Source organism: Paenibacillus sp. IITD108, assembly GCF_036541265.1.
Classification (GTDB): Bacteria; Bacillota; Bacilli; order Paenibacillales; family Paenibacillaceae; genus Pristimantibacillus.
Genome location: NZ_JAZHCT010000007.1, coordinates 113,117 through 228,459 on the forward strand (window position 1 = coordinate 113,117; position 115,343 = coordinate 228,459).

The following is a 115,343-nucleotide window of genomic DNA, read 5'->3' on the forward strand; positions in this document are numbered from 1 at the left end:
TGCACTAACAATGCAAATTATTTTTAAGACAGCGCAACAAGCCGGCATGCTCTTCTTGCATTAGAAGACTGCCGGCTTTTGTGTTTTTCATGGACTGCCTAATCGTTGGCGAATTCGTTTAGCCTTATCTGATGTTTCTTGTCAAACTTTCGGTGCTGTACTATAATTAGCAAAGAAGTTTAGGGCTGTAAAGCAGTAATGAGCTATTGTTACACAAAGTAATCGTATTTATAAAATTAACTTTGATAATGAACAGACAGGTGGTACGTATGATGCGTGAGCTTACGGTTGATCTCGGTGAACGTTCCTATCCGATCTACATAGGAGAAGGACTTTTGCAGGATGCCTCTTCTTTTTTTACAAAACATAATATAAGCAAAAAATCGCCTTTATTAATCGTTACAGATACGAATATTGCACCAAAGTACTTGGAAGCATTGCAGAAGGAGCTGGTGCAAGGCGGATTTAAAGCTGAAGCGGCAGTCGTGCCTTCCGGGGAAAGCACTAAATCCTTGGCTATGCTTGAGAAGCTGGTAGGACAGGCGCTGGAAGCCGGGCTTGATAGAAAATCTACAATAGTCGCGCTAGGCGGCGGTGTCGTCGGCGATTTGGCAGGCTTTTTGGCGGCTTCTTATATGCGCGGCATTAAATTTATTCAAATTCCTACGACGATTCTTGCGCATGACAGCAGCGTAGGCGGCAAGGTTGCCGTCAATCATTCGCTAGCCAAAAATATCATCGGCGCTTTTCATCAGCCGGAATTTGTGCTGTACGATTTGAATACGCTCCAAAGCTTGCCTGCTCGCGAAATAAAAGCGGGATTGTCTGAGGTAGTTAAGCACGGCTTGATCTGGGACGAAAGCTTTGTCAGCTGGTGCGAGGTCAATTCAGAGAAGCTATTGGCACTGGATGCTGAAGCGCTGGGTTATGCGTTATATGTTGGCTGCGGCGTAAAAGCGGCGGTAGTGTCTCAGGATGAGCGGGAGAATGGGCTGCGCGCGATTTTGAATTTGGGGCATACAATTGGTCATGCTTTAGAAGCTGTTGCCGGTTACAATGAGCTGCTGCACGGCGAAGCAATCTCGATTGGCATGGTCGGATCCGCAAAGCTGGGCATGCGTTACGGAGCTACTGAAGAAGTGTATATTCGAACAAAAAATGTGCTTGCGAAACTGGGCTTGCCTGTGCGATTGCCAGAGCATTTTGATGTAGAGGCTATCATGAGCGCTATGATGCATGACAAAAAATTTCTTGAGGGCACAATGACATTTATCGTACCGACAGCAATCGGAAAAGTAGAAATTGAAAGCAATGTTTCTGTTGACTGGGTGAGAGAAATAGTGGAGCAATTAAAGCAGGAGGATGAATTATAATGAGCGTAAGAGGAATTAGAGGGGCTATAACCGTTGAAGCAAATGAAGCAAAGCAAATTTCAAGCGCAACACTGGAGCTGGTTAACGGCATTGTTGCAGCAAATCATTTGAATCCTGAGGATATTTGCAGTGTTTTTGTAACTGTTACGAACGATCTTGATGATACTTTTCCTGCTCAATCGATTAGACAGCTTCCGGGCTGGGAGCTAGTTCCATTAATGTGCTCGCTTGAGGTGCCGGTAAAAGGCAGTTTAAAGCATTGCATCAGACTTATGTTTTTAGTAAACACAGACAAGACCCAGGCTGAAATCGAACATGTATATTTACGTGGAGCGCAGGCGCTGCGGCCGGATTTATCCAAATCCTAACTTTTTATTGACGAAAAAGCGGCATTAGTATATATTTGTCTTATTCAGATAGTAACTAGCAAGCATCAGATGCATGATAGCTAAGATAGTTGACTCAATAATTAAAGTTGTTGAATGAGATTGAGTAGAGAGTTTAGTTAGAGCCAAGCAGAGTAGAGCAGAGTAGAGCTGAGTAGAGAGTAATAGTTGAGCTGAGTCTATAGAGATGAGAAGATGTGGCAGGCCGTTTAAATGCAGCACAGCTGTGTTTATATATGTCCACCGTGTTTATTTTTCATTTCGACATGAAACTAAACTATTTTTACTTTCACAATGATCTATATATGCGCGCTCCTGCTTAGGCAGGAGCTTTTTTGATTTTGTTTGGCCGATCAAGAGCAAGCCGGAATCAAAGAAGCATATCGAAGGAGGTCATTGTTATGGACAATGAATTTAGCCGAGTTGCACAGCTTGCAGAAACTTATAATTTAATCCCTATTGTCAGATATATGCTGGCGGATACAGAGTCGCCAATTCGCTTGTTTCAGCATTTTGCCAAGGATCGCCATTCCTTTTTGCTTGAAAGTGTAGAGGGCGGCGTGAAATGGGCCCGATACTCCTTTATAGGAACCGATCCTTTCATGATGCTTTACGGAAAAAAGAATGAAATGATGTTGGAGATAAACGGCGTCAAGAAAAAGCTGCAAAATAAACCGATCGAGCTTCTGAAGGAGAAGCTCAGTGCTTATCGTAGCCCTTCGCTTCCAGAGCTTCCTCCTTTTACTGGCGGAGCGATCGGATTTTTTGGTTATGATTTGCTGCAGCACTATGAGAATCTGCCAGCGCATCAAGTTGACGATATGAATATGAATGATTTGCAATTTATGTTTTGCGATCAAGTTGTCGTATTTGATCATTTTAAGCAGCAGCTGCAAATTATCGGCAATGTCCATATTAAACCGGATGCGACAGCTGCGGATGTAGCGGAAGCTTATGAGGCGGCTTGCCTAAAGATGGACGCGGTGATGGAACGGCTTCAGCAGCCTGCAAAAATGTTAGCAGCGGCAGGAGCATCCGTATCGATTGATCCGGATCTTGGGGATATACAGTCTAATGTGACCAAGGAGCAATTTTTGTCCAATGTGGAGCAAGCAAAAGAATATATTCGGGCAGGAGACTTGTTTCAAGTCGTACTGTCACAGCGGTTTAGCATGGAGACGGAAATAGATCCGCTGTTAGTGTACCGGGTGCTGCGCACTATGAATCCTTCACCGTATATGTACTATTTGAAAATGGATGAGGATATTATCGTTGGCACATCGCCTGAAGCTCTTGTCAAGGTTGACGGTGATCGGGTAGAGACGAGACCGATCGCGGGTACAAGGCCGAGAGGAAGAACGCCGGAGGAGGATTTGCAGCTGGAGCAGGAATTGCTCGCGGACGAGAAGGAACGGGCGGAGCATGTTATGCTTGTTGATCTGGGGCGCAATGATATTGGACGCGTGTCCGAATTTGGCTCAGTGAAATGTGATTCTTATATGGAGGTAGAGCGTTTTTCTCATGTGATGCATATTGTTTCCAATGTTTCAGGCAAGCTTCGCAAAGATAAAGACTTTTTCGATGCCTTTGTTTCATGCTTGCCAGCAGGAACAGTTTCCGGCGCTCCTAAGATTAGAGCGATGGAAGTCATTGCTGAGCTGGAGCGTGAAGCACGAGGCGCTTATGCGGGAGCTATCGGTTACTTAGGCTTCGGCGGCACAATGAATACGTGTATAACGATTCGAACGATTATTTTCAAAAAGGGCAGAGCGTATGTCCAGAGCGGTGCCGGCATCGTATGGGATTCGATTCCGGAAAATGAATATACGGAAACCGTTAATAAAGCGAAGGGAATGCTGAAGGCAATCCGTATGGCAGAAGCTATATTCGCCTCGAAGCAGACAAAGCGGCTGCCTATCAACTCTGATTATGAAGTAGCTGCAAGCAGAGGAGGCGTTTCATAATGACAGTCAAGCAATCCATTACGATTCAGCAAGCGCTGAGCAAGCTTATAAGCGGGTCGGGTCTGACGAGGGACGAGGCTCGCGCAGTGATGAGCATGATTATGAACGGCGAAGCTACTTCCTCTCAGATTGGCGCTGTAGCTACAGCGCTTCGCATGAAGGGCGAATCGAAAGAAGAGATTACCGGCTTTGCCGAAGTGATGCGCCAGTATTCAAGCCATGTTGCAACTAGTCAAGCCGGATTGCTGGATACATGCGGCACAGGCGGTTCAGGCATTCATAAATTTAATATTTCTACGGCATCATCCATTATCGCTGCCGCAGCCGGCATTCGCGTTGCAAAGCATGGCAATCGGGCAATGTCAGGAAAATCCGGGAGCGCTGACGTGTTGGAGGCGCTTGGCGTCGACATAAATTTAACTCCGCAGCAAGCGGCCGATTGTTTGGCCAGTATTGGCATTTGCTTTATGTTCGCCCAGCTGTATCATCCATCCTTGAAATATGCAGCAGCTCCAAGAAGAGAGCTGGGCGTAAGGACTATTTTCAATATGCTGGGACCTTTGACGAACCCTGCTGGCGCAGACCGGCAGCTGCTGGGCTTGTATGACCGCAGCCGAACGGAGACAATTGCATCTGTGCTGCAGGAATTAGGGCTGGCACGAGCTTTGGTCGTCAGCAGTCACGACGGCCTGGATGAGATCAGCATATCTGCAGCAACACAAATTTCTGAGCTGAAGGACGGCAAAGTATACACGTATCATTTGGAGCCGGAACAGCTTGGACTTCGCCGATATTCGATTCAAGATGTTATCGGCGGGGATGCGGGGGAAAATGCGGGCTTAATCACGGAAGTTTTCACAGGACAAAGACGAGATGCCTATCGAGACATCGTATTGGCTAACGCTGGGGCTTGCATTTATGTTGGCGGGAAGGCTGACACATTGCAGGCTGGTGTGGAAATTGCTGCTGAAGTTATCGATTCTGGCAAAGCGAGCGAGAAATTACAAGAACTTATCGTAAGAACAGGAGAGCTGAATCATGTTTCTGGATAAAATTGTTGCAACCAAGCGGCAGGAGGTAGAAGCGCTGTCAGCCAAATTTCAATTGGAGGAGGCAGAGCGCCGCATAAGCGAGCTGTCTGCTTGCCGCGGCTTTGAAAGGGCGCTGGGCATGCCGGCGCGCAAGCGTGCAATGGGCTTAATTGCAGAAGTGAAGAAGGCTTCTCCATCGAAAGGCTTGATCCGGGAAGATTTCGATCCCGTGCAATTGGCTGTGCTTTACCAAAAAGCTGGCGCAGACTGCATTTCAGTATTGACGGATGCAGATTATTTTCAAGGCTCCAATCATTATTTGTCGGCTGTTCGCGAAGCAGTGGAAATTCCGCTGCTGCGCAAGGACTTCACTATTGATTACCGTCAAATTTATGAAGCTCGCTTAATCGGAGCTGACGCTATTTTATTAATTGCGGCTATACTGACGAAGCAGCAGCTAAGAGAGTACTTCGATATTGCCAAATCAATCGGCCTTGATGTACTTGTCGAGGTTCACAACAAGCCAGAGCTGGATGCGGTGCTTTCAATGGATAAAGCGGCATTGATCGGCATAAATAATCGTGATTTGAAATCATTCCATACCGATCTTAAAACGACAGAGCAACTGATATCATTTATACCTAAAAATGTGACAATCATTAGCGAAAGCGGCATTTCCTCTCGCGCGGACATGGCATATTTACAGCAAGCCGGAGCAGATGGTGTGCTTATTGGCGAGCATTTCATGCGCCAGCCAAATGTGGAGCAGGCCGTGCACGATTTGATGGGCTAGGTGATGATTATGGCTAATCAGCTTAATCGAAATCAAGAAATTCATAATACCCGTATTAAAATTTGCGGATTTAAAGAAAGAGAACATATAGCGCAATTGCAGGGTTTGCCAATTCATGAGGTCGGGTTCGTATTTGCGCCAAGCAAAAGACAGGTAAATGCGCAGCAAGCTGCTGAGCTGGTTGCCGAGCTTAAAAACATTCGGGCAGCCGAGGGCAAGCCGCCGCGTGCTGTAGGCGTATTTGTAAATTTTGATATTGGAGATATATTGGCGATTACAGAAATAGCCCCGCTGGATGTTTTGCAATTGCATGGGGATGAAACTCCGGATTATTGCAAAAGGTTGAAGAGCAGATTGCCGCAAATTCATATTTGGAAGGTCTTTTCTGTTCGGTCAGAAACTGATTATAATGAAGCTTTGAGTGCTTTGCAGCCTTTTAGCGGCTGTATAGATGCTATATTGCTTGATGCTCCCGGGGGAGGAACAGGCCAGGTGTTTCAGTGGTCTGCCATCGAAGCTTATCAGGCCGCAGCAGCAAGCTGCAATTTGCCGCTTTACGCAGCAGGCGGCTTAAATGAGAGCAATGTGCAGCAATTGCTTCAAAAATACAAGGTTGACGGTATTGACGTATCCAGTGGTGTAGAGGCAGAAGGCAGAAAAAGTGTAAATAAAATAGAAATGTTTGTTAGAAGGGTGAGAGAGGCATGAAACAAGTACCAAATGAGCATGGACGATTTGGCAAATTCGGAGGAAGATATGTTCCTGAAACCTTGATGAACGTTTTGCTTGAGCTGGAGGAAGCATACAAGCATTACTCGCAGGATGAGAGCTTCAAAGAAGAGGTAAAGTATTTGCTGCATCAATATTCCGGACGTCCGACCGCGTTGTATTATGCAGAGCGATTGACAGAAATGCTCGGCGGAGCAAAGGTATATTTGAAACGTGAGGATATGAACCATACAGGGGCACATAAAATCAATAATACGATCGGTCAAGGCGTGCTGGCAAAGCGCATGGGCAAGACAAAAGTAATTGCCGAAACTGGCGCGGGACAGCATGGCGTAGCTACGGCAACGATTGCTGCGCTGCTTGGTTTGGAGTGCAAGGTGTTTATGGGCGAGGAGGATATGAAGCGCCAGCAGCTTAATGTTTTCCGCATGCGCCTGCTCGGTGCAGAGGTTGTACCTGTTACTTCAGGAACGCGTACCCTTAAAGATGCTTGTAATGAAACGCTGCGCTACTGGGTCAGTAATGTAACAGATACATTCTATATCCTTGGATCTGCGACCGGCCCCCATCCATACCCCATGATGGTTCGTGATTTTCAGCGGATTATCGGCGATGAAGCAAGAGAGCAAATTTTGCGACAGGAAGGCCGTTTGCCGGATTATATCGTTGCGGCAGTTGGCGGCGGCAGCAACGCTATGGGTATTTTCTACCCTTTTGTAAACGATGAGTCTGTTCGGCTTATCGGCGTTGAAGCAGCGGGCAAAGGAATTGATACAGAGTTTCATGCTGCAACGATGACCAAAGGCAGCCATGGTGTGTTCCAGGGCTCTATGAGCTATATGCTGCAGGATCAGTTCGGCCAAGTATTGCCTGCCCATTCCATATCGGCCGGGCTGGATTATCCGGGCGTAGGACCAGAGCATGCTTATCTCAAAGATTTGGGCAGAGCGCAATATTTTCCGATTACAGACCAGGAAGCGCTGGATGCGCTGCAGCTGCTTTCACGCAAGGAGGGCATCTTGCCTGCGCTTGAATCGGCTCATGCGATAGCGCATGCTGTAAAGCTTGTACCGACTTTAAGCAAAGATGAAATTGTAATCGTCAATCTGTCTGGACGCGGAGATAAAGATGTAGATGCAATTATGGGCTACTTAGGAGGCGGACTAGATGAATCTCATTGATCAAACATTTGCCCAGCTGAAGGCAGCTGGAAAAACGGCACTTATCCCATTTATTACGATGGGTGATCCAAGCCGGGATATATCTGTTCAAATTATTAAGCAGGCAGAGAAGGCCGGAGCTGACATCATAGAGCTTGGTGTTCCTTACTCTGATCCGTTAGCTGACGGTCCGGTCATTCAGCGTGCTTCAGAGCGTGCTTTAAGCCGTCAAATTACGCTGGAGGATTGCATGTCGATCGCGAAGCAGGCAAGAGATGAAGGCGTAAAGCTTCCATTTGTGCTGTTTACTTACTATAATCCAGTGCTTCAATATGGTCTTGAACGATTAATCGATGCAGTTAAAAGACATGATATTAGCGGATTGCTCATTCCTGATTTGCCGATTGAGGAAAATGAAGAAGTTCGTCGTCTTACAGAGGCAAATAATATTCATCTTATACCGTTAGTAGCGCCTACTTCCAAAAATCGCATCGTAAAAATTGTCAGCGAGGCAACTGGATTTGTTTACTGCGTGTCATCGCTGGGCGTAACAGGCGAGCGCGCTGATTTCCATCAGGAAATCGACAGCTTCCTGCAAACTGTCCGTGAGGCCTCCAATGTGCCGATCGCCATTGGATTCGGCATTTCAAGCCGTGAGCAGGTTGAAAGGTTTGAGAAGCTGTGCGATGGTGTGATTATAGGCAGCGCAATCGTGAGGACAATTGAAAGCAATATACCATTGCTCGAGGATAACAATAGAAAAGAAGAGGGATTGAACAATATAGGCAATTATATCGCTCATTTTAAAGGATAATATTGCAGCTTAACCTGACGAGAGCCTTCCGCAAAATGATGCGGAGGGCTTTTGTTGATTGGGCAAGCGAGGTAGAATGATCTTGCTTCATCCCTGTACTATACAAATGATGTTCATCTGTGAGACAATAGAAGCTGAAATTTTAATAAATTAAAATAAAGCACTTAATAAGAGGTGAACGGCAATGCAGCCAAAGTCTAATATTTTACATCTACCTGTCTATCAGCCGGGTAAACCAATTGAAGATGTGAAACGCGAGCTAGGTTTATCTGAAGTCATTAAACTTGCATCCAATGAAAATCCTTTTGGCTATTCCAATTTTGCTAAAGCAGCGATACAAGAGGAATTAAATAATATTCAAATTTATCCTGATGGCGCCAGCGTAGAGCTTACAAGCGCATTGGCAGGACAGCTAGGGGTTGAGCCAGGTCAAATCATTTTTGGGACTGGTTCTAGCGAAATTATATTGATGCTGGCCAGAGCGTATCTTGCGCCTGGTGACGAAACTGTTATGGCGGATGAAACCTTTCCACAATATAAGCATAATGCAGAAATCGAAAATGCTGTCGTTATTGAAGTTCCATTAAAGGATGGCAAGCATGATTTGCCGGCGATGCTGTCCAGAATTTCCGATAAAACTAAAATTGTATGGATTTGCAATCCAAATAATCCGACGGGAACCATCGTTGAGCATGAGGAGCTTGTCTCTTTCATGAACGCTGTTCCTGAGCAGGTGATGGTCGTACTGGATGAGGCTTATGGCGAGTATATCGATAATCCTGCATACAGCGATGGCATCCAGCTGCTGAAGCAGTATCGCAATCTGGTTGTACTGCGCACATTTTCGAAAATTTACGGTCTTGCTTCCTTACGTATCGGTTACGGAGTAGGCCACAGTGATGTGATCAAGTCCGTTAATCAAGTTCGTGAGCCTTTTAATACTTCGCGTATAGCTCAAGCTGCAGCTAAAGCCTCGCTGGCAGATGACGCCTTCCTTACGTATTGCCGAGAGCAGAATGAAGAGGGCATTAAATATTTGTGCGAGCAGTTTGATCGATTAGGATTGCCATACTTCCCTGCATACGGCAACTTCATCTTGTTCGATACGAAGCGTTCATCACCGGAAGTATTCGATGCGCTGCTTCGCAAAGGCATTGTGACTCGAGCGCGCTGGACGCATTATCCTACTTATATTCGCGTTTCTGTAGGCACGCAGAAACAGAATGAAAAATTTATTACTGCCCTTGAGCAAGTTTTACAGGAAGTGATGGTGCTTCAATAGCCTATGACTACAGTTGCTATATTTGGCGTTGGACTGATAGGAGGGTCCCTGGCTCTATGCTTCAAGGGAGATCCTTCGATCAAGGTGATCGGCTATTCCAATCGGCCTTCCTCCATCGAGAAATATTTACAAAGAGGAGTCGTTGATGCAGGGACGACTTCTATTCAAGAAGCGGCAGAGGCGGCAGATTTTATATTTTTGTGCGTTCCAGTAGGATTGCTTGATCAATATTTATCTGAGCTTGCCAGATGCAAGCTTAAATCAGGCTGTATCGTAACTGATGTAGGCAGTACCAAATCCTCTGTTGCTGCTTGCGCGCGGGCGGTCAATCTGGGCGATGCAGTATTTATTGGAGGCCATCCTATGGCAGGATCTGAGCGCTCCGGCGTAGAAGCGGCCTCTTCGCATTTATTCGAAAATGCCTACTATGTTTTAACACCGGACAAGCAGACGCCCCAAGCAGCCATAGACCGGCTTACTAAGCTGCTGCTGTGCACGAAGGCGAATATCGTAAAGGTAGATGCCGACGAGCATGACGAGATCGTCGGCGCAATCAGCCATTTGCCGCATCTCATTGCAGTAGCGCTTGTTAATCAAATTAGAGGCTACAATGAGCAAAATGGACTGTATGAGCAGCTTGCCGCAGGCGGGTTTAGAGATATTACAAGAATTGCTTCCAGTGACCCGGTTGTATGGCGCGATATTTTAATTAATAATCGTCAGGTCGTTTTGCAATTGCTGAAGGACTGGAATAAGGAAACGAATAAGTTTATCAGCATGCTGGAGCTGCAAGACGGCGATGCCATTATTGAAGCCTTTACTGAAGCGGGCGAATTTAGAAGCAAGCTGCCTGAAAGGCGAAAAGGAATCATTCAATCTATTTTTGAATGTTATGTAGATGTGCCTGATCATCCTGGCATTATTGGCAGTATCGCCAGTGAGCTGGGCAGTCATCGGATTAACCTGAGCAATATTCATATTATTGAGAGCAGGGAAGATATTCCTGGTGTGCTGAGGCTATCCTTTAAGGATCAGAAAAGCCTGGATGATGCGATTCAGCTATTGAGCAGTATGAATTATTCTGTTCATCAATAGCACCGCAGCAAGCGTTTTGGAATGAAAATAAACAAATTCCAAAACGCTTGTTGACATTTTGGAAGCGTATACATATAATAAAAGTACAGTATGGTTTCTCTCCACTCCTATCCAAAAACTGTAGCACCATATTGGTGCTAGCCACTCTTATGAGTGGCTTTTTTTTGTCTCGAAGCAGTGTTGCAAATTTGCGCAATTATTAGAATTGTTAGGATTATGAGGTTTTGTCGAACGAAGCAGGAATTTGCATTTGAAAATCGAATTGTATACTACAACGCAGACGTGTGTCTAAATTAGGCTTCATACTTTTGATCTAATCTGTTTTTATTTGAATACATATTAAGAATTGACCGCAACTATTTGTTCCCGGGACAGTACAATTATACATAGATGAATCCGGGGAAATAATCTTGCAGGTGGAGGAGGTTCGCCTGTCATGACTGATTCCCAACTGATACGTGAAATAAAGGAAGGTAATGTTGAGCTGTACGCTGAGCTGATGAATCGTTATCAGCGCAAAATTATGGCCTTTATTTTTCATATGCTGAAAAGCGCCAAGCTGGAGCTGCTGGCAGAGGATCTATGCTCCGAAACCTTTTACAAGGCCTATCGAAGTCTCCATTCTTTTCGTGAAGTGGATGCTTCTTTTTCTACGTGGCTGTATACGATAGCCCGCAACACCGTGCTGAGCGAGCTGCGCAAGCAGAAAGCGGTCCAAGTATCGATTGAAGACGCTGGGGTAGAGCCGATTGAATCGTTCGAGCTTATGCCAGAGCAGCAAGTGCTTCGCAATGAAAGAATGACGATGGTGCGCGAGGCGATCAATAAGCTGCCTGAAAAGCAGCGTTCAGCACTTATACTTCGTGAATATGATCAGCTTGATTATCAGGAAATTGCATGTATTATGGGGCAGACTGTTAGTTCAGTCAAATCATTGTTGTTTCGTGCACGGGCAAGTGTGAAGGCTCATCTTGAGCCGTATTTTGAACAACCCGCGATGCTTGAAGAAATCGAAGGGATGGATTCGCGATGAATTGCACAGAAGTACAATCATTGTTCGGAAGCTACTGGGATTTGTCGCAAGATAATGATTGTAGAGCTGAGATGGATGAACATATGAAATGCTGCGACAAATGTGCAGAGGAATTTCGTATTTGGGAAGAAAGCGAGCAATTGATTCGTGATTTTTCTGAAGATAATTATATAATAGGTCCGCTTGACCACATCAATCGCTCCGTTATGGACAGAATTTTTAAGGAGCAGTCCTGGATCGCGCCGGTGGCTGACAAAAGCTACTCGTTTACAAAGCAATTCAGGCGTAATTTGGCGATCATTATCGCCGGCTGCATGGCCATATTTGGCTGCTCATTATTTGTGCTTCTGTTTCAGCAGAGGAAGCACACAGGCGGGGCAGAGATCCAAATGATGTCAGGCTTGATGGATACAGGAATCGCTTCAGCTGAGAAAGCGACTTTGACTTCCGGCTTTTATTCCGAAGTGCCTATAGCTAGTATTAGCGATCCGCTAGTGCTAAAGATTGTTCCGTCATTTCCGCAGTATTACGTGGCGCTGTCTCTGTTAGGATTAGTGATGGCATTGCTGATGCTTAATTGGCTTTCGCGAACTAGAAGCTGAATATTACTTTGGATTAGGAGTTGTATTTGTTGAAAATAGGCTTCGTTAGACATGGACAAACCGATTGGAATAGCCAGGGTATTACTCAAGGGCAGACGGATATACCGTTGAATGAAGCAGGGATAGCGCAAGCTAAGCAGCTGGCTGCCCGATTGCAGCAGGATGAACAAATATGGGAGGCGGTTATTTCCAGTCCGCTTTCAAGAGCTTACGATACTGCCGCTATAGTAGCTGAGGCTCTTCAATTGCCGCTGCTGGCGCCAGACAGGCGGGTGCAGGAACGAAATTTCGGGCAAATAGAAGGAACAGCTGAACCGGAGCGGATCGAGCGCTGGGGCAAGGATTGGCGAAGCCGTTCCGAGCATTATGGGGTGGAGCCGGATGAAGCTGTATTTGAACGCGGCATGAGTTTTTTGAATGATTTGCGCGCATCGGCTCAATATGATAATGTTCTGCTTGTTTCGCATGGCAGCTTTATAGCGGTTATGCTTAATCAGCTGTGCTCTGACCTGAAGGACGAAAGATTAATGAATCTCTCCTATTCCATTTTGAGCTGGAATGAGGATGATTGGATTCCTTTGCTATATAACTGCACTCGCCATTTGGTCGAGAAATAAGCTTCGCTGGCTGACGCCAGCGAGCTTTTTTTATTTTCATGCCTAGTTTGAAACAATAAAAACTATCCCATACTAAAGCTAGTTGAGCTTAAGGAGGGGAGAACGCGATGAATTTGTCAGACATGCTAGTGTATGCGGATATCCAGCAGCTTAATAGAATTGCCGATATGTACAAATGTGATTGCAGCAGCAACTCAAAGCATGACTTGATTCAATCCATTTTGGCGGCAATGAGCAGCAAAGCATTTGATGAGCATGTCCATAAAATGACGCTTGAAGAGCTGCGATTCGTCAACACGCTGTTGTTTGAAACGAAAAAAGCTTACAGCATGGAGGATCTGATCGCTCGGGCCCAGCAGAGCAGATTTGAGCAGGAGAGCGACCGGCTGCATGCTGTTAACGGCGTTCAAGTCGCATTGCAGAGCGCAAACGCTGCAGGAAGCGCCGATTCTGCTGTCAAGCAGTCAAAAGGGGTTAAACGAAAAGCTGAGCAGAAGCTCAAATCCGTGCAAGAAACGGTCAAAAGCCCGCGAGAGATGATAGCAACCTTTAAACATCGAGGTTGGCTGTTCAATGGCTACAGCGGCCCAAATAAATATTTATTTCATGTCCCTCAGGATATGAAGCAAAGATTCCAAAAAATTATGCTGCACAGCTTTGCACAAAAGCTGGAATATTGCAATGAACCGGAAGCATACCGTGATGAACAGCTGTTGTTTGAGGATGATATCACTATTTTTTTGCGATATGCTCAGCAGAATGACATTCAGCTGGCGGCTGACGGCTCGATGTATAAGCGTTGGCTGACGGCAATATTGGATAGGCTTAGCGTTGGAGAGCAGCCGCCGGCCAAAGGGGAATGGCGATTCGGTTACGGGCGTCATTTCAATCATTACCCGAATCGTTTTTCGCTGCTCTATGATTTTTGCAGGTTCTCTGGTTATATTGCCGAGCAATCAAATGAGCTTCTTGCGATTACGCCTGCAGGCGAGGCAAGGCTGCTTGCTAAAAATGAGCAGGAAATCTCGCGACTGTATCAGTACTGGCTGAAGCAATACAAATTGCCTATTCCTAATCTTGAGGCTATTGTAAACTGGCTTGCCGAGTTATGCGGCAGGTGGGTGACAATTGCTTCGATCGAACAAATATTGCTGCCCTATATCAAGCCGTATTTTTACGATTCCGCGCAGTCTATATTGGAGCAGCGAGTCATTGCGATGCTGCTGCATCTTGGCTTGCTGCGCATTGGTGAGCATGCTGCTGCAGGCAGAGTCATCCGTATTACTCCGCTTGGCAAAGCGGTAATTCAAGGCACCTATAAGTGCTGAGCTGCAGTACAGTAGATAACCAGGCTAAATGCTGCGTTGACATTCGACTGGCACATTGGTAAAATTTCCCCACCGAAGGGAGATGAAGCAATTGCTTATACCATACAAAGGAATAATTCCTACACTGCAGCAGGATTGCTATGTAGCAGAGGGCGCAAAAATAATCGGCGATGTCGCAGTTGGCCCGCAGAGCACAATCTGGTTTAATGCTGTGCTAAGAGGAGATTTGGCGCCTATTAGAATTGGCAGCAGGTGCAACGTTCAAGACGGTGTTGTGGGACATGTAAATACAGATCAGCCGCTTCTATTGGCGGACGAGGTTTCTATAGGCCATAGCGCCATTATCCACGGTTGTACGATAGGCAAAGGCACTTTAATCGGAATGGGGGCCATAGTACTTAACGGGGCTGAAATTGGTGAATATGCTTTAATAGGAGCCGGTTCAATAGTAACCGAGAACAAAAAAATACCTTCCTATACGCTTTCTCTCGGATCACCAGCCAAAGTCGTACGTGAATTGACAGAGGATGATCTTACGCGAATGAGAAGAACGATGGAGAGCTACGTGACGAAAGGAATCGAATATAGGATCTCTTAAACGCAAGAAGGCGGAGGTGCATCCTATGGATAAAATGAAAGTCGCATACGAGGCTATGCTTGGCCTGGCAGCGGAAATGGTGCTGGATGAGGCTTTGCGTACGTTCGCGCTTAACAAATTGAATGATGAAATTGATAAGTCATTGGCTGCCGGAGATGAAAGCACATTTCACGCATTAGTACAGCAGCGCAATGAGCTTACTTCATATTAAGTTTTAATAAGCTTCCATGCTAATTAAGGCACTAAGCTCGCCTGGTCTAGCATTTGGAAGCTTTCTTTTGTAGAATAATAGTGATCAGTAAAAAATGATATGCAGCTAGGAGTGGATGCGCGGAATGAAGTTTAGTGAAATATCTGCGGAGGAATGGGGTTCCCTGCAGCCATATCTCGACACCTGCCTGCTCCCTGTTACAGGGTTGACGGGCATTGAGCAGCCCTTTGAGGCGACAGAGCAGCTTGAGAAATTGCGGGATATTATGGATTTGATTGAAATTCCGTTTAAGGGAAGGGTTGTTACTTACCCGGCAATGCATTTCTATACTAACGACGAGGCTTCGCGTAATATGCTGGAGCAAGTATGCAAATCTTTGAAAAAAACAGGTTTCAAGCATGTATTAATTGCTACAGCGCAGGCCGGGCTTGATGTTGCAGTGAATAACGCCAGTATGGTGCTTCGGCCGGAGCATGACGGAAGCTTGCCTGAAAGCAGCAAGGTAGCTGTAATGATGAGAGAGCTTTGGAATGGACAAGCTACATAAATTTGGTCTTTTTATGAATAATAAAGCAGGAATGTGGAGAAAACAAAACCAACATATATTCAAATGTGACAAAATGACAACAAATTATTGAACGTCATTTCCAATAGGCCTCAAATATTGTGCCAAATTCTTGACGCTCTTATATTGCTAGGCTATTATAAGTTATGTCCTAGTTCGTCATTTGTTTTGCCGTGCGGCAAAACGCGAGATATGGTTGGCAAAAAGGGGGTTAGAACAGAAGATGAGTAACCACGAACAACACGAGGCGGAGCATCGCCCGGCTAAACGCAAAGAGATGTCCCGGCGTCAATTTCTTTCTTATACGCTCGGCGGCACAACTGCTTTTATGATGGGTGGCGCTGTTTTGCCAATGGTTCGTTTTGCAGTTGACCCTCTTCTAGCAAAGAAGAGTGAGGGAGCCTACGTAAAGGTTGTTGAGGTCAGCAAAATTACGAATGAACCGCAAGAATTCAAATTTAAAATTCATCAGGTAGACGGATGGTATGAAAGCGATCCGGAACTGGTGGCCTGGATTTCCAAAGATGATGCAGGAAACATTTTTGCACTATCACCAGTGTGCAAGCATTTGGGCTGTACGATTTTTTGGAACACGAAGGGCTTGAACGAGTACGATTGTCCTTGTCATGATGCGCGTTATACGAGAGATGGTAAAAACATTACCGTTGCTCGATTGCCGCTTGATGAGTACGATGTCAAAGTAAACGAAGAAAATGGCTTCGTCTATTTAGGACCAATTAAACCGAACTCAAGAGTTAAGTAAGGAGGCGTAACTGCAGATGTTTAAAACTGTTTACAACTGGATTGACGAACGTCTTGACATTACGCCGCTTTGGAGAGATGTAGCCGACCATGAGGTGCCTGAGCACGTTAACCCGGCCCATCACTTCTCGGCTTTCGTTTACTGTTTTGGCGGATTGACGTTTTTCATTACAGTTATTCAAATTTTGTCAGGCATGTTCCTGACAATGTACTACGTGCCGGATATTATTAACGCTTATGCGAGTGTTGATTTCCTGCAGCACCAAGTTGCGTTTGGACAAATTGTTCGCGGTATGCACCATTTCGGTGCCAGCTTGGTTATCGTAATGATGTTCCTACATACTTTACGTGTATTCTTCACAGGTTCTTACAAAGCGCCTCGCGAGATGAACTGGGTTGTCGGAATGTTGATTTTCTTCATTATGCTAGGTCTAGGCTTTACAGGCTACCTGCTTCCGTGGGACAACAAAGCTTATTACGCAACAAAAGTTGGGGTTGAAATTGCAGCTTCCGTTCCATTCATCGGTTCCTACATTGCTGACTTCCTATACGGCGGCGACATTGTAGGCGCGCAGACGCTGACTCGCTTCTTCGCGATTCACGTATTTTTCTTGCCAGGTGCGCTAATAGCGTTATTGGCAGCGCATTTCCTGATGATTCGGAAACAGGGCATTTCAGGACCGTTATAAGCGAAAAGGAGGGGTAACGTATGGCTCAAGATCATTCATCAAAAGAAAAGGTAGTATACGTTGGTGATTCGCGAGTAAAGAAAGTTAACCATTCGAATATTCCGCCAGACTTTTCCGCTTATCCGGGAAAATCTGAAGCATTTATACCGTATTTCTTGCTTAAGGAATGGATGGTTGGTGTAGTAGTGTTGGTTGGGTTTTTGGCTTGGGTTGTCGCTGAGCCTGCGCCGCTAGGTTATCCGGCAGATCCGACGAATGCATCCTTTATTCCGATGCCTGACTGGTACTTCCTGTTTCTATATCAATTCTTGAAGTATCCATATGTATCACAGGATTATGTATTGTTAGGTACAATTGGTATTCCGGGCATTATGTTCGGCGGCTTGCTGCTGGCTCCATTCCTGGACACTGGGAAAGAGCGCCGCTTCTACCGTCGTCCAATTGCTTCCTCGCTAATGATTCTTACATTGGCGGCTTGCGTGTACTTGACATATTTCTCTTGGGATCATTATCAACATATGCTTGAAGAAAATGGACAAACACCAGAGCATCATTTGCGCGCTGAGCGTGCCAAAGAAGCGATTGAGGCAGGCAAGCCTCGTCCTAATCCGCTTAAGAAGGCAGCGATTATCGACGCGGATGATCCAGCAATGGAAATTGCCAAAACAGCTAACTGTATCGGCTGCCATGCGGCTGACTTCTCAGGCGCAAGCGCACCTGCTCTAACAGGAGTAGGAAACCGCATGACAACTGAGGAAATTGCACAGGTTATTACAGAAGGACGTAATAATGGTGCGATGCCAGGCTTTGCAGATTCCTTGTCTGCAGACGAAATCAATCAGCTTTCTGTATGGCTGTCCAAGCAAAAGCAGTAATAATAAGCAAATCATTCAAAAACCTGATCGTATCGTATACGGTCAGGTTTTTTGAAAATAAGCAGGTTAAGGTTTTCTATCGAAAGGATTCGATGCAATGAATTTATCTTTTTTTTGGAGCCGTTCCTTTTTGCTGAACCGCACTTTTTTATGGCTCTTGTTTATCGTGAATTTTTTAGGAACAATATATGGATACATATGGTATGGCGGTCAGCTCGAGCTTACAGCAGCGACTAAACCTTTATGGATGCTCGTATTCGTTCCGGATTCGCCGACTGCAAGCTTGTTTTTTACTCTGGCTTTACTTTACTTATTATTTCCTCCAACAGGAAAGAGCAAGCTCGTCCGTTACGGCAGAATGTTTATTGAAGGTTTAGCTGTAGTATGTTCAGTTAAATATGGGGTATGGGCAGTTGCTATCATCTTGGCTGGCATTTATCAAGGCGGCGATATTTATGCAACGGATATGATGCTCATTGTCTCTCATTTGGGGATGGCGATAGAAGCTCTATTATATATGCGGTTTATGACTGTTAGTAAGTCTATGCTAGCTGCTGCTACCTGCTGGCTGCTGCTTAATGATACAGCAGATTATACGTATGGGATTTACCCGAATTTGCCTTATGAGCTTAAAGATCAAGTACAGCAAGTAAAAATATTTACGTATTGCTTATCCTTGTGCAGCTTGCTGTTAGCTTTGCTTCTGCATCGGGGCAAAAAGTCGTAATAAATAAGGACAACCCTTCATAGTTTTATAGTGGAGGGATGTTCATGAGAGCCAAAATCATTATTTTTTCTTTATTCGGTGCTGTGCTGCTAGCTGGTTCTTTTGCAGTTTTAACGAAGTCCTTTGCCGCGGGTTATTCCGCCCCAACAACGGCTGCGCAAAATGCAGAGCTGCTGGAGCAGCTGGAAGCATCTATTAATAAAATTTATGAGGCTGCAGTCATTGATAATAGACAAGCTGGCTATGTGGAGCTGCAAAAGCTGAAGAAATATGTTGAACGTTACTTGGAAAAAAGCACTGATGTGCGGTTAACCGGCTGGCAGCAATTGCGGCATGAGGTTGAACGGCTGAGCATCAGCATGGAATCAGGCACGCTAGCGGTTAATTGGCATCAGCAGGCTGCCAAGCTCAGGCTTGCTATTGATTCGCAGATTCGGCCTCAAACAGCATTATGGCTGCAATATCAGCTGCTGCTAAAAGAAGATATTGCTCTGCTGAAAAAATCGTTATATGGGCAGTCTGATGGATTTATTCAAGCCGCGAGAGGGATTATGACGAGCATTGAAGGGAAATATGACCGTTTGAAGCTTGCCGGGTATATGGAGCAGGAGCCTGCAGTAATTGCCGCTGTTGAAGAGCGGATCGCTCACACCAAAAAACTGCTGTTCGACAAGCCTTATGCCACTAAAGAAAAACGTAATGAAATTGTAGCTTCTGTTGATGCGCTACATACAGTGTTTATCTCTTTATTTCAAGACAACACTCAAAGTATTGCTGCCTCCGTCTTGATTGTCGGTCCGGAATCAGAGGCGCTTGGATGGACGCTGTTTTTTGGCGGTTTTATTTTTACTGTGCTTGCATTCGTAAGCTGGCGCAAATATAAGCTGGCGCCTTACGGTGTGAAGCCTATTGCCAAGGGGTAGGGTTACAGCTATTCCTCTTTAAAGCCTTCTCCAAGCACATCATGCACATCATTTATTATAATAAATGCGCGAGGATCGTTGCGGCGAACAATTTCCTTTAGACGACGTGTTTCTTGTCTTGGGACAACGCAGTAAACGACCTCTTTTTTTTGATTGGAATACGCTCCCTTGGCAGCAAACAAAGTGACGCCTCTTTCTAATTGCAAAGATATATCATCTGCTATTTGCTTGCTTTGATCAGATATGATGGAAAAAGCTTTGGCAGAGTATGCGCCGTCTTGAATAAAATCAATAATTTTAGAGGCGATAAATACTACAACCAGTGTGTAAAGAATTTTGTCAATAGTTACGTAAAGCAGTCCTGACATAATAATGACAGCATCGAAGCTCAAAATAATTTGCCCCATACTGTAGCCCCGCTTGCGAGAAATAATCCGGGCAATAATATCAATTCCTCCAGTAGTGCCTCCAAATCGAAATACGATGCCCAAACCGGCTCCCAGTGAAACCCCTGCATACAATGCGGCAAGCATATAATCATGGCTGCCTTGAAACGGCACGACATAGCCAAGCTTAATGAGCTGTTCAAATACAGCCAAAAAAGCGGATAGAGACAAGATGCCCAGCAGCGTGTACACCATTTGTGATCTGCCAAGCTGCTTCCAGCCAATCAGAAATAGTGGAATATTAAGCACAAGTGTAGTGATGGAAAGCGGCAGGCCAAGCGCATAATTGAGCAGAACCGCTATGCCGGTTACACCGCCTTCCATTAACTGATTAGGGACGATAAAGTAATGCAGGCCAAAGGAGTAAATGGCTGTGCCAAGCATAATCGCCAATATAGATCGCCAGTCGCGAAAGTTCGAAAGCATGATTGTAAGCTCCTTTGCTTCACGTTATTACTATATAGTATGGTGAATTTGAACTTTCAAAAAACATTGATTTTATGAACTGTGTTACGGTAACATATACATATAGTTTATGTTGGAAAGGAAATGCAGGATGACGCAGAAAACTTTGCAGGATGTTCAACGAGAAGTCGATGAGTATATATCTCAATTTAAGGTCGGCTATTTCAGTCCGCTTGCCTTAATGGCTAGAATGACGGAAGAAGTTGGCGAGCTTGCCCGCGAAATCAATCATGCTTACGGCGAGAAGCCGAAAAAAACAGACGAAGCAGAAAACTCTGTTGAATTAGAGCTGGGGGATATACTTTTTCTGCTTGCATGCTTTGCAAATTCGCTTAATATTGATCTGGCAGAAGCCCACAGCAAGGTGATGGATAAGTTCAACAGCCGGGATGCGAACCGCTGGGAGCGCAAGACGCAAGACGAACTGTAGTCAAGCTTATGACATATGCTGTAACATCAGTCTGTGTACAAGGAGGATGGACAGATGGATGGAGCAGCATGTGTGAAAAAAGCATATGAATTTATATTGCGCAACGATTTTGAATCGGCTATCTATTGGTTTGAGAAGGCAATTGAGCTCGAGCCTCGAGTAGCTGATTATTATTATCGCTGTTCAATTTCATGTGCGCGAAGCGGCAAATGGCAAAAAGCAATGGATTATGCCAAGCATGCGCTGTTGCTTGAGCCTCACAATCAAGAATTTCTTTATCAAGCTGAGGTAGTTGAAGCAAGATTGCTATATATTACTGCGCAGCAAGCAATTGAAGCTAAACCTCCGCAATGGACCATCGCAATTGAGCAGCTGGAACGGTCATTTGAGCTTGATGCTCTGAATTTTGAAGTGCCTTTTACATTAAGTATGGTTTATGATGCTGCCGGAGATATAGAGAAGGCGTTGAAATACGTTCGAGAAGCATTAAAGCTGTCTCCTGACCATGCCGCAGCACGCACTTTATTTGCAAATATTAAAAGAAAATACCGTAAGATTTCCAATAAACGAAATAGACAATGAAAAGGTGATTATGATGACAATCGATAAAATTAGAGTGGCAGTAACGGGAGCAGGCGGACGCATGGGCCGTGAAGTATTGAAAATGGTGCTGGAGGATGAAGCGCTGCAGCTGGTTGCTGCCATTGATCCTTCAGCAGGACCTGTTGATGCAGGCTTGTTAGTCGGCAAGGGTGATACCGGCGTCATTATTAATCCATCTTTAGAGGATGCGCTGGGCAGCTCAAATGCGGATGTTCTAATTGATTTTACTGTTCCTCAAGCAGCATACGGCAATACGAAAACAGCTATCCAGTATGGCGTGCGCCCTGTAATTGGAACTACAGGCTTTACTGCGGGTCAAATTGAAGAGCTTAAGCAGCAATGCGAGGAAAAAGGCATTGGCGGACTTATTGCGCCTAACTTTTCAATCGGTGCTATATTGATGATGAAATTTGCAGCTGAAGCTTCCAAATACTTGCCTCATGTTGAAATCATTGAATATCATGGTGATCAGAAGCTGGACGCGCCATCAGGCACTGCTGTTAAAACAGCCGAGCTTATTTCTGAGGTGCGCGAAGAGCTTAGACAGGGCAATCCAAAAGAGGAAGAGACGATTGAAGGCGCACGTGGCGGCTATTACAACGGCTTTAGAATACATAGCGTGAGACTGCCGGGTGTATTCGCGCAGCAGGAGGTTATTTTCGGCGGATTTGGGCAAACGCTCAAAATTCGCCACGATTCCTATGACAGAGCGGGCTATATGCCAGGCGTCAATATGGCGGTTAAAAAAGTAATGGGCTACACCGGCCTAATATACGGCTTCGAACATATTATGGATTAGCGCAACCGATGCGCGAGAGGGGAAACTCATGCTAAACATTGCATTTATAGCTCACGACAGAAAAAAAGAAGAAATGGTTAATTTTGTTACGGCCTATGAATCTGTATTTAAAGAATATCATTTGTTTTCAACAGGCACGACGGGTCAGCGAATTATGGAGCAGACAAATTTGTCCATTCATCGTTTTTGTTCAGGTCCGCTTGGCGGCGATCAGCAGATTGGAGCACTCGTTGCTCAAAATGAGATGGATTTGATCATTTTCTTGCGTGATCCTTTAATGGCTCAGCCGCACGAGCCTGATATTATAGCTTTGCTGCGCCTTTGCGATGTGCAAGGCATTCCTGTAGCAACTAATATCGCAACTGCAGAGCTGCTTGTAAGAGCTTTGCAGCGTGGTGATTTTGCTTGGCGTGAGCTCGTTCATAAGTATAAGCCAGGAGTGACTGAATAATGGACAAGCTCGATATTCTTGTATTTGGCGCGCATGCAGACGATGCCGAAATCGGTATGGCTGGGACGATAGCAAAGCATGTGCAAGCCGGATTCAAGGTAGGAGTATGCGATTTGACTGAAGCTGAAATGTCTTCTAATGGCACCGTAGAGCTGCGTCGGCAAGAAGCCGATGCGGCTTCCGCGGTGCTTGGTTTATCCGTGCGCAGCAACTTGAAGCTGCCGGATCGGGGGCTGCTTGGTACTCGCGACCAGCTTGATTTAATCGTTGCCGAAATCAGGAAGTATCGGCCCAAAATCGTATTTGCGCCTTATTGGGTTGACAGGCATCCTGATCATATTGCATGCAGCAAGCTGATTGAAGAAGCGGTATTTAATGCCAAATTACGCAAATATATGCCGCAGCTGCCGGCTGTTCAAGTCGAACAGCTTATTTATTATTTTATTAATGATGTAGAGAATGTTTCGTTAATGGTTAACGTAACCGATTATTATGAACAGAAAAAGCAGGCGCTTATGGCTTACCGCTCACAATTTGAAGCAGCGGCGGGCGATCTGGACCGTGTGTCCACGCCGCTTACAAATGGCTATATAGATAAGGTAGAAGCCAGAGATTCCTTGCTCGGCCGCATGAGAGGCTGGAGCTACGCAGAAGGCTTCGCCATCAAGCAGCCATTTGGCATTTCATTGTTTGAATAATGGAGAAGCATAATAGAAAAGGAGGTGCCCGTTACATGGTCAAGAAATTAAAAATTGGTATTACATGCTATCCGACGCTTGGCGGATCAGGTGTCGTGGCAACTGAGCTGGGCAAGCTGCTTGCTGAGCGTGGCCATGAAATTCATTTTATTACACATAGCATTCCTTTTCGATTGGGCAGATTTCATAAAAATATTTTTTTCCATGAAGTAGAAGTAAATGATTATTATGTGTTTCGTTATCCGCCTTACGACTTGTCTCTAGCCAGCAAGATGGCCCAAGTGGCCAATATGCATCAGTTGGATTTGCTGCATGTTCATTATGCGATTCCGCATGCTGTATGCGCTTATTTGGCTCAGCAAATGGTTGGAAAACAGCTTAAAACAGTAACAACCCTGCATGGCACAGACATTACAGTGCTTGCACAGGATGAATCCTTGAAAGATTTGATTCGGTTAGCTATACATAAAAGCGACGCTGTAACGGCTGTATCCAAAGACTTGATTCAAGAAACACAAAGACTGCTCGATATAGCTTCACCTATTGATCTTACGTACAATTTTGTAGACAAACGAGTCTATTATCCGCGAGATGTGTCGAATATGCGTTCCGACTATGCGGCACCCCATGAAAAAATATTAATGCATATTTCTAACTTTAGACCGGTTAAAAGAGTAAGTGATGTAGTCGATATATTTCAGCATGTGCAAAGTAAAATGCCAGCTAGGCTGCTGCTTGTCGGCGAAGGGCCTGAGCAATCAAAAATTCAGCACAAGGTGCAAAGCTTAGGGCTTGAGGATAAGGTGAGCTTCCTTGGCAAGCAGGAGGATGTTGCACAGGTTATTTCTATGGCGGATGTCCTGCTGCTGCCTTCAGAGAAGGAAAGCTTTGGACTCGTAGCCCTGGAAGCGATGGCATGCGGAGTGCCGACTATAGGCTCCAATGCCGGAGGAATACCGGAGCTTGTTACACACGGGGTAACAGGATTTTTGTCAGACATCGGCAATGTGGAGGAAATGTCGGACTATGCCGTCAAATTGCTGAGCGGGGATGAACTGCATAAGCAATTCAAGGAAGCTTGTATTCATCGGGCAAGGCACGAATTTTGCAATGATATTATTACAACGCAATATGAGCAAATTTATTACAGGGTTTTGGGCATTGATGTGGATTTGCCAATTCCGATCTGCTCGGACTAATGAATAATAAATAAAGAGCTGGTGGTGGAAGCCGTGATAATGGAGCTGCCGCAAATGATGGTGAAGGCTTTGCCCATCGTAAGGCGATTGGAGGAGGCTGGCCATAGCTGCGTATTTGTGGGGGGCGCTGTGCGCGATACGCTGTTAGGCTTGCCTATTGCAGATATTGATTTGGCAACCTCGGCTCTGCCGGAGCAAACGATGGCCTTATTCGAACAAGTAATCCCTACAGGACTGCAGCATGGAACGGTCACCGTTGTCTGGGACAAGCAGACCTATGAAATTACTACCTTTCGTGAAGACTCCAGTTACGAGAAGCATAGAAAGCCGCAGTCTGTTCATTATGTGTCTAGCTTGCTTGCGGATTTGAAGCGGAGAGACTTCACGATGAATGCGATGGCTTTTTACGCTGACGGTAAGCTTGCCGATCCTTTTAATGGAAGGCAGCATCTGGCTCGCTCGATGCTCTATTCGGTAGGCTCTGCAGAAGAAAGATTTGAAGAGGATGCGTTAAGAATGCTGCGCGGCGTCAGGTTCATTGCAGTTTATGAGCTGGCGCCTGCTATTTCGATGTGGCGTGCTATTAAATCAAGACGAAGCCTGATGAAGCATATCGCCATGGAACGGGTTCAAGCTGAGCTTGATAAGCTTCTTCAAGCGAGCAATCCTTATAGAGGCCTCCGATGGCTGATCGCAAGCGAGCTGCTGCTGCATGTAAAAGTGCCGCTGGCGAAGGAAGTAGACTTTAGACTTTGTATTATGAGTAGCAAGCTGGACAAGCTTCGTTCATTGCATAGGCTGGATAAGCTTGATTTGCGCTGGGCTGCATTTTTTATAGCTGCTCTGAATTTATCAGCAGCTGAGCATTGGCTTGAGCAATTACGCTTTTCAAATTCAAGAAAAAGTCAAATTATGCTTATTTTACGTCTGCATGCTTCCGCAGTGGAGATCAAAAATAAAGAAGGGGAAATAAGCTCGCACGAATGGGCAGCTATTATAATTGAATATGGCAAGCAAACCGTCTATTACTGGTTGCATATTACGGAGGCTCTGCTTAATCATAGTCAATTGCCTTTTGCTTTAGCGGAATTGAAGCAATTAAAAGATCACGCAGATCTCATCCCTTTGAGCACTCTGAAGGAGCTTGCTATTACAGGGAAGGATTTGCAGCAGATAATGAATAAGCCGGCAGGCCCTTGGGTTAAACAATTGCTGCAAAAATTGCTGCTGAGTGCCGCATTGGGTGAAGTAAGCAATAATTATGATCAATTGGCACAGCATGCGCTAGCCTGGAAAAACGAGGTTGAATGAATGAATCCATTAATAAAGCTATTTCATAATTATCCAGCAGGCTTTATCTCTGGAGCTAAGCTTAGCGAAGAGCTTGGTGTAAGCCGGACAGCCATCTGGAAGCAAATACGCAAGCTTGAAGCTCAAGGGTATGAATTTGAAGCATCTACCAAGCTCGGCTATCGGCTCGTAAGTGCTCCAAAGCTCATTAATGAAGAACAGCTGAAAAAGAAATTAAGGACCGAACGCTTTGGCAAGCAGCTAAAACTGTTTGATGCCGTTGACTCCACCCAAAATGTAGCCAGAGAAGCGGCTGAGAACGGCGCAGCAGAAGGGGCGTTGTTTATAGCTGAGCAGCAAAATAACGGTCGCGGCAGAATGGGCAGAGTTTGGATTTCTCCAGCGGGCAAAGGCATTTGGATGAGTCTTGTGCTTCGTCCTGATATGCCCGTACAGTTTGCGCCTCAGCTTACGCTGTTAACTGCTGTTGCGCTATGCACTAGCCTGAGAGAGCAAACCAGGCTTCCAATCGGAATAAAATGGCCCAATGATTTGCTGATCGACAGAAAAAAAATTAGCGGCATATTGCTGGAATCAACAGCAGAGGATACTCGATTGAAGTATATTATTGCGGGTATCGGAATCAGTGTCAATTTATGTGATGCGGATTATGAGGCGAAAATGCTAAGTAAAGCAGTATCGCTTAGAATGGCAGCAGGCAGACAATTTGATCGGGAGGATATTATTGCCCATTTCTTAGAGAAATGGGAGCAACTGTATGATTTGTACAAGCTGCAGGGCTTTCAGGCGATAGTCCCATTATGGGAATCATTGTCGGTCTCAATTGGAAAAGCTGCAGTGATTACTACTCCACAAGGTGTTATTATAGGAGTGCCGACAGGTCTTGAGGAAAGCGGAGCGATTAAAGTTCGTCTTGAGGACGGATCTGAAAAATCTATTTTTTCAGCTGAGATGGGCGAACCTTTGGATTGATGCCGCCGAGCAATAATAATTGGATTCATGTTGTTGTTTACGAATCGGCCACAATTTGATACTATAAATTTTGACAGGCGGTATTCCTTGAAGCTGCACTGTCGCGGGCAAGAAAAATTTCAACACGGATTGTAAAAGATTAACAATGCGTACTCTGCTCTGAGCCGAAGGGACCGAGACAGAAGGAAGCGGTGTTCTCTAATGTTTCCTTTTCAGTTAAGGGACCTTTTTAGCAATGGCTAAAAGGTTTTTTTGTGTTTAAAATATCCTTAAGGGGATGGTACTGATGAGGAAAAAGCTGACAATAACAAAGATTAAGGACATGAAAAAGCAAAATCAACCGATATCTGTGCTTACTGCATATGATTATCCTTCTGCGAAAATTGCGGAAGAAGCCGGCATCGATGTAATATTGGTTGGCGATTCATTGGGCAATGTAGTGCTAGGCTATGATACAACAATTCCAGTGACACTGGATGATATTATTTATCATACCAGAGCTGTTGTCCGCGGTGCAGCAAATACATTTATCGTTGCAGATATGCCCTTTATGACTTATGGGGCTGGAAAAAAAGCGACGCTTCGCCATGCTGCCCAAATTATGCAAAAAGGCGGCGCTCATGCTGTAAAGCTTGAAGGCGGGCAAGAAATCGCATCAGAAGTTAAAGCGCTGGTTGAGGCTGGCATTCCTGTTATGGGGCATATTGGCTTGACCCCTCAGGCGGTTCATCAAATAGGCGGTTATAAAGTTCAAGGCAAGGATGAAGCAGATATTAAACGGCTCGTTAAGGATGCGATTGCGCTTGAAAAAGCTGGCGCATTCAGTATTGTCGTTGAATTGATGACGGAAGAAGCGGCCTATGCGATTTCAAGCAGCGTCAATATACCTACAATCGGTATAGGCGCAGGCAGGGGCTGTGACGGGCAAGTGCTTGTTTATCATGATCTGATCCAATATTCATCGCCTTATATCCCTAAAAAATTTGTAAAAACCTATGCTGATGTCGGTACTACGATCAAGCTTGCTATAGAACAATACGTTTCTGATGTGAAGAGCAAAGCATACCCTGCAGAAGAGCATGCCTTTCAGCCTGCGGCTGAGGCGCCAGCTGCATTATATGGAAATATTGATGGGGATGCCAAGCAGAAGGGGACGAGCGAGTCATGATGATATGCCGAACAATAAAAGATTTAAAGTCACATTTAAACGATTTGCGTGAATCGGATAAAACAGTAGGCTTTGTGCCTACAATGGGTTTTTTGCATGAAGGTCATGCAAGTTTGATGCGTGCTGCAAGAGAACAAAATCAAATTGTTGTGCTTAGTATATTTGTCAATCCGATGCAATTTGGTCCGAATGAAGATTTGGACCGTTATCCGCGTAATGAGGAAAGAGATATTGAGCTTGCTGCTGCCTGCGGCGTTGATCTTGTCTTTTTGCCGTCAGTGGAGGAAATGTATCCTAAAAAGCCGCTTACTTCAATCAAGATTGCACAAATTACAGATCAGCTGTGCGGAGCATCCAGACCAGGGCATTTTGATGGCGTTGGATTAGTCGTAAGCAAGCTGTTTCACATCGTGAATCCAAGCAGAGCCTATTTTGGCATGAAGGATGCGCAGCAGGTAGCCGTTATCGAGCAGCTTGTCCATGACTTGAATATGGATGTGGAAATTGTAAAATGCCCGATTGTAAGAGAGCCTGACGGGCTTGCATTGAGCTCCAGAAACGTGTATCTGACAGCAGAACAGCGTATTCAGGCGGTCGCCTTGTCGCAGGCTATGCGAATGGCGACTGAACTGTATGAGCAGGATGGTGCAGCTACAGGACAATTATTATTGCAAAAAGTTACAGCCAGAATTAATAAAGAACCATTGGCGAAAATTGACTATGTGCAATTGCTCGCCTATCCTGAGCTAGAGCAAATCGATTTAACTCAAAAGCTGTCAGACAATGACAAGGAGCTGCTGCTCGCGGTAGCTGTATATTTTGGGAAAACAAGATTGATTGACAATAGTTTATTAGTGCCTGTGGAGGTGATGACCCATGTATAGAACGATGATGAAGTCCAAGCTGCACCGTGCCACAGTAACGGAAGCAAATCTTAACTATGTTGGCAGCATAACGATTGATGCAGCTCTGATGGAGGCTGCCAATATTTTGGAAAATGAAAAAGTGCAGATTGTGAACAACAATAATGGAGCAAGACTGGAAACCTATGTTATAGTTGGAGAAAGAGGTTCTGGTGTTATTTGTTTAAATGGCGCGGCAGCACGATTGGTTCAGCCGGGTGACCAGGTTATTATTATTTCATACGCAATGATGACGGAGGAAGCAGCCCGGAACTATAATCCGACTGTAGTTATACTCGGTGAAAACAATAAGCCCGTTCAAATAATGGGCACAGAACCGCATTCTACAATTGTCTGATGAGTATGAAAACATCCTGAACGACAGAGAATGTACGTATCAACTCCTTAGTTCATTTGCAAAGGCGGGATGCGTCATTTTTCAACATATGTTTTCAACGATGAACGAGATGCTGGATCATATTATTGAGCAGTACCCTTGTGCCAATGAAATACAAAAGGACGAGTTCCATCAGCAGCTGCTTGAGCTGAAGCATGCAAGTGATTTATGCATCGAGCAATGGCTGCAATTTGAGGAAAAATGGACCTGCTTTGCCGAATCGCAAAATAGCTGCCAAGCTGTAGAAATGGATGAGCATATGCAGCAGTCATCAAAAAGCGATACTGTTTCATCGTCGATTTCTGCAAATCAGATAGCTCAGGATTATCAATTTAGCCAAACAAACAGCACATTGACTTGGGATGCTGAAAGTGCGCTTCATAAGGGCAAGGGCTATTATAATTTATTTATGTTTTCAGAAGCTGCCGATCAATTCAGCCAAGTGATCCGATTGGCCCCGGAGAGCAATATGGCCCGATTATTTTTGGGCATGAGCATGATGCATATGCAGCAATGGCATGAGGCACAGCGACAATTCCAGTTGCTTATTGTACTGACTGATTATCCAAAGTGGCTTGCACTGGGATATAATGCACTAGGCTGCATACAAGCGATTGAACGAAATTTATCACTTGCCGAGCAGTTTTTCAGGAAAGCTTATGATGTTTATCCGCAGTTTGCGCACTCATTAAATAATCTTGAAGCATGTCTAAGCCAGCCGAAGCAGCTTTCTTTATATTTTGGGAGCACGGAGTTGTGCTGTTTGTGAGAGGATAGGGATGAATGAAGTATGCTGTAATCGATCTGGAAACGACAGGTCATGGAATAGAAGATGAAATCATACAAATAGCTGCAGTAATCGTTGATGAACAATTGAAGGTTGTGGAAACTTACAATTCGTTCGTAAAGCCTTCTGTAGAAATTCCCGCATTTATAACTTCATTGACCGGCATTGATGAAGCAATTGTTGCTGATGCGCCAATGCTTGATGACGTTATTCTAAATGTGATTCCGCTGTTGGATGATGCTGTTCTTGTCGCTCATAATGCGGCTTTCGATGCAGGATTTCTCAACAGAGCTTTAGACCAATGCGGCTATTTGCCTTTTGTAGGCCGCAGGCTTGACACGATTGAAATGCTGCGCGTATTATATCCTTCCATATCCTCTTATCAGCTTGGAGTTGTTGCACAGCTATTTGAAGTATCACATGAGCAGCAGCATCGTGCAGACAGTGACGCAATGGCTACTGCATTAATTTTTATCGAAATGATGAAAAAACTGCGCCAGATGCCGCTGCTTACTTTGCAGCGGCTATCTGTCTTAATAGATGCCGGCAGTGATTTTGGCTGGCTCATACAGCAGACAGAGCAGCTTGTATCAAGTGAAACAGCTTTGGACTCTGCCGAATATGATTATTATCGCCAATTTGCATTGCGCGCCCGGGAATGGACAGAGGAAAAGCCGCCGCGCGAAGAGGCTGCTGCTGATTTGGATATAAGCCAATTAAGCTTTGAGCAATATTTGGATATGATCCAGCATAATTTTAAGCAAAAATTTCCTCAATATGAGGAAAGGACTGCCCAAGTAGAAATGTTCCATCATGTTTACAATGCGCTCAGCAATGACGAGCATTTATTAATTGAAGCAGGAACTGGAACAGGAAAATCACTAGGTTATTTAATCCCGAGCTTATATTATAGCATTCGCAAAGAAGCGAAAGTTGTCGTAAGTACACATACAATCAACTTGCAGGAGCAGCTGCGTCATCGCGACATTCCTTTATTAACAGAAGTGCTCCCGTTTCCGTTCAAGGCATCGATTTTTAAAGGCAGGGGAAATTACTTATGTCTGCGCAAATTTGAAGCTAAAGTTAACGGTATGGAGCCAATCAGCACGAATGATGATATGCTGACGAGAGCTCAGATGGTCGTCTGGCTGAATGAGACAGAAACCGGTGACTACGAAGAATTGAATTTGAGCAATCGCGGCGCAGAGTACTGGTCAGCCGTTTCCAGCGATGCTGACTCTTGTCTGAACAGAGCCTGTCCATGGTTTAAGCGCTGCTTCTATCATCGGGCCAAGCATGAATCTAGCATAGCCGATGTTTGCATAACGAATCACTCCATGCTGTTTACAGATATACATGCCGATCATCGCTTGCTGCCTTCTTACCGCCATCTTATCGTAGATGAAGCGCATCATGTCGAGGATGTAGCCGGCAAGCATCTTGGCATTCAAATTGCTTACTTGCAATTGCCTCAAATCACCACAAGATTATATAAGGATTCACGTACTGGCATGCTGCTATCACTTCGCTCCAGCTTGAACGAAGAAGTGGATGACCATAAAGAGGCCTGGATAGAGACGATTGATGCAGTCATTCCCCAACTGCAGGAGATTAAGGATCAATGGGATGCCTTGTATGAGCTTATGTTTCAGCTTACGTCAAATGGCTCAGAGGACAATGCAGATACAGGCGGAGTTGTGTATCGGATTTCCAGCCAAGAGTTGCCGAAGCAATGGGAAGCGATAGCTGCTGCAGAATCAAATGTTCATATCGAGCTGAACAGTATAATTACAACGGTTGATAAAATGCTCAATGATATAAAAGAAAGAGCAGAGGAAAGCCAATCCCAAGCTTTAGCAGTTGATATTAATGGAGCTATGCGTGATTTGACGCGAATTAAGGATGAGCTTAGAATATTTGTCAAGCTAGAAAAAAATGATTCTGTCTATTGGATAGAAGCAAATCCTGTTTACCGGTTTCGATCTGTGCAATTATATGCTGCACCAGTAGATGTCAGCGAGCAATTGCAAAAGCATTTTTTTGATGTTAAAGATAGTATTGTACTAACTTCTGCTACTTTAACCGTTCAAAAATCTTTCCAGTATGCAGCTGAACAGCTCGGATTATCAGGATACGAGGAGCAGGGTCGTTTAAAAACGGTTCTATTGCCATCTCCATTTAATTACAGGGAGCAAGCGCTGGTCGTTATTCCTAGAGATTTTCCGGTATTGAAAGGGGCATCGGTCAGCGACAAGTATATTGAAAAATTAGCGCAGTCGCTTGCTGCCGCTGCCGTAGAAACGAAAGGTCGAATGCTTATTTTGTTTACATCCTACCGGATGCTCAAAATGACCTATGAACCATTGAAGGAGTTGCTGGCCGGTACCGACATTACCGTGCTGGGACAAGGAATGGACAGCAGTAACAGGACGAAGCTGACAAGGCGGTTTTTGCAGCATCCTATGACAGTGTTATTAGGAACAAGCAGCTTTTGGGAAGGAGTGGACATTCCTGGCGATGCACTTGTTTGTCTGGCAATTGTAAGATTGCCCTTTCAGCCGCCGAATCATCCATTAGCGGAAGCGAAGGCGGAGCTGTTGCTGCGCAAAAAGCAAAATCCTTTTATGAAGCTGTCTATTCCTCAGGCCGTAATCAGATTTAAGCAAGGCTTTGGCAGATTAGTCCGTTCAGCACAAGATAAAGGTATCGTTATTATTTATGATACACGTGTTATAGAGACTTATTATGGAAAGCACTTTTTGTACTCGCTGCCAGGACCAAAAATTGAAACGATGCATGCCGATCAAATGATTGTACGCATGAGAGAATGGCTCAATCCCGCTCAAGTGGAGGTAGAATAATGAAGCAAGCCAAAATATCCGAAGCGGTTGTCAAACGCCTTCCGATTTATTTGCAAGTGCTCAATGAATTGCAGTATCATGAAGTGCAAACTATTTCTTCACAGGATTTAGGGATTAAGCTTGATTTGAATCCTGCTCAAATACGCAAGGATCTTGCCTACTTTGGTGATTTTGGCCGCAAGGGGATAGGATATGATGTTACCTATTTAAGTGAGAAAATCCGCCAAATTTTAAAAGTGGATCAAATTATAAATGTTGCATTAGTAGGAGCCGGTAACCTTGGACATGCGCTTTGCAATTATAATCAGTACTCCAAGGACAATATGAAAATAACCGCTGTTTTTGATATCCATCCTGCTAAGGTAGGGACAAAAATAAATCATTTGATTGTGAAGCCAATGGATGAGCTGAAGGCAACTATCGATGAACAGGAAATTCGCATAGGCATTATTACAGTTCCAGCCCCGGAAGCGCAAAATGTAGCTAATCAATTTATTGATGCAGGCGTAGAGGGCATACTTAATTTTGCCCCTACCGTTTTGCGTGTTCCTGAAGAGGTAAGAATCCACCATGCGGATTTTACAAAAGAGCTGCTTAGCCTTGCCTATTATTTAAACCGAGAGGAAGTTGAAGAGAGTGGGTCAAATTTGGATTAAAGACGGTCTATTTGTAACGATGAACGATGAGCAGCCGGTAGTTAAAGGTCATATGGTTGTAACTAATGATGTCATTACTTATATCGGCGAAGCAGAACCGCCACAGCATTTGCTTGAACAAAATGTAGAGCAAATTAGCGGTGCGAAGCAAGCTTTTATGCCTGGGCTGATCAATACTCATGGACATACGCCAATGACGCTGCTGCGCGGCTTTTCTGATGACCAGAATTTGCAGGTGTGGCTGTCGGAAAAAATGTGGCCAATGGAAGCGAAGTATACGGCTGAGGATACTAAAAATGGAGCGGCGCTTGCGCAAGTAGAAATGCTGCTAAGCGGTACGACTACATTTGTAGATATGTATGATCGTATGGAGTTAGTTGCCGAAATTACTGAATACTCTGGCATGCGCGGTATGCTGACAAGAGGCGTAATCGGGCTTTGCTCGGAAGAAGAGCAAAAGCAGAAGCTGCAAAACGCCATCTCCTTCGCACGCGATTGGAATGGTAAAGCAGGTGGCAGAATCTCAACGATGCTGGCCCCGCACGCGCCTTATACTTGCCCTCCAGCTTATATTGAGCAATTTGTACAGGCGGCGCGCGATTATAACCTGCCCCTACATACTCATATGTCAGAGTCGATTGCAGAGGTAGAGCAAAACGTTAAAGATTACGGCGCTAGACCAGTTGAGCATTTGGATCGTTTAGGCTTTTTTTCTTGCCCAACTTTACTTGCTCATGCCGTTCATCTTACCGATGAAGAAATTGCTTTGCTTGCCGCGCGTGATGTTGCGATTTCCCATAATCCGATCAGCAATTTGAAGCTTGCAAGCGGTGTAGCCAGATTGCCGCAATTGCTTAAAGCGGGCATGCGTGTGTCGCTCGGCACAGATGGTCCGGCAAGCAATAATAATCTGGATCTGTTTGAAGAAATCCGCTTTGCAGCTTTGCTTCACAAAGGTGTATCCTATGACCCGACGGTTATTCCGGCTAGCGAGGCATTGAAGCTTGGCACTATATACGGAGCACGTTCATTATGGAAGGACGAGCAAATCGGCAGCCTGGAAGCAGGCAAGAAGGCAGATTTTATTGCTTTGAATATCGATCAAGCTCATTTTTATCCTATGACGGATATTGTGTCCCATCTTGTTTACTCTGCATCTGGCAAGGATGTGCTTCACGTTTGGATAGACGGCAAACAATTGGTACGCAATCGCGAATGCTTGCTGTTGGATGAAGAAAAAATCAAGTTTGAAGCGGAAGCCAGCTTCAAGCGCATGATCAGCCAATAATGAGAGTTATCGAAAAAAAACGTCCGCCGCTCATGAATCCTAAGCGCTGGCTGATTGTTACAATAATCGCAGTTGCTGCGCTTATTATAAGCTGTGTTTTATATTATAGAGCTATTCAGCAGCCGCTGTGGCAAGAGAAAGAAGCCGCTATTCATAAAGTAATGGAGCAGACTGAGATTACGGAAATTCAATCCATTCATAAGTACATTTGGGATGAAGCGAGCTGGATCGTCAGCGGCACGACGGAAGATCAACAATTGCTAACGGTAGTTATACGGAGGCAGATTGATCCGTTTGTAATAAGCTCCGCCGAATTGCTTAATGAAGATGAAATAAAAAGTAAACTGCAGCAGACGGATGAGGCGGCTATAAAAAAAATACAGCTAGGCTTTATGGAAGGCCAGCTCATATGGGAAGTCCAATTGAAAAAAGACAATCGATACTATTATGCATTTTATCGTGCGACAGATGGACAATTTATTGACGAATATCAAATGCTTAACAAAACGGAACGTTAAAGCGACACGGGCAGTGAAAACGGAACAGTAATGTTCCGTTTTCCTGTATTTACAACATCATTTCTGCTGATATATATGATATACTTTCGTATAGAAAAAGTGATACAAGGATAAACGGTTTCGCCGTCCTTCGGACTGGCGCGTTTACCGATGAAATATAAGGACAGATATAAGGTATAAAAACTTATACTTTCTTATATTTAAGAAATACGAAATTTAATATACAGCAGGAGGATGCCATAATGTCTAATTTGAAATTTAAACCAATTCTCCTCACGGCTTTAGCGACAGCTGTGGTCTTATTTGGCGGCTGGGCAATTTACCAACAAGTAGCCGTTCAAGCTCCGCTTGAGCAGGCGATAAAAGATGTGCAGGGTATTGTTCATGCGGACAAGCCGAAGCGCGATAGTGATTGGATTGAAATTAATGTTGAGCTTGCACCTACCGCTAATTTAAGAGAAGTGTATGAAACGATTGCACATAATGGAGAACGTGTAATAGGCAATAGAACGCTAAAGCTTCAAATCGATTCCGAAGCTAATGCTCAGCTTGAAGGCATTTGGCAATCGGCGATGTTTCAAATAGCAGAAGCTATGGAAAATAAAACGTACTCGCAAATTCCGACGGCGCTTGAGCAAATCGCAAGTAAATATAATAATGTTCAAGTTAAAACGGATATTGATGATAATAATGTATATATTACTTTGACGAATAACGAGGGAGCTTTGCATAAGGTGCTGCCTCGCACGCCACATCTGCTGGGAGCGTGGTCAAATGCGTAATATGAGTAAAGAGATAGCAATTGGTATTATTCCGGTTATGCTTATTTTCTTGGTAGTTATTAATATTAATTTGCTGCCGATCGTAATTGTAGGTATGCTAGCAGCTACAGTTATCGTTGCGGCAACAAGAGGCAAATCGAAGCTAGCTGCAGTGCCCACGCAAAAAAATGACCGCCAAATAAGCTCCGAGCCGTTTAGTTTTGAAGAAATTGGCGGCCAAGACCGTGCTAAGCAGGAGCTTATTGAGGCTTTAGATTTTTTGATCAAGCCGGAGCAGATTGCAAAGCTTGGCATTCGCCCTTTAAAGGGCATTTTGCTGACTGGGCCTCCAGGTACAGGGAAAACCTTGATGGCAAAAGCCGCGGCTCATTATACCGGCTCTATATATCTGGCAGCATCGGGAAGTGAATTTGTTGAGATGTATGTTGGGGTAGGGGCAGGACGTATTCGTGATTTATTTAAAGAGGCAAGACAGAAGGCGAAGAAAGCCGGTAAAAACAGCGCCATTATTTTTATTGATGAAATTGATGTCATAGGCGGCAAGCGAGATGGTGGGCAGCATCGTGAATACGATCAAACCTTAAATCAGCTTCTGACTGAAATGGATGGCATTCATAGCGAAGCAGCCCCGCAGTTATTAATTATTGCTGCAACGAATAGAAAGGAACTGCTTGATTCGGCGCTTACCCGTCCGGGCCGTTTTGATCGACATATCCATGTAGATTTGCCTGACAAAAAAGGCCGTCTTCATATTTTGAATATTCATGCCAAAAACAAACCGCTAGACCCGGCTGTAGATCTAGAGAAAGTCGCAACGCAATCCTACAGCTTCTCGGGCGCTCAGCTGGAATCTGTTATGAATGAGGCAGCAATATATGCACTGCGTGATAATAAGACTGTCATTACAGAGGATGAGCTGACAATGGCTATTGACAAGGTGCTGATGGGGGAAAGAACGGACCGTGAAGCTTCCTTGGAGGAGCGGAATCGCGTAGCCAGACATGAGCTGGGCCATGCTATTATGGCGGAGCTGCTACGTCCGGGCAGCGTTGCTCAGGTTACCGTTACGCCAAGGGGACAAGCGCTAGGCTACGTGCGGCATAACCCTGAGAATGATAAAACATTATACACGAAGCAGTATTTGCTGGATCAAATTAAAATAGCGCTTGGCGGTGCGGCGGCAGAAGAAATATTTTATGGTGAGAGAAGTACAGGCTCCCGCGGCGACTTTGATCAAGCTGTCAGTCTGGTTCGGACTTTAGTGGAATCTGGGTTGACGGAGCTTGGCATCATCGATGCTTCTATGATGACCCCTGATGGCTGGGCTACAATCTCCAGAAAAATTTTGGATGAACAAATGGCAGAAACAAAATCAAGCCTGCTAAAGCATAAACAAGTAATCGATGATTCCATGTCCGTGTTAATGTGTGAAGAAACGTTGAACGGAAATGAGTTTAGAGCGCTGCTTCATGCCTAATAACGACCATTAAGCGTTTTCATTATTACAAATTAAGGACAGACGTCTCGTCTGTCTTTAATTTTCCTTATAATTCGTTATAATTGGTTGTATAACAACCTCAAGGGAGCCATTAATGTGAAAATTAAAAAGGTTGGCGTTATAGGGATAGGCACAATGGGGCAAGGTATAGCAGAAATGCTTGCAGCTTGTGGTCTAGATGTCATCATTGTAGAACGTACGACTGAACGCTTGGCGTATGGGCTTAAAATGATAGAGCTGAATCTTGATAAGCAAATTGAAAAATGGGCGCTTACGAATGCTGAGAAAAAGCTTATTTTATCACGCATTCAAGGTGCAGACCATTATTTCTCGCTTGCAGATTGCGAGCTTGTTATTGAATCAATATCTGAAGATTTGGAAGAAAAGAAAGCGCTGTTCAGAGAAGTTGATCGCTGCTGCGGTCCAGATGTTATACTCGCCAGCAATACGTCTGCGCTAAGTTTGACAGAAATCGCCAGTGTTACACAGCATCCAGAACGAGTTATCGGCATGCACTTTATTTATCCAGTATTAAAAATAGATTTGGTAGAAATTATTCGAGGTCTTAAAACGTCCGAGGAAACATTTTTAAAAACTAAAAGTTTCATTGACGATATTATACATAAAAAAGGAATCATGGTGTATGAATCGCCAGGGTACGTGACGACAAGGCTTATAACTTTATTTATTAATGAGGCGCTGCATGTGTTGGAGGAAGGCGTTGCCTCTGTAGAGGATATCGATGACGCGATGCGTATCGGGTATTCTTTCCAACATGGCCCGTTCGAAATGGCGGACCGCTTTGGTCTGGATTCTGTTTTGGCGGCGCTTGAGAATATGTTCCGCGACTATGGCGAATTGAAATATCGTCCTTCGATCGTTTTGAAAAAATTAGTAAGAGCTGGTCAATTAGGCGTAAAAACAGGGGAAGGCTTCTTTAAATATGATGAAGAAGGGGACCGTATATCATGATTATTCTTATACTAAATGCCGGCAGCTCTTCTCTCAAATATCAGCTTTACAATATGCAGAATGAAGAAGTAATCGCCAAAGGGCTGGTTGAGCGAATCGGCATGGACTCATCCATCATTACTCATAAAGCGAAAGGGCACTCTGAGATTCGAGATGTGAGTGAAATTTTGGATCATGTCACAGCTGTAAAACGTGTTATAGACATGCTGACTCACCGCGAGTTCGGCATTATTAAAAGCATGAACGAAATCGATGCTGTTGGCCACCGCGTCGTTCATGGAGGCGAAGTGTTTAAGGAGTCGGTGCTCGTTACACAGGAAGTAAAGCTGGAAATCCGCCAGCTGTTCGACTTGGCTCCGCTTCATAATCCGGCGCATATGATGGGCATTGTAGCCGTCGAATCTAATCTGCCTAATGTTCCGCAGGTAGTCGTGTTCGATACAGCTTTTCACCAGACTATGCCCAGCAAAGCGTATTTATATCCGATTCCGACTGTATTGTATCGCCGTCACAAAATTAGACGTTATGGATTTCATGGCACCTCGCATGCTTACGTAAGCACACACGCAGCTGAATACTTGAATAAGCCGCTCGAGCAGATGAAAATGGTAACATGCCATATCGGTAACGGAGCGAGCTGTGCGGCCATTCTGGACGGCAAATCAGTTGATACAAGTATGGGTATGACTCCGCTTGAAGGCCTGATGATGGGAACTCGCAGTGGTGATATTGACCCGGCAATCGTTCCTTATGTTATGAATAAGGAAGAGCTAACGTTAAGCGAAGTGAATTCTATGCTTAATAAGCATAGCGGAATGCTTGCTATTTCTGGAACAAGCAGCGATATGAGAGAGATTACAGAAGCGATGCAGGAGGGGGACAAAAATGCCCAGCTTGCATTTGACATGTATGTTTACAGACTGAAGAAATATATAGGCTCATATGCGGCTGCAATGAACGGTATTGATGTGCTGGTCTTTACAGCAGGAATTGGCGAAAATTCAGCGATCGTGAGAGAAGCTGTATGTAACGGTATTTCATTCCTTGGCATCGAGATTGATGCCGAGGCTAATCAGATTAGAAGCAGTGAACCGCGTGAGATATCAACTGCGAATTCTAAAGTGAAGGTCCTGGTTGTTCCTACTAATGAGGAACTGCTAATAGCGAGAGATACGTATCGCATTGTAGGAAAAGATAAAGAAGCTGTAACAGCTTCCGAATAGTGGAGGTGGGGTCATTTCATGAACGACGAAATCTGGAAGGCTTACTCTCATGGAATGGCTGCTGCGATGCAGGAAGGCGGTATATATGTTTCATCTATGCTGCTTCACAGCTATAGCCAGCTTGGGTTATCCAATTCAGAAGCGATGCTTATGCTGCAAATGATGCAATTTGCACAGGTGGAGCATATTGAATTTCCTACGCCAGAGCAATTGGCAGATAGAATGGGTCTGCCTGTTCAAGATATTGGCGCTATGCTGAGCAGACTAATGCGTGACGGCTATATTTCAATTGATGATTTTATTGATCCTGTGTCTGGCGTTCAATCAGAAAGGTATAATTGGAGCGGGTGGCTGCTGCAAGCTTCGCATTGGCATGCCGAGCATAGGCGGATGCAGAAAAAGCAAGAAAGATCATCTAGGCCGCGGCCTCAGTCATCGTCTTCATCGCAATTATTCTCAAGCTTTGAGCAGGAATTTGGGCGGCTGCTGTCGCCGATGGAATGCGAGACGATCAGCGCCTGGCTGGATCAGGACCGCTATACAGAAGAGATTATACTGTTCGCATTGAAGGAAGCTGTATTTGCAGGAAAATTAAGCATGCGCTATATCGACCGTATCTTAATGGAGTGGGGCCGCAATCGGATTACAAGCGTAGAGGAAGCTAAGGTGCATACACAGAAATTCCGGGCTGGCCGTCTGTAAAACGACTATATACGAATACGAGACATTAGTGTACAAGATATTAGTGATTACAAGACATTAGTGATTACAACAAGACATTAGTGATTACAACAAGACATTAGTGATGAGAAAAAGCGAGGATTAGTCGTGACTAGCCCTCGCTTTTTTTAGATTTATACGGAAGAGCTGAACGGCAACAAGTTTTGCAATAATGGCAAACTGTGTTGTGGAACAAGTACTCTCGCTTTAAAGCTAACTGCATTTCCTGTACTTTGTTTTATGAATTTTACCTTTTTGTTATTCTAAGGGGAAAAAGTACATTAGTTTGGCGAGATTCGCAAAATTTAGCGTAATTCAATAAAACTAGTTGCATGAAAACAGGCTGTTGAAAAAGTAACTTTTCTGACGAAGCCGATCAGCATCACCGCAAAAAAGCAATAGCGGAACGTGTGTCACTTATGTCGAGCAAATGAGGGGATTTCGGCGCAATAACGGAACGTGTGTCCAGATAGTTGTCGCCTTAAAAGTCGGCGACCTCGAACTCTGTGGGGCTCAGCGAACGTTTGCTTATATTTGGCGGTCACTCGTTCCGCTATTTGCCCTAAAAACACTATTTTTATTGTTTCACGGACACTGTTTCCGTTATCGGCCCAGTTTCCGGCTGTATGTGGGGAGTTTTCGAGCAATAGCGGAACGTGTGTCACTTATATCGAGCAAATGAGGGGATTTCGGCGCAATAACGGAACGTGTGTCCAGATAGTTGTCGCCTTAAAAGTCGGCGACCTCGAACTCTGATGGGGCTCAGCGAACGTTTGCTTATATTTGGCGGTCACTCGTTCCGCTATTTGCCCTAAAAACACTATTTTTGTTGTTTCGCGAACTCTGTTTCCGTTATCGGCCCTTTTTCCGCTTGTATGTGGGGAGTTTTCGAGCAAAACAGCTCAATGTATATGAAATTTCATACACAATACACTGAAATGACCCAAAAAACACAATTGTATATGAAAATTCATACATAATTGATTGGTACCACCTAAAACGGCTCAATGTATATGAAATTTCATACACAATACGCTGAAATGCTCCAAAAAACACAATTGTATATGAAAATTCATACACAATACACTGAAATGCTCCAAAAAACACAATTGTATATGAAAATTCATACACAATACGCTGAAATGCTCCAAAAAACACAATTGTATATGAAAATTCATATATAATTGAATGGTACCACCTAAAACAGCTCAATGTATATGAAATTTCATACACAATAGGCTGAAATGTCTCAAAAAACACAATTGTATATGAAAATTCATACATAATTGATTGGTACCACCTAAAACGGCTCAATGTATATGAAATTTCATACACAATACGCTAAAATGCCCCAAAAAACACAATTGTATATGAAAATTCATATATAATTGGTTAGCATCACGTCATAATCGGCACTTCCACAAAATTAAAGTTTGCCATCATAGAAAAGTACTAGTTTCGGTTTTTTATCAGCCTGACGAAGTCCATTTAGAATCTTTTTTTTGATAAAAAAGTGAATCTAGACGCATGAAATGTATTTAGATTAAAGTTCAAAAGTTTATAATCCGCGCTTCAGAAGCTCCAGCTTGTATACATACTCAAAAATAAACTCAAAAGCTTCCAAATGTCTTTTCGCTTCAAATGCATTAGCGCCCCAAGCATATATGCCATGCTTACGCAAAAGGATACCCGGTATTTTTTTATCTAGACGCTCAGTCACTTCAGGAACAATTGAAGGGATGTGCGCAAAATTAGATACAATTGGAATTTCGATTTGCGCCTCTTCGTCCCAAATGTTGAAGCCTTTAATCAATTCAACACCATCGACTGGAACTGATTTGCGGTCCCAGAAATATTCTGAAATGACGTTATTATAGACGGTATGGACGTGAAAAATCGCGCCAGCGCCTGTTAAACGGTATATTTCACAATGAATTAACGTTTCGGCAGAAGGCTTAAGGTTTGTTTTTTCACTTGGTTTTCCATCTTGATCAACAAACAAATAGTCCTCAGGCGTATGAATCGTTTTATCTTTGCCGCTGGCGGTAATTGCAAAATTAAATTCATTTGCGTCATAATCCCCGACACGCACCGAAAGATTACCGCTTGTGCCGGCAAACCAGCCACGTGAGGCGAATAATTGTTTAACTTCCTTCAGTTCAGCTAATGCGCTTTGCTTCTCTTCTAAAGATATTTGATCCAGCTTCATAATCTTAATTCCTTTCTGAGCTCGTCATTGCATCGATTATGTCAAAAAAAGTTTCAAAAGGAGTATGAGTGAGGCCCAGCTCCTTGCATTTTTCTGTTAAATGCGAACGGGAAAATATTTGATCTGCCAGCTTTGCTCCTTCAAAATCCGTTACACTGTCCCCAATTACGATCCGCTCGTACTGCTCTGCCGGAAATAAGCGCATAATGGCAGGCTTGCACATTCCGCAGTTGTTGCTGCAATGCTCATCACATGGGTGAGGCCATAAAATTTCTATTTTCTCGTCTTCAAAGCTGCTGCCATTGCAGTAAATATGGTTCTTCGGAATGTCAAACGGTTCTAGAACCGGGTAAACAAAGAAATCTATACCGCCGCTCGTAACGTAAAATAAAATATTGTTTGTTTTGCAATAATCCAGAAATTGCGCAAATCCGTCTCTAATACGCGCGTTGCCGACACTGTAATCAACGACCTCCTGCTGCATCGAAGAAGGAAGCAGCCGAAATAATTGGCTGACGCCTTCCTTGATCGAGAGCTCTGTTGATAACGTTTTTTGTACCAGCTCTTCCCAGCCCGGCGGATTGAAGTGCTTGATAATTGCGATAATATTGTCATTTATAGTGATGGTTCCATCGAAATCACAAAAGATAACCTTTTGCTTGCTCATTCTCTAACCCCCCACGCATCGATAGCCGCTGCAAGAGGCTCATGACCTGGCTGGCTGGCTGCGTCTCGCAAGGATACGCCTTTCATAGCTGCAGTGATCGCTTGTCGGAATGCTTGTCCTCCAGCTTCTGTTCCAAGCGGATGACCGTGAATGCCCCCTCCAGCATTCACAACTACATCTAAACCAAAGTCGCCGATTATTAAAGGGACCAGCCCAGGGTGAATGCCGGCGGAAGGCACGGGGAAGCTTGCTTTCAAATGATGCATATCGTTTATTAATGCTTTTTGAACAGCCAGGTTTTCTTCCTTTGGCATGACAACTGAACCGTATGGTGACGGGAACAGGACTAGGTCCGCTCCTGCAAGACGCATTAATTTGCCTAGCAGCAAGGGGGCGCTTATGCCGTAATGCTGGGATGGATATAGAGCGCCAGCCATAGCAGGATGGGCTGCAATAGGAACGTTTATCGACGGATCGCTGCTTAGCTCATGCAGAGCATCGAATCCGTATGCCAACACATTAAATAGAAGCGCATTCGCTCCAGCTGCAATTGCTTTTCGAGCGTTTTCCGCCAGTTTAGAGGTGGGTCCTGTTAAGTTTGTCGCATAAAGCAGCTTTTGCCCTGTTGCTTGTTCTGCCTTGCGCGCTGCTTCCATACACGCCTCAACACGCTTTTCCAGCGGCGTAAGCGGGTTTTCAAACAAAATTTCGTCATCCTTGATCAAATCGACGCCGCCAAGCGCCTGTCTATAAAACTGCTCCTGTAAATTCGGCAGATCATAACCGATGACAGATTTAAAAATGCTCATCAGAAGTGGGCGGTCATGCACCCCTAGTATATTTCTTATGCCTTCCAACCCGTACTTAGGGCCAGGGAATACGGAAGCAAAGCTTTCTGATACTTCAAGATCGATTAGCTTGATTTTTCCATCCATCGAAAGTTTTCCGAAAACTGTAACTAACAAAGCGGGAATATCTCGGCTGAAATTAATGTCTGGGTAAGCGATTGAAATATCCGCATATCGCTCGCCAGGCTGCAAGTCTGCGGGTTCATGCACCTGAACGGAAACAACCTTGCCCAAATGCTTCTCCATATGCTGTTTTTGTGCCTCAGGCATTTCTGTCCAGCTGCCTACTGTCAGCCCAACTGCGATGCCCTGTGCTTTTTTATTAAAATCTGCTTTGTCATCGTAGGCGCGATAAGTTGCAATACAGTGTCCTATCATTGTGAAATACTCCTTTCAATAGCGGCTCCAAGCTCAACGGAACGATCAGCTGAACGCTTGACTGCAGCTTGTATCGCTTCGGCAAATTGAAACTCGCCAAGCACATTCAATGCTGCTTCTGTCGTTCCGTTCGGGGAGGTGACCTTTCGGCGCAATTCCGCGGGGTCTTCATTCGTTATCTGAACCATCTCGGCGGCACCAAGCACGGTTTGGGCGACTAGTTGCTTGGCTTCAACATAGGAAAGTCCAAGCGACTGCGCTCCGCTGATCATGCCCTCCATGAAGCGGTATACATAAGCTGGTCCGCTGCCAGATACGCCAGTTATGGCAGGCTGCAGTGTTTCTTCAACTACCGTACAATACCCGATAGATTGGAATATAGCTTTCATAGCTTCAAGCTGGCTGTCTGTTACATCTGGCGAGCAGCTGACTCCTGTAGCTCCTAGACCGATCGTGCTGGACGTATTCGGCATAGCTCTAACGACAGGCTGCTTCTCACTTGTCAACTGTTTGATGGAAGCAATCGATAAACCGGCAATAACCGATACAATTAATTGCTCCTCTCTTAAGTGGGACTTTAAAACCTCCAGCGCAGTAACCGCATCCTTAGGCTTCATAGCCAGTACGATAATATCCGCTTGCACTAGCAGCTGCTCCTGAGTTATGCCGTTAAGAATCGTTTGCACGCCATATTCCTTCTGCAAAAACGTTAATCGCTCCTCAGAGCTGCGATTAAGCATCGAAATATTGCCTGCTTCGATTAAATTTTGCTTAAGTATTCCGCGTACAATCGCTTCAGCCATAGCTCCAGCCCCATAAAAGCAAATGCGCTGGTTGCTAAGAGCGGAAGGATTTGTTATGTCTTCACTCATATCGAATACTCCTTTATTGCCTGATTTGTCCATTGCCAGTAATTTGATATTTCGTCGAAGTTAGAGCAGGCAGACCCATTGGACCTCTTGCATGCAGTTTTTGTGTGCTAATGCCGATTTCAGCGCCATAGCCGAATTCAAAACCGTCGGTAAAACGGGTGGACACATTGTGGTATACTGCTGCTGCATCTATTTCTTGAATGAAGCGTTCAGCAAGAGCTTTATTATTTGTAACAATACATTCGGAATGCTTCGTGCTGTAGCGGTTAATATGCACTAGTGCTTCATCCAGACTGTCCACTATAGCAATGTTCAGAATATAGTCGTTATATTCTGTAGCATAATCCTGCTCGGTAACCAGCTTAGAGCCTTTTACTTGCTGATCGTAAGGCGAAGGGAGGCGAAGCTCAACTCCAGCTTCAATCATTTTTTGCATAAGTTGCTCCAAATGAAGGTTTGCGAAATCACGATGAATAATTAAAGTTTCCATCGCATTGCAAACCGAAGGACGCTGCACTTTGGCATTAAATGCAATTTCGGAAGCCATCTGTACATCAGCATCTTTATCAATATAGGTATGACATACACCTGCGCCCGTTTCAATAACCGGAACAATCGAATTTTCAACTACATTGTTAATTAGCGCTGCTCCGCCTCGAGGTATAATTACATCGAGCAAGCCTTTCAGCTTCAGCATTTCATTGACAGAGGAACGGTCTGAATTTTCAATGAGCTGTATAGCATCAGCAGGCAAAGCCGTATTTTCGAGCGCACTGCGCAGCACCGCTACGATTTGCCGATTGGATTCAAGCGCAGCTGAACCGCCGCGCAGTACGACACAGTTGCTAGTTTTCAAGCAAAGCCCAGTAGCATCAACTGTAACATTAGGACGGGCTTCATAGATCATGCCGATAACGCCGAGCGGAACGCGCAGCTTGCGTATATGAATGCCGTTAGGACGTTCAAACTGCTCCAGCAGCTCTCCGACTGGATCAGGCAATTGTACAATTTCACGCAGGCCATTCGCGATGGCCTCAATCCGTTTCTCATCAAGGGCAAGCCGGTCCAGCATAGAGGAACTGGTGCCCTGCTCCTGGCCGCGCTTCAGATCCAATTTGTTCGCTTCAATAATTGCGGCGCTTGCAGCTACCAATGCATCCGCCATTACAAGCAATGCCTCATTCTTTTGCTCCGTGGTTACATTATTCATAATTCTAGCCGCTTTTTGTGCCAATGTTGCTTTCATAACTACTTCATTAGACATTATCATAGCCTCCTTATTTAAAATGAATGATTTTGGTGTTTACAAAGATACCCACTCATCGCGATGAATGACTTCTAATCTTGCAGCGTCCACTCTGCGGCTTGCTTCCTCTGTAGACAATCCTGCAGCAGCCAGCAGCTGCTGCGCAGAATAATTGACTACACCGCGGCCAACAATATTTCCGCTTTTGCTGTATACTTCAACAACATCGCCAGGGTGAAAATCTCCTGTGCTGCTAATGACGCCGGCAGGGAGGAGGCTTTTGCCGCCTGTAACGAGCGCCGAAACTGCGCCTTCGTCAACAATGATGCGGCCTTCGGATAAGGAATGGAAGCCGAGCCATTGCTTCTTCATAGACAGGCTGTGCAGCTTCGTATCAAAATAGGTGCCTTTGCCGTTGCCGGATAGGGCAAGCTCCAAATCGCCCAACTGCTGGACCTTGCCGATAAAAGCATTCACGCCGCCGCGCATTGCTATTCTAGCCGCTTCAATTTTTGATCGCATGCCGCCTGTTCCTACTGCTGATCCTGCCCCTCCAGCCAAAGCCAATATTTCACTGGAAATTTGCTCAACGCGATCAATTTTACTTGCAGTCGGGTTAATGCGTGGATCTTCTGTATACAGACCATCCATATCTGTAATAATAACGAGATTGGCTGATTTGGTCATTGCTGCGACAAGTGCGGAGAGATTGTCATTATCTCCAAATTTAAGTACGAGCTCATCGGTGGCAACTGTATCATTCTCATTAATAATAGGTATAATTTTCTGTTTGAGCAGCTCTTCTATTGTCATTTGAGCGTTTTGAATTCTTCTGCGATTGGAAAAATCAGCTCTGGTCAGCAATATTTGTGCTGAAGTAATAGCATACTCAGAAAATGCTTCCTGATAAGCCTGCATAAGCAGCGCTTGACCGACTGCAGCAGCAGCCTGTTTTTCATGTACGGCCTTCGGCTTGACAGGGTAGCCAATTTTTTTGAAGCCTGCTGCAACCGCACCCGAAGTGACGAGCATAACGTCCTTGCCAGCCAAATGCTGCTTGGCAAGCTCGCTTGCAAAAAAATGGATTCGTTCCCGATTAAGCCCGCCTTCTTCGGAAGTGAGCGAACTGCTGCCTATTTTCACTACTATACGTTCCGTCATAAAATCCCATCCCATAGCTAATAATTACATACTTATAATGAAAAAGATAATGAAATAGAAAAAGACCTCCGTCCAAAAAAGGACGAAAGTCTATCTTCCGCGGTACCACCTTTATTGATGCTTCCACGGAGGGAAGCATCCAGCTTATGCCTTGTAACAGCAGGCGCTGTCCGATTATTCATCGGCCGTTCAGGGGTAGGTTCGGCAAGTGGCCAAGACGAATTCTTGCAGCCGGTGGAATTCGCTCTCTGTCATGACCGTATCAAGCTTAATAGTCCCATCATTACGTTTCACGTTCTTATTTTGCTTATACATTCAAGCATATCACGATCCATTATTACTGTAAAGCTGACCGAAGCCTTTGTGCAGCAGGGATTGGCTTTAGAAAAGATTTAATTTGCCAATTCGCGCAATAGCCTCTTGAAGGCGCTCTTCATCCGCTAATAGCCCCAGGCGGACATAGCCTTCCCCATGAGTACCGAAGCCGATTCCAGGTGCTACTACAACGTCGGCTTTCTCGAGCAGCAAATCAGCAAATTGCTCAGACGTATAAGGAGCGGGAACTGGCAGCCAGCAGAAAAATGAGCCTCCTGGCGCCGCAGCCTTCCAGCCAATTCGCTCAAGCTCTTGATAGACACAATTTCTTCTTTGCTCATAGCGCTGGTTAATCTCTTGAACACATTGCTGAGAGCCAGTTAGCGCAAGGGCTGCCGCTTCTTGGATTCCGCCAAACAAGCTGCAGTAATAATGGTCTTGAATAAGATTGATCATCGCAACGATTTCTTTGTTGCCTAACGCAAATCCGACACGCCATCCAGCCATATTGTAGGATTTGGACAGCGTATAAAATTCAACACCGACATCCTTTGCTCCTTCAGATTGCAAAAAGCTGATCGGCTTTTTTCCGTCGAAGCCAATCGCGCCATAGGCGAAATCACTTGAAACAGCAATATTATACTTTTTGGCAAATGCAATAACTTCATCGTAAAATTTGCTATCTGCAACAGCACCTGTCGGGTTGTTGGGATAATTCATAAACATTAATTTGGCTTGCTTAGCTATATGCGGGTCAATAGCCTGCAAATCAGGCAAAAAACCGTTTTCTTCTTTAAGCGGCATGAAGGACATGCTGGCGCCGGCGAGTGCAACGCCTGACCAATAATCCGGATAGCCAGGATCAGGAACAAGGCAAACATCGCCTTCATTCAGCAAGCATTGACTAATTTCTACCAAGCCAGTTTTGCCGCCAAACAAAATAGCTACTTCCGTTTGCGGGTCTAAGTCCACGTTGTAATCGTCCTTATAACGTTTAGCTATTGCTTCTTTCAGAAAAGCATATCCGCTGAAAGGCGGATATTTATGATAAAGCGGATTGGTCGAGGCTTCCTGCAGCTTGGATATAATATGGGCAGGTGTAGGCCGATCCGGGTTTCCTTGTCCCAAATTAATGACATCGCGTCCTTTTGCTATTTGAGCGTTAGCTTTCGCAACGAGCTTGGAAAAAAATTGCGTAGGCAAGGACGCGAGTCGATCTGCCGGCTTAAATTGAATTGCTTGTTGATTAACCACTTCTTCACACCCTCATAGTAAACATATCATTTTAGTATACTTTAACATGTTTCTTTTTAGTTGAGAAGAAGCAAGCTGGTCAGGCATTTTTTAGCTTGATGAGCAGCGGGGTCAAATCAGATTGGAATTCAAGTACAAAGGGTTTCCGCTGTTCATTGAAGCAAAGGATAATCGGTTTTGAATTTTCGCAATGAAAAATAAATACATCATTTGTTTGAATAGATAACTCGCCAACCTTAAGAGCATAGCTCTCGTTCAAAGGTATTCGGTACACGTAGCTGCAGTTTTTGTCAGGCGCGATTTGTGGCGCAAGCCCCGTGACTGTGCCCAGAAAACCTCTGGCCATTGTTTGAAACTGTTCATCATTTGGTATGCTTTTAATTACTTTTCCAGCCTTCACATCAAATATTTGTACAGGGCGTGACAGGTTGGAGGGCGCCGATTGGGTTGGCGCCGGGGCTGCTGCAGCTGCTTGGAACATTCCCAATGAAAGAAAAAGCAGCAGCAAAAAAGCGGCACACTTCGCGGTTTGTTTATAATACATCGTTTATTCTCCTTTACAGATGGATTTTCATGTCATTGCTATTACGTTGCCCATCTTGACACGTAAGCATGAGCAGGTATCATTAGAGAAATAAAGGAACTAAGGAAGGATGAGGCTCTAATGTCAACAGCCATGCGAATTGCATTGCTTCAAATGGATATTAAAATCGGCGATGTTGAAGCCAATTACGAAAAAGTGAAGTCCATGATTGCAGAGGCGGCAGGACAAGCAGTCAAACCAGATGTCGTTATTTTTCCAGAGCTTTGGAATACAGGATTTCAACTGGATCAAATAAAAGAGCTGGCGGACCGAAATGGTGAAAGAACGAGACAGCTGCTGTCCGAGCTGAGCAGAGCATACAAAGTAAATATAATTGGCGGCTCGATTGCAGAGCTGCGCGGGGATGAAGTCTACAATACGCTGATTGCATTTGACCGCGATGGCAATGAAGTGGCTGATTATTCCAAAATACATTTGTTTCGTTTAATGGATGAGGAAAAGTATTTAAGTGCGGGTGAGAAAACAGCTTTGTTTGAGGTGGACGGGGAAAAAGCCGGCGCATTTATTTGCTACGACACTAGATTTCCCGAGCTGTCGCGCAAGCTAGCTTTGAATGGGGCTAAAATCGTATTTGTGCCTGCTCAGTGGCCGCATCCAAGATTGCATCATTGGAAAACGCTGCTGATGGCGCGCGCCATTGAAAATCAAATGTTTGTCATCGCATGCAACAGAACAGGCAAGAGCGGGGATACGCACTTCTTTGGCCATTCGATGGTCATAGACCCATGGGGAGAGGTCATCGCGCATGCTGAGGAGGAAGAGACGATCATTTATGCCGATATAGATTTGGCCCTCGTTGACGAGGTGCGTGCCAGAATACCGATTTTCAAAGACCGTCGTCCCGAAATTTACGAATAATAAGTGCTCAGCTAAATGAACCGTTTATTTGGTTTTAATCGTTTCGTTGAGCGTGTGAATAAACGCTTCAGCAGCTTTGGATAAATATCGGCCTTTGCGGCTGGCTACTACAAGCGTGCGCGAAGGGCGAGGCAGGAGCGGCAGGTATACCGGTGTAAAATCGGAGCCTGCCGCTCTTGTCAACATTTTAGGAACAAACGCAATTCCCATGCCGCCTGCAACGAGCGATTGCACCGTTTCAATATTGCTGCTCTCAAACACAATTTGCGGATTAAAGCCTGCTTCCAGGCAGTATCCGACTGTAATTTGTCTAAAGCCTTGTCCACGTTTTAAACCGATAAACGGCTCATCGCTCAGCTCAGCGATAGGAACGGCTTCATTCCTTTGCGCCAGTGGATGGGCTGGCGGAACGGCAAGGCATATTTCTTCTTCCATATAAGGTGTCCAAGACAAGGATGCATCGATTAATGGAAGCGACAGTAAGCTGATATCCGTGCCTCCGCTAGCGGTGAGCTGTTCAAGCTTGGCGGTCGTTTCTTCTACAAGCACAACCTCGATTTGCGGGTATTTCTCGCCGAACACAGGCAGAACAAGCGGCAGAACATGAGCGCCGGTTATCGGCAATGTGCCAACGACCAGCCTGCCCCGGCGCATTTGCGCCATATCATCCATCTCCTGCTTGAGCTGTTCAATCGTATCTATGATTTGCTGGGCTCTTTCTACAAACACTTGTCCCGCTTGCGTAAGCTCTACGGAATTAGTCGTTCTTCTAAAAAGAAGCAGGCCAAGCTCCTGCTCCAGCTTGGAAAGCTGCTGGCTGAGCGAAGGCTGGGCAATATGAAGTTTTTCTGCGGCACGCGAGAAATTGTGGTCCTTTGCTATTTGAATGACATATTGCAGCTGTCTGAATTCCATAGGGAATCAATCCTTTTGAATTAGATTAGTTTTTATTTCCGAAATTGATATATAGACGCGACAGTTTGGAATTGTTATAGTTAATAACTATAGAGCTTATAGATATTATATCTTAGTTCTATGAAGAAAGACATGATATGATTGGTTTAATTAAATTCTATTGAAATCGACTGAATGAAACGATGGGGTGAGTATCAATGACAAAAAGAACAATGTTTGAAAAAATTTGGGACAATCACGTCATTCACCAGGAAGAAGGCAAGCCGAGCGTAATTTATATTGACTTGCAGCTGGTGCACGAGGTTACATCTCCGCAAGCTTTTGAAGGGCTTCGCATGTCCGGCCGCAAAGTGCGCCGTCCAGACTTGACGTTTGCTACTATGGATCATAACGTTCCGACAAAGGACCGTTTCAATATTACAGATCCAATCTCCAAGCAGCAAATCGATACCCTTACTCAAAACTGTAAGGATTTTGGAGTAAAGCTGTTTGATCTGGACAATATTGATCAAGGTGTTGTTCACGTAATGGGACCTGAGATCGGCCTTACGCATCCAGGCAAAACAATCGTTTGCGGCGACAGCCATACTTCAACACACGGCGCTTTTGGCGCTTTGGCGTTCGGTATCGGCACAAGCGAGGTTGAGCATGTGCTTGCTACGCAGTGCTTGCAGCAATCCAAAGCTAAAACGATGGAAGTCCGCTTCAACGGCAAGCGCAAGCCTGGCGTTACAGCTAAGGATATGATTCTTGGCGTAATTGCGCAATACGGCACTGACTTTGCAACCGGATATGTTATCGAATATACAGGCGAAGCGATTACTAACCTTACGATGGAAGAGCGCATGACAGTATGTAATATGTCCATCGAAGCAGGAGCTCGCGCAGGCTTGATTGCTCCTGACGAAACTACTTTTAACTATTTGCGCGGCCGTGAGTATGCCCCTGAGAACTTTGACAAAGCGGTAGAAGCTTGGTCACAGCTAACGACTGATGAAGGCGCTCATTACGATACTGTTGTTGAGTTTGATGTTGATTCACTTATCCCGCAAGTAACATGGGGAACAAGCCCTGGCATGGGTACTGATATTACAGCTTCTGTACCTAACCCAGCTGATTTGGCTACTGAAAATGAACGTAAAGCGGCAGAAAAAGCGCTTGAGTATATGGATCTTAAGCCAGGCACGCCGATGACAGAAATTGAAATCGATTATGTATTTATCGGCTCATGTACAAATGGCCGTATTGAAGACCTTAGAGCAGCTGCTGAAATCGCTCGCGGCTACAAAGTCAGCGACAAGGTAACGGCTATTGTCGTACCGGGCTCCGGCCGCGTTAAGCTGCAAGCAGAAAAAGAAGGCCTAGATAAAATATTTGTAGAAGCAGGCTTTGAATGGCGCGATGCAGGCTGCTCCATGTGTCTTGCTATGAACCCTGACGTGCTGCAACCAGGTCAGCGCTGCGCTTCAACTTCCAACCGTAACTTTGAAGGCCGTCAAGGCCGCGGCGGAAGAACGCATCTAGTATCGCCTGCAATGGCAGTAGCAGCTGCGATTAATGGCCGCTTTACAGATGTGCGTGATTGGGAAATCAAAGAAGCAGTAGCGAACTAATGAACTTACATTAGCAGGAGAGGGGAACAATTAATATGGAACCATTTAAAAAGCTTACGGGTATCGTTGCTCCAGTAGACCGCGTAAACGTAGATACAGATGCAATTATTCCAAAACAATTTTTAAAGCGCATTGAGCGCAGCGGCTTCGGTCAATTTCTATTTTATGAATGGCGCTTTTTCGAGAACGGTGATGTGAATCCTGATTTTGAGCCAAATAAAGCTCGTTATGAGGGTGCATCGGTTCTGATTTCCCGCGCTAACTTTGGCTGCGGCTCATCCCGTGAGCATGCTCCATGGGCGATTCTTGATTATGGCTATAAAGTAATTATTGCTCCGTCCTATGCGGATATTTTCTATAACAACTGCTTTAAAAACGGCATTCTTCCAATCAAGCTAAGCGAGGAGCAAGTAGAAGATTTGTTCCAGCGTACAGCTAAGCATGAAGGCTACAAGCTTAATGTTGATCTTGAAAGCAAACAGCTTTCCGATGAATTCGGCCTAAGCATCTCCTTCGATTTGGATGAGCACCGCCGACAATTTTTGCTTCAAGGCTTGGATGATATCGGTCTAACGCTTCAGCATGAAGACAAAATATCAGCATATGAAGCAAAGCACGCTGATAAGCTTGCAAATAAATAATTTCAAGAGTTCTCTGAAAAACCCTCTGGCATTTGCCAGAGGGTTTTTTGTGAAATGGAAACTCTAACGAATGTTAGCAGCGCTATTATGCTGAAAAAGCTTGTTTTAAAATTGTAACGAATCGTGGTTTGCTTATTTGCTATAAAACACTGCCCAAATGAGCATTTGTTCACAGATAGCACCTCTTCGTTGCGTTAGAATTTCAAAAGGGGCATTTTATGAAAAATAGCTCATTCACGATTCGTTAAAATCTCAAAAGGCATATTTTAAAAGTAATAGCCCCTTCAGAATTCGTTACAGCTATTCATGAATTGATGAGCTACGGATCGATTTTGTACGAAGCAGCATTTGATATGAATAGTTTTACCTCGAAAACTTACAGCATGTGCTGCATTCCAGTAACTTAATAGAAAGATTGATAGAAAGATTGATAGAAAAAATTCTCAATTTTGCGCAACCTTTTATGACAAAAAGCGTCTTATTATATGTCTGTGCATGTCGAAAGAACACATGCGGAGCGGGCAATATCGTATTCGAGGTGTGGAATGAAAAAAATTGTTGCTGTCGTCATGTTTACTTGTCTCTTTTTTGCTTCTTTTGTTAATGTTGGACATGCCTCCGTTCCCCCTAAACTGTTTTTGGATGGCAAAAGGCTGTATAGTGATGTAGAACCGACCATTATTCAAGGCTCAACGCTCGTTCCTTTAGCTATTTTGACAGAAGGGCTGGGCTATGAGGTAGAATGGGAGGGAGATTTAAAGCGCGTAACCGTTAAAAGCAATGATACGCTCATTCAATTAATTATTAATGATTCGACGGTTATGGTTAACGGCGAGCCTCAGGTTATGAATGCCGTTCCGCAATTGATCCAATGGCGGACGATGGTTCCTGTACGGTTTATCGGAGAGCTTCTGGGTCTGGAGTTTGAATGGAAAGATGCAGAGCGCGAAGTACATATGTTTAGCCATAAGGATCCGGAGACTGATCCCGATCCCGATCCTGATCCATCGGATAATGGCAGCCAGCCTATTGTGCCGACAGGCTATGTAGAGTCGGTGGATTTTGACCAAGCTTCAACCTTAAACATTACATACTCAGGCGAGGTAAAGCCAAGCAAACCATTTTACTTGAGCAATCCTAGAAGGCTTGTTATTGACTTGCCAGGTACAAGCTATACCGGAAATCACTTTTCAGAGGTGCAGGTAGAGGATAATCCGTTTATAGATTCCTATCGTCATTCCGCCTTTAGCAGCGACCCTTTAATCGCTAGAGTTGTAATCGATCTCAAGGATGATATCGGACATGTCATGACCCAATCTGATGGTCAAATTACGATTCAGCTTATGCCTGTCAGTGAAGTTCCTGAGGAGCCGACCACTGATCCGGTAGATCCTACGCCAACCCCTACGCCAACTCCAACTCCGGAGCCTTCAGATCCAGGCGAAGGGAAGATATATCATGTTGTGCTTGACGCAGGCCATGGCGGCACGGATTCAGGAGCAGTAAGCAAGGATAAGAAAAAGCTGGAGAAAGATTTTACGTATACTGTAGTAAATAAAATGAAGGCAATTCTTGAAAAAGATCCGCGGGTGCAAGTACATTTGAGCAGGCCTGACGATGTGAAGATCGAGCTGCGTGACCGTGTTGCTTTTGCAGAAAAAGTTAAGGCCGATGTGTTTGTTTCAGTTCATGTTAACAGCTTTACCAAAGACACAGCGACAGGCAGTGAAACGTATTATTATCGCGATAACAGCAAGGAGCTTGCCAACATTATGCAGAAGCACCTCGTTGCAGGAACAGGGCTTGCCAATCGCGGCGTAAAAACAGCGCCATTTGTCGTAATCAAGGAAACGACTATGCCGGCTGTTCTAGTGGAAACAGGATATATTTCCAATCCGAACGACTTGGAAGTGTTGTATAACGATAAAAACCAGGATCGTATCGCTGCTGAATTGGTATTAGGCATCAAAGAATTTTTAAAACTGAATTAAAGCGGGTGAAAATAACATGCTGGATATGACTAAGCGTAAGAAGGTTTGGATTGCAGCAGCAGCACTAGTGCTGCTGCTTTCCGGCTGTGGAGCAGTGCAGAAGGATAACGGGACCGGAGGGGCGGTATCCCCTTCGCCAGAGCCTCCGGTTGTGGAGCAGCAATCTATGGAACTAACGATTTATGCGGTGGAAAACGAAAGCATGGAGCTGACTGAACGAACGGAAAAAGTATTTTACAGCAATGACCATGAATTGCTTGGAGCTGCTATAGCCTCATTGCAAGCCGATCCGGGCAACGGCTCTGCATCGCTGTGGAAGCCTATTCCGATTCATTCTACTCAATTGAAGGATGGCATCGTTACGATTGATATTGCGCTTCCGGATGAAGCGAGAGTTGGCGCGCCCGGAGAGATGCAATTGCTAGAATCGCTTAAGAAAACGTTGTTTCAGCTTGATTTTGTAGATGGAATTGAAATTTTGGTGGATGGGAACGAAACAGAGAGCCTAATGGGTCACGTAGGGCTTGACTATCCTATGACAAGAGAGTGACAATAGAGATAAATATAATAGAGTTGAAGGAGATATGTTGAATGCCACTGCATTACACATGGAAAAAAGTTATTACCGGTGCGCTTGCTGTTACACTTATCGGTTCAAGCTCCGCTGCAGTTTTGGGAGCGGACCCGGTTGCGATTTATGCCAACCAAGCTGCTGCAAAGCAAGCGACACCCTTTACTGATGTAGCCGCTGGTCATTGGGCAGAGAAGCATATTGCTAAGCTATCATTACAAGGCATTATTAATGGTTATCAAGAAAATAACGACACCTTTACGTTTAGGCCGGAGAGAAGTATTACACAGCAGGAAGCTGTCATTATGGCTCTACGTTTTGCTGGACTTGCCAATCAAATCGATGAGCATGCGATGATTCAATTTACAGAGTCATTTGTAGTAGATAATTTTTATAAGCCATACATACAGCTTGCTTTTGAGCAAGGGTTGCTTGATCGCGATGAAGAGTATCAAATAGCTGAAGATGACAGCAGCAAGGCATGGGGCTCTCGTCCAGCCAGCCGTGAATGGGTAACGAAGCTGATCGTCAAGGCGATTGGCGAAGAGGCAGTAGCCAAGCAGCTGCAAAATACGGAATCAAGATTCAGCGATGCTGGAGCTATGGACAGCAAATATATTGGCTTTATTAACGCTGCAACTCAATTAGGTCTTGTTAAAGGGCTGTCCGAGGATCGCTTCGGCCCCAAATCAAACATTAATCGTGCAAGTCTTGCTACTTTGTTCAGCAGAGCGCAAGGTCATATCGGAGTAGAATATACAGGACAAGAGAGCGGCGTCATTTCAAATCTGACGGAAGATAAGATTACTTTGTATGCTAACGGCAAAGAAACGGAATATAGCCTGTCTGATGCTACAGCGTACTATCATTATAATTCCGAGTCTGCCAGCAGCAAAGAGCAATTGCTAGAGTATGGAGACGTGACGATTATTGCTAGGGACGGCGTAGCAAGATATGTTGAAGTGGAAGGCGACGTGCAGCATATTAAACCGGTAAATGGCACTGTTGTACATTATAATGAAGCAGAGAAGCTTCTTTATGTGCTAGTTGATGAAAAGCCGGTAGAGTTCAAATACGATCCGTCTATCGTCATTGAGAATGAGGAAGGGACAACGCTGCAAATTTCTGATTTGAAGCGTGATCGCCAGGTTGTTATTACAAGTGATACGTTCCGCGAGGAGCCTCGTACAATTAGCATTGTGGCTTCCTCTGCACCGGTTGTAACGACGGCAAAAGGTCTTTTGTACGAATTTAACAACAAAATAGTTACAATTCAAGATGATACTGGATTTGTTACTAAATTTTTAGCGCCAAACACGGTCGTTACAATTGAAGGCCTGAACAACGCCAAGCTAGATGATTTACTTATAGAAAAGGATAACGTTGAGCTTAGTCTAAATGAAAAAGACCAGGTGACAGCGATCAAAGTTGTTAATCGTCAGGTTGAGACGCTAGCTGGCTATCAAGCTTATTACAATGAAAAGCTGCCTGAATTTATTACTGTATCAGATGCCTTTGGAAAACAAGCCAAGGTTCTATACTTCAGCGGCAGAACAAAATTTAATTATTTTGGTAATAATATGGAAAAAGACACCGCTTTGAAGATGCTTAACCAAAACGTTAACGTTACAGTAAGCTACACGCATGATGAGATTGTGTCTTTGAATTTTGTGAACAGCTATACGGGCGAAATGGTTCGTTGGGATACAAACGCAAAGACAATTACTATGCGCCTAGATGGCGGAGAAGAGGTTGTATTGCCTTACACCAATGCCCCTGTATACTATAAAGGCAGACCAGCGGCATCGATTGGTGATATGCGCCAAGGCGAGAAAGTTACTGTTTCGCTGAATTTTACAAAGGTTGAAGCCAGCGCTATTCGTGTTCATGTGACGGAACAGTTCCAGGTTACAGCTGTGGATATAATAAACAAAAAAATAACGATGAAAAATGCGACAACGAAAGAAAACGATTATATGCTGCTTGATGCTGAGCTGCTTACTGCAGCCGGCGGCAAGCAAACAATTAATCAAATTAAGGTAGGTTCTACGGTTGATGCGACATTCGTAGGCGATGAATTAAAGAAGCTTCAAACGGTAAATACTTCTTCAAATGGTTAATTAGGATTGATCAAATTAATATTTTGTGAAAAACTGCTCTTATGAGCAGTTTTTTTTGTTTTTTTATCATTTTCGGGTTGCGCACAGTGACAAATTTCGCTACACTTTGAACGATAGTGTTTATGAGTGTTCGCTTAAGCAGTTGCAAATCTGTTGCAGTTGCAGATTTGCTCGTATGCTGCCTAATTTTTGAGGAGAGAGAACAATGAATGCTAAGCAAAAAATGCGTGTTGTATTAGATCAAATAGCTCTTATGTTTCCGGACGCCCATTGCGAGCTCGTACATGAGAATCCGTTTGAGCTGACGATTGCTGTGTTGTTATCCGCACAATGTACAGATGAGACGGTTAACAAGGTAACGGCGACGTTATTTCAGAAATTTAAACGTCCTGAACACTATTTAAGTGTTCCTCTCGAGGAGCTTGAGCAGGATATTAGACGCATTGGTTTGTTTCGGAGCAAAGCCTCAAATATTCAGAAGCTATGCCGTATTCTAATCGATAAATACGATGGTGAAGTGCCTCAAACTTATGAAGGTTTAGTCGAGTTGCCTGGGGTTGGCCGCAAGACTGCCAATGTCGTCATGTCTAATGCCTTTGGTGTACCAGCAATAGCGGTTGACACCCATGTGGAGCGAGTATCCAAGCGTCTCGGTTTTGCAAAGACGGAGGACTCCGTGCTAGTAGTTGAACAAAAGCTGATGAAGCTGGTGCCGCGAGACGAGTGGACAATTACTCATCATCGCTTAATCTTTTTCGGTCGCTATCATTGCAAGGCGCAAAGTCCGCAATGTGCAATTTGCCCGCTGCTTGATTTGTGCAAAGAAGGAAAGCAACGTATGAAGCCAATAGTTAAATCCAAAAAAAAGGGTAAGCTAGCATAATAGCTGTTGTATTGTTTTTTATAGATGCAACTGCAGTAGAAGTTATTACATATGACTTTTCTGCTTATGGACTGCAGCTATGCTGTACCCTGCACCCTAAACTAGCGAACGAGGGATGATTTTAATGAAATGTATTTCTGTATACACAAACAATTTTGAAGTTTTTTCCGATCTTTACGAAGAGGTGCTTGAATCACCGCCGCAAGAAAATGAAGATATTACTGTACAAGGTGTAACAGTAAGCGGTTCTGGCAACGTGCCGGACCAATACATCGAAAGAATGCGCCTTAAGCCTGAGGTTGTAGTTATGAGGGAAAAGGAACGCGGAGTAATGATTTTGCAGCATGGCAATGTATTTGAAATTTGTTTGCCATCACAGGATGAAGAATCGAACTAATTGAAAAGGAATGACATTCATGACGGTGCAAAGCATAGCGCAAGCGTTATACGATGCCGCCGCCGCAATGGCAGCCAGTAATGACGAAAGGCGAGCCAAGCAAGTGCAAGAGCTGAGCAGTAAGCTGACCGAGGGTCGGCTTACTGTTGCTTTATGCGGACATTTTTCGGCAGGCAAATCTACTTTGATTAATACGATATGCGGAGCAAAGCTGCTCCCATCAAGCCCGATTCCAACGAGTGCCAACGTTGTCTCTATTCAAGGCGGCGACCAGGCAATCGCTAGAGTAGAAACGATGAAAGACGGTCAACGTACAAAGGCTGAAGTTGCGATAGATCAGCTCGAGCAATATTGCGTGGATGGAGAGACCTTTACGCATGTGTCCATCCATTACCCTAGTGAAGTGCTCGGCGAGCATATTACGTTGCTGGATACCCCCGGCATCGATTCAACGGATGATGCGCATCGGCTGGCAACAGAATCTGCGCTTCATTTGGCAGATGTAGTGTTCTATGTTATGGATTATAACCATGTACAGTCAGAAATAAATTTTGCTTTTGCCAAACAGCTGAAGGATTGGGGAAAGCCGCTTTATTTTGTCGTAAATCAAATCGATAAGCATAGAGAGAATGAAATAAGCTTTGAGTCGTACTGTCAAAGCGTTGAGGATGCTTTTCACGCTTGGCATTTGGAGCCGGAAGGCATTATTTATTTATCGTTGCGGAAGCCAGAGCATCCATACCATCAATGGGATGCGCTGCTGAAGCTGCTGCAGGAGCTTGAGGTGCAGCGTCAAACGCTGTGCAGCTACAGCGTAGAGGCGTCCTTGCATCATGTTATGCAAGAGCATATCAAGTGGCTGGAGCAGCAGGAGGAGGAGCAGCGGGCATCGCTGCTTGAGCAGGCTGGAGGGCCTGAAGCTGCAGCGCAAGCCAAACTGGAGCTTGAGCGTATTAAAGCGAGCAAAGACAGCTTGGAAGCCGGGCCTGACGTTATGAGCAAGGAACTGCGCCAGCAGCTTCAGTCGCTGCTTGATAATGCAAATATTACACCGGCAGCGCTGAGGGACTTGGCTCAGTTATTTCTAGAGAGCCAAAAACCGGGCTTCAAGAGCGGTTTTTTATTTGCGGGCAACAAAACGGCTGCCGAAAAGGAAAAAAGGCTGAGTCAGTTCCGCAGCGAGCTGCACAGTCTGATTAGCGCGGCGATTGAATGGCATCTCAAGCAATTGCTGCGGCAGGCTGCAGAGCAGGCAGGTTATGAGTCGGATCAGCTGGAAAGCCAGCTGCAGGCCGCTATATCTTGGCTGCCTGATGACGATTGGCTATTGCGTCGAATCCATACTGGCGCAGTATTCGGCAATGAATACACGATGACTTTCTGCAAGGATCTGGCTGCAGATATTAAAAGCATTTATCGGAAAAATGCAATTGAACTTATTGATATGATTGTTGTACAATTTGCTGCTCAAAACGAAAACAAGCTGTCTGCCGTCCGTGAACAGCTGGCACAGCTCGGCACTCAAGCTGCTGCTGTGGTCAAGCTGGAAGAGCTTGACCAGATTTCTGATGCGCGGGAGCAGGAGCTGAAAGGGATGCTGCCGGACAGATCGAGCAAGCCTGCTCTGCCTAAGCCAGCCCGGTTTGAAGCAAAGGCTCAGACCTATAAGGCGACTGCTGATAACGGGCAGGCAAGCAGCCGGCAGGAGGCAAGCCTGGCCGACGCAGTTTCAGCTGCTAAGACGTCGTCAGATGCTGCTGCCGCTGCGAAAGACGCGGCTGGCGCGTTTGCAAGCGGCAATGCGCTTGGCAAGCAGCGTGATGCCGGCTACAAGCTGCAGCGTGCGGCCGATTTGCTGCAAGGCCACGCAGCCCTTGAGCAGGCTGCCGCCGCATTAAGAGATAAAGCGGACCGATTGCAAAGCAGCAGCTTTACGATTGCTTTGTTCGGTGCGTTCAGCGCTGGCAAGTCATCGCTTGCTAACGCGCTAATTGGAGAGCCTGTATTGCCTGTCTCGCCTAATCCGACGACTGCATCAATCAATCGCTTGCTGCCTCCTACAAAGCAGTATCCTCACCGTACGGCTCGCATCGTGATGAAGTCCGAAGAAGAGCTGCTTGATGATCTGCTTTATTCATTGGCCTTGCTAGGAGAAGAGGCTAATAAGCATGCTTACACCAATATTGAAAGCATATTGGCTGCGGCAGACCGTCTGACGCCTGACAAAATAGGTGCAAGCGGCAGGGCGCATTATAGCTTTTTGCGAGCAGCACGCAACGGCTGGGCAGAGCATAAGGATGACTTGGGCCAGGAGCTGAAGGTTGATCATGAGCAATACGAACGGTTTGTTGCAGAGGAGTCGCGCTCCTGTTTTGTGAGGTCTATTGATTTTCACTATAATTGCCCGCTGACAGCCGAAGGAATCGTGCTTGTCGATACGCCAGGCGCCGATTCTGTAAATGCAAGGCATACAGGAGTAGCCTTTAATTATATTAAAAACGCCGATGCTGTTTTATTTGTCACGTATTACAATCATGCATTCTCTCAGGCTGACAGACAATTTTTGCAGCAGCTGGGAAGAGTGAAGGATCAATTTGAGCTGGATAAAATGTTCTTTATCGTAAATGCGGCAGACCTCGCAGCAGACAAGGAAGAGCTGGAAGGGGTATTAAAGCATGTTGAGGCTAATTTGCTGCAGCATGAAATCCGTTTTCCAAGATTATTTCCAGTTTCCAGCTTGCAGGCTCTTGATGGCAAGCTGGCTGGAGATAGCATGCTGCTGGAGAATTCAGGGCTGCCTCTGTTTGAGCAAGCCTTCCTGTCGTTTGTACAGCAGGACTTGGGGGCGCTTGCCATTGAAACGGCAGAGCAGGAGCTGGAGCGTATTAAAGCTACCGTTAGCGGCTGGCTGACAAGCGCACGCGGAGCTGCTGCAGATCGTGCTGCAGAGCTGGAGCGTTTGGCTGCCGCTTCAAAGGGTGCCATGCAAAGCCTCAGCTTGTTCGGCGAGCAGTCTGCTCCCGAACAGCTCAAGCAGGACATAAGCGAGCTGCACTATTACGTGCTGCAGCGGATTCAGTTCCGCTTTGGCGAATTTTATAATTATTCCTTCAATCCAGCTGTTTTACAGGATGATGGCCGCGACATGAAAAAGATGCTTCTGACAGCCTGGCTTGAGCTTGAGCGTCAGCTTAAGCGCGAGCTGGAACAGGAATTGCAGGCTACCTCTCTGCGGGTAGAGCGCAATCTCCACAAGCAGCAGGGCAAGCTGTATGCAGATATGGCTGAATCGCTTGAACAGCAGGTACTGGCTTATAAGGCGCCGAAATATGAAGGGGCCGGGCTGGAGGCTCCCGCGCTGTTAAACAGCTTCAAGGCCCAGGAAATTGATGTGAAGTGGCTGTGGGGCAAATTCAAGTCACCGCGCTATTTCTTTGAGGGCGAGGGCAAGGGACTGCTGCGCGCAGAGCTGGAAAAGCTGCTGCTTCCTGGATTGCAAGGCTGGATGAGCGAGCATACTTTAAGCTGGACCAGCTATTATGAGCAATGCTGGAAACAGTCAACGAAAGAAGAGCAGCTGAAGCTTGAAAAAGATTTGCAGGCTCATATTAAAGGAATGAGCGATTCCTTGCAAAATCATTCAAAAGTTGAAGAGTGGAGAGCGCTGCACGTTCAGCTCATTCATCTCTAATCGATAGCACTTTTTACCGAAATTATATCATGATTCGCTCGATGCGCTAAAAGGATTGTCAATCCTTTTAGCGCTTTTTTTTGCGAACTATGTTAATTTTTCAAAAAGCGAGCAATACGTATGGATGGCTATGTTTTTAGACGATTTAGGAGTATTTCCAGCGCTATATTCTGTTATCGCCGTAATAAGCTGTTTCGTTCACATATTCGCAACATTTTGGAATTTGCTCCTCTTAAGCGATGCTGTTAATATTCATTCATATCAATAACAAACAAGTAAAAACAAACAAAAAAACCAAAGATGGGGAGTTGGATCAAGTTGGACGTACTAAGGCAATTAAAGGCCTTTTATTGGCCGGAGCGTAAGTTTTTAATTGCTTCGATTTTATTTTTAATGTGTGCTACTGCGCTCGGCCTCATTTATCCAAACTTGCTGCGGTATTTGATTGACGATGTCATTCAGCCGAAGAAATTTGAACTGGTGCCAATGCTGGCTCTGCTCGTTGTCGGCGTAATTGCGACAAAAGCGATCAATCAATTTTTACATGGTTTTTTTGGCGGAAGATTAGGCAACAAAGTCGCTTATAATCTCCGCAATGCTTCGTATGATAAGCTGCAAAGCTTGTCCTATCAATACTACGACAAGGCCAAGACTGGAGACTTAATGTCCCGCTTGACCGCTGATCTGGAAGCGATCAGAAACTTCATTGGCTTTGGTTTTGCACAAATTTTGAACATGGTGCTTATGATTGTTTTTGGCGGAGCAATGATGCTCTATATTAACTGGCAGTTAACATTGATCACGTTGATTACGATTCCTTTTCTCGGATTTTTGGCGCTGCGTTTTGAAAAGCATATTCATCCCGCATTTAGGGAGATGAGACAGGCGCTTAGTAACTTGACAACAGCTGTACAAGAAAATATTACAGGCGTTAGAACAGTAAAGTCGTTTGCGAGAGAGTCCCATGAGGTAACGAAATTTTCCACTCGAAGCGATGCTTATCAAAAAAATCAGGTAGGAGCCGCTAAGATTTGGGCGAAGTATTTTCCGGTGATGGAGTTGGTCGCCAACCTTAGCGCAGTTATTTTGCTCATATCAGGCGGCTTGCTCGTCATTAATAATCAGCTTAAACTTGGCGAGTTCGTTGCGTTTTTCAGCTTAATCTGGTACATTATCGGACCGATGTGGGGACTGGGATTCCACATTAACAACTATACACAATTCAAGGCTTCGGGGGAGCGGGTGCTGGGACTGCTGAATGAGCATATCCATGTTAAGGATAAGCCGGATGCCATCGTACTTAATAAAGATCAAGTTCACGGACATATTCGCTTTCATCATGTCAGCTTCAACTATCCGGATAAAAGCAATGCTGTAACCGATATTGAGCTGGATGCTCCTGCAGGGTCAGTAATCGGGTTGCTTGGCGCAACCGGTTCAGGCAAATCAACTATTATACAGCTATTAATGCGCGCTTACAATGTGAAGGATGGCTCTATTACGCTCGACGGCATCGATATTCGAGATGTGAATGTAAGAAGCCTGCGCAGGCAAATTGCAACTGTGTTTCAGGAAACGTTCCTGTTCTCAGCCTCTATCCGCGACAATATTGCTTATGGCGCCAGCAACGTAACACAGGAGCAAATTGAGCGGGCAGCCAAGCTGGCGAAAGCGCATGATTTTATTATGGAGTCTCCGCTAGGCTATGACACGATTGTTGGAGAGCGGGGAATGGGGCTGTCCGGCGGACAGAAGCAGCGTATTGCAATTGCCAGAGCGCTGTTGACCGATCCGCGCATCTTGGTGCTTGATGACGCAACAAGCGCAGTCGATATGGAAACGGAGCATGAAATTCAAGCTGGCTTCAAGGAGCTGATGAAGGGCCGCACGACGTTTATCATTGCCCATCGCATATCCTCCTTGCGTCATGCCGATGAAATCATTGTGCTGGATAACGGTCACATTGTTCAGCGCGGGAAGCATGCTGATCTTATTCACGAGCCGGGCCCATATCGCAATACGTATGAAATTCAATATGCGGATTACCTGCTGCAGCAGCGAAAAGCTCGGGCATCTGCCGCTGAGTCGAATGTTGTGCATTTGGAGCAGAAAAGAGGTACGGTGTAATGAGTACAATGTCAAAGTCAAAGCTGAGAAACCGCAACGAACGCTTTGTCTATCAGGATGACGATCAGATCGAAAAGCCTTTTAACTGGGCGCAATTAGCCCGCTTGTTCAATTATATGAAGCCTTACCGCAAGGAGCTTGTGCCGGTCATTCTAATGATGGTACTAGGCACGATTACTCGCTTAACCATTCCGCTTCTTATTATAGTAGCTATTGACAAGGCGATTGGAAAAAATGATACTACGCTGCTGCTGATCATTGGCGGCGCAATGCTGGCGCTATATTTGCTGCAATGGGTGTCCAACAGCTATCGCATCAAATATACAAGCATTATCGGCCAAAAAGTTATCTATGATTTGCGCAATCATTTGTTTCAGCATATTCAGAAGCTGTCGTTTAACTTTTATGATAAGCGTCCAGCAGGCTCGGTGCTCGTAAGGGTAACCAATGATGTCAATGCGCTGCAGGATTTGTTTACCAACGGCGTCGTTAACCTGCTGATGGACTGCATACAGCTTGTAGGTATCGTCATTATTTTGCTAGTTTTGAATGTGAAGCTTGGCTTGGCAGTAATGATTACCGTTCCGCTGATGTTTATTGTATCGACTTCCCTGCGCAAGCGAATCCGCTTTGCCTGGCAGGATGTTCGGATGAAGCAGTCGCGCATCAATGCGCACTTGAATGAAAGCATTCAAGGGATGAAGGTTACACAAGCTTACGTGCAAGAGAAAGATAATATGGGCTTTTTTGACCATATGAACACGATTAATCTAAAGTCCTGGAATAAAGCTTCCGCGCTTAATCAGCTGTTCGGGCCAGTCATAGAAATTACTGCAGCAGTAGGCACGTGCATCTTGTTCTGGTATGGAACATCTCTAGTTCAAGCAAGCGCTATTACAGTCGGTTTTCTAGTAGGCTACGCCAATTATATGGGTAACTTCTGGGAGCCGATCAACAGGCTCGGGCAAATGTACTCGCAGCTGCTGATCGCAATGGCATCTTCCGAGCGAATATTTGAATTTATTGACGAAAAGCCTAATGTCGGGGAAGCGGATCAAGCGAAGCCGTTGCCAAGCATTAAAGGCGATGTATTGTTTGACCATATCGTTTTTGAGTATGAGCCAGGCAGACAGGCGCTTAAATCTGTAACGATCGATGTGAAGGCAGGCCAATCTATTGCTCTCGTAGGTCATACTGGCTCTGGCAAAAGTACAATCATTAATTTGCTATGCCGTTTCTACGATCCTGTAGAAGGCCGAGTATTAATTGATGGTACGGACATACGAGATGTAACAATTGAAAGCTTGCGCTCTCAGGTTGGTATTGTACTGCAGGATACGTTCATATTCAGCGGCTCTATTCGGGACAATATCCGCTATGGCAGACTGAATGCGACCGACGAGGAAATCGTGGAGGCCGCCAAAGCTGTACATGCGCATGATTTCATTATGAGCTTGCCTGACGGCTATGACACGCAGGTAGAGGAGCGGGGCAATGTGCTTTCAATGGGAGAGCGCCAGCTGCTGTCGTTTGCCAGAGCGTTGCTCGCTGATCCGCGTATTCTCATTCTGGATGAAGCTACCGCAAGCATCGATACCGATACGGAGCTGAAAATCCAAGAAGCGCTTAAAGCGCTGCTGAAAGGCAGAACGTCATTTATGATCGCTCATCGCCTGTCTACGATCCGCAATGCCGATGATATTATTGTTTTGGATCATGGCAAAATTGTAGAGCAGGGCAACCACGAGCAATTAATGGAAAAGAAAGGCTATTACCATGGCCTAATCGAAGCCCAGTACCGATTTATATAAGCGCTGCAAATAGAAATAGTTGATTTTTCAATTTAGAACCTCCACAATGAAAGAAAAAGCTTTCGGGAGGTTCTATTTTTTATGGGTTATTCTGCTCCACTACATGCTCATGCACGTAAATTAATGCTGCTTGGATCAGGCGAGCTGGGCAAAGAGGTCACGATAGAAGCACAGCGAATGGGAATTGAGACGATTGCGGTGGACCGCTACAAGCATGCTCCTGCGATGCATGTTGCGCATAGAAGCTACGTGATAGATATGCTTGATGGCGAGGCGCTAAGAAATGTAATTATGAGAGAGCGCCCTGATTATATCGTTCCGGAAATAGAAGCAATCGCTACAGATACATTGGTTGAGCTTGAAGCAGAGGGCTTCCTCGTTATTCCAACTGCAAGAGCTGCCAAATTAACGATGGATAGGGAAGGCATCCGCCGGCTGGCTGCCGAGCAGCTGCAATTGCCAACGGCGCCATACCGCTTTGCGGACAGCTTTGAGGAGCTGCAAGCCGCTGCGGCTGTACTGGGCTTTCCTTGTGTAATCAAGCCGATTATGAGCTCATCAGGCAAAGGGCAGAGCGTCTGCCACTCCGAGCTGGAGCTTGCAGCCTGCTGGCAATATGCGCTTGAAGGCGGACGGGCGCGCAAGCAGCGCATCATAGTCGAAGGATTTGTGCGTTTCGAGTCAGAAATTACCCTATTGACCGTTCGTTCTGTATCCGGCACGAGCTTCTGCGCGCCGATCGGCCATATTCAGAAGGACGGCGATTATATTGAATCGTGGCAGCCTCATCCTATGACCGCGGACCAAATTGAAGAGGCTGAGCATATTGCCAGAACAATTACCGACGAGCTGGGCGGCTTCGGAATATTTGGGGTCGAGCTGTTCATAACGCAAGACGGGGTATTGTTTAGCGAGGTATCGCCGCGTCCGCATGACACCGGCATGGTAACGATGGCAACGCAGGAGCTGTCTGAATTTGCCCTGCATGTCCGCGCTATATTAGGACTGCCGATCCCTTCTATTAAGCTCGTATCGCCTGGCGCTTCGAGAACGCTCAAAGCAGACCGCGCAAGTGAAGGCTACACGATAGAAGGCGTTCAGGAAGCGTTGGCAGTTCCATCTGCGCAAGTAAGAATATTTGGGAAGCCGGTTGCGCTCGAAGGCAGGAGAATGGCTGTTGCGCTGTGCAGCGCAGCTAATGTTGAAGAGGCAAGAACGAACGCGCGAGCAGCAATTGAAGCTCTCTCCATCAATTATTACAGCAAGAAGTGAGGGAAAAGCTATGGCAAAAAAGAAAAGCAAAGCTGTGAATCATAACAAGCAAATGGATGCGCAGCCAAGCGGCAATATGCTTAAGGATTTGCTCAATGCCGATGTGCTGGATAAGCTGAAGCTGCAAGCCAAGGAGACAGAGAAAGCCGAGCAGGAGCGCAAGCAGCGGGAAAAAGAAAAGGAAGCGGAAGCCAAGCGGCAGGCGCAAAAAAAATTAGAAAATGATTTTTCATATTTGCTGGACAATAGCGATCCGAACTGGAGTAAATATAAATAACACGAGAAGCAGCGTTTCGCCATATGATATTGCAAATAGGCATATGGAGGGATTGCTGCTTGAAAATATATGTACAGCACGGAGATTCTTTATGGTTGTATAGCCAGCTGTTTGAGCTGCCCTTGCAGCTGCTTATCGATTCCAACCGGCAAATAAATGCCAAGGCGCTGCAAATTGGGCAAACGGTGCAAATTCCCGGTTATCGCCTGCAAAGCTACACGGTTAAAGCCGGTGATTCCTTATGGGCGATAGAACAGAGATTTGGAGTTAAGCATAATCAGCTTATGCATTTGAATCCGGGCGTCTCCGTTTACGGTTTGCCGATTGGCCTTCTGCTGCAGCTGCCAATTGCAGTATCGACAATGGTAGTGAATACGAATCGTCCTTATACCTATGGAGCTCTAAATGAAGATATTGCACGCCTCGCTGAGCTTTATCCATTCATGCAGCTGGAGCAAGCTGCGACGTCAGTTATGGGCAAGGAAATTATCGCTTTGTCGATTGGCAGCGGCCCAAAGCGCGTTCATATGAACGGTTCGATTCATGCTAATGAGTGGATAACTACCCCTGTGCTCGTCAGATTTCTTAATGAGTATGCCTTGGCCTTAACGTCCGGAACGGACATTCGCGGGCTTAATATGAGGCAATGGTATGCGGCTGCTACGATGTATGTTATTCCTATGCTGAATCCCGATGGAGTAGATTTAGTGATAGAAGGCCCGCCAGACGAGGAGCCTTATCGCAGCAATGTACTGCAAATAAATGACGGCAATGAAATATTTAGCGGCTGGAAAGCTAATATTCGCGGCGTAGATTTGAATAAGCAATTTCCTGCATTATGGGAGCGGGATGCGGTACAAGGCCCTCAACAGCCGGCTCCCAGAGATTACTCCGGAACAGCCCCGCTTACTGAGCCGGAGGTTCAGGGCTTGGCGGAATTCACCAGGCGCAAGGACTTTGCTCATGTGCTTGCTTTTCATACGCAAGGAAAAGTGATATATTGGGGGTTCGAGCAGTTGGAGCCGCCTGAAGCAGAGACCATGGCCAATGAATTTGCCAGAGTGAGCGGTTATAGCGCAGTTCGGTATGTAGACAGCACCGCAGGCTATAAGGATTGGTTTATTCAGAATTGGCGCAGGCCCGGGTTTACGATTGAGCTGGGTGAAGGTGTTAATCCTTTGCCGCTTAGCCAGTTCGAAGAAATTTATGAAGCAGCTCTGGGCATTATGCTGGCAGCACTATACGAATGATGCTTGAGGGAGGCTGGCTTGGCAGTCTTCCTCTTATTGCTTGCATCGTTATTTAAGAAAATTAGCACTTTAGCCGTTAATCGTATAAAATGTCGTTATAAACGACGAGTTACTTTACGAATGCGGGCTGTTGCATTAAAATAGCGGAAGGTGTATTACTGAACGGGGGGAACTTATGACAGAGCAATTGGATTTATTCACGCAGCCTGCTGGCACTGATCAGCAGTATGGCGCTGATGATATACAGGTTCTTGAAGGATTGACAGCGGTTCGCAAGCGGCCGGGCATGTATATAGGAAGCACAAGCAGCTCAGGCTTGCACCATTTGGTATGGGAAATTGTGGATAACGCAGTTGATGAGCATTTGGCCAAATATTGTACCGCAATTGAAATGACGATACATAAGAACGGCTCTATTACGGTTTATGACAACGGCAGAGGTATTCCTACAGGCATGCACAAAATGGGCATACCGACTCCTCAGGTCGTATTTACGATGCTGCATGCAGGAGGTAAATTTGGCGGCAGCGGATATAAAAAATCAGGCGGATTGCACGGAGTAGGCGCATCGGTTACGAATGCTTTGTCCGAGTGGCTTGAAGTTGAAATTTTCCGGGAAGGAAAAATTCATCGCCAGCGCTTTGAATATTGGGTGGATGAGCAGGGCAAGGAGCATGTTGGAGAACCGGTATCAACGTTGGAAATTGTAGGAAATACAAATCGTACAGGCACGAAAGTTACGTTTTTGCCGGACAAGCGTGTATTTCAAGGCGGAGTATCCTTTAACTATGATATGCTTTCTGAGCGGCTGCAAGAAATTGCCTTTTTGAATTCTGGCCTAAAAGTAACGATAAGGGATGAACGAAGTGCAGCGGAGGATGTGTTCCATTATGAGGGCGGCGCCAAGCAGTTCGTGGAATACTTGAACGAAAATAAGTCGGTGCTGCACGAGGCGGTGCATTACTTCGGCGAACGTGACGATATTGAGGTCGAAGTAGCATTCCAATATAATGACGGCTATACAGAAACGCTTGTTTCCTTCGTTAACTCTATTCCTACAAGAGGCGGAGGAACGCATGAAACAGGCTTCAAAACTGCCTATACGCGTGTGTTGAACGATTATGCGCGCAAGGCGGCAATGCTCAAGGAAAAAGAGAAAAATCTTGAGGGCACTGATTTGCGTGAAGGCATGATGGCTGTAATTAATATTAAAATGTCTGAAGTAGAGTTTGTTGGACAAACAAAGGATCAGCTGGGCAGCGCATCGGCGCGCAGCGCTGTCGATGCGGTAGTTTCAGAAAAAATGCAGCAATTTCTCGAGGAAAATCCGCAGGTAGCCCAGCTTATGCTGAAGAAGGCCATGCAAGCTTCGAAGGCAAGAGAAGCAGCACGCAAGGCGCGGGAGGAAATCCGCAGCGGCAAAAAGCGGAGCGAGAGCACCAACCTTGGCGGGAAGCTTACACCTGCTCAATCCAAGGATTATTCACGCAATGAGTTGTTTATTGTTGAAGGAGATTCTGCTGGCGGCTCGGCCAAGCAAGGGCGCGATTCCAAGCATCAGGCGATTTTGCCGCTTAAAGGGAAGCCTATGAACCCTGAGAAGGCAAAGCTCGCAGATATTTTGAAAAATGATGAGTACAAGGCTATTATCGGGGCGATCGGAGCGGGTGTCGGCTCTGAATTTGAAGCCGATGAAAGCAATTACAGCAAAATTATTATTATGACGGATGCCGATACGGACGGCGCGCATATTCAGGTGCTGCTGCTCACTTTCTTCTACCGTTATATGAAGCCGCTTATCGACGCGGGAAAAGTATATATTGCGCAGCCGCCTTTATATAAAATAACAAAAAAATCAGGGAAGCTGGAAACGGTCCGCTATGCGTGGACGGACGAGCAGCTGCAAAATTATTTGAAAGAATACGGCAAGAGCTATGAGCTACAGCGCTACAAAGGCTTAGGGGAAATGAACCCTGATCAATTGTGGGAGACGACAATGAATCCTGAATCCAGAACGCTGCTGCAGGTGCAGATCGAGGATGCGGCCAAGGCAGAACGCAGAGTATCGACGCTGATGGGAGATAAGGTTGATCCCCGCAAGCGCTGGATTATCGAAAATGTCGACTTTACACAATTTGAAGAATAGGGGGATCTGTCCATGAGCATTCTAGAGCAGTTTTTGCCTGCTTATTTGGAAGAAATTGTTGGTGATCGTTTCGGTCGCTATTCAAAATATATTATTCAGGATCGGGCTATTCCCGACGTGAGAGATGGCTTGAAGCCTGTACAAAGGCGTATTCTATATGCGATGTATGATGCAGGCAACACGCCGGATAAGCCTTACCGCAAATCAGCCAAAACAGTCGGCGACGTAATGGGTAATTATCATCCGCACGGCGATTCGTCCATATACGAAGGTATGGTGCGGATGGCGCAGCCTTGGAAGATGGCGCATCCGCTTGTTGACGGTCATGGCAACTGGGGATCGCAGGATGATGACCCGGCAGCTGCAATGCGTTATACGGAAGCACGTTTATCGAGCATTGCTATGGAGCTGTTAAGAGATATTGATAAGCGGACGGTGGCGTTTAAGGATAACTTTGACAATACAACGAAAGAGCCTGTCGTCCTGCCATCTCGATATCCTAATCTGCTTGTTAACGGTGTTAGCGGCATTTCATCGGGCTTTGCCACAGAAATTCCTACGCATAATTTGCGCGAGGTTATTGATGCAGCGGTTGCATTAATGGAAAAGCCGGCTTTGGAGCTAGAGCAGCTGATGCAATATGTGAGCGGGCCTGACTTCCCTACGGGCGGCATTATTATGGGAGAAGAAGGCATTAAAGAAGCTTACCGTACAGGCAAGGGCCGCATTTATGTCCGTGCGGTAACAGCGATTGAAGATTTGCGCGGCGGAAAGCAGCAAATTGTTATTACTGAAATACCGTATGGCGTCGTAAAATCAAGACTAGTAACGGCGATGGAAAACATAAGAATTGAACGCAAGGTAGAAGGAATCGCAGAGGTACGTGATGAGAGCGGCCGGGACGGTCTTAGAATCGTTGTTGAGCTGCGCAAGGATGCGGATGCGCAAGGCATTCTCGCTTATTTGTTGAAACGTACCGATTTGCAAGTGACGTACAATTTCAATATGGTGGCGATTGTCAACAAGACACCGATGCAGCTGGGTCTTAAGGACATGCTGTCTGCATATATCGAGCACCAGAAGGAAGTTATAACGCACAGAACGAGCTATGAATTAGAGAAGGCGGAAGACCGTGCTCATGTCGTGGAAGGGCTCGTAAAAGCGTTAAATATACTGGATGAAGTTATCGCTGCTATCAAAGCTTCCAAAAATAGAGCGGATGCCCAAAACAATTTAGTAAAGCTGTTCCAATTTACGGAGCGCCAAGCGGATGCAATTTTGACTTTGCAGCTGTATCGTCTTACTAATTTGGAGATTACCTCTTTAGAAAAAGAGCATAAGGAAGCGATGAAGCGAATCGCTTACTTGCGTTCTATTTTGGAAAATGAAAAAAAGCTCATCGGCGTAATCAAAGACGAGCTGACTGAAATTAGAAACAAATTCGGCATTGATCGCAGATCAGTGATCCGCGGCGAGGTAGAAGAGCTTAAAGTAAATGTAGAGGTGCTTGTCAATGCGGAAGAAGTGCTCGTCACATTAAGCGAGGACGGCTATATGAAACGGACAAGCATGCTGTCCTTCACAAGATCCGGCGGTGATATAGAAAGCTCCGGTGTGAAGGAAGGCGATATGATTCGTCAGGTGCTGCCGGTAAATACATTGGACAATCTGCTTATTTTCACAAAAAAAGGGCAGTATTATATGCTTCCTGTTCACCAGATACCGGAGTTCAAGTGGAAGGACATCGGAACAGCTATCGTAAATATTGTACCGCTGCCAAAGGAAGACAGTATTGTCGAGGTCATTCCAGTTAAAGATATTCAGCAGTCAACAGAAACGATCGTTTTTGTTACAAAGCGCGGGCAGGTAAAGCGGTCTGAGCTAAAGGATTATTTTACGACTCGTTCCAATTCGATTGCCGCCTGCAAGGTTGCGGATCAGGATGAAGTAATTAAGGTTGCTCTAAGCGACAACATGAAGCAGCTTTTGCTGGTCACAAAGGATGGCATGAGCATCCGGTTTGCTGAGAGTGAAGTTAATACAATGGGGCGCGTCGCTTCCGGTGTAAGAGGCATCCAGCTGAAAAGCGATGATGAAGTCATTGCTGCATTATGGGTAGCAGACGACGAAGGAGAGCTGTTAGTCATTTCGGATTCAGGCTATGCGAAGCGCACCCTGCTGCTGGACTATCCGATTCAAGGCAGAGGCGGTAAAGGCGTTCCAACGTTTGAGTTTAAAGAAGGCAAGCGAGTCCGTCCAAATGGTACGGTTCTTGCAGCGGCATTTTATTGCACAGAAGAAAAACATATTATAGCGATAACGAACCACAATACAAAGCTTGAGGCTTCCTCGGAAAAAGCGCCGATTGAGGATCGGAAATCTGTAGGAAAGCAGCTGCTTGCAGTGGATAAGAAGGAAGCAATTGAAGTTACGTTTGAAAAGCCTTCCTATGTGATGGAAGCAGGAGCGGAAAATAATTAAAGAGAAGACATGAACTTTTTGGAGACAAGCATAATCGTTTAAGCAACAAAAAACGACAGTATGCTTGTCTCAATCTGTCATGGAGTGAACGAATACCTCAGCAATTGACTGAAACTATTAATCGCGTTAATCTTTTATTCGACATTATCAATTGCTATAATTAAAAGTAGATAACGCGGAAATTGATAGGAAGCGGGTGAATAGCATGATTGCTGATGATTTCACACGATTATGGACCAGAATGTCGAGAGATTGGAAGCTGAGCTTGGAGCAGGCGCTTGCGCCATTGACGGAGGGACAGCTTAATGTGCTTGAGCTAATATTGGAAGCTGAGACGTTAAAGCCGTCTGATCTTATCCAACATTTATCTACCTCTCCTGCAGCCATTACTACGCTGCTGGATCGCATGGAACGAAATGAGCTTATTGTTCGCACCAGGGATGAAGAGGATCGGCGTGTAGTATGGATTAGCGTATCTGAGAAAGGAAAGCAGGAAACGGAGCGCGGAAGACTTGTCAGGAGCTCGCTGATTTCGGAGTCCCTGGACAGAATATCCGAGCATAATCAACAGCTGCTTGTCTATTTATTAGGCAAGGTTGCCAAAAGCTCATAAATGCCACTGCAAGCTGCCGATAATTAAAAAGCTGATCAACCTTTAACTGCAATTAGCAGAGAGAGGCTGATCAGCTTTTTTGTTAATGCCGGGAGCTTTACACCATAATTTTTATTTTAGAGCCTCCAGCCTTTTTACAAGCATATCAAAATCCTTTTTCAGCATTTCATAATCAGAAGGCTTCAGCAGCTTGTCTGAAGAAGCAGCTATCGTCTCTTCTACAGGCAAAATGCGATATCTGTAATGCTGATCCGGCTTGTAGCGGTGCACCCAGGTTGGCGTCACTTCGACATCTGAAATTTCAATCGTTTTGTCCGTCATATTTTTACGTATATTCACTTTAAATATGGCTCCGTAATCCTTGGAGTTGCCGCGTTGATTGGAGATGAAATTGCCCATAGAATATATGATTACAGCTTGCTTGGCATTTCCGTTGTCATCAACTGTTTCAACAAGCTCATAAGGCTGCAGCACATGGGGGTGAGAGCCTGCGATAATGTCTGCACCAGCAGCTACAAGGGAGCGTGCCAGTCTTTTTTGTTCTTCATTAGGCATCGTCTGATACTCTGTGCCAAAATGCAAGGCTACTGTAACGACATCGGCGCCGGCCTCTCGGATTCTATGAATATCCGCTTTAATTTTTGTTTCATCGATTAATGAAACAAGATAATCCTTTCCGGCAGGGATCGGAATGCCATTCGTACCATACGTATAGGATAAGATCCCCATCACGATGCCGTTCTTTTCCACTAATAAAAGCTTTTCCGCTTCTTCCTGCGATGCAGCCGTGCCTACATATTGCAAGCCAAGCTTCTGCAGCAGCTCCAGTGTGCGCAGTATGCCCCGCTCGCCTTTGTCGAGGGAATGGTTATTGGCCGTCGTCAACAAATTGAAGCCGGCATTTTGCAGCGCTTCGACCAGCTCATTCGGCGCATTAAACGTCGGGTAACCGGAATATCCAATATCAGCGCCTGCGACTGGTGTTTCTAAATTTGCCATTATCCAGTCGCCCTGCTTAAGAATTGGCGCCACTTCATTGAAGAAGGGATCAAAATCATAACGGTCTTCCGCTTTAATATAAGCGCCTGGCAGCTGCGGCGAGTGGCTCATAATATCGCCGACACCGACCCAGACCGCTTCTTGAAATACGGGAGCTTCTGGCGTTGGCTCAGGCGTAGCAGCTGTAGGCACTATGCTTGGCGTGCTGGAAGTATTGACCGTCAAGTCATTGCCTGGAGTGTTTTCATTTTGTTTATCGATTAGATCAGAAGCCAAGTAAACAACACCGTAAACTAGCGCTGCAAGCACTAGAGAGATGATCGTTTTGAGCAGAAATCTTTTTTTTCTTCTTTTTCTTCTCATTCCATCTTAATTCCCTTCAGCATGTATTGAAGATAGATAGGCTGTTGCTGCTGCTTGCAGCTCGTCCTCCGACCATTCAGCAAACACATGAATTCCTTTTGGAATGGATTGAAAAGTCATCGTTTGTTTTGTAACGGGATGTGCTGTGGTTATAGAGGTTGACCAAAGCGCAATCGTTGATAACGCGGATGACTTGCCCTGTCTGCCATATTTTAAATCTCCTGCTAAAGGACAGCCGATATGGGCAAACTGTGCGCGAATTTGATGTGATCGTCCAGTATGGAGCGAAATGGCGAGCAGGCTTGAATTGTTTTTAATCGCTATAACCCGGTAATCAAGAATAGCTTCCTTGGCTTCAGGGGCAGGCTTGTTGAACACGGTGACGTGATTGCGTTTTGTGTCCTTGCGCAAATAATGCACAAGCGCAGCTTCCTTGGCTGGCGGCTGGCCATTGACAACACATAGATAGGTTTTGTCAAATTGCCTGCTGCGCACGGCCTCGGACATTCTGGAAGCCGCTTTAGATGTTTTGGCAAACAGCATAGCGCCGCCAACCGGCCTGTCCAGCCGATGCACCAAACCCAAGTACACATTGCCAGGCTTATTGTAACGCTGCTTAAGGTCCTCTTTAAGCAGCGTCAGCATATCGGTATCCTTCGTTTCATCCTCCTGGGAAGGAATGCCCTGAGGCTTTTCAACCACTAGCAAATGGTTGTCTTCGTAAATAATAGGAATAGGGATCAATTAGCTTCCCACCGTCCTAAAATGCCGCAAGGCAAGTGCAGTCCAGATGCTGTAATCGGCAATCCAATTTCACCGCAATTAATTTGGCCGCCGTACTTTGCCTTCATCGTCATATGCAGCAAATTGTGCAGGACCGAAGGGGACAGGCCTGTTGTATAAGAATTAATAAGCAAAAACAAAGGGGTGTCTGATAATATAGTGGTGCATGTTTGCAGAAATGGGAAAAGACTGTCCTCCAGCTTCCATGTTTCGCCCTGTGGTCCGCGTCCGTAAGACGGAGGGTCCATAATGATCGCATCATATTGTCTGCCGCGTCTTTGCTCGCGTTGAACAAATTTGAATACATCATCAGTAATATATCGGATTGGAGCCGACTCCAAGCCGGATAGCTGGGCGTTTTCTTTGGCCCACTGCACCATCCCCTTGGCAGCGTCAACATGGCATACCTCAGCGCCCGCCTTGGCAGCTGCCACGGTTGCTCCGCCTGAATAAGCGAACAGATTCAGCACGCGGATCGGACGATTAGCGCTGCGGATTTTGTTCATCATCCAGCTCCAATTGACAGCTTGCTCTGGAAATAAACCGGTATGCTTGAAATTGGTTGGTTTTATATGAAAGGATAGATCTTCATAGGAGATCGTCCAGCGTTCAGGCAGGGAAGGATTCATCTTCCAATTGCCGCCGCCTGAAGAGCTTCGGAAATAATGGCCGTCGGCTTTTTTCCAAAGTCCTGTTTCATTGGCTATAGGCCAAATAATTTGCGGATCCGGACGGCGCAGGATATAAGTTCCCCAGCGTTCCAGCTTATCTCCGTCTCCCGTATCCAATACTTCATAATCTGTCCAGTTGTTTGCAACATACATCGTTATTAATTCCTTCCTCGACAATAATTTATATCTTCGCTCATTATATCGAAGCGGGAACGTCTAAGCAATGAAAGTCGAATAATAATAGCGAATATATGCTTGGAAATGGCAAATTATTTGACATTGAGAATCGTTATCGATATCATAATATGGAAGAGATACAAAGGAAGATTATGCAGCGCTGTTCATAAAGGAGGAAATGCAATGCTTATTCAATTAAGGAAAATAGTTGTTCAGCCTGGTTTTGCAGATGAAGTGATAGAGAGATTTAGCCGTCAGGGGGCTGTCGATGAAATGAAGGGCTTTATCGATCGCACCGTTATGGTTAATCGTCGCAGCAAGGATAGCGAGGAAGTAGTGGCGATGATTCGCTGGGAGTCGGAAGAGGATTGGAAAAACTGGGAGAAAAGTCCGGTTCATATTGCGGGGCACCGTGAAAAAAGAGGACAGCAGCCGCCAGAGTATGTTATAGAGTCATCTGTCCAAATGTATAATGTAAAGGCTACGAGTACAGGAACTTATACGCCATAATAGGAAGTTGCAAGGCAAGAACGCGCATCCTGGATGAAGCATCCGGGCAACGCGTTCTTTTTTTTGTTCTACATTCCGCTAAAGCCATTTGGCTTTGCTACTATTAATGAAGAAATGTGAATTGAAATAAAATTTTAGGCTGATATAATAGAGTTGAAAAATAATTAATGTGAGTAGGTAGTCAAAATGGCGATAAATGACAATATTCTTATAAAAATACGTGATATGAAAGAAAGCCTCACTCCGGTAGAAAAAATGGTAGCGGAGTACGTATTGGCAAATTTAGATGAAATACCGCATTTGTCCATTAAAAATCTGGCGATTGCGAGCAAAACAAGCGATGCCTCTGTGCTTCGTTTTTGCAAATCGCTCGGCTATAGCGGCTACAGAGCTTTTATTGTAAGCATCTCTGCTTCAATCGGTTCTATGGATGAGGAACAGAAAGATCAATATACGGATATTCAGCCTGGGGATGAATTGACTACAATCATTGCAAATATTTGTCACAATAACAGCAAATCGATTGAGGATACATTAAGTATTATCGATCGCAACGAAATTGCCCGAGCCGTCGACTTACTTATTAAATGCAACAGAATCGTATTTTTCGGCATTGGGGCCTCTGGACTAGTATGTATGGATGCCGAGCAAAAGTTTTCAAGAATTAATAAAATGTGCCATGCCTATACAGATGGCCACAGCCAGTTGACAGCAGCTACGCTGCTTGGCCGTGATGATGTTGCATTTTTTGTTTCAAATTCAGGAGATACGTCCGATATTTTAGAAACATTAGAAACGACTAGAAAGAATCATGCTCATACCATTGCGCTTACGAGATATAATAAAAGTGAGCTCGCCAACAAATCCGATATTGTGCTCAGTATATCGACGCCTGAGATTTCAATAAGAAGCGGAGCAATGGGTTCGCGTATCGCTATGCTTACTGTAATTGATATTTTATTTGCAGGCGTAGCAAGCGCAGAATATCAAAATGTTAAAAAGTATTTAACCAAGACACATAATATACTGTCAAGCAAGCACAAAAACTAAAAGAGACCTGCCATTATAATTACACGATGAGAGACATTATTCAGCAGAAATAATGTCTCTTTTTATTTAAAATAAAATATCAGAATAATATATTATAATAAAATAAAATTTCAAAATCTATTGACAAGAAATCAGTCCCAATATTACGATGTATATAAGGGGAAAAGTAAGAAAAATCAGCTTACAGCAGTTTTCGCGTATATTATCTAGGTAGGGGAATGATTTTATGAATGAATACTTTGCAGGGCTGACCACGGAAGAGATTAATGAAGCGACGGGTATGATTGACGAAAGCACGACAGAAGAAATGCTGCAATTGATCAACCGTGAAAATGCTAAAGTGACAGCTGCTGTTGAGTCCGAAATACCGCAAATTGCAGAAGCTATCGATCGACTATATGAAGTTCTAAAAAATGGCGGCCGAATGCTATATGTCGGAGCAGGCACTTCTGGCAGATTAGGCGTGCTGGATGCTTCTGAATGCCCGCCGACGTTCGGCACGGACCCTCTATTAGTGCAGGGACATATTGCAGGTGGAGATATTGCACTGCGTACCGCAGTCGAAGGCTTTGAAGATAATGCTGAAGAAGGTATGGCTCTTATAGAACAATGCGGGGTTACGAGCAAGGATGCTGTCATTGGCATATCTGCATCAGGAAGCGCTGCTTTTGTAATAGCTGCATTAGAGAAAGCGGGTCAAATGGGAGCATTGACCATCAGTGTCGTAAATAACAAGCATTCGAGGCTTGAGCAGGCATGTGAAATTTGCATTGCGCCTGTCGTTGGTCCGGAGGTCATTATGGGCTCGACTCGTTTGAAGGCCGGCACAGCTCAGAAGCTTGTGCTCAATATGCTGTCTACTGGCGTAATGGTTAAACTGGGAAAGACCTATAATAATTTAATGGTTGACTTGAAAGCAAGCAACAAGAAGCTTTATGACCGGTCCATTCGCATCGTTAGAAATGTAACTGCCGTCGATTATGATACTGCGGCAAGCTATTTGGAGCAGGCCGCTTTAAGCAGCAAGCTGGCCATTATGATGATAAAAACCGGACTTGATGCAGATGCGGCCAAACAGCAGCTGGAACTGCATGAAGGCCGTTTGAAGCAGGCGATCCAGCATCATCATGCTGCCAATTAACCGTCTATTCCATGAATGATTTTGCTTAATGCGGAAGGGGACTTATATATGAGTACATTTATTGGCAATGGTATTGATCAGCTCTCTGAGGTGCATTCTATTTTGCAAGGCAAGCGAATTGGCCTGCTCACCTCGCCAACCGGAGTGGATGCTAGCTTGCGCTCCACGATTGATATTATTCATGAAAGGTATGAGCTGACCGCATTGTTTTCGCCTGAGCACGGCGTTAGAGGAGATCAAGAGGCCGGCGCGCTTATCGATACCTATACTGACCCGGCTACAGGGGTTCCTGTATACAGCTTGTATCGCAAAGATTCAAAGCGTATAACGAATGAAATGCTGGATAATGTAGATGTAGTTGTATATGATATTCAAGATATAGGCACCAGATTTTATACGTATATATATTCAATGATCTATATGATTGAGGATTGCGCGCGATTAGGCAGAGAACTGGTTATACTGGATCGTATCAATCCATTGGATGGCGTTACGGTTGAAGGCAATGTGCTGAAGGACGGCTTTCAATCCTTTGTAGGAAATTATCCGCTTGCAATGAGATACGGGCTGACTTGCGGCGAAATAGCACTTATGGTCAATGATCAAATGAATTACGGCTGCAAGCTTCACGTAGCCAAGCTGGCCAACTGGAACAGAGAGCTGCAGTTTCCTGACACAGGAAAGGTATGGATACAGCCTTCTGTGAACATTCCAAGATTTGACGCTGCATTGCTGTATCCAGGCACCTGCCTGTTTGAAGGCACTAATATTTCTGAAGGCCGCGGAACGACATTCCCTTTTGAAATGATCGGAGCTCCTTTTATTGATGCGGTTAAGCTCGCTGCCGCAATGAATAGCAAGAAGTTTGCAGGCGTACACTTCCGCCCGGCATACTTCAGACCTTCCTTTTCCAAGCATGCGGGCATATTATGCCAAGGCGTGCAGCTGCATGTGCTGGACAGAAAGGCCGTTCAATCCGTCAATATTGGATTAGAGCTGTTATTTGCTGTGAAAGAGCAGACCGAGCAATTTTCATTTCTTCCACCTATTAAAGAAGGCTCTCGTCCATTTATCGATCTTTTGGCTGGTGACAAAATATTACGTGAGCATAATGGGACAGCGGCTGAGCTTCGCGAGCAGTTTTCAGAGGAAAGCGAGCGTTTTGCAGCGATGAAAAAAGATTACCATCTATACAAGTAGTCAGGATGTGTAGCGAATGAGTTATGTTATAGGAATAGATGGCGGCGGAACTAAAACCGAAGTCGTTATCGCTGACCTGGAATTAACGGAGCTTCACCGTTTTTCGGCAGGAGCGATTAATCTTAACGGGAAATCTGAAGCGGGAGTACAGCAAAGCTTTCAGGATATTGCCAGTCAAATGATTTCACGCAATATGGATTGGGCGGATTGCAAATATGCTGCTATTGGTGCAGCAGGCATCAGCAATCCATTGGTCAAGGCGCAGCTGGAGAAATTTGTTCGTGAGATGGGATATACAGGTCCATTAACGATTGTTGGAGATCAGGTAACCGCGCTTTATGGAGCGCATCGTGCTGGCAAAGGGAGCTCAGGCGTCATTTTAATTGCAGGTACAGGCTCTATTTGCTTTGGCAAAAGCAAATCCGGCTCTATGCATAGGGTAGGAGGCTTCGGCTATTTGCTTGATGATGAAGGAAGCGGCTACAGTATAGGGCGCGATATTCTTAGCGCAGTGCTGCAAGCAAGCGATGGCAGAGCAGAGCCAACCATTTTTCAACAGCTTGTTTTTGAAAAGCTGCAGCTGAGCACGATACAAGAAATAGTCGGTTTTGTTTATGCACCGTCAACGAGTAAAGGGGATATTGCCGCGATAGCTCCATTGCTGTCTGCTGCACTAGATGCGCATGATCATGCTGCACTGAAAATTGCAGACAAGAGCGCTGCTTCCCTGGTCGAGCTTGTGATTCCAATTATGAACCAGTTCGGTGCTGAGGAAGGCGCGCCTATCGCTTTTGCAGGCAGTGTTCTTCTAAAAAATAATCGGATACAAAAGGCCGTAGTGGAGCAATTGCTTATGCATTATCCGCAAATATTGTGCTATCCGGCTAAGCAGGATGCGGCTTTTGGCGCGGTTCTGCTCGCAGCAGAGCAATTAAATATAAATCAAGGATAAACGGCTCCGCCGTCCTTTGGACGGGCACGTTTACCGATGAAATATAAGAACAGATTATAAGGTGAAAAAACTTATACTTTTTAAGCAAAAAAGAGCGGTTGTCCGCTCTTTTTTTGCAATATTAAGGCTATTGGCGCTTTATTGTAATTTTTCCATCATTCAGCTTCAAATTTACTTTTGTTTCGCCATTGCCATATAGCATACTTGAGTTTCTTTCTCCGAATAGCGATACTAACCCGTCTTGAATGCTAGTGCTAATAAATGCATTTTCCGGCTCGTCAACGACCGTTAACTGAATGAGACCATCTCTTGCGGCAAGACTGATCGGAAACTGCAGCTTCGCTGTATGCATTTTAATAATAGCGTCCTTCATATCGGCGTTAATTGCGCCAGCCGCTTCTTCCAGCTCAAGTATACCGTCATTGCCTTTAATCGTCGTTTGAGCTGCCACCGTATTTTTCAATCTAATAAGCCCATCGCGCCCTGTAATAACTAATTGCTCCGCTTCAAGCTGCTCGATCAGCAGTGTGCCGTCATGCTTGCTGACTTTAATTTGCTCGTATTGCTTTGCAGGCACAAATAATTTAATAGCTTCTGTTTTTGGAAAAACGTTAAAGTTAAACAGCTTAAATTGCTTATTGTCGTATTTAATGAATAGAAGCGAATCTTGAACGGAAACGGACAATTTTTTATTCGTTTTATGACCCGATACTTCAATATAGGCATGGGCTCGATTAGTTGGCAAAAGCTCTACCTTGGCATCGTAGGTTAATAGTTCAATCTGCTTGTAATTCGGATCTTTAATTTCAATTTCCTGCACAGGCAATTGACGGTTCTGTTCGCTATTTGTAGCGATGGCCCCAACCAATCCTATAATCAGCAGCAAGAGCGCGATAATTGATACTTTTTTGAATTTATTCATCTTGAAGTCCTCCCTTGACAAGCCTCATGTTAAACTTGAGATATTTAATGAAGCTATTGTTAATCGCTCTTGTTGCCGTAACCATTCCAATAATGATAAAAAAGCCTAGGCCGCATAGCGCCAATGAAATAAACAATTCAAATAAATTAAACATTTCGAAATCAATAATGATGTTAAACAAGAAAAACAATGGCGCCAATACGAAGCTGATGCCCGCCAGCCAGCCTGCAACAACAAGTCCAAGCAATGCGGCAAAAGGTGCAAGCACAATAATTAAATTGAAAAAGCCGAGACCAATGACAGCCCATGTCGCACGCAGCATATTGCCAGCTGTAGTAGTTGAGGTAGCGCGTTCTATATGATAGGCGGCGAGCAGCTCTTTACTTATTTGCTTTGGCGAGCCCAGTGCAGATATCATTTGCTCCTCCGTCTTGCCATCGTGCAGTCCAAAGGTGAAATATTCTTCATAATCCTGCAGTATTTCCTGCCTTTCATTATGAGGCAGTTTAGCTAACAGCTTATTAAGCTGTTGAAAAAATTCCGGCTTATTCATACCGATTTTGTTCTCCCCTCAGCAATTAATGTGTTCACTCCGTTTGTAAAAGTCATCCACTCACGCAGCTGATCATTCAAGTAGCTTCGTCCTTCCTTCGTTAGCGTGTAATATTTCCTGGGAGGGCCTTCTGACGATTCCTTCAGATAGGAGGTCAAATAGCCTTCCTTCATTAAACGGCGCAAAAGGGGATAGACCGAGCCTTCCGAAATTTCTATCTGATCGGAGATCATTTGGACCAATTCATAGCCATAGCGATCCTGTTGATCCAGCAATGCCAGCACGCATAAGTTTAATACGCCTTTTTTAAATTGTACATTCACGAAATGCTTCCTCCCTTCACTACTGTTCATTGAACAATACTGTGTCATGACTAGTACGAATTAAGAAGAGCATAACATATGGTACTGTTCAATGCAAGGTACTGAATGATATTTAATATAAAATGGGTGCAGCTGCAGTTGGCTGTTACTAGCTATACGTAAAAAAAACCTTTTAACTATTGCGCTTCTGAGGTGAAGCAGTTCAATAATTAAAAGGTTTAAATAATAATGGCTGAGATAAGTGTGTGCGCCAAGGTCAGCAGCCTAAGCCGGCAAGCACAAACTGTGTAGTGTCGTTAACCTCCTGTTGAATTTCCTGCGGCTCAAAAACAGCTTCAGGAAAAAGAAACGTATCATAAACAGGGAAGATTAGTAATGAGGCTATAAAGGACAGCATTAAATTGAGTGAATTATACCGAAAAACATGTTCTTCCTTGCCTTTCATTAAAATCATTTTGAGACGGTCGAAATAGGGGGTAATGATTTTGCTGACGGCTTCAGATCGGGAACTCCCAGAGGATAGTTCATGTTTGAGCAGCATAAGGAATTGTTTGTCTTGCGCGCGCATATGTAAAAATATATCTATAAATCTATGCAGTGCAGCTTTAGCGTCTTGAATATTATCCATATAAGCAAGCTTCTGCTCCGTATCATGATATAAATAATCAATTACACTAAGGTAAAGTTTTTCCTTTGAGCCAAAATAGTAGGATACGAGTGCAAGATTGGCTTCGGCCATTTCACAAATTTTACGAATGGATGTCCCGCTAAAGCCTTCTGTCGCAAAACAAATTTTGGCAGCATCAAGAATTCTCTTTTTGGATTCGTCTTGTTTCTGAGTCATTCTTGTCCTCCGCATTAACTTTTATCTAATTATAGTAAAATCAAGTGCAAAATTCAAGAAATTAATATTCATTTTTACCAATAATGGATCGTGATTCCATCACCGTTAAGCCTTGCTGTATCAACTGTTTATTGATAGTCAGTAGTCATGCCTGTAACAGGATGCGCAGCAATTATTCTGGATGAAGCAAATATATTGCGGAATGAATTACTTTATTTAAAAATGAATGATAAAATATATTAAAAAGAATGCTATTATTTTATATTTTTATAGCGGTTTGTTGCAACATGAAGAGAGGGGTTTGAAAGAAGTATGGATAAAACGATTGCCTTTTTGAGGGAAGTTCCTTTTTTTGCAAATCTTGAAATAGAAGAATTGGAAAAAGTAGCTTCTTTGCTGATTACTCGCAAATATGATCGGGGTACGAATGTTTTTCTAGAAGGAGGCGAGGGTGATGAGTTTTATCTCATTCAAAGCGGTGTCGTGAAAATATATAAAGAAAGTGATACTCGAGAAATTATTTTGGCTTTATTCGGGGAAGGCGACTTTTTTGGGGAGATGGCTGTTTTAGAAAATGAACAGACACGCTCAGCCTCTGCAATGATTATGGAGCAGTCTGTATTGTATGTGCTTAAACGAAAAGATTTTACATGGGTTATGAATAAAAATCCGCAAATCGCAATTAAAATTATGTATACTGCGCTTGAGCGCTTGCGGGCTTCCAATGAGCTTATAAAGGATCTTACTTTTCGCGATGCGCGTAAACGAATCGTGAACGGTTTGTATCGCCTCGTTGAAAAGCATGGCTTGAAATCAGGGTCCGGCGTTTTGATCGATTTAAAGCTCACCCATCAGCAAGTTGCTGATATGAGCGGTACGGTCAGGGAAACGGTAACCAAGTTTATGCTTGATCTCCAAAGTCAAAACATTATTCGAATTGATAAGAAAAAAATATTTATTTATGATATTGAAAAATTCAAGCAGCTGCTAGGTGACGAATTTTAAATGATAAGCGGACTTCATCGCTATAGAAAAAGTTGACGAGATCGTCAGCTTTTTTTTGTTGGCTCATCTAGCTTCGTCTAATATAACACTTCTTTTAAATCAGAGTATGGGAATTACGAAATGTGGAAAGCTAGGAGAGACTTTCCATGTCTTTTAACAAAGGAGCGAATCAGATGAAGGATTTTGTCAATCGAGCGGTTTCATTAGGCCTAGGCATCGTTGTAGAAAGCAAGGAGCAAATTGAAAAGGCTGTGGACGAGCTTGTAAAAAAAGGTGAGCTTAGCAGGGAGGAGTCGGCATCGGTCGTTAATGAAATGGTAGAAAAGGGCGAGCAGCTGAGAGGCCGTTTAGAAACGATCGTTAAAAACAAGCTGAATGATCAAGCCGTCCGCAATGACTTTGCCACGAAGGAAGAGCTGCAAGCCTTAACGGCAAGAATTGAAAAGCTGGAGCAATCCATGCAAAGCTGATCAGCCGAACTTTTAAGAAAATGCCAGTCATGACGACGGAAGGTGGGAATGAACATGAGCATGAACAAAAAAATTCGTCATTTGCAGCGATATCATCATATTGCAGCTGCGCTTATGCGCAACGGGTTTGGATTCCTCATTCATGATCTCGGCTTGCCTAACGTCATTCTTAAATTTCAAAAAAACGATTATGAGGAAAAACAGAAGCATTCCGTATGGGAAAGAATTAGACATATTCTTGAGGATTTAGGGCCGACCTATGTTAAGTTTGGCCAAATTGCAAGTACGCGCCCAGATTTGCTGCCAGCCGAGTTAATTATGGAGCTCCAGCAGTTGCAGGATAAAGTAGCTCCTTTCCCTTACGACGATGTCGAACGCATTATTAAAGCAGAGCTTGGAGCCAGTATTGACAGTCTGTTTCAAGCTTTTGACAAAGCACCTATAGCATCCGCTTCGATCGGCCAGGTTCATGAGGCGAGATTATGGGATGGGACAGCTGTCGCCGTAAAAGTGCAGCGCCCGCGCATAGCAGCGAATATGGCAACTGATCTTGAGATGCTTAAAGAGTTGGCGGCAATAGCTGAGCGCCATTTCGAATGGGCTAGCAGCTACAGATTGCAGGAGGTTGTGGCAGAGCTTGCACGCTCGTTAAAAGAGGAGCTTGATTATTCTGCTGAGGCGGAAAATGGAAAAAAGTTTGCCAAAACATGCGCCAAGCACGAGAATGTTCATGTTCCAGTTATTTATTCCTCTTATAGCACGCGCAAAGTGTTAACGATGCAACTGATGAAAGGAATAAAGCTTTCTGATTTGGAAAGTCTGACAGAGACCGGTATAGACAAAAGCGGGCTTGCGTATCAATACGCCTCCTTAATGCTGCATCAAATATTAATTGATGGCGTTTTTCATGGCGATCCGCATCCAGGCAATGTGCTAGTGCTGCAGGATGGATCGATATGTCTGCTTGATTTTGGAATGGTTGGCAGACTGTCCATCAATATGAAGAGCCATTTCGCTTCTCTGGTTATCGCCCTGCGGAATAAGAGCTCCAAAGGCATATTGCGGGCTATATCCAAGATGGGCATCGTACCGGAGGACGCTGATGAGGACCAGCTGCTTGCCGATATCGATAAGCTGCGGGACAAGTACTACGAAATTCCGTTGAGCGACGTAAGTATCGGAGAATCTGTCAATGATTTGCTAGGTGTTGCTTTTCGGCATCAAATACGAATGCCCGTGGAATTAACGGTATTAGGAAAAGCGCTGCTTACATTGGAAGGTGTAGTAACGATGCTTGATCCTGCTATAAGCATTATAGATGTAGCAGAACCATATGGCAGGCGCCTGTTTCTGGAACAGCTCAACCCGGTTCGTATCGGATTGAAATGGATGGAGGAAATTCCTGATTTTATAGAATTGCTGTCGCAAATTCCTAAAAACCTGAAAAAGCTCAGCACCATTTTGCAGCGCGGAAAGCTGAAGCTTGATATTACTACTCCGGAATTGGCTCAGGTTTTAAATAAAATGGATCAAATTACGAATAAAATATCGCTCAGCATCGTGCTGCTTTCGTTCAGCATTATTATGGTAGGCTTGATTATTGGATCTGCTATTAGCAATCAGCATTCGGAAATATGGAACTTCCCAATCGTTGAGATTGGCTTGTCCATTTCTGGTATACTTGCTTTATGGTTAATATTTGCTATTTTTCGATCCGGCAGATTTTAGCTAAAACACGAAAAGGAGTGAATGGTGATGTCGGTAGATGTATATTTGAATTTCAATGGGAATTGCAGAGAAGCAGTGGAGTTTTATGCAGAGGTGTTCGAATTGGAGATGCCCAAAATAATGACGTTTGGCGAAACTCCCCAGCATCCTGATTATCCGCTGCCAGAGGAAGCAAAATCGTTAATTATGCATACAAGGCTGAATATAAGCGGAAGCAATGTGATGTTTTCGGATGTGTTTCCCGGCATGCCATTTATAGCAGGCAATAATATTTCGCTTTCTATTGTAACTGACAGCAAGGAAGAAATTGAAGCTGCGTTTCATAAGCTAAAGGTTGGCGGACAAGTCGGCATGGAGCTGCAAGAGACATTTTGGAGCAGTTACTATGGTATGGTAACCGATAAATTCGGCATTTCCTGGCAGTTTAATTTAGGCATGGGCGACTTTTAATGCTAATGTGCTGATTTAAAAGGCGGTGTTACAGTAAATGACTGTAATACTGCTTTTTTGTGAAATAAAATGTTCGTTTATAACATTTAGGAAGTTGTATATGGACATTATAGTCGAAACAGGTTATAGTAAGTGTTGTAAAATAACATTTGGAGGAGATGGAGTTATGTCAGCGGTAACAGCTAGATTAAATCGCATGTTTGCAGAGGATGGCAAATGCTTTGACGTTGCAATCGATCACGGATTTTTTAATGAGTATTCTTTTTTATCCGGCATTGAAAATATGAAGCAAGCTATTGATACCGTCGTTCAGGCTAATCCTGACTGCATTCAGCTTAGTTTGGGCCAGGCAAGAATTTATAAAGATATTCCGGGCAAGAAGAAGCCGGGTCTTGTATTAAGAACGGATGCTGCAAATATTTATGGCACTAAGCTTCCCCGCACCTTGTTTAGCGAATTGATTGATCAAGCGGTAGAGCATGCTGTCCGTATGGATGCGGTAGCGATATGCGTAAATTTATTGCTGCTTCCGGAGCAGCCGGAGCTCCATCATCAATGTGTAAGAAATATAGCAAAATTAAAGACTGAGTGTGAGAGATATGGCATGCCTCTAATGGTAGAGCCGCTAGTTATGCTGCCAAACGATGTGAAGGGCGGATATATGGTTGACGGTGATATAGAAAAAATTATGCCGCTTGTACGTCAGGGCGTGGAGCTAGGTGCTGATATTATTAAAGCGGATCCTTGTGATGATGTGACGCAGTATCATCGAGTAATTGAAGTGGCATCAGGTATTCCTGTGCTTGTTCGCGGTGGCGGACGCGCGGGCGACGAGGAGATATTAAGCCGTACAGTTGAGCTGATGAAGCAGGGTGCAGCAGGTATCGTTTACGGTCGAAACGTCGTCCAGCATCCTAATCCGGCGGGCATGACTTCAGCGCTTATGTCTATTGTACATAACGGTGCTTCACTGGACGAAGCGTTAGCTGTTTTGAAAGGGGAGGCCGCTAATGTCTAGTCGCATATTGCGTTTCGGCGTTATTGGCTGCGGATTGATGGGCAAGGAGTTTGCCAGTGCGGCAGCAAGATGGTGCCATCTGACAACTGTGGATGTGAAGCCTGTAATTACAGCTGTATGCGATGCGAATGAAGAGGCAGCAAAGTGGTTTACTGCGCATATTGATTCTGTTAAACGAACTTATACTGATTATAAGGATTTGCTTGCTGACCCAGAGGTAGATGCTGTTTATTGCGCTGTACCGCACCATCTCCATCAGCAAATATATATTGATATTATTGAAGCAGGCAAACATTTGCTAGGGGAGAAGCCGTTTGGCATAGATCAGAAGGCGAATGCTGCTATTTTGAATGCAATTGAACGTAATCCTCATGTGCTCGTGCGCTGTTCTTCGGAATTTCCTTTCTTCCCTGGCGCTTATCAGCTGAGCCAATGGGTGAGGGAAGGCAGATTCGGTAAAATTATTGAAGTGGAAGCGGGCTTCTGGCATTCCAGTGATTTGGATCCGAATAAACAGATTAATTGGAAGAGGAAAGTCAGCACGAATGGTGAATATGGCTGTATGGGCGATTTAGGCATGCATGTGCTGCATTTGCCTCTTCGCTTAGGCTGGAAGCCTAATAATGTGCGCGCTCTGCTGTCCAAGGTTGTGAGTGAAAGACCGGATCATACAGGTGTAATGGTCCCTTGCGAGACTTGGGATAATGCGATTTTGGCTTGTGAGGTGTCAAATGAGCAGTCTGGCACTTTTCCGATGGTGCTTTCGATGAAGCGCATAGCGCCTGGCCATGCCAATACATGGTTTCTTAAAATAAGCGGTACGGAGTTTTCAGCAGAGTTTAACACGAAAAATCCGAAACAAATTGCTTCACTTCCCTATACTTCAGGCGGTCCTCAAGCGTGGCATGTGATGGACGCCCCGTATCAGACGGCTTACAGCAGCATAACGGGATCCATATTTGAGTTTGGCTTCTCCGATTCCATCTTGCAAATGTGGGCAGCGTTTTGTGATGAAGCGGCCCATGGCGCGGTTAATCAGCCGCTTTATTGTGCGACACCAGAGGAAACGGCAGCCAGCCACGCGCTATTTTCAGCAGCGCTGGAATCAAATAGAACGGGACAGACGGTTAAGCTTTACTAAATGATAAGCACGCTGGAGGGATTAATATGTCCAAGCAAAAGGCAGATGTTGTTGTAGCAGGCCATATCTGCTTAGACATCATTCCGACTATTCGGCACCAGCCAAGCGATTTGAATAAACTGTTTGTGCCTGGCAAGCTCGTTGATGTGGGCGCTGCACTTACCGCTACTGGCGGGGCGGTGTCCAATACAGGGATAGCCTTGCACAGACTGGGAGCCTCCGTTCGTTTGATGGGCAAAGTGGGGAAGGATCAGTTCGGCCAAGCTATATTGAATTTATTGCAGGAATCAGGCTTTGGCTTATCTGATGGAATGATCGTTACTGAAGGAGAGAACAGCTCTTATACAGTCGTTATAAGTCCGCCCGGATTTGACCGCGTTTTTCTGCATCATACCGGGACGAATGATACGTTTGAAAGTAAAGATGTTGATAGCGAGAAGCTGGAAGGCGTGCGGCTTTTTCATTTTGGCTACCCTCCGCTCATGCGCAAGATGTATACAAATGACGGTACAGAGCTGGAGGCTTTATTGCGCAGGGTAAAGTCTTTCGGCATTACAACCTCATTGGATCTTGCGAAGCCTGACCCTGATTCTGACGCTGGCCAAGCAGATTGGACTGGCATCTTGCAGCGTATCCTTCCTCATACGGATTTATTTTTGCCTAGCTTTGAAGAGGTGCTGTATATGCTGGACCCTGCTGAATTTGAGAAGTTGGAGGATCAATACGGCAGCCGTATGCTCAACGCAATAGACGGGGCAACGCTGTCCTCGCTTGCAGACCGGTTAATCGGGCTTGGAGCCGCAGTCGTGGCGATCAAGCTAGGCGAGCATGGATTATATATGCGTACGACTGCAAGGCAGGAGCGTATTCAAGCGATGGGAGCCTGCGCGCCAAGCAGCAGTGCTTGGCTAGGGCGCGAGCTGTTAATTCCGTGTTACCACGTTCAAGTTGTTGGAACGACAGGCGCTGGCGATTGCACAATTGCAGGCTTCCTGACAGCAATATTAAAGGGCCTGGAACCGCAGCAGGCTTTGCATAGCGCGGTCGCGGTCGGTGCATGCAATGTGGAGCAAGCGGATGCGACAAGCGGCGTTCCAAAATGGGAGGCCGTGGAGAAGCGCTTGGCGCAGGGCTGGAGACAAAGAGAGCAGCTGCTTGAGCTTACGGATTGGCAATATGATGATCTGCTGGGACTATGGAGAGGGCCGGAGGACAGGAACGGTTTATGAAACGCAGCACTGGCCAGCCGGCTTGCGTTTTCTAGTAAGCTGTCAGCATGTGTTGCAAGCGTTTAGCAAACGGTATATGATCAATAATATTATAGAACTGAAAGATTAAATAATTATGGCGGGTATAATAATGAACTTAAATACGCGACAGCAGCAAATGCTGGATCAAATACAAGCGGAAAATGAGCTAAAAATAAGCGATCTGAAGGATCGCTTCAACGTAACGGAAATGACGATTCGCCGAGATTTGGAAAAGCTGGAGAAGCTGGGCGATATTCGGCGTACTTTTGGCGGAGTTGTATGGATTGGCAAGGATGTTACGCTGCAGGTTCGTTCCGGTGTGCTGATGGATGAGAAAATACGCATTGGCAAGCAAGCGGCAGCTTTCGTAAAGCCCGGGGAATCTATTTTTATTGACAGCGGTTCGACTACCTTGCAGGTTGCCCGCAATTTGACGCAAATTCCTGATATTATTGTCGTGACCAATGCACTCAACGTAGCAACCGAGCTTTTGAATGCCAACGTCCAGGTTATTTTGACGGGAGGCATATTGCGCCAGGCTACAGCCTCCATGGTAGGCCCGATTACGACCGAAACAATTGCCAGAATGGGATTCGACCGCGTGTTTCTTGGAGCCACCGGTTATACGCCGCAGCAAGGCTTCAGCAATTCAAATTTGTATGAAGTAGAAATTAAAAAGCTTGCTATAAAGCACGCAAGAGAAAGCTATATTGTGCTGGATCATACTAAATTCGGCACAAACCAGCTATTTATATTTGCTCCTGAAAGTGAGATCCAGCATGTTGTAACGGATCAGGCTGCCGATCCGCATCTGCTGGCCGGCTTGCAGCAATCTGGCGTGAATGTTGTAACGGTATAAGCAGAAAAAACAAAGAAGCAGACCTGCAGGTCTGCTTCTTAAAAATATAACAAGCTATTAACTATTTTATCATTCCGCTTCTTCTCATTTTTCTTTTTGCTCTTAAATATCTCCTGTATTGCACAGGATCCAGCTTTCTTAGCCCATGAAAGCTAGGATTGGTATTCGCTTCGATAAACCATATTTTTCCTTTCTTATCAATCCCCATATCCAGTCCTAATATGCCAACTGGAAAACGCGAGCCTAATTTTTTGGCAATACGATTAGATATAGCCCTCAGCTCGGACATGACTTTATCAGTTTGGAAATTTTGGTCGGCTCCGCTTATCGTCGGCTCTATCTTTTTGTCTTTTGCTCCTTGTGCAACGTTTGTCACTACTGCATTTTTTCTGCTTGCCACCTTGGCGCTCATCCAAGTGATGCTCCACTTTTTATCTGTATACTGCAGCACTACGCGAAAATCAAAGGGGCGTCCTCTGTAGCTTGCCAATGAAATACCTTGCTGGACAATATATTTTTTGTTACGCAGCATTCTTTTTTTCAGTATCTTCATGGCATCATTTATAGCACATTTTACTGTGCCATTTTTGGAGGAAATGAGGCATGTCGAATCGCTTAGCCTTTTAATACGAATTATGCCGCGGCCGGAAGAACCGGTGTCAGGCTTGACGTAAAGTGTGGAATATTTTTTGAGCATAGATATTAAATTTGCGGAATTCAGCCATCTCGTTGCAGGAACATGCTTAGAAAGCTCGGAATCCTGTTTTAATGGACGCTCCTTTTTCATTTTACTAAGAATATACTTATGTCTCATTAGCTTTGCTCCCTCATCAGACGTATTAATAAAGCTCAAACATTACTAGTTATGTTATTCGCAGCTCGTTCTAATGAATTGGATGAAAGTCTAAAAACGCTTAAATATGAAAAAATAGTGTAGCACCTAACTGCGGTCACAGCTGGGACCGACCAAGAAGAAACGCTGCGCGTCCTTGGCTAAGGATGTGCCGTTTCTCGGTGAAATATAGGAACAAGTATAAGGTGAAAACATACTTTCCTATATTTTAAAAAATACCCTGCATAAGCAGGGTACATTAATTAATAATTGTATATTTAATTTTAAAAGCTTTATTAGCCTAGCCGGTCGCCATTTCGGACTGCTTGTCCAGGCTGAATTAGCACGACGCCTTTCTCCGCATATACACCAAGAACAAGCACCTCCGACATAAAGTCGGCAATTTGCTTCGGTTCAAAGTTGACGATGGCGAGCACTTGCACGCCGATAAGCTCGTCTAATGAATAGCATTCTGTTATTTGTGCGCTTGTTTTTTTAATTCCTATTTGCTCGCCAAAATCAATCCACAGCTTATAGGCAGGCTTGCGTGCTTTGGCAAACGGCTCGGCTTGGACAATTTGACCTGCACGAATATCCAGTTTTAAAAAATCATCAAAAGTAGCCATATAAATACCATCCTCTAATAGTTGTAGTAACAGTATAGCATTATATAAATATTTACAAAACGATTCGGACAAATGTATAGTATGATTAGTTACAAGCTTTACATATTCTTTGGGAAATATTAACAGAAAGAAGGGGCTTTCTCGTACGTCCCAGGCTAGGAGAATTAATTTGGTAGTGATAAAAAAAATAGCGCCGGGTTTTATATTCGTCTTATTGCTCGCACTTTTCTCAACATGGCTAGGTTCATTAGTGCCGATTGTTGGCGGACCTGTATTTGGCATATTAATAGGCGTTCTTATTAATAATTTGTTGAGAAAGCCGGCATATACACAGGCAGGCATCCAATTCAGCTCCAAAAAAGTGCTGCAATGGTCCATTATTGCTTTAGGCTGCGGACTCAGTTTAACGGAGGTTTGGCGTACTGGATCAGAATCGTTTTTGCTCATGCTTATTAGCTTGATATCTGCTTTTATAGCTGCTTATGGGGTCGGCAGACTCTTGAACATACCGTTAAAAATGCAAACCTTGATCGGTGCTGGCACAGGAATATGCGGAGGATCAGCGATAGCCGCTGTTTCGCCAATCGTTGAGGCGGACGAAATTGAAATCGCTTATTCCATTTCCACTATATTTTTATTTAATATTGTCGCAGTTCTTACATTTCCGGCTATCGGCCACTGGCTTGGCATGTCGGATGCTGCATTTGGGCTTTTAGCAGGCACAGCTATTAACGACACGTCTTCCGTAGTAGCTGCAGGTTATATTTATAGCGACGCTGCAGGAGCTTATGCCACTATCGTCAAACTAACAAGAACGACAATGATTATTCCTATTTGCTTTGCTTTAGCTATTATTGTAGGCATTAAAAAAAGCAGGCAGGCAAGCGAAGAGCAGACCGGCACATTTCGTGTGACGAAGGTTTTCCCTTGGTTTATTATATGGTTTCTTGCAGCGTCATTCTTGAATACAGCAGGTTTGTTTAGCGATCAAATGCTGCGTTATTTAGACATCATTGCGAAGTTTATGATCGTTATGGCGCTCACAGCGATAGGGCTTAGCGCAGATTTTCGCAAAATGATGAAATCAGGTGTAAAGCCGATTTTACTAGGATTAATCGTATGGTTTGTTGTGTCAGGTGTCAGCTTGATCGTTCTAGCCTTGACCGGAAAGCTGTAATTTGAATAACTTCTAAATAAGGGAAGGAGAGAAGAGGGTACAGGATGCACCCGTCTTCTCTTTGTCTTCTATTAATGCTGATCAAGAACAGCGGCGTTAATACCATTAAGAAAGGCGATAGCGCTCGCTTTAATTATATCTGTATCGCTGGCGCGGCCGGAATATGTTTTACCATCCACTTCAATTCTAATGCTAACGCGGCCAATTGCTTCCTTGCCTCGGGAAAGACTGCTTATTTTATAATCCTTAAGCTGCACATCTATATCAGCCACATGCTTGATGGCGCTGTAAAGCGCATCGATTGGCCCGTCGCCGACAGCGCTGCTTGTAGAATGCTCGCTGCCTTTGGACAGAGTGACAGTAGCAGTAGGATGCAGGTCATTCGTAACGACTTGGAAGGAGGCAAGCTCAAACAGCTGGCTATTGCTTGTATCGATCGTGCGATGATTCGTTACGAGATAAAATACATCATGATCATAAACTTCCTTCTTCGCGTCAGCCAGTGCTAAAAACTTGGCAAACAGCTTTTCGAATTCTTCCCCATCCTGCACATTGAAGCCGATTTTTTCTACAGCGTTACGAAAAGCGTGACGGCCGGAGCGGGCGGTTAAAATAAGCTCCATGCTTTCTCCGCCGACATCTTCGGGTGACATAATTTCATAAACATTTTTATCTTTAAGCAGGCCGTCCTGATGTATGCCGGATGAATGCGCGAAGGCGTTCTCGCCGGTAATCGCTTTGTTAACCTGAACATCAAGCCCTGTTAAATGCGTAACGAGTCTGGAAGTGCGCAGCAGTTCCTTCGTATTAATATTTGTGGCGCATTGATAGTAATTTTCGCGCACTTTCATCGCCATAACAACTTCCTCGAGAGAAGCGTTGCCGGCGCGTTCGCCAAGCCCGTTAATGGTCACTTCAATTTTTTGAGCGCCATTTTTAATAGCTGCAAGCGTATTGGCTGTTGCCAAGCCAAGGTCGTTATGACAGTGTACGCTTAGAATTACTTTGTCGTTCAAGTTTTTAAGGCGATCGTTTATGCGATAAATAAGGTGGCCGAATTCTTCTGGAACGGCATAGCCGACAGTATCCGGCACGTTAATAATCGTGGCCCCGGCTTTTACGACTGCTTCTATGGTGCTCCATAGATACTCAAAGTCTGACCGTGATGCATCCTCCGTAGAATACTGCACTTCAGGCAGCAACGTCTTGGCATATTTCACCGCATCTACTCCCATTTGCATAACGGTTTCCTTGGATCGGCTGAACTTTTTCTCGACATGAATATTAGAGGTGCCAAGCACGATATGAATGAATGGATTTTGCGCCAATTTAACACTTTCATAGACGGCATCAATATCGCTTTTTACGGCTCTGGCAAGAGCAGTAATCGATACAGAATCGCCCACTGTGCGTGCTATTTCCTGTACGGCTTTGAAGTCTCCGGCAGAGGAGGCGGGGAAGCCAGCCTCGATAATGTCAACCTGCAGTCTTTTCAATTGAGCGGCAAGCTCGATCTTTTGCTGCATATTCAGTTTTGCTCCTGGAACTTGCTCGCCATCGCGTAGCGTTGTATCAAATACAATTATATTTCTTGTCATAGGTAACGCCTCCTAAGTATTTTAATTAAAATAAAGCTTAATTGAAGGGTTAAGCAGCATGATTCGAAATCAATTTACAGCGCGCGCAGCCTCAATTGAAAACAAAAAAACCTCATCTCTGTTATAGAGACGAGGTTAACCCGCGGTACCACTCTAATTCATTCCCAAAAGGAATGAGCTCAATTCGATGGCTATCACCATCTATCCCTGTAACGGTGGAATTCCGGTTGACCCTACATATCAGGCAACTGTTCATAGACGAGTTCAATATGTTCAACCTGCCGCTTCGCACCACCCAGCGGCTCTCTGATAAGTCAATACATATTTACTATTTCTAATCGGTACATTTGATGATTTGAAATTATTGCTTATTATATTGACCATTTTTTGCTTTGTCAAGTCATAAATATAATATTTTTTTAAATGGATTGTTTTTCTGCCGCCGAAAAGGGATGCGCAACGATGCGGTCGTTCCTTCGTTAAGCTTGCTGTTTTTCCTGTACAGAATTGAAAGCTGCCAAACTGGGCAATGATGCTGCATTATTTGGCGCTGTGTATCCTTTTTTTAAGATTGACGTGCTGCTTTTGATTGCCTTTTATTATATATCGTATTCCGCAAACAACCGGATTTCATTTGTCTTTACAGCTTTTAAGCAGATTAGCGCTGCAAAAAAAGTAATTGGTGTTAAAATGTCGGGAGAAAGAACCTTCGAAATGCAGCAGTACAAGACAGCTGGCGGAGAAGGCCTTCTCGTCTTCAATGGTCCGGACGAGCCTTTTTTAGCAGGCAGAATTATCAGTCATAATGACCATGACTCTCAAGTACAATTGAATAAAGAAATTGAGGAGACAGCAGCTTATTATTTTAGCAAATAAGGAGAACTGCACTATGCTGAATGTTATAAAAGGCGGATTAGTAGTTTCATGCCAAGCGCTCGAGCATGAGCCTCTGCATAGCTCCTTTATTATGGCCAAAATGGCATTGGCAGCCAAGGAGGGCGGAGCCGCGGGGATAAGAGCGAATTCGAAGCGGGACATTATAGCGATTAAGCAAGAGGTAGCATTGCCAGTGATCGGTATCGTGAAGCGAGATTACGAGGGCAGTGAAGTGTTCATTACAGCTACGAAAATAGAAATTGACGAACTGCTGGAGAGCGGCTGCGACATGATTGCGATGGATGCTACGATGCGCGCGCGCCCTAATGGCGAAACGTTATTAGAGCTGGTTAATTATTGCAGATCACAGAATCCGGCAATAGAGCTGATGGGCGATGTGTCAACGCTTAGCGAGGCTGTGCTTGCGCAGCAATTAGGATTTGATTGCGTATCTACAACACTTTACGGCTATACGCGAGAAACTGCTTTAAACAAGCTTTATCATAACGATTTTGATTTTTTGAAGCTTGTGTTGAAAGAACTTCGCATTCCTGTTATTGCTGAAGGAAATGTACTTACTCCTGAAATGTTCAAGCGCTGCCTGGAACTGGGTGCGACTTCCGTTGTAGTAGGGGGCGCGATTACAAGGCCGCGGGATATTACGGCAAGATTTACGGAGGCGCTTTCACGAATAAAGTGAAAATGACTGTGCGAACAAGGTTGACATTGCCAATTTATTTCTCTATACTGTCTGTAATCTAATATTTGCTATACGATGAAAGAGCTTAGTAGCAGCTTTGTTCCTGTCTCAGAAAGCCGAGGTTGATGCGACTCGGTACATACAATGACTGTGAATTACAACTCTGGAGTATCTTGGGTAATGCCAAGCGGAGCGGCGAACGATAACTTGCCAAGAGTGGTATTTCGGAGCTTTTTAATTTCAGATTTTCATCTGATATTTAAGCGAGAATACAAATTGGGTGGTAACACGGTTAATGAATCGTCCCTTGTCTGTCAAGACAAGGCGGCGATTTTTTTGTTTTTCAAGCATAAAGGGCAGCGAAACCGTTTATCCTTGGGCCGTATTAACTTTAGAGGAGTGTGTGCAAGATGAATATTATTGATGAATTAGAGTGGCGTGATGCCATTAACCAGCAAACGGATGCAGAAGGGCTGCGCGAATTAACGAATGAGAAATCCATTTCATTATACTGCGGTGTAGATCCTACAGGCGACAGTATGCATATTGGACACCTGATCCCATTTATTATGCTGAAGCGATTCCAGCTGGCAGGGCATAAGCCTGTTATTCTTATTGGCGGTGCAACGGGAACGATCGGCGATCCGAGCGGTCGTCAATCAGAGCGTTCCCTGCAATCATTAGAACAAATTCAAGCCAATGTAGAAGCGCTGACGGAACAGATGAAGAAGCTGTTTATTACTGAAGGCGATAATCAAATTCGTATGGTAAACAACTATGACTGGACCCATAAAATCAATGTTATTGAGTTTTTGCGCGACTTTGGCAAAAATTTCAGCATAAACGCTATGTTGGCAAAGGATGTAGTGGCAAGCCGCTTGGACAGCGGAATATCTTTTACAGAGTTCTCCTACCAAATTTTGCAGTCGATCGATTATTTGCATCTGTTCAAGCACGAGGATGTGCAGCTGCAAATCGGCGGGTCGGATCAATGGGGCAATATTACGAGCGGGCTGGATTTGATTCGCAGGAAAGAAGGGTCAGAGTCCAAAGCATTCGGGCTTACGATTCCGCTTATGCTTAAAGCGGACGGAACGAAGTTCGGCAAAACAGCCGGCGGGGCAGTATGGCTCGATCCAAAGAAAACTACACCTTACGAGTTTTACCAATTTTGGGCAAATACAGATGATCGGGATGTTGTGAAATACCTTAAGTATTTTACGTTCCTAACGAAAGAGCAAATCGATTTACTTGCGGAAAAAGTGCAAACTGAGCCGCATAAGCGCGAAGCGCAAAAAACACTTGCAGAAGAAATGACCCGCTTCGTTCATGGCGAGGAAATGCTGGAGCAGGCGAAACGAATCACAGCGGCACTTTTCAGCGGCGACATCAAAGAGCTGACTGTTGATGAGATTGAGCAGGGCTTTAAGGAAATGCCGACATTTGAAGCTGCTAAGGAAACTAAAAATATCGTGGATTGGCTTGTAGATGTCGGCATCGAACCATCCAAGCGTCAAGCTCGCGAAGATATAACGAATGGCGCAATATCGGTGAACGGTGAGCGGATGCAGGATTTGGCTTACGAGCTTTCAGAAGGCGATGCGATCGGCGGCAAGTTTATTATTATTCGCAAAGGCAAGAAAAACTACAGCTTGGTCAAAATCGTCTAGCATATAAGCAGTCTCTGGCAAAATATTGTCAGAGGCTGCTTTGCATTTTGAGAGTGATCTGTTTTAATAGATAGTAGAGGAAGATGTAATTCCTTGCCATGATGAATTGTCAACATACTGGAGGGCATTTTATGAAAACGCTGCAATTTCAATTGACCGAAGACAATCGTGTAACTTTAACAGCTTATCTAATCGAGGATTCCAGAGAAATGACAAATTGGGCGAAGCGGCCTGCAGTTTTGGTGCTGCCAGGCGGAGGCTACAGCTACACCTCGGACCGTGAAGCAGATCCTGTGGCGCTTAGTTATTTGGCACAAGGCTTTCATGCTTTCGTGCTTCGATATTCAACAGCCGAGCACGGCCAATTTCCAGCGCCATTTATCGATGCTTCCCGTGCGATGAGTCTTATTCGCAAGCAGGCGGATGAGTGGCATTTGGATCCAGATCGGCTTGCGGTATGCGGCTTTTCCGCAGGCGGTCATTTGGCAGCAAGTCTCGGAACGATGTGGAATGATCCGAAGCTGATTGAAGCGGCTGGCATTGAGGCAGGCGAGAATAAACCGAATGCGTTGATATTGGGCTATCCGGTTATAACTTGCGGAGATGACACGGCGGGACATCTAAACAATATGTGGAAAATTGCGATGGGAGATCAGCCATCTGAACAGATGCAGCGCCAACTGTCCTGTGAGCTGCATGCAGGCGCGCATACTCCGCCAGCTTTTATTTTCCACACCTATATGGACAATGTTGTACCTGTTGAAAATGCGCTGCTGTTTGCACAAGCCCTCGCTAAGCATGATGTTCCGTTTGAGCTGCATATTTATCCGAACGGCGTACATGGCTTTTCGCTAGCGAATGAAATTACGTCTACTGGAAGAGGAAGTATGGTTGATAGAGATGCCGCACAATGGTTAACAATGAGCAGCAGCTGGCTTTGGCGCCTATTTAATATGTATGAGCAGCCTGAGCAGGCGGATTTGGAGAGAGCAAAACTGCTATAGAAAATAACGTAATGCTGGTGTGTTGCAGGCGTTCTGCAAACGTATCGCATAGCATGCAACTGATGTGTTGCTAGCGTATTTCTGGCGTGCATAAAGCACATTGCTAACAAGGAGAATTTCATGATTATTAGAACTGAATCGGAAGCAGATCTCGAGGGTATATTTCAAGTTCATTATGCTGCATTTGGAAATCGTAACGACGAAGCTAGACTGGTAGAAAGCGTAAGACAGTCAGAGGGATTCGTTTCGGAACTGTCATTAGTTGCAGAGTGCGGCGGCGAAATATGTGGACATCTGCTTCTAAGCAAAGCTCAGATTATTGAAGAAAATAAAAATCATGAAGTTTTAGCACTTGCCCCAATAGCTGTTAGGCCTGAATCGCTGTTTCGTTCTATTGTTGTTTGTTGCTATATTCGCAATGAATCGCTATTCGTTAGGGGATTTGTTACAATGAAACATGCCGTTCAAAAAACATGCCAGTCCTAAGGACGCTTCGACTTTTTCTTAAACGGTGATTATACTAAATAGTTAGTTTTGGATCGGAGGGAGGTTGGTTCGCAGTTTATTTAAAACGGAGCATAAGGCGTTTTGCATTTCCATATTAATTAAAGGAATTCAGATGATCGAATACTTTAATAGGGAGCGAAGGCCGTGCATATCGTGACAGAACGATTAATTGTAAGGGAATTTAAATATAATGATTGGAATGATGTTTTTAATTATACCTCCAGTATGGAGGTAATGAAATATTTGCCGGAAGAGGTTTATACCGAAGAGAAAGCGAAGCTTTTCGTGCAGCAAAACATGGGGAAGCAAGCAAGAAATTTTGCGGTTTCCCTTCGGGAAGAAGCGAGGACCATTGGACATATCGTGTTCCATCCTTGGTTTGGCGAGCATTCGTACGAGATTGGCTGGATTTTTCATTCGGGATATCAGAACAAGGGATATGCGACAGAAGCCGCCGCTGCTGTGCTGGATTATGCCTTTAAGGAGCAAAAGCTTCATCGGGTTGTGGCTACCTGCCATCCGGAAAATACGCCCTCCTACAGAGTGATGGAGAAGCTCGGCATGAGACGGGAAGGCCATTTTTTGCAATGTATTCCAAGAGATGACGGTACTTGGTGGGACGAATATTATTATGCGGTGCTAAGCTCAGAATGGCGTTTTTCATGCTTATAAAACACCTATCCGTACTGTAATGAATATTAACGTTTTTATGTTTTGTCTGTAAGAGGGGCAGTCCCAGCTTTGGAGCGATTGGGACTGCCTCTTTCATCTTATCGTTGACAACAGGAAAAAATAGTAATAAGATATTTCTGAAATCGATTGCATAAATGAACGAAACCTTGTAAGCGGATACAAAGAGTGGTCATTTCGTTTAATAAGCAGAGTTTTTCAGTATCTCATTAGAGAGTTTTGTCGCTTTTTTAATTATAAGCAGTGTTATGCGGGGAATTATTAGTGTGGAATTTGTCGAATGTGGAATCGATTACAGATTTTATATCGAATTTTAGTTATAAAAGCTGACAAAAGGAGAGCGGAAATGATGCATAATCTTACTTCACTAAGCCAGGCAAGGACTGGTAAGAGCAGGCGGCAATCCAGTTATGATCGTTCAGGTGGCAATAAAGATTATTATACGATTATGCCAGGCGAGAACAAGCAAATATGCCATATTCAAGGTGCAGGCGCAATTACGCATATATGGATGACGATGGCGCCGGAAGGTCCACAGCTAGAGCAATATTTGCCTCGTAAAGTTGTACTGCGCATGTATTGGGATCAGGAGCTTGAGCCAAGTGTAGAAGCGCCGATCGGAGATTTTTTCGGCATGGGACACGGTATAACGAAAAATTTCAGTTCTGCTGCGCTGATGATGAGTCCAGAGGACGGTAAAGCTTTTAATTGCTTTTTCAGAATGCCCTTTGCATCTGATGCCAGATTTGAAATTGAAAGTGAAGCAGAGACGCCTATTAAATTTTACTTTTACATTAACTGTGAGGAATACGATAAGCTTCCTGAGGGAGAGCTGCGCTTCCATGCACAGTGGAATAGAGAATGTCCTACAGATGGCATATCTGATGCAGGAGTAGATAATGCCGAGTTTGAATTCGGCGGCAAAAATACGTCAGGCGAAGGAAATTATGTCATTCTTCATGCAGAAGGAAAAGGGCATTATGTAGGCTGTAATTTCAATGTTCACAATCTGCGTGAGACTAGGGAATGGAACTGGTACGGGGAAGGCGATGATATGATCTTTATCGATGACGAGCCTTGGCCGCCGAATATGCATGGCACGGGCACGGAAGATTATTTTAATACGGCATGGTGCCCGCAGCAGGAAGTTTGTACGCCATATCATGGATTGATTCTCGGAGGGGATGCCAATTGGGGCGGGAAAATTTCTACATACAGGTACCATATTCTTGATCCGATTATGTTTGAGAAGAGTATTAGAGTGACAATCGAGCATGGCCATAATAATCACCGCAGCGATGACATAGCCTCAACAGCGTATTGGTATCAGCAGGAGCCGCATCGTCCCTTTGCGTCATTGCCAAAAGTGGAGCAGCGAATGCCGCTATCCAATATAAAACCTTTCAACACGGCAAGCTTAAAGACAATTTTCAGTCATCCTAATCCGTAAAGAGCGGAAATGATAAAAGGCGGGATGCCCGATGAAGTCAAAATTTAGCATAGCTGTTGTCCTGTTGTTTGCTGTTTTAACAGGCTGCATAGGAGGCACGGAGGTAAAACCATTGCTGGAAATGAAAGATCAGCCCTTTGTTTTAGGCGGTGTTTCAGATTTGCAGCAGGTTGCTCAATTAACGGGGGAAGCATCACCAAACAAGACAGATAAATATGTTGTCTATGGTACCGATCTTGGTTCTATGATCAACGTAAAGAAGAAAACCTATTTCGTATTCGGAGATACTTTTGGTGAAAAAAATCCTTCTTTGACGGGTGCAGGCGGCAGCTTCTGGCGCTCGAATGTAATGGCATACACGACAGATAAAAATCCGGCAGACGGCATTGCCTTTGATGGAATGATTACAGATGATTTTGGTCTGGCGAAGGAGCTGCTGCCTTCCAAGAAAGCCGATTTCGATGAAATGACTAAAATCCCGACACATGGGGTCTATGCGAACGGAGCACTCTATTTATACTTCATGTCGGTCAATCACTGGGGAGCACCCGGCGAGTGGGACGCTAATTATGCAGGGGTTGGCAAATCAACTGATGAAGGACAGAATTGGACGCTTCTGGATGGTCTGACGTGGCCAGGAGACAGCAACTTTATTCAGGTAAGCCCTTACAAAGTACAAAACAGACAAGGTGAGTCGGAAATTTATTTTTGGAGCATCCCGTCCGGACGATTCGGCGGCGTTAAGCTGATGAAGGTGAATGAAAAGAAAATAGAGCAAATGGATGCATATGTTTACTTTGCCGGCACGGATAAAGCTGGCATGCCAATATGGGATAACAATATGTCTAAAGCTGAGCTGATTGTGGATGATGATGTTGGCGAGCTGTCGGTCGTTTGGAATACCTACCTGGAAAGATGGCTTATGACTTATTCAAAGGAAGGTGCAGTCGTCATCCGGGAGGGGCTTACGCCATGGGGACCATGGGGGGAGCCGATGGAAGTCGTGAAAGCAGCAGATTATCCCGGCTTGTATGCTCCATATATGAATGAACGGTACGTTGAGGACGATGGAAAAACGATTTATTTCAGCTTGTCATTATGGGAGCCGTATAACGTTTTCTGGTTTAAGGCCAGCCTTGAGAGAAAACAATCCTAGCCAAGTATTCGGTTTAAACGCCCAGCGTTTAAATAGCATGGCCACTAAAAGGAGGTTCGAGTATGAAAGAAAGTGCTAAGAAAGAAGGGGCAAGGCGTATGAAAAACAAAGCAAAAGCTGTGTATTTACTTATGGCTGTCCTGCTTGCTTTAGGGGTGCTTGCCGGGTGCTCGGGGGGCGGAGGCTCTGGCGGAAAGGTTACGATTACGTACTGGCGCCATGATAATGAGGCTGAGGTTAAAGCATTGAATCAATTGATCGCTTCGTTTGAGAAGGAGCATCCCAACATTAAGGTGAAGATGGAAGTTATTCCATACGATGATTATGAAACGAAGATACGCACAGCGCTGTCTGGAAGCAAAGCTCCTGATATTATGGGCATAGACGGTCCTTTCGTAGCTTCCTACGCGCATCAAGAAGCGGTTATCCCGCTTGATTCCTATTTTGCTGCAAATGGCGATCTAGACGATATTACTGCTCCTGTGCGAGAAAGCTTAACTTATAACGGGAAAATTTGGGCAGCACCGCTGAATGACGCAAGTGTAGCCATGTTCTATAACAAAAAATTGTTTGCAGACAATAATATTCCGCTGCCTTCCGAAAATCCAGATGAAGCATGGACCTGGGAGCAGGTGCTGGAAGCTGCCAAAAAAATTAACAATCCCGAAAAAAATATTTACGGCTGGGATCCGGCATGGGGAGTCGGGGGCGGAGAAGGCTCGGCTTTTGTCAAAATGAGCTTACTCTGGCAGGCAGGCGCAGAAGTGCTTAGCGAGGACGGAAAAACAGCAAATGGCTACTTGAATTCACCGGAAACAAAACGGGCATTGGAATTTTTCAGCGGCTTATACAATGATTCAAAGGTTGCGACTAAAGAGCTGCCGCCAGAAGCGTTTGAGTCAGGAAAATTAGGCATTATGATGAACGGCCCGTGGCATTTGCCTTATCTTGTAAATAGCTTCCCTGACTTCAAGGACTGGGCAGTAGCTCCGCTGTGGAAGGATAAAAAACAAGTGACGCCGATGGGCAGCTGGAATATGGGAATTACGAAAAAATCCAAGCATCCTGATGAAGCATGGGAGTTTGTCAATTGGGTAACTGGCAAGGAAGGGGCAAAGGTATGGTATGAAGTAACAAAGAATCTGCCTGCGCGACTATCTGTATCAGAAGCATTCCCGGAGCTGCAGCAATATCCGCTTAATATTTGGGTGAAGCAATCGTCTACCTATGCTAAGCCCCGTCCAGTTTCGCCGGCTTATCCAGCAGTCAGCAAAGCGATTACAGAGCTGTTCGAGGATGTGACGCTTGCCAATAAGAATGTTGATGAGGCTATGAATGCAGCTGTTGAAAAAATTGATAAAGCTATTGCGGGCGTGAAGTAATGAATGGAGCAGCAAAGAGGGACCGGTGAGCCGCATCCCTCTTTGTCTTCAAAGAAAGGATGAAGAAAGATGAAGCAGATAAAGAGTAAATCATCCGGATGGAACTCCTTCCGCATGCAGGAAGAGCGATCTGCTTTTGCTTTTATATTTCCTGCGGTGGCGAGTCTGCTGCTGTTTACGTTTTATCCGATGATAAGTGCAATTTTCGTCAGCTTTAAAGATTTTAATCTTATTAATTCTAACGCGGCATTTATCGGCTTGGAAAACTATAAGGAACTGCTGCATGATAAGCAGTTTTTAAATAGCTTGCTGCATTCTCTTCATTTCGCGGTTTTTGTTATTCCGATACAGACGGCGATCGCTCTTTGCTTAGCTTTGCTTGTCAAACGAACAGCTTGGTACAGCGGTCTATTTCGAACCGTATACTTTTTGCCCGTCATAATTGCTATTGGTGTAGCCTCTACCGTATTCAGATTGCTCTACAACAAAGATTTCGGATTATTGAACGCATTTCTAAAAATATTCGGCTTGCCAACCATCAGTTTCCTGTCGGATCCGAGCGTTTCCATGTATGGAATTATGATTTTGGGGATGTGGAAGGCAGCTGGTTTTTTTATGATTATTTATTTGGCAGGTTTAAACAATATTCCCAAAGCGATATACGAAGCAGCGGAGGTTGATGGAGCGAGCAAATTGCGCATGTTTTACAACATTACCCTGCCTCTTTTAAAACGGACGACGGCTTTTGTGGTCATTATTACGACGATGGATGCTATTAAGATATCGGGGCCGATCTTTATATTGACTGGTGGAGGACCAGCAAACTCTACGACGACGGCCACGTTTTATATTGTCAATCAAGCGTTTGATCAAATGAGAATGGGCTATGCGGCAGCGGCTGCTATGATTTTGTTTGTCATTGTACTTTCAATTTCAATATTCCAGCTAAAGCTTTTTAAATCGGATGTGGAGTATTAGGGGGCGTAATGAGATGAAGAGGCAACTGCTAACAACGGTAAAATTAATTGTAATGATAGGCCTGGCGCTTGTTACGCTACTTCCGATTGTATGGATGGTGCTAGGTTCTTTCCGGGAGCATGCAGAAATTTTTAAATATTCATCTGAGCTGCAGTGGAGAACGATATTTCCGGTAAATTGGACGCTGCAAAACTATTTTGACATTTTTACAGATGATGTTAAGCCCTTCAGCCGGTTTATTGTCAATACATTGCTTGTAGCTGTTCCTGTTACATTAATGTCTTTATTTATTAACTCACTTGCGGCTTTTGCATTCGCCAAGCTGCGCTTTCGCTTCAAGAGAACGATTTTTACGCTGTTTCTTTCTGCGCTTGTTATTCCAGGTGAAGTAACACTCGTTCCGAGCTATTTATTAATGAATGATTTTAATTGGATCGATTCCTATGCAGCATTAATTGTTCCTGCGGTCGTATCGGTGTTCAGTGTATTTTTGCTCGTTCAATTTTTTTCGGAAATCCCTCGCGATTTGCTGGAAGCTGGAAGAATCGATGGAGCTTCATGGTTCAATGTTTATAAAAAAATTATTTTGCCTGCTTCAATTCCTGCAATTGTGACGCTGGCCATTCTTACTTTTTTGGGACAGTGGGACTCTTATCTATGGCCGCTAGTCGTAATCAATGACCAGAATAAACAAATGCTGCAAGTAGCGATCGCAACTTTTTCTAACGCTCAGGTAACAGAATGGGGCAGGATTTTGGCGGCAGATACGATCAGTTCGATTCCTATTTTGCTATTGTTTGTATTTCTGCAAAAATACTATGTGCAAGGCATTACGATGTCGGGAGTTAAAGGCTGAAAGTTATTAAATATTCGTCCTTATGCTGGAAGGACAGAAGGAGCGCATAATGGAGCGGACTTATGAACAGATACAATTGGATAACCATTTTAGGAGCTATATAGAGTCTGTCACATGCGATTATTTGGGTTCAATAAAGCCGCAAATAGAGGTAACTTATCCTGCCTCAAATAGAGCGAAGGTTCATATCCGATTTGCATTAGATCAGGTTGTGCTGCAGGATGATTGGCGCATTCAGCTTAAGCCTGCATTTTCTGCAACCTTTCACTGGTCGCCGCATCTTACGCCAACTGCCGAGCATGTGATCGATCAGCATTCCTTCCGCAGTCCGGCGCTGATTGTGCATGACGGGGCAAAATGGCTCGCGGTCGTTCCAGATTTGGAGCTGCTCACCAAAGCGGGCAGCAGCAAGAAAGGCAGCAAGGAGCAACCGCCTCGCTGGTATATGGATATGGATGCGCCTCTTAATGAGCTGTCGCTTGGAATGTGCTGTACATCCGTCAAAGAGCATGTGCTGTATGTACGGCAGCCAGGAACACAATTTGCAAGCGGACAAATAGAATTCGGGTTCTATTTGTTTATATCCGATGACAAGAGAAGTATCGCCAATCCATGGCGGGAGCTGCTCAGCTTTTTTTGGCAGGGCTGGGGCAGTCCTTTATTTGCGAAGGGTCAACCTAATAGCGGCGAGCTCGAGCCTTATATTGCCCGAGCCTACCACTGGGCATTTCATAATTGGGAACATATCGTTTGGCAGCAATTCGAGCTGAATGGCAAAGAGGTTGGCGCTCCAGCATTTATCGTGAACGTGACACAAAGCCCTAATTATCCCGGCGTGCCTAATGAGCGTGAGGTACTCTCCGTTTGGAATCAAGCCTGGTTCAGCTCGCTGCGTTCAGCACATGGTTTGTATCGCTATGGCCGATTAACGGGCAATGAAGATTATATAGAACGCGCCCAAAAAATGAAGGAGCTTGCTTTATGCGCGCCCCAGCACAATGGATGGTTTCCATCTGTACTGGCAACGGAAATGGAACAGGTGGAGCTGGAGGGCAAAGTATATAACCGTTCTAAAGGCTGGTCTTCTATGTATTGGGGCAATTCGAACCGCAATCCTTTCCATCTCAATATTCGCGAGGCTCCGCTGCATGTGCTGGATATGAGCTGGACAGCGCTGCTCATGCTTCGCTGGTTTGAAGAGCTGGAGCAGGACGAGCGCCTGCTGGAATACGCCTGCAGCTATGCGGATGCTCTATTGGCCTTGCAGGATAAGCGAGGTTTTTTCCCGGGCTGGATTGATCCGAAAAGCGGGCTGCCGCTGGGCATTTTGGACGAATCCCCGGAAACATCACTGTCTGTTACTTTCCTGATGAAAATGTATGAAATTTCTGGCCGTACAGTGTACAAGGATGCCGCATACAAAGCCCTGCATGCCGTTTGTGAGGAAATAATCCCGTGCGGCCGATGGGAAGATTTTGAAACGTACTGGTCGTGCAGCCGCTGGGGACAGGAGGAATGGCGAGGCCGTAAGATTAATAGAAATAATATGTACAAGCAGTGCAATTTCTCTATGTACTGGACAGCTGAAGCGCTGCTTGCCTGTTACCGGGAGTCGAATGAGCAGCAGTATTTGCAGCTTGGTCAACGCTGCTTGGATGAGCTGCTTATGACGCAAGCTTCCTGGCAGCCGCCTTATATTTATGTGCCGGCTCTGGGAGGATTCGGTGTGATGAATGCCGACGCGGAGTGGAATGACGCCCGGCAAAGCCTATTCGCTGAGCTGATAACCGCATATGGCTATGAGCTGGATATAGAAGAATATAAGGAACGGGGATTGGCAGCGCTGCGTGCCTCATTTACGATGATGTATTGCCCTGAGAATGAGAAAGTCAAACAAAGATGGGAAAAGGAATGGCCATTTTTGAATGAAAAGGATTACGGCTTTATGATGGAGAACTACGGGCATGACGGGAGAACGGATCCTATACATGACCCGATGGGGGAATTTACGATTTTTGACTGGGGCAATGGGGCAGCAGCCGAAGGCTATATGCGCATGCTGGATCGCTTTGGAAAACTATAATAGATAAGGAGAGATTGTCGATGAGCAGTTTTAATGGGTTGGAAATGGGGCTTGGAAATTTAGCAAGGCTGTCCAATGCGCAGACAAGATCGATCAGCGCTGAAAATTTTACAGGTGAAAAAGGAAAGGGCGGTATGGCGGCTACAGGTACCGGAGCCAACAGTGCCCGGGATTTAGGCGTTGGCTGGAAAGTATCGCCCTCGGTAGAAATAGCAGCAGGCACTACGTTTACGATGGGGCAGATCGAAGGCCCTGGGGCTATTCAACATATATGGCTCACTTGCTTTCCGACATTTTGGCGCAATCTCATTATTCGTTTTTATTGGGATGAGGAAGAGCAGCCTTCCGTTGAAGTACCGGTAGGTGATTTGTTTTGTAACGGCTGGCAGGAGCGGGTAAATGTAAACTCGATACCGGTTGCGGTTAATCCAGCAGGAGGGATGAACTGTTACTGGCTGATGCCTTTTAGAAAATCAGCTAAAGTGACGATAGAAAATACCTCTTCCGAAAATACGGTGCTCTACTATCAACTGGATTACACACTGACGACAGTGCCGGATGATGCCGCTTATTTTCATGCACAGTGGCGCAGAAGCAGCCCGGTAGCTTATAAGGATGTGCATACAATTGTAGATGGAATCCAAGGAAAGGGACATTATGTTGGCACCTATCTTGCATGGCAGGTAAATAATACAGGCTGGTGGGGTGAGGGTGAAATTAAATTTTATATGGATGGCGATGAACAATTTCCGACGATATGCGGTACAGGAACTGAGGATTACTTTGGCGGCGCATGGAATTGGGAGCAGCCGAAGGGCGAATATTGCACGTATTCAACCGCTTATTTGGGCATGCATCAATTGATTAAGCCTGACGGGCTGTATCGCAGTCAAACGAGGTTCGGCATGTACCGATGGCATGTGATGGATCCGATCCGTTTTGAGCAAGCCCTTAAAATTACGATTCAAGATCTTGGCTGGCGAGCTGACGGACGTTATTTGCCGCAGCAAAGCGATATTGCTTCTACTGCCTTTTGGTATCAAGCCGAGCCTCATGCTCCGTTCCCGGAACTGCCAGGCAATGATGAGCGAGAGGTTATCTAATCGTGTTTATTGCTAATCCATGCATAGAATGATACCCTTAATCAATGGAACCGATTGCATTTAAAATCAATTGGGGGTTTTTATGGATAAGAGTACGATATATCACATCGCAGAGAAAGTCGGAATGTCGCCAGCAACTGTTTCAAGAGCTCTTTCAGGAAATGGATATTGCGGTGTCAAAACAAAAGAAAAAATACTTCAAGCCGCGAAGGAATTAAACTACGCGCCAGACAATGCGGCCAAAATGCTGAAGACAAGAAGAACGCAAAAAATTATTTTTGCCGTTCCGGATATATGCAATCCATTTTATTTTGAAATGATAAATGGAATTAATCAGGTGCTGGAATCATATGGCTATTTGCTCATTCTCTTCTACACAAAGCATAGCTTGAAGGAAGAATTGAAAGCCATACAGAACGTAAAAGAAAAAGTCGCAGACGGGATGATCATGGTGTCCTTTCATTTTTGCGAGGAAAATATTCGAGCGATCAACGCATTGAAGGCGCCAATCGTATTAACGAATAAATACGAGTCGAAAAAAGGCGGCGACAGGTTCGATTACGTATATGTTGATACTTATGCAGGGATCAAGCTGGGCACCGAACATCTTATAAAGCAAGGGATTGAGAAAATAGCATTTATCGGCGGAAGCTTAGACGAACAAACAGGAGCCCAGCGGTATGCCGGTTATCGCGACGCTATGCTTGATGCGAATTTGGAATTGGATGAGTCGTTCGTAATGGAATCCAACTATTCAGAGAGCGGCGGTTATTTATCCGCTAAACAGCTGTTTGAAAAACAAGCTAAACCGCAGGCGATCGTAGCGGCTAATGATTTAATGGCAATCGGCGTAATGAAGGCGTGTGAAGAAGCAGGCCTATCCATTCCGGACGATATAGCAATTGTAGGGATGGATAATTTGGATATTGCATCAAGAGTGTATCCCAAGCTGACCTCAGTATCTTTGATGCAGGAAGAAATCGGCAGGCATGCCGCTCAAATTTTGATGGATCGGCTGCATGGCAATAACAATTCAGAAGGCCAGATTAAGCTGCTGCCTCGACTTGTCGTAAGAGAGTCAAGTATACGTTTTGGATAAAAGAAGTGGAAACTAAAAGCAGTGCTCGGCAGATGCTGAGCACTACTTTTATTGCGTAACGCGCGTATCCAAGGACTTTGAAGCCGTTTTTCCTTAAAGGAGCAGCTTACAACGCTTTTGTGGAAAGGTCGGAAGACGAAGATTTGGGCAGCGATCTTTGTGTAATTATAACGACGTATACAGCATCCGCTGCAAACGTAAGGACGTATAATATATTTAGCAGGATCGATTGCGGATAGATTGCGTAGCAAAGTATTGATGCGCACAAGGTGCCAATCATTTTGAAATAAGCGATAGCTAATGACTGGCCCAGCAGCCCTTTCTCCCTGACTAGGTTAACAAACAAAACGGACATCATCAGATTGATTGAAAAGGCGGAGTACACGCCCATTTCATCTTGAAACTCAAGCGCTGAGCCGTAATGCAGAAGCAAGAACATAATGAGCAAGGAGAGCACAATCTGATAGGTCGTGTGGAGCGGAGTCGCTTTGTCGGCTTTTTTCGAGTAGATGAAATATTGAAACAAAATAACACAATCAAGCAACAACCATATAAACGTTACGGCCTGCTGCAAGGGATGAAAGGGCATTACAAAAGTAAATAAAAATTCCCAAGTAATATTTGCGCAAATTGCTGGGAGCGGCATTCCACAAAATTGATCCTTTTTACTTCGGATAATGATGAGAATATAAGTGATCATCCAAAATAATGCTACTCCTGCTACAATCAGCCATTCTGCTATTTTCATCATGCTGTTGAGCATAATAAGGTCACATCCTTATCAAATATGATGAAGATGTGATATATATATGAGACAAGCTGCGGCGTTAGACCATTTCTGCTCTGCTGCGGACATATATTTGCAATTCCCGATGCACTGTTTTCAATATTGTGTCCGAGATGTTTCAAAATATTTAATAAAAGATGGCTCGTATAGATCATATTTTGATCTTGCGGGCCGTCTTTTTTTGCCAAATTTAAGGAGTAATCATCTGTTTTGTGACAAACTTAGGTCGGAAATATTTCGAAAAATTGAACATGGACGGCTAAATTACGATGAGCAATGGTTGGTGACATAAATCACATTCAAACTTAAAGTAGAACAAGATCAAATTGTTTATATCGTATATGGTTGACAGGAGATGACAAGATGAAGCTACCCAAAGGAGTCCGCTGGTTTTCGTTAGCAAGCCTGCTGCTTGTGCTGCTCGTTTTTACAAGCGGCTGCACAGA

Annotated in this window: 112 protein-coding genes and 1 other annotated feature (2 of these 113 running past the window's edge); of the genes, 91 read left to right on the plus strand and 21 right to left on the minus strand. The window is 44.8% G+C overall.

What is annotated here, in order from left to right; genetic code table 11:
* From V1L65_RS08430 to V1L65_RS08540, 23 genes are all read left to right on the plus strand, one after another.
* On the plus strand, positions 1-8 hold the end of the coding sequence (locus tag V1L65_RS08430) for a hypothetical protein (protein WP_331698676.1). It extends 160 nt beyond the left edge of the window; the window shows 8 of its 168 coding nt (coding positions 161-168); its start codon lies beyond the left edge, outside the window; its stop codon occupies positions 6-8.
* A gap of 261 nt (positions 9-269) precedes the next feature.
* Positions 270-1,373: a 3-dehydroquinate synthase gene (gene aroB / locus V1L65_RS08435; protein WP_331698677.1), complete on the plus strand. Its 1,104-nt coding sequence runs from the start codon at positions 270-272 to the stop codon at positions 1,371-1,373.
* Positions 1,373-1,741: a chorismate mutase gene (aroH, locus tag V1L65_RS08440; RefSeq protein WP_331698678.1), complete on the plus strand. Its 369-nt coding sequence runs from the start codon at positions 1,373-1,375 to the stop codon at positions 1,739-1,741. Before aroB ends, aroH begins: the two co-directional genes overlap by 1 nt.
* Positions 1,742-2,160: 419 nt before the next feature.
* The gene (gene trpE / locus V1L65_RS08445) at positions 2,161-3,723 is read left to right on the plus strand and encodes an anthranilate synthase component I (protein ID WP_331698681.1); all 1,563 of its coding nucleotides are present in this window, start codon (positions 2,161-2,163) and stop codon (positions 3,721-3,723) included.
* The gene (trpD, locus tag V1L65_RS08450; protein ID WP_331698682.1) at positions 3,723-4,775 is read left to right on the plus strand and encodes an anthranilate phosphoribosyltransferase; all 1,053 of its coding nucleotides are present in this window, start codon (positions 3,723-3,725) and stop codon (positions 4,773-4,775) included. Before trpE ends, trpD begins: the two co-directional genes overlap by 1 nt.
* The gene (gene trpC, locus V1L65_RS08455) at positions 4,762-5,547 is read left to right on the plus strand and encodes an indole-3-glycerol phosphate synthase TrpC (RefSeq protein ID WP_331698683.1); all 786 of its coding nucleotides are present in this window, start codon (positions 4,762-4,764) and stop codon (positions 5,545-5,547) included. Before trpD ends, trpC begins: the two co-directional genes overlap by 14 nt.
* A 9-nt stretch (positions 5,548-5,556) precedes the next feature.
* Entirely contained in the window at positions 5,557-6,255 is a 699-nt protein-coding gene (locus V1L65_RS08460) for a phosphoribosylanthranilate isomerase (protein ID WP_331698684.1), read from the plus strand.
* Positions 6,252-7,457, plus strand: coding sequence for a tryptophan synthase subunit beta (gene trpB, locus V1L65_RS08465; protein ID WP_331698685.1), 1,206 nt, complete (start codon positions 6,252-6,254; stop codon positions 7,455-7,457). The genes V1L65_RS08460 and trpB overlap by 4 nt, the downstream gene beginning before the upstream one ends.
* Positions 7,444-8,250, plus strand: a complete 807-nt coding sequence (gene trpA, locus V1L65_RS08470) for a tryptophan synthase subunit alpha (protein ID WP_331698686.1) — start codon at positions 7,444-7,446, stop codon at positions 8,248-8,250. Before trpB ends, trpA begins: the two co-directional genes overlap by 14 nt.
* A gap of 184 nt (positions 8,251-8,434) precedes the next feature.
* Complete coding sequence (gene hisC / locus V1L65_RS08475; protein ID WP_331698687.1) at positions 8,435-9,532, plus strand: histidinol-phosphate transaminase; 1,098 nt, start codon at positions 8,435-8,437, stop codon at positions 9,530-9,532.
* Between the two features lie 3 nt (positions 9,533-9,535).
* Entirely contained in the window at positions 9,536-10,627 is a 1,092-nt protein-coding gene (locus tag V1L65_RS08480; RefSeq protein ID WP_331698688.1) for a prephenate dehydrogenase, read from the plus strand.
* A gap of 436 nt (positions 10,628-11,063) precedes the next feature.
* Positions 11,064-11,660 carry an RNA polymerase sigma factor gene (locus V1L65_RS08485; RefSeq protein ID WP_331698689.1) on the plus strand — a complete coding sequence of 199 codons (597 nt, stop codon included), beginning with the start codon at positions 11,064-11,066 and terminating at the stop codon, positions 11,658-11,660.
* Positions 11,657-12,262, plus strand: coding sequence for an anti-sigma factor family protein (locus V1L65_RS08490; RefSeq protein ID WP_331698690.1), 606 nt, complete (start codon positions 11,657-11,659; stop codon positions 12,260-12,262). Before V1L65_RS08485 ends, V1L65_RS08490 begins: the two co-directional genes overlap by 4 nt.
* A gap of 29 nt (positions 12,263-12,291) precedes the next feature.
* Entirely contained in the window at positions 12,292-12,879 is a 588-nt protein-coding gene (locus V1L65_RS08495; RefSeq protein WP_331698691.1) for a histidine phosphatase family protein, read from the plus strand.
* 107 nt (positions 12,880-12,986) lie between these two features.
* On the plus strand, positions 12,987-14,207 hold the full coding sequence (locus tag V1L65_RS08500) for a hypothetical protein (RefSeq protein WP_331698692.1): 1,221 nt from the start codon (positions 12,987-12,989) through the stop codon (positions 14,205-14,207).
* Positions 14,208-14,298: 91 nt separating this feature from the next.
* Positions 14,299-14,805: a gamma carbonic anhydrase family protein gene (locus V1L65_RS08505; protein ID WP_331698693.1), complete on the plus strand. Its 507-nt coding sequence runs from the start codon at positions 14,299-14,301 to the stop codon at positions 14,803-14,805.
* A gap of 25 nt (positions 14,806-14,830) precedes the next feature.
* Positions 14,831-15,016, plus strand: a complete 186-nt coding sequence (locus V1L65_RS08510) for an IDEAL domain-containing protein (RefSeq protein ID WP_331698694.1) — start codon at positions 14,831-14,833, stop codon at positions 15,014-15,016.
* Between the two features lie 124 nt (positions 15,017-15,140).
* On the plus strand, positions 15,141-15,563 hold the full coding sequence (locus V1L65_RS08515; protein ID WP_331698695.1) for a DUF2487 family protein: 423 nt from the start codon (positions 15,141-15,143) through the stop codon (positions 15,561-15,563).
* 241 nt (positions 15,564-15,804) lie between these two features.
* On the plus strand, positions 15,805-16,344 hold the full coding sequence (locus V1L65_RS08520) for a ubiquinol-cytochrome c reductase iron-sulfur subunit (RefSeq protein WP_331698696.1): 540 nt from the start codon (positions 15,805-15,807) through the stop codon (positions 16,342-16,344).
* 16 nt (positions 16,345-16,360) lie between these two features.
* Complete coding sequence (gene qcrB, locus V1L65_RS08525) at positions 16,361-17,032, plus strand: menaquinol-cytochrome c reductase cytochrome b subunit (RefSeq protein ID WP_331698697.1); 672 nt, start codon at positions 16,361-16,363, stop codon at positions 17,030-17,032.
* A gap of 20 nt (positions 17,033-17,052) precedes the next feature.
* Positions 17,053-17,907, plus strand: coding sequence for a c-type cytochrome (locus V1L65_RS08530; RefSeq protein WP_331698698.1), 855 nt, complete (start codon positions 17,053-17,055; stop codon positions 17,905-17,907).
* A gap of 97 nt (positions 17,908-18,004) precedes the next feature.
* On the plus strand, positions 18,005-18,634 hold the full coding sequence (locus V1L65_RS08535) for a DUF1405 domain-containing protein (protein ID WP_331698699.1): 630 nt from the start codon (positions 18,005-18,007) through the stop codon (positions 18,632-18,634).
* Positions 18,635-18,678: 44 nt separating this feature from the next.
* On the plus strand, positions 18,679-19,557 hold the full coding sequence (locus tag V1L65_RS08540; RefSeq protein ID WP_331698700.1) for a sporulation protein YpjB: 879 nt from the start codon (positions 18,679-18,681) through the stop codon (positions 19,555-19,557).
* A gap of 8 nt (positions 19,558-19,565) precedes the next feature.
* Here V1L65_RS08540 and V1L65_RS08545 read toward each other — a convergent pair whose 3' ends face one another.
* Positions 19,566-20,429 (minus strand): YitT family protein, encoded by an 864-nt coding sequence (locus tag V1L65_RS08545; protein WP_331698701.1) that lies wholly within the window; start codon positions 20,427-20,429, stop codon positions 19,566-19,568.
* 130 nt (positions 20,430-20,559) lie between these two features.
* On the opposite strand from V1L65_RS08545, the gene V1L65_RS08550 reads away from it, so the two are divergent.
* The 21 genes from V1L65_RS08550 to V1L65_RS08650 all read left to right on the plus strand — a co-directional run bounded on the left by V1L65_RS08550 (position 20,560) and on the right by V1L65_RS08650 (position 40,685).
* Entirely contained in the window at positions 20,560-20,898 is a 339-nt protein-coding gene (locus V1L65_RS08550) for a nucleotide pyrophosphohydrolase (RefSeq protein WP_331698702.1), read from the plus strand.
* A 54-nt stretch (positions 20,899-20,952) separates the two neighbouring features.
* Complete coding sequence (locus V1L65_RS08555) at positions 20,953-21,480, plus strand: tetratricopeptide repeat protein (RefSeq protein ID WP_331698703.1); 528 nt, start codon at positions 20,953-20,955, stop codon at positions 21,478-21,480.
* 10 nt (positions 21,481-21,490) lie between these two features.
* Positions 21,491-22,300 (plus strand): 4-hydroxy-tetrahydrodipicolinate reductase, encoded by an 810-nt coding sequence (dapB, locus tag V1L65_RS08560; protein WP_432503303.1) that lies wholly within the window; start codon positions 21,491-21,493, stop codon positions 22,298-22,300.
* Positions 22,301-22,328: 28 nt separating this feature from the next.
* On the plus strand, positions 22,329-22,751 hold the full coding sequence (gene mgsA / locus V1L65_RS08565; protein ID WP_331698704.1) for a methylglyoxal synthase: 423 nt from the start codon (positions 22,329-22,331) through the stop codon (positions 22,749-22,751).
* The gene (gene bshB1 / locus V1L65_RS08570; protein WP_331698705.1) at positions 22,751-23,449 is read left to right on the plus strand and encodes a bacillithiol biosynthesis deacetylase BshB1; all 699 of its coding nucleotides are present in this window, start codon (positions 22,751-22,753) and stop codon (positions 23,447-23,449) included. The genes mgsA and bshB1 overlap by 1 nt, the downstream gene beginning before the upstream one ends.
* Positions 23,450-23,484: 35 nt before the next feature.
* Positions 23,485-24,648, plus strand: a complete 1,164-nt coding sequence (bshA, locus tag V1L65_RS08575; RefSeq protein ID WP_331698706.1) for an N-acetyl-alpha-D-glucosaminyl L-malate synthase BshA — start codon at positions 23,485-23,487, stop codon at positions 24,646-24,648.
* Between the two features lie 24 nt (positions 24,649-24,672).
* Positions 24,673-25,959 (plus strand): CCA tRNA nucleotidyltransferase, encoded by a 1,287-nt coding sequence (locus V1L65_RS08580; protein ID WP_331698707.1) that lies wholly within the window; start codon positions 24,673-24,675, stop codon positions 25,957-25,959.
* The gene (locus V1L65_RS08585; RefSeq protein ID WP_331698708.1) at positions 25,960-26,931 is read left to right on the plus strand and encodes a biotin--[acetyl-CoA-carboxylase] ligase; all 972 of its coding nucleotides are present in this window, start codon (positions 25,960-25,962) and stop codon (positions 26,929-26,931) included.
* A gap of 286 nt (positions 26,932-27,217) precedes the next feature.
* Positions 27,218-28,099 (plus strand): 3-methyl-2-oxobutanoate hydroxymethyltransferase, encoded by an 882-nt coding sequence (panB, locus tag V1L65_RS08590; RefSeq protein ID WP_331698709.1) that lies wholly within the window; start codon positions 27,218-27,220, stop codon positions 28,097-28,099.
* Positions 28,096-28,983, plus strand: coding sequence for a pantoate--beta-alanine ligase (gene panC / locus V1L65_RS08595; RefSeq protein WP_331698710.1), 888 nt, complete (start codon positions 28,096-28,098; stop codon positions 28,981-28,983). The genes panB and panC overlap by 4 nt, the downstream gene beginning before the upstream one ends.
* Positions 28,976-29,359, plus strand: coding sequence for an aspartate 1-decarboxylase (gene panD, locus V1L65_RS08600; RefSeq protein ID WP_331698711.1), 384 nt, complete (start codon positions 28,976-28,978; stop codon positions 29,357-29,359). Before panC ends, panD begins: the two co-directional genes overlap by 8 nt.
* A gap of 100 nt (positions 29,360-29,459) precedes the next feature.
* Positions 29,460-30,167: a hypothetical protein gene (locus V1L65_RS08605; RefSeq protein WP_331698712.1), complete on the plus strand. Its 708-nt coding sequence runs from the start codon at positions 29,460-29,462 to the stop codon at positions 30,165-30,167.
* A gap of 14 nt (positions 30,168-30,181) precedes the next feature.
* Complete coding sequence (gene dinG / locus V1L65_RS08610; protein ID WP_331698713.1) at positions 30,182-33,046, plus strand: ATP-dependent DNA helicase DinG; 2,865 nt, start codon at positions 30,182-30,184, stop codon at positions 33,044-33,046.
* Positions 33,046-33,702, plus strand: a complete 657-nt coding sequence (locus V1L65_RS08615) for a redox-sensing transcriptional repressor Rex (RefSeq protein WP_331698714.1) — start codon at positions 33,046-33,048, stop codon at positions 33,700-33,702. Before dinG ends, V1L65_RS08615 begins: the two co-directional genes overlap by 1 nt.
* Before the next feature lie 19 nt (positions 33,703-33,721).
* Positions 33,722-34,990, plus strand: coding sequence for an amidohydrolase (locus V1L65_RS08620; protein WP_331698811.1), 1,269 nt, complete (start codon positions 33,722-33,724; stop codon positions 34,988-34,990).
* Entirely contained in the window at positions 34,990-35,508 is a 519-nt protein-coding gene (locus V1L65_RS08625; RefSeq protein WP_331698715.1) for a cell wall elongation regulator TseB-like domain-containing protein, read from the plus strand. The genes V1L65_RS08620 and V1L65_RS08625 overlap by 1 nt, the downstream gene beginning before the upstream one ends.
* A 242-nt stretch (positions 35,509-35,750) precedes the next feature.
* On the plus strand, positions 35,751-36,290 hold the full coding sequence (locus V1L65_RS08630) for a hypothetical protein (RefSeq protein ID WP_331698716.1): 540 nt from the start codon (positions 35,751-35,753) through the stop codon (positions 36,288-36,290).
* On the plus strand, positions 36,283-37,767 hold the full coding sequence (locus V1L65_RS08635) for an AAA family ATPase (RefSeq protein WP_331698717.1): 1,485 nt from the start codon (positions 36,283-36,285) through the stop codon (positions 37,765-37,767). The genes V1L65_RS08630 and V1L65_RS08635 overlap by 8 nt, the downstream gene beginning before the upstream one ends.
* 117 nt (positions 37,768-37,884) lie before the next feature.
* Complete coding sequence (locus V1L65_RS08640) at positions 37,885-38,760, plus strand: 3-hydroxyacyl-CoA dehydrogenase family protein (RefSeq protein WP_331698718.1); 876 nt, start codon at positions 37,885-37,887, stop codon at positions 38,758-38,760.
* The gene (locus V1L65_RS08645; RefSeq protein WP_331698719.1) at positions 38,757-39,983 is read left to right on the plus strand and encodes an acetate kinase; all 1,227 of its coding nucleotides are present in this window, start codon (positions 38,757-38,759) and stop codon (positions 39,981-39,983) included. The genes V1L65_RS08640 and V1L65_RS08645 overlap by 4 nt, the downstream gene beginning before the upstream one ends.
* Positions 39,984-40,001: 18 nt before the next feature.
* Complete coding sequence (locus tag V1L65_RS08650) at positions 40,002-40,685, plus strand: DnaD domain-containing protein (RefSeq protein ID WP_331698720.1); 684 nt, start codon at positions 40,002-40,004, stop codon at positions 40,683-40,685.
* 1,576 nt (positions 40,686-42,261) lie between these two features.
* Here the strand turns inward: V1L65_RS08650 and mtnB are convergent.
* Genes mtnB through proB form a run of 6 tightly spaced genes read right to left on the minus strand, consistent with a single transcriptional unit; the run spans position 42,262 to position 48,084 of the window.
* Positions 42,262-42,912 (minus strand): methylthioribulose 1-phosphate dehydratase, encoded by a 651-nt coding sequence (gene mtnB, locus V1L65_RS08655; protein WP_331698721.1) that lies wholly within the window; start codon positions 42,910-42,912, stop codon positions 42,262-42,264.
* Between the two features lie 4 nt (positions 42,913-42,916).
* Positions 42,917-43,579 carry a 2-hydroxy-3-keto-5-methylthiopentenyl-1-phosphate phosphatase gene (locus V1L65_RS08660; protein ID WP_331698722.1) on the minus strand — a complete coding sequence of 221 codons (663 nt, stop codon included), beginning with the start codon at positions 43,577-43,579 and terminating at the stop codon, positions 42,917-42,919.
* Positions 43,576-44,805: a 2,3-diketo-5-methylthiopentyl-1-phosphate enolase gene (locus tag V1L65_RS08665; protein WP_331698723.1), complete on the minus strand. Its 1,230-nt coding sequence runs from the start codon at positions 44,803-44,805 to the stop codon at positions 43,576-43,578. Before V1L65_RS08665 ends, V1L65_RS08660 begins: the two co-directional genes overlap by 4 nt.
* Complete coding sequence (gene proC, locus V1L65_RS08670; RefSeq protein WP_331698724.1) at positions 44,802-45,677, minus strand: pyrroline-5-carboxylate reductase; 876 nt, start codon at positions 45,675-45,677, stop codon at positions 44,802-44,804. The genes V1L65_RS08665 and proC overlap by 4 nt, the downstream gene beginning before the upstream one ends.
* A gap of 13 nt (positions 45,678-45,690) precedes the next feature.
* The gene (locus tag V1L65_RS08675) at positions 45,691-46,941 is read right to left on the minus strand and encodes a glutamate-5-semialdehyde dehydrogenase (protein ID WP_331698725.1); all 1,251 of its coding nucleotides are present in this window, start codon (positions 46,939-46,941) and stop codon (positions 45,691-45,693) included.
* Positions 46,942-46,980: 39 nt separating this feature from the next.
* Positions 46,981-48,084: a glutamate 5-kinase gene (proB, locus tag V1L65_RS08680; RefSeq protein ID WP_331698726.1), complete on the minus strand. Its 1,104-nt coding sequence runs from the start codon at positions 48,082-48,084 to the stop codon at positions 46,981-46,983.
* A gap of 117 nt (positions 48,085-48,201) precedes the next feature.
* Here proB and V1L65_RS08685 point away from each other — a divergent pair, with 117 nt between their 5' ends.
* On the plus strand, positions 48,202-48,480 hold the full coding sequence (locus V1L65_RS08685) for a hypothetical protein (protein WP_331698727.1): 279 nt from the start codon (positions 48,202-48,204) through the stop codon (positions 48,478-48,480).
* Here the strand turns inward: V1L65_RS08685 and V1L65_RS08690 are convergent.
* Both V1L65_RS08690 and V1L65_RS08695 read right to left on the minus strand, forming a co-directional pair.
* Positions 48,466-49,653: a pyridoxal phosphate-dependent aminotransferase gene (locus V1L65_RS08690; RefSeq protein WP_331698728.1), complete on the minus strand. Its 1,188-nt coding sequence runs from the start codon at positions 49,651-49,653 to the stop codon at positions 48,466-48,468. The two genes, V1L65_RS08685 and V1L65_RS08690, sit on opposite strands and share 15 nt — an antisense overlap.
* Before the next feature lie 79 nt (positions 49,654-49,732).
* Positions 49,733-50,197: a hypothetical protein gene (locus tag V1L65_RS08695; RefSeq protein WP_331698729.1), complete on the minus strand. Its 465-nt coding sequence runs from the start codon at positions 50,195-50,197 to the stop codon at positions 49,733-49,735.
* Positions 50,198-50,317: 120 nt separating this feature from the next.
* Between V1L65_RS08695 and V1L65_RS08700 the strand changes: the two genes are divergently transcribed.
* Complete coding sequence (locus V1L65_RS08700; RefSeq protein ID WP_331698730.1) at positions 50,318-51,115, plus strand: carbon-nitrogen family hydrolase; 798 nt, start codon at positions 50,318-50,320, stop codon at positions 51,113-51,115.
* Positions 51,116-51,139: 24 nt separating this feature from the next.
* On the opposite strand, the gene V1L65_RS08705 is transcribed toward V1L65_RS08700, so the two are convergent.
* A complete protein-coding gene (locus tag V1L65_RS08705) occupies positions 51,140-52,030 on the minus strand; it encodes a LysR family transcriptional regulator (RefSeq protein WP_331698731.1) in 891 nt (296 codons plus the stop codon).
* A gap of 197 nt (positions 52,031-52,227) precedes the next feature.
* On the opposite strand from V1L65_RS08705, the gene leuC reads away from it, so the two are divergent.
* The 16 genes from leuC to V1L65_RS08785 all read left to right on the plus strand — a co-directional run bounded on the left by leuC (position 52,228) and on the right by V1L65_RS08785 (position 75,914).
* Positions 52,228-53,643, plus strand: a complete 1,416-nt coding sequence (gene leuC, locus V1L65_RS08710; RefSeq protein ID WP_331698732.1) for a 3-isopropylmalate dehydratase large subunit — start codon at positions 52,228-52,230, stop codon at positions 53,641-53,643.
* Positions 53,644-53,678: 35 nt separating this feature from the next.
* A complete protein-coding gene (gene leuD, locus V1L65_RS08715) occupies positions 53,679-54,284 on the plus strand; it encodes a 3-isopropylmalate dehydratase small subunit (RefSeq protein ID WP_331698733.1) in 606 nt (201 codons plus the stop codon).
* Positions 54,285-54,829: 545 nt separating this feature from the next.
* Positions 54,830-56,275 (plus strand): N-acetylmuramoyl-L-alanine amidase family protein, encoded by a 1,446-nt coding sequence (locus V1L65_RS08720; RefSeq protein ID WP_331698734.1) that lies wholly within the window; start codon positions 54,830-54,832, stop codon positions 56,273-56,275.
* Positions 56,276-56,300: 25 nt separating this feature from the next.
* Positions 56,301-56,825, plus strand: coding sequence for a GerMN domain-containing protein (locus V1L65_RS08725; RefSeq protein WP_331698735.1), 525 nt, complete (start codon positions 56,301-56,303; stop codon positions 56,823-56,825).
* A 41-nt stretch (positions 56,826-56,866) separates the two neighbouring features.
* Positions 56,867-58,966 (plus strand): S-layer homology domain-containing protein, encoded by a 2,100-nt coding sequence (locus V1L65_RS08730; RefSeq protein WP_331698736.1) that lies wholly within the window; start codon positions 56,867-56,869, stop codon positions 58,964-58,966.
* Positions 58,967-59,171: 205 nt separating this feature from the next.
* Entirely contained in the window at positions 59,172-59,849 is a 678-nt protein-coding gene (gene nth, locus V1L65_RS08735) for an endonuclease III (protein WP_331698737.1), read from the plus strand.
* Between the two features lie 124 nt (positions 59,850-59,973).
* On the plus strand, positions 59,974-60,246 hold the full coding sequence (locus V1L65_RS08740; RefSeq protein WP_331698738.1) for an NAD/NADP transhydrogenase alpha subunit: 273 nt from the start codon (positions 59,974-59,976) through the stop codon (positions 60,244-60,246).
* Positions 60,247-60,265: 19 nt separating this feature from the next.
* The gene (locus V1L65_RS08745; protein ID WP_331698739.1) at positions 60,266-63,937 is read left to right on the plus strand and encodes a dynamin family protein; all 3,672 of its coding nucleotides are present in this window, start codon (positions 60,266-60,268) and stop codon (positions 63,935-63,937) included.
* Positions 63,938-64,255: 318 nt separating this feature from the next.
* The gene (locus tag V1L65_RS08750) at positions 64,256-66,064 is read left to right on the plus strand and encodes an ABC transporter ATP-binding protein (RefSeq protein ID WP_331698740.1); all 1,809 of its coding nucleotides are present in this window, start codon (positions 64,256-64,258) and stop codon (positions 66,062-66,064) included.
* Positions 66,065-66,072: 8 nt separating this feature from the next.
* Complete coding sequence (locus V1L65_RS08755; RefSeq protein ID WP_432500087.1) at positions 66,073-67,875, plus strand: ABC transporter ATP-binding protein; 1,803 nt, start codon at positions 66,073-66,075, stop codon at positions 67,873-67,875.
* Positions 67,876-67,956: 81 nt separating this feature from the next.
* On the plus strand, positions 67,957-69,147 hold the full coding sequence (gene purT / locus V1L65_RS08760; protein ID WP_331698742.1) for a formate-dependent phosphoribosylglycinamide formyltransferase: 1,191 nt from the start codon (positions 67,957-67,959) through the stop codon (positions 69,145-69,147).
* Between the two features lie 10 nt (positions 69,148-69,157).
* Positions 69,158-69,424, plus strand: a complete 267-nt coding sequence (locus V1L65_RS08765; RefSeq protein WP_331698743.1) for a YqkE family protein — start codon at positions 69,158-69,160, stop codon at positions 69,422-69,424.
* Positions 69,425-69,483: 59 nt separating this feature from the next.
* Positions 69,484-70,674 carry a M14 family metallopeptidase gene (locus tag V1L65_RS08770; protein ID WP_331698744.1) on the plus strand — a complete coding sequence of 397 codons (1,191 nt, stop codon included), beginning with the start codon at positions 69,484-69,486 and terminating at the stop codon, positions 70,672-70,674.
* Between the two features lie 175 nt (positions 70,675-70,849).
* A complete protein-coding gene (gene parE, locus V1L65_RS08775) occupies positions 70,850-72,820 on the plus strand; it encodes a DNA topoisomerase IV subunit B (RefSeq protein WP_331698745.1) in 1,971 nt (656 codons plus the stop codon).
* Positions 72,821-72,832: 12 nt separating this feature from the next.
* Positions 72,833-75,301, plus strand: a complete 2,469-nt coding sequence (gene gyrA / locus V1L65_RS08780; RefSeq protein ID WP_331698746.1) for a DNA gyrase subunit A — start codon at positions 72,833-72,835, stop codon at positions 75,299-75,301.
* 205 nt (positions 75,302-75,506) lie between these two features.
* Positions 75,507-75,914, plus strand: a complete 408-nt coding sequence (locus V1L65_RS08785; protein ID WP_331698747.1) for a MarR family winged helix-turn-helix transcriptional regulator — start codon at positions 75,507-75,509, stop codon at positions 75,912-75,914.
* A gap of 111 nt (positions 75,915-76,025) precedes the next feature.
* Here the strand turns inward: V1L65_RS08785 and V1L65_RS08790 are convergent, their stop codons facing one another.
* From V1L65_RS08790 to V1L65_RS08800, 3 genes are read right to left on the minus strand one after another with little or no spacing between them, the layout of a single operon-like run.
* Positions 76,026-77,276: a CapA family protein gene (locus V1L65_RS08790; protein WP_331698748.1), complete on the minus strand. Its 1,251-nt coding sequence runs from the start codon at positions 77,274-77,276 to the stop codon at positions 76,026-76,028.
* 6 nt (positions 77,277-77,282) lie between these two features.
* Complete coding sequence (locus V1L65_RS08795; RefSeq protein WP_331698749.1) at positions 77,283-78,020, minus strand: RluA family pseudouridine synthase; 738 nt, start codon at positions 78,018-78,020, stop codon at positions 77,283-77,285.
* Positions 78,017-78,883: a class I SAM-dependent methyltransferase gene (locus V1L65_RS08800; protein ID WP_331698750.1), complete on the minus strand. Its 867-nt coding sequence runs from the start codon at positions 78,881-78,883 to the stop codon at positions 78,017-78,019. The genes V1L65_RS08795 and V1L65_RS08800 overlap by 4 nt, the downstream gene beginning before the upstream one ends.
* Positions 78,884-79,090: 207 nt before the next feature.
* On the opposite strand from V1L65_RS08800, the gene V1L65_RS08805 reads away from it, so the two are divergent.
* The 5 genes from V1L65_RS08805 (at position 79,091) to V1L65_RS08825 (ending at position 83,760) form a co-directional block, all read left to right on the plus strand.
* Complete coding sequence (locus V1L65_RS08805) at positions 79,091-79,417, plus strand: antibiotic biosynthesis monooxygenase (protein WP_331698751.1); 327 nt, start codon at positions 79,091-79,093, stop codon at positions 79,415-79,417.
* A gap of 186 nt (positions 79,418-79,603) precedes the next feature.
* Positions 79,604-80,467 (plus strand): MurR/RpiR family transcriptional regulator, encoded by an 864-nt coding sequence (locus V1L65_RS08810; RefSeq protein WP_331698753.1) that lies wholly within the window; start codon positions 79,604-79,606, stop codon positions 80,465-80,467.
* A 226-nt stretch (positions 80,468-80,693) separates the two neighbouring features.
* Positions 80,694-81,608 (plus strand): N-acetylmuramic acid 6-phosphate etherase, encoded by a 915-nt coding sequence (gene murQ / locus V1L65_RS08815; protein WP_331698754.1) that lies wholly within the window; start codon positions 80,694-80,696, stop codon positions 81,606-81,608.
* A gap of 48 nt (positions 81,609-81,656) precedes the next feature.
* Positions 81,657-82,808, plus strand: a complete 1,152-nt coding sequence (locus V1L65_RS08820) for an exo-beta-N-acetylmuramidase NamZ family protein (RefSeq protein WP_331698755.1) — start codon at positions 81,657-81,659, stop codon at positions 82,806-82,808.
* Between the two features lie 16 nt (positions 82,809-82,824).
* A complete protein-coding gene (locus V1L65_RS08825; RefSeq protein WP_331698756.1) occupies positions 82,825-83,760 on the plus strand; it encodes an N-acetylglucosamine kinase in 936 nt (311 codons plus the stop codon).
* Between the two features lie 127 nt (positions 83,761-83,887).
* Here the strand turns inward: V1L65_RS08825 and V1L65_RS08830 are convergent, their stop codons facing one another.
* The 4 genes from V1L65_RS08830 to V1L65_RS08845 all read right to left on the minus strand — a co-directional run bounded on the left by V1L65_RS08830 (position 83,888) and on the right by V1L65_RS08845 (position 86,402).
* Complete coding sequence (locus tag V1L65_RS08830; RefSeq protein ID WP_331698757.1) at positions 83,888-84,682, minus strand: DUF4097 family beta strand repeat-containing protein; 795 nt, start codon at positions 84,680-84,682, stop codon at positions 83,888-83,890.
* Positions 84,675-85,235: a DUF1700 domain-containing protein gene (locus V1L65_RS08835; protein ID WP_331698759.1), complete on the minus strand. Its 561-nt coding sequence runs from the start codon at positions 85,233-85,235 to the stop codon at positions 84,675-84,677. Before V1L65_RS08835 ends, V1L65_RS08830 begins: the two co-directional genes overlap by 8 nt.
* Complete coding sequence (locus V1L65_RS08840) at positions 85,232-85,558, minus strand: PadR family transcriptional regulator (protein WP_331698760.1); 327 nt, start codon at positions 85,556-85,558, stop codon at positions 85,232-85,234. Before V1L65_RS08840 ends, V1L65_RS08835 begins: the two co-directional genes overlap by 4 nt.
* A gap of 256 nt (positions 85,559-85,814) precedes the next feature.
* On the minus strand, positions 85,815-86,402 hold the full coding sequence (locus V1L65_RS08845; RefSeq protein WP_331698761.1) for a TetR/AcrR family transcriptional regulator: 588 nt from the start codon (positions 86,400-86,402) through the stop codon (positions 85,815-85,817).
* 312 nt (positions 86,403-86,714) lie between these two features.
* Between V1L65_RS08845 and V1L65_RS08850 the strand changes: the two genes are divergently transcribed.
* The 8 genes from V1L65_RS08850 to V1L65_RS08885 all read left to right on the plus strand — a co-directional run bounded on the left by V1L65_RS08850 (position 86,715) and on the right by V1L65_RS08885 (position 94,323).
* Positions 86,715-87,407 carry a Crp/Fnr family transcriptional regulator gene (locus tag V1L65_RS08850; protein WP_331698762.1) on the plus strand — a complete coding sequence of 231 codons (693 nt, stop codon included), beginning with the start codon at positions 86,715-86,717 and terminating at the stop codon, positions 87,405-87,407.
* A gap of 146 nt (positions 87,408-87,553) precedes the next feature.
* On the plus strand, positions 87,554-87,877 hold the full coding sequence (locus V1L65_RS08855; RefSeq protein WP_331698763.1) for a phasin family protein: 324 nt from the start codon (positions 87,554-87,556) through the stop codon (positions 87,875-87,877).
* Positions 87,878-87,931: 54 nt separating this feature from the next.
* Positions 87,932-89,605, plus strand: a complete 1,674-nt coding sequence (locus V1L65_RS08860) for an ABC1 kinase family protein (protein ID WP_331698764.1) — start codon at positions 87,932-87,934, stop codon at positions 89,603-89,605.
* 27 nt (positions 89,606-89,632) lie between these two features.
* Entirely contained in the window at positions 89,633-90,055 is a 423-nt protein-coding gene (locus V1L65_RS08865) for a VOC family protein (RefSeq protein WP_331698765.1), read from the plus strand.
* A 166-nt stretch (positions 90,056-90,221) separates the two neighbouring features.
* Positions 90,222-91,073, plus strand: a complete 852-nt coding sequence (locus V1L65_RS08870; RefSeq protein WP_331698766.1) for a class I fructose-bisphosphate aldolase — start codon at positions 90,222-90,224, stop codon at positions 91,071-91,073.
* Positions 91,066-92,214 carry a Gfo/Idh/MocA family protein gene (locus V1L65_RS08875; RefSeq protein WP_331698767.1) on the plus strand — a complete coding sequence of 383 codons (1,149 nt, stop codon included), beginning with the start codon at positions 91,066-91,068 and terminating at the stop codon, positions 92,212-92,214. The genes V1L65_RS08870 and V1L65_RS08875 overlap by 8 nt, the downstream gene beginning before the upstream one ends.
* 26 nt (positions 92,215-92,240) lie before the next feature.
* Complete coding sequence (locus tag V1L65_RS08880; RefSeq protein ID WP_331698768.1) at positions 92,241-93,443, plus strand: carbohydrate kinase family protein; 1,203 nt, start codon at positions 92,241-92,243, stop codon at positions 93,441-93,443.
* Positions 93,444-93,573: 130 nt separating this feature from the next.
* Positions 93,574-94,323 carry a DeoR/GlpR family DNA-binding transcription regulator gene (locus V1L65_RS08885; RefSeq protein ID WP_331698769.1) on the plus strand — a complete coding sequence of 250 codons (750 nt, stop codon included), beginning with the start codon at positions 93,574-93,576 and terminating at the stop codon, positions 94,321-94,323.
* Between the two features lie 61 nt (positions 94,324-94,384).
* On the opposite strand, the gene V1L65_RS08890 is transcribed toward V1L65_RS08885, so the two are convergent.
* Both V1L65_RS08890 and V1L65_RS08895 read right to left on the minus strand, forming a co-directional pair.
* Entirely contained in the window at positions 94,385-95,137 is a 753-nt protein-coding gene (locus V1L65_RS08890; protein WP_331698770.1) for a YheC/YheD family protein, read from the minus strand.
* A 314-nt stretch (positions 95,138-95,451) separates the two neighbouring features.
* A complete protein-coding gene (locus tag V1L65_RS08895) occupies positions 95,452-95,781 on the minus strand; it encodes a tRNA-binding protein (protein WP_331698771.1) in 330 nt (109 codons plus the stop codon).
* 175 nt (positions 95,782-95,956) lie between these two features.
* Between V1L65_RS08895 and V1L65_RS08900 the strand changes: the two genes are divergently transcribed.
* The gene (locus V1L65_RS08900; protein ID WP_331698772.1) at positions 95,957-96,958 is read left to right on the plus strand and encodes a YeiH family protein; all 1,002 of its coding nucleotides are present in this window, start codon (positions 95,957-95,959) and stop codon (positions 96,956-96,958) included.
* A gap of 71 nt (positions 96,959-97,029) precedes the next feature.
* Here V1L65_RS08900 and V1L65_RS08905 read toward each other — a convergent pair whose 3' ends face one another.
* The gene (locus V1L65_RS08905) at positions 97,030-98,556 is read right to left on the minus strand and encodes a 2-isopropylmalate synthase (protein ID WP_331698773.1); all 1,527 of its coding nucleotides are present in this window, start codon (positions 98,554-98,556) and stop codon (positions 97,030-97,032) included.
* 122 nt (positions 98,557-98,678) lie between these two features.
* Positions 98,679-98,907: a binding site (T-box leader), on the minus strand.
* Between the two features lie 156 nt (positions 98,908-99,063).
* Here V1L65_RS08905 and V1L65_RS08910 point away from each other — a divergent pair.
* From V1L65_RS08910 to V1L65_RS08975, 14 genes are all read left to right on the plus strand, one after another.
* Complete coding sequence (locus tag V1L65_RS08910) at positions 99,064-99,432, plus strand: hypothetical protein (RefSeq protein ID WP_331698774.1); 369 nt, start codon at positions 99,064-99,066, stop codon at positions 99,430-99,432.
* 13 nt (positions 99,433-99,445) lie between these two features.
* Complete coding sequence (locus V1L65_RS08915; protein ID WP_331698775.1) at positions 99,446-100,132, plus strand: N-acetylmannosamine-6-phosphate 2-epimerase; 687 nt, start codon at positions 99,446-99,448, stop codon at positions 100,130-100,132.
* A gap of 410 nt (positions 100,133-100,542) precedes the next feature.
* Positions 100,543-101,802 (plus strand): tyrosine--tRNA ligase, encoded by a 1,260-nt coding sequence (gene tyrS, locus V1L65_RS08920; RefSeq protein ID WP_331698776.1) that lies wholly within the window; start codon positions 100,543-100,545, stop codon positions 101,800-101,802.
* Positions 101,803-101,933: 131 nt separating this feature from the next.
* The gene (locus V1L65_RS08925) at positions 101,934-102,806 is read left to right on the plus strand and encodes an alpha/beta hydrolase (protein WP_331698777.1); all 873 of its coding nucleotides are present in this window, start codon (positions 101,934-101,936) and stop codon (positions 102,804-102,806) included.
* Between the two features lie 120 nt (positions 102,807-102,926).
* Positions 102,927-103,292, plus strand: a complete 366-nt coding sequence (locus V1L65_RS08930; RefSeq protein ID WP_331698778.1) for a GNAT family N-acetyltransferase — start codon at positions 102,927-102,929, stop codon at positions 103,290-103,292.
* A 165-nt stretch (positions 103,293-103,457) separates the two neighbouring features.
* Positions 103,458-103,985 carry a GNAT family N-acetyltransferase gene (locus V1L65_RS08935; protein ID WP_331698779.1) on the plus strand — a complete coding sequence of 176 codons (528 nt, stop codon included), beginning with the start codon at positions 103,458-103,460 and terminating at the stop codon, positions 103,983-103,985.
* A 364-nt stretch (positions 103,986-104,349) separates the two neighbouring features.
* The gene (locus tag V1L65_RS08940; RefSeq protein WP_331698780.1) at positions 104,350-105,453 is read left to right on the plus strand and encodes a glycoside hydrolase family 172 protein; all 1,104 of its coding nucleotides are present in this window, start codon (positions 104,350-104,352) and stop codon (positions 105,451-105,453) included.
* A gap of 31 nt (positions 105,454-105,484) precedes the next feature.
* A complete protein-coding gene (locus V1L65_RS08945) occupies positions 105,485-106,609 on the plus strand; it encodes a DUF4185 domain-containing protein (RefSeq protein WP_331698781.1) in 1,125 nt (374 codons plus the stop codon).
* 62 nt (positions 106,610-106,671) lie between these two features.
* Positions 106,672-107,991 (plus strand): ABC transporter substrate-binding protein, encoded by a 1,320-nt coding sequence (locus V1L65_RS08950; protein WP_331698782.1) that lies wholly within the window; start codon positions 106,672-106,674, stop codon positions 107,989-107,991.
* 69 nt (positions 107,992-108,060) lie between these two features.
* Complete coding sequence (locus V1L65_RS08955) at positions 108,061-108,969, plus strand: carbohydrate ABC transporter permease (RefSeq protein ID WP_331698783.1); 909 nt, start codon at positions 108,061-108,063, stop codon at positions 108,967-108,969.
* Between the two features lie 13 nt (positions 108,970-108,982).
* A complete protein-coding gene (locus V1L65_RS08960; protein ID WP_331698784.1) occupies positions 108,983-109,825 on the plus strand; it encodes a carbohydrate ABC transporter permease in 843 nt (280 codons plus the stop codon).
* Positions 109,826-109,874: 49 nt separating this feature from the next.
* The gene (locus V1L65_RS08965; protein WP_331698785.1) at positions 109,875-111,908 is read left to right on the plus strand and encodes a hypothetical protein; all 2,034 of its coding nucleotides are present in this window, start codon (positions 109,875-109,877) and stop codon (positions 111,906-111,908) included.
* A gap of 20 nt (positions 111,909-111,928) precedes the next feature.
* The gene (locus tag V1L65_RS08970) at positions 111,929-113,011 is read left to right on the plus strand and encodes a glycoside hydrolase family 172 protein (RefSeq protein ID WP_331698786.1); all 1,083 of its coding nucleotides are present in this window, start codon (positions 111,929-111,931) and stop codon (positions 113,009-113,011) included.
* Between the two features lie 82 nt (positions 113,012-113,093).
* On the plus strand, positions 113,094-114,110 hold the full coding sequence (locus V1L65_RS08975) for a LacI family DNA-binding transcriptional regulator (RefSeq protein ID WP_331698787.1): 1,017 nt from the start codon (positions 113,094-113,096) through the stop codon (positions 114,108-114,110).
* Positions 114,111-114,216: 106 nt separating this feature from the next.
* Here V1L65_RS08975 and V1L65_RS08980 read toward each other — a convergent pair whose 3' ends face one another.
* Positions 114,217-114,873: a transmembrane-type terpene cyclase gene (locus V1L65_RS08980; RefSeq protein WP_331698788.1), complete on the minus strand. Its 657-nt coding sequence runs from the start codon at positions 114,871-114,873 to the stop codon at positions 114,217-114,219.
* 387 nt (positions 114,874-115,260) lie between these two features.
* Here V1L65_RS08980 and cyoA point away from each other — a divergent pair, with 387 nt between their 5' ends.
* On the plus strand, positions 115,261-115,343 hold the 5' end (the start) of the coding sequence (cyoA, locus tag V1L65_RS08985; protein WP_331698789.1) for a ubiquinol oxidase subunit II. The gene runs 832 nt beyond the window's last position; 83 of the gene's 915 nt are visible here — the first part of the coding sequence; it begins with the start codon at positions 115,261-115,263; the stop codon falls past the right edge of the window.

Bases quoted from the DNA above. Each gene is read 5' to 3' on its own strand.
- aroB (WP_331698677.1), top strand. From the start codon at position 270: ATGATGCGTGAGCTTACGGTTGATCTCGGTGAACGTTCCTATCCGATC.
- aroH (WP_331698678.1), top strand. From the start codon at position 1,373: ATGAGCGTAAGAGGAATTAGAGGGGCTATAACCGTTGAAGCAAATGAA.
- trpE (WP_331698681.1), top strand. From the start codon at position 2,161: ATGGACAATGAATTTAGCCGAGTTGCACAGCTTGCAGAAACTTATAAT.
- trpD (WP_331698682.1), top strand. From the start codon at position 3,723: ATGACAGTCAAGCAATCCATTACGATTCAGCAAGCGCTGAGCAAGCTT.
- trpC (WP_331698683.1), top strand. From the start codon at position 4,762: ATGTTTCTGGATAAAATTGTTGCAACCAAGCGGCAGGAGGTAGAAGCG.
- V1L65_RS08460 (WP_331698684.1), top strand. From the start codon at position 5,557: ATGGCTAATCAGCTTAATCGAAATCAAGAAATTCATAATACCCGTATT.
- trpB (WP_331698685.1), top strand. From the start codon at position 6,252: ATGAAACAAGTACCAAATGAGCATGGACGATTTGGCAAATTCGGAGGA.
- trpA (WP_331698686.1), top strand. From the start codon at position 7,444: ATGAATCTCATTGATCAAACATTTGCCCAGCTGAAGGCAGCTGGAAAA.
- hisC (WP_331698687.1), top strand. From the start codon at position 8,435: ATGCAGCCAAAGTCTAATATTTTACATCTACCTGTCTATCAGCCGGGT.
- V1L65_RS08480 (WP_331698688.1), top strand. From the start codon at position 9,536: ATGACTACAGTTGCTATATTTGGCGTTGGACTGATAGGAGGGTCCCTG.
- V1L65_RS08485 (WP_331698689.1), top strand. From the start codon at position 11,064: ATGACTGATTCCCAACTGATACGTGAAATAAAGGAAGGTAATGTTGAG.
- V1L65_RS08490 (WP_331698690.1), top strand. From the start codon at position 11,657: ATGAATTGCACAGAAGTACAATCATTGTTCGGAAGCTACTGGGATTTG.
- V1L65_RS08500 (WP_331698692.1), top strand. From the start codon at position 12,987: ATGAATTTGTCAGACATGCTAGTGTATGCGGATATCCAGCAGCTTAAT.
- V1L65_RS08510 (WP_331698694.1), top strand. From the start codon at position 14,831: ATGGATAAAATGAAAGTCGCATACGAGGCTATGCTTGGCCTGGCAGCG.
- V1L65_RS08515 (WP_331698695.1), top strand. From the start codon at position 15,141: ATGAAGTTTAGTGAAATATCTGCGGAGGAATGGGGTTCCCTGCAGCCA.
- V1L65_RS08520 (WP_331698696.1), top strand. From the start codon at position 15,805: ATGAGTAACCACGAACAACACGAGGCGGAGCATCGCCCGGCTAAACGC.
- qcrB (WP_331698697.1), top strand. From the start codon at position 16,361: ATGTTTAAAACTGTTTACAACTGGATTGACGAACGTCTTGACATTACG.
- V1L65_RS08530 (WP_331698698.1), top strand. From the start codon at position 17,053: ATGGCTCAAGATCATTCATCAAAAGAAAAGGTAGTATACGTTGGTGAT.
- V1L65_RS08535 (WP_331698699.1), top strand. From the start codon at position 18,005: ATGAATTTATCTTTTTTTTGGAGCCGTTCCTTTTTGCTGAACCGCACT.
- V1L65_RS08540 (WP_331698700.1), top strand. From the start codon at position 18,679: ATGAGAGCCAAAATCATTATTTTTTCTTTATTCGGTGCTGTGCTGCTA.
- V1L65_RS08545 (WP_331698701.1), bottom strand. From the start codon at position 20,429: ATGCTTTCGAACTTTCGCGACTGGCGATCTATATTGGCGATTATGCTT.
- V1L65_RS08550 (WP_331698702.1), top strand. From the start codon at position 20,560: ATGACGCAGAAAACTTTGCAGGATGTTCAACGAGAAGTCGATGAGTAT.
- V1L65_RS08555 (WP_331698703.1), top strand. From the start codon at position 20,953: ATGGATGGAGCAGCATGTGTGAAAAAAGCATATGAATTTATATTGCGC.
- dapB (WP_432503303.1), top strand. From the start codon at position 21,491: ATGATGACAATCGATAAAATTAGAGTGGCAGTAACGGGAGCAGGCGGA.
- mgsA (WP_331698704.1), top strand. From the start codon at position 22,329: ATGCTAAACATTGCATTTATAGCTCACGACAGAAAAAAAGAAGAAATG.
- bshB1 (WP_331698705.1), top strand. From the start codon at position 22,751: ATGGACAAGCTCGATATTCTTGTATTTGGCGCGCATGCAGACGATGCC.
- bshA (WP_331698706.1), top strand. From the start codon at position 23,485: ATGGTCAAGAAATTAAAAATTGGTATTACATGCTATCCGACGCTTGGC.
- V1L65_RS08585 (WP_331698708.1), top strand. From the start codon at position 25,960: ATGAATCCATTAATAAAGCTATTTCATAATTATCCAGCAGGCTTTATC.
- panB (WP_331698709.1), top strand. From the start codon at position 27,218: ATGAGGAAAAAGCTGACAATAACAAAGATTAAGGACATGAAAAAGCAA.
- panC (WP_331698710.1), top strand. From the start codon at position 28,096: ATGATGATATGCCGAACAATAAAAGATTTAAAGTCACATTTAAACGAT.
- panD (WP_331698711.1), top strand. From the start codon at position 28,976: ATGTATAGAACGATGATGAAGTCCAAGCTGCACCGTGCCACAGTAACG.
- V1L65_RS08605 (WP_331698712.1), top strand. From the start codon at position 29,460: ATGAACGAGATGCTGGATCATATTATTGAGCAGTACCCTTGTGCCAAT.
- dinG (WP_331698713.1), top strand. From the start codon at position 30,182: ATGAAGTATGCTGTAATCGATCTGGAAACGACAGGTCATGGAATAGAA.
- V1L65_RS08615 (WP_331698714.1), top strand. From the start codon at position 33,046: ATGAAGCAAGCCAAAATATCCGAAGCGGTTGTCAAACGCCTTCCGATT.
- V1L65_RS08620 (WP_331698811.1), top strand. From the start codon at position 33,722: ATGAACGATGAGCAGCCGGTAGTTAAAGGTCATATGGTTGTAACTAAT.
- V1L65_RS08625 (WP_331698715.1), top strand. From the start codon at position 34,990: ATGAGAGTTATCGAAAAAAAACGTCCGCCGCTCATGAATCCTAAGCGC.
- V1L65_RS08630 (WP_331698716.1), top strand. From the start codon at position 35,751: ATGTCTAATTTGAAATTTAAACCAATTCTCCTCACGGCTTTAGCGACA.
- V1L65_RS08635 (WP_331698717.1), top strand. From the start codon at position 36,283: ATGCGTAATATGAGTAAAGAGATAGCAATTGGTATTATTCCGGTTATG.
- V1L65_RS08645 (WP_331698719.1), top strand. From the start codon at position 38,757: ATGATTATTCTTATACTAAATGCCGGCAGCTCTTCTCTCAAATATCAG.
- V1L65_RS08650 (WP_331698720.1), top strand. From the start codon at position 40,002: ATGAACGACGAAATCTGGAAGGCTTACTCTCATGGAATGGCTGCTGCG.
- mtnB (WP_331698721.1), bottom strand. From the start codon at position 42,912: ATGAAGCTGGATCAAATATCTTTAGAAGAGAAGCAAAGCGCATTAGCT.
- V1L65_RS08660 (WP_331698722.1), bottom strand. From the start codon at position 43,579: ATGAGCAAGCAAAAGGTTATCTTTTGTGATTTCGATGGAACCATCACT.
- V1L65_RS08665 (WP_331698723.1), bottom strand. From the start codon at position 44,805: ATGATAGGACACTGTATTGCAACTTATCGCGCCTACGATGACAAAGCA.
- proC (WP_331698724.1), bottom strand. From the start codon at position 45,677: ATGAGTGAAGACATAACAAATCCTTCCGCTCTTAGCAACCAGCGCATT.
- V1L65_RS08675 (WP_331698725.1), bottom strand. From the start codon at position 46,941: ATGTCTAATGAAGTAGTTATGAAAGCAACATTGGCACAAAAAGCGGCT.
- proB (WP_331698726.1), bottom strand. From the start codon at position 48,084: ATGACGGAACGTATAGTAGTGAAAATAGGCAGCAGTTCGCTCACTTCC.
- V1L65_RS08685 (WP_331698727.1), top strand. From the start codon at position 48,202: ATGCTTCCACGGAGGGAAGCATCCAGCTTATGCCTTGTAACAGCAGGC.
- V1L65_RS08695 (WP_331698729.1), bottom strand. From the start codon at position 50,197: ATGTATTATAAACAAACCGCGAAGTGTGCCGCTTTTTTGCTGCTGCTT.
- V1L65_RS08700 (WP_331698730.1), top strand. From the start codon at position 50,318: ATGTCAACAGCCATGCGAATTGCATTGCTTCAAATGGATATTAAAATC.
- V1L65_RS08705 (WP_331698731.1), bottom strand. From the start codon at position 52,030: ATGGAATTCAGACAGCTGCAATATGTCATTCAAATAGCAAAGGACCAC.
- leuC (WP_331698732.1), top strand. From the start codon at position 52,228: ATGACAAAAAGAACAATGTTTGAAAAAATTTGGGACAATCACGTCATT.
- leuD (WP_331698733.1), top strand. From the start codon at position 53,679: ATGGAACCATTTAAAAAGCTTACGGGTATCGTTGCTCCAGTAGACCGC.
- V1L65_RS08720 (WP_331698734.1), top strand. From the start codon at position 54,830: ATGAAAAAAATTGTTGCTGTCGTCATGTTTACTTGTCTCTTTTTTGCT.
- V1L65_RS08725 (WP_331698735.1), top strand. From the start codon at position 56,301: ATGACTAAGCGTAAGAAGGTTTGGATTGCAGCAGCAGCACTAGTGCTG.
- V1L65_RS08730 (WP_331698736.1), top strand. From the start codon at position 56,867: ATGCCACTGCATTACACATGGAAAAAAGTTATTACCGGTGCGCTTGCT.
- nth (WP_331698737.1), top strand. From the start codon at position 59,172: ATGAATGCTAAGCAAAAAATGCGTGTTGTATTAGATCAAATAGCTCTT.
- V1L65_RS08740 (WP_331698738.1), top strand. From the start codon at position 59,974: ATGAAATGTATTTCTGTATACACAAACAATTTTGAAGTTTTTTCCGAT.
- V1L65_RS08745 (WP_331698739.1), top strand. From the start codon at position 60,266: ATGACGGTGCAAAGCATAGCGCAAGCGTTATACGATGCCGCCGCCGCA.
- V1L65_RS08755 (WP_432500087.1), top strand. From the start codon at position 66,073: ATGTCAAAGTCAAAGCTGAGAAACCGCAACGAACGCTTTGTCTATCAG.
- purT (WP_331698742.1), top strand. From the start codon at position 67,957: ATGGGTTATTCTGCTCCACTACATGCTCATGCACGTAAATTAATGCTG.
- V1L65_RS08765 (WP_331698743.1), top strand. From the start codon at position 69,158: ATGGCAAAAAAGAAAAGCAAAGCTGTGAATCATAACAAGCAAATGGAT.
- parE (WP_331698745.1), top strand. From the start codon at position 70,850: ATGACAGAGCAATTGGATTTATTCACGCAGCCTGCTGGCACTGATCAG.
- gyrA (WP_331698746.1), top strand. From the start codon at position 72,833: ATGAGCATTCTAGAGCAGTTTTTGCCTGCTTATTTGGAAGAAATTGTT.
- V1L65_RS08785 (WP_331698747.1), top strand. From the start codon at position 75,507: ATGATTGCTGATGATTTCACACGATTATGGACCAGAATGTCGAGAGAT.
- V1L65_RS08790 (WP_331698748.1), bottom strand. From the start codon at position 77,276: ATGAGAAGAAAAAGAAGAAAAAAAAGATTTCTGCTCAAAACGATCATC.
- V1L65_RS08800 (WP_331698750.1), bottom strand. From the start codon at position 78,883: ATGTATGTTGCAAACAACTGGACAGATTATGAAGTATTGGATACGGGA.
- V1L65_RS08805 (WP_331698751.1), top strand. From the start codon at position 79,091: ATGCTTATTCAATTAAGGAAAATAGTTGTTCAGCCTGGTTTTGCAGAT.
- V1L65_RS08810 (WP_331698753.1), top strand. From the start codon at position 79,604: ATGGCGATAAATGACAATATTCTTATAAAAATACGTGATATGAAAGAA.
- murQ (WP_331698754.1), top strand. From the start codon at position 80,694: ATGAATGAATACTTTGCAGGGCTGACCACGGAAGAGATTAATGAAGCG.
- V1L65_RS08820 (WP_331698755.1), top strand. From the start codon at position 81,657: ATGAGTACATTTATTGGCAATGGTATTGATCAGCTCTCTGAGGTGCAT.
- V1L65_RS08825 (WP_331698756.1), top strand. From the start codon at position 82,825: ATGAGTTATGTTATAGGAATAGATGGCGGCGGAACTAAAACCGAAGTC.
- V1L65_RS08830 (WP_331698757.1), bottom strand. From the start codon at position 84,682: ATGAATAAATTCAAAAAAGTATCAATTATCGCGCTCTTGCTGCTGATT.
- V1L65_RS08835 (WP_331698759.1), bottom strand. From the start codon at position 85,235: ATGAATAAGCCGGAATTTTTTCAACAGCTTAATAAGCTGTTAGCTAAA.
- V1L65_RS08845 (WP_331698761.1), bottom strand. From the start codon at position 86,402: ATGACTCAGAAACAAGACGAATCCAAAAAGAGAATTCTTGATGCTGCC.
- V1L65_RS08850 (WP_331698762.1), top strand. From the start codon at position 86,715: ATGGATAAAACGATTGCCTTTTTGAGGGAAGTTCCTTTTTTTGCAAAT.
- V1L65_RS08855 (WP_331698763.1), top strand. From the start codon at position 87,554: ATGTCTTTTAACAAAGGAGCGAATCAGATGAAGGATTTTGTCAATCGA.
- V1L65_RS08860 (WP_331698764.1), top strand. From the start codon at position 87,932: ATGAGCATGAACAAAAAAATTCGTCATTTGCAGCGATATCATCATATT.
- V1L65_RS08865 (WP_331698765.1), top strand. From the start codon at position 89,633: ATGTCGGTAGATGTATATTTGAATTTCAATGGGAATTGCAGAGAAGCA.
- V1L65_RS08870 (WP_331698766.1), top strand. From the start codon at position 90,222: ATGTCAGCGGTAACAGCTAGATTAAATCGCATGTTTGCAGAGGATGGC.
- V1L65_RS08875 (WP_331698767.1), top strand. From the start codon at position 91,066: ATGTCTAGTCGCATATTGCGTTTCGGCGTTATTGGCTGCGGATTGATG.
- V1L65_RS08880 (WP_331698768.1), top strand. From the start codon at position 92,241: ATGTCCAAGCAAAAGGCAGATGTTGTTGTAGCAGGCCATATCTGCTTA.
- V1L65_RS08885 (WP_331698769.1), top strand. From the start codon at position 93,574: ATGAACTTAAATACGCGACAGCAGCAAATGCTGGATCAAATACAAGCG.
- V1L65_RS08890 (WP_331698770.1), bottom strand. From the start codon at position 95,137: ATGAGACATAAGTATATTCTTAGTAAAATGAAAAAGGAGCGTCCATTA.
- V1L65_RS08895 (WP_331698771.1), bottom strand. From the start codon at position 95,781: ATGGCTACTTTTGATGATTTTTTAAAACTGGATATTCGTGCAGGTCAA.
- V1L65_RS08905 (WP_331698773.1), bottom strand. From the start codon at position 98,556: ATGACAAGAAATATAATTGTATTTGATACAACGCTACGCGATGGCGAG.
- V1L65_RS08915 (WP_331698775.1), top strand. From the start codon at position 99,446: ATGCTGAATGTTATAAAAGGCGGATTAGTAGTTTCATGCCAAGCGCTC.
- tyrS (WP_331698776.1), top strand. From the start codon at position 100,543: ATGAATATTATTGATGAATTAGAGTGGCGTGATGCCATTAACCAGCAA.
- V1L65_RS08925 (WP_331698777.1), top strand. From the start codon at position 101,934: ATGAAAACGCTGCAATTTCAATTGACCGAAGACAATCGTGTAACTTTA.
- V1L65_RS08930 (WP_331698778.1), top strand. From the start codon at position 102,927: ATGATTATTAGAACTGAATCGGAAGCAGATCTCGAGGGTATATTTCAA.
- V1L65_RS08940 (WP_331698780.1), top strand. From the start codon at position 104,350: ATGATGCATAATCTTACTTCACTAAGCCAGGCAAGGACTGGTAAGAGC.
- V1L65_RS08945 (WP_331698781.1), top strand. From the start codon at position 105,485: ATGAAGTCAAAATTTAGCATAGCTGTTGTCCTGTTGTTTGCTGTTTTA.
- V1L65_RS08950 (WP_331698782.1), top strand. From the start codon at position 106,672: ATGAAAGAAAGTGCTAAGAAAGAAGGGGCAAGGCGTATGAAAAACAAA.
- V1L65_RS08955 (WP_331698783.1), top strand. From the start codon at position 108,061: ATGAAGCAGATAAAGAGTAAATCATCCGGATGGAACTCCTTCCGCATG.
- V1L65_RS08960 (WP_331698784.1), top strand. From the start codon at position 108,983: ATGAAGAGGCAACTGCTAACAACGGTAAAATTAATTGTAATGATAGGC.
- V1L65_RS08965 (WP_331698785.1), top strand. From the start codon at position 109,875: ATGGAGCGGACTTATGAACAGATACAATTGGATAACCATTTTAGGAGC.
- V1L65_RS08970 (WP_331698786.1), top strand. From the start codon at position 111,929: ATGAGCAGTTTTAATGGGTTGGAAATGGGGCTTGGAAATTTAGCAAGG.
- V1L65_RS08975 (WP_331698787.1), top strand. From the start codon at position 113,094: ATGGATAAGAGTACGATATATCACATCGCAGAGAAAGTCGGAATGTCG.
- V1L65_RS08980 (WP_331698788.1), bottom strand. From the start codon at position 114,873: ATGCTCAACAGCATGATGAAAATAGCAGAATGGCTGATTGTAGCAGGA.